This window comes from Rhodococcus sp. DN22 (genome assembly GCF_036669995.1).
In the GTDB taxonomy this organism is placed as follows: domain Bacteria; phylum Actinomycetota; class Actinomycetes; order Mycobacteriales; family Mycobacteriaceae; genus Rhodococcus_F; species Rhodococcus_F erythropolis.
Genome location: NZ_CP133326.1, coordinates 5,526,967 through 5,638,578, shown reverse-complemented (window position 1 = coordinate 5,638,578; position 111,612 = coordinate 5,526,967). Strand labels below are relative to the sequence as shown.

General features: G+C 62.6%; 122 protein-coding genes, 1 tRNA gene and 1 pseudogene (2 of these 124 cut by a window edge). 74 read left to right on the top strand and 50 right to left on the bottom strand.

Features of this window, described 5'->3' with window-relative positions:
* Both RA302_RS25955 and RA302_RS25950 read left to right on the top strand, forming a co-directional pair.
* Nucleotides 1-506, top strand: the 3' portion of a protein-coding gene (locus RA302_RS25955) for a hypothetical protein (protein ID WP_338478450.1). 31 nt of this gene lie to the left of the window's left edge; 506 of the gene's 537 nt are visible here — the last part of the coding sequence; its start codon lies beyond the left edge, outside the window; the stop codon is at nt 504-506.
* An 87-nt stretch (nt 507-593) separates the two neighbouring features.
* The gene (locus RA302_RS25950; RefSeq protein ID WP_030536522.1) at nt 594-1,226 is read left to right on the top strand and encodes a hypothetical protein; all 633 of its coding nucleotides are present in this window, start codon (nt 594-596) and stop codon (nt 1,224-1,226) included.
* Between the two features lie 10 nt (nt 1,227-1,236).
* Here RA302_RS25950 and RA302_RS25945 read toward each other — a convergent pair whose 3' ends face one another.
* Nucleotides 1,237-1,752, bottom strand: coding sequence for a CGNR zinc finger domain-containing protein (locus RA302_RS25945; protein WP_003940315.1), 516 nt, complete (start codon nt 1,750-1,752; stop codon nt 1,237-1,239).
* 320 nt (nt 1,753-2,072) lie between these two features.
* On the opposite strand from RA302_RS25945, the gene RA302_RS25940 reads away from it, so the two are divergent.
* The 3 genes and pseudogenes from RA302_RS25940 to RA302_RS25930 all read left to right on the top strand — a co-directional run bounded on the left by RA302_RS25940 (nt 2,073) and on the right by RA302_RS25930 (nt 4,862).
* The gene (locus RA302_RS25940; protein ID WP_030536523.1) at nt 2,073-3,680 is read left to right on the top strand and encodes an AMP-binding protein; all 1,608 of its coding nucleotides are present in this window, start codon (nt 2,073-2,075) and stop codon (nt 3,678-3,680) included.
* Between the two features lie 127 nt (nt 3,681-3,807).
* A complete protein-coding gene (locus RA302_RS25935) occupies nt 3,808-4,092 on the top strand; it encodes a hypothetical protein (RefSeq protein WP_003939785.1) in 285 nt (94 codons plus the stop codon).
* Between the two features lie 38 nt (nt 4,093-4,130).
* Nucleotides 4,131-4,862 (top strand): annotated as a pseudogene (locus RA302_RS25930) (hypothetical protein).
* 14 nt (nt 4,863-4,876) lie between these two features.
* On the opposite strand, the gene RA302_RS25925 reads toward RA302_RS25930, so the two are convergent.
* Together RA302_RS25925 and RA302_RS25920 are read right to left on the bottom strand one after the other, a co-directional pair.
* Entirely contained in the window at nt 4,877-6,832 is a 1,956-nt protein-coding gene (locus RA302_RS25925) for an AarF/UbiB family protein (RefSeq protein ID WP_338478448.1), read from the bottom strand.
* 303 nt (nt 6,833-7,135) lie between these two features.
* A complete protein-coding gene (locus tag RA302_RS25920; protein ID WP_021345701.1) occupies nt 7,136-7,273 on the bottom strand; it encodes a hypothetical protein in 138 nt (45 codons plus the stop codon).
* Between the two features lie 1,420 nt (nt 7,274-8,693).
* Here RA302_RS25920 and RA302_RS25915 point away from each other — a divergent pair.
* A complete protein-coding gene (locus RA302_RS25915) occupies nt 8,694-8,993 on the top strand; it encodes a DUF4259 domain-containing protein (RefSeq protein WP_223304584.1) in 300 nt (99 codons plus the stop codon).
* 34 nt (nt 8,994-9,027) lie between these two features.
* On the opposite strand, the gene RA302_RS25910 is transcribed toward RA302_RS25915, so the two are convergent.
* Both RA302_RS25910 and RA302_RS25905 read right to left on the bottom strand, forming a co-directional pair.
* Nucleotides 9,028-9,267, bottom strand: a complete 240-nt coding sequence (locus RA302_RS25910) for a hypothetical protein (protein WP_007729961.1) — start codon at nt 9,265-9,267, stop codon at nt 9,028-9,030.
* Nucleotides 9,268-9,423: 156 nt separating this feature from the next.
* Nucleotides 9,424-10,089, bottom strand: coding sequence for an alpha/beta fold hydrolase (locus tag RA302_RS25905; protein WP_230587578.1), 666 nt, complete (start codon nt 10,087-10,089; stop codon nt 9,424-9,426).
* Nucleotides 10,090-10,423: 334 nt separating this feature from the next.
* On the opposite strand from RA302_RS25905, the gene RA302_RS25900 reads away from it, so the two are divergent.
* The 3 genes from RA302_RS25900 to RA302_RS25890 are packed head-to-tail and all read left to right on the top strand — an operon-like array spanning nt 10,424 to nt 11,964.
* Nucleotides 10,424-11,068, top strand: a complete 645-nt coding sequence (locus RA302_RS25900) for a TetR/AcrR family transcriptional regulator (protein ID WP_003939902.1) — start codon at nt 10,424-10,426, stop codon at nt 11,066-11,068.
* A gap of 9 nt (nt 11,069-11,077) precedes the next feature.
* On the top strand, nt 11,078-11,527 hold the full coding sequence (locus RA302_RS25895) for a MaoC family dehydratase N-terminal domain-containing protein (RefSeq protein WP_019745537.1): 450 nt from the start codon (nt 11,078-11,080) through the stop codon (nt 11,525-11,527).
* On the top strand, nt 11,524-11,964 hold the full coding sequence (locus RA302_RS25890) for a MaoC/PaaZ C-terminal domain-containing protein (RefSeq protein WP_030536527.1): 441 nt from the start codon (nt 11,524-11,526) through the stop codon (nt 11,962-11,964). Before RA302_RS25895 ends, RA302_RS25890 begins: the two co-directional genes overlap by 4 nt.
* Before the next feature lie 76 nt (nt 11,965-12,040).
* On the opposite strand, the gene RA302_RS25885 is transcribed toward RA302_RS25890, so the two are convergent.
* On the bottom strand, nt 12,041-12,895 hold the full coding sequence (locus RA302_RS25885; protein ID WP_030536528.1) for a hypothetical protein: 855 nt from the start codon (nt 12,893-12,895) through the stop codon (nt 12,041-12,043).
* Nucleotides 12,896-13,009: 114 nt separating this feature from the next.
* Here RA302_RS25885 and RA302_RS25880 point away from each other — a divergent pair, with 114 nt between their 5' ends.
* The 4 genes from RA302_RS25880 to RA302_RS25865 all read left to right on the top strand — a co-directional run bounded on the left by RA302_RS25880 (nt 13,010) and on the right by RA302_RS25865 (nt 17,104).
* A complete protein-coding gene (locus tag RA302_RS25880; RefSeq protein WP_030536529.1) occupies nt 13,010-14,071 on the top strand; it encodes an FAD-binding oxidoreductase in 1,062 nt (353 codons plus the stop codon).
* 119 nt (nt 14,072-14,190) lie between these two features.
* On the top strand, nt 14,191-15,378 hold the full coding sequence (locus tag RA302_RS25875) for an ATP-binding protein (RefSeq protein ID WP_007729973.1): 1,188 nt from the start codon (nt 14,191-14,193) through the stop codon (nt 15,376-15,378).
* Nucleotides 15,375-16,094 (top strand): M50 family metallopeptidase, encoded by a 720-nt coding sequence (locus tag RA302_RS25870; RefSeq protein ID WP_003940327.1) that lies wholly within the window; start codon nt 15,375-15,377, stop codon nt 16,092-16,094. Before RA302_RS25875 ends, RA302_RS25870 begins: the two co-directional genes overlap by 4 nt.
* Before the next feature lie 173 nt (nt 16,095-16,267).
* Nucleotides 16,268-17,104 carry an NAD(P)-dependent oxidoreductase gene (locus tag RA302_RS25865; RefSeq protein WP_030536530.1) on the top strand — a complete coding sequence of 279 codons (837 nt, stop codon included), beginning with the start codon at nt 16,268-16,270 and terminating at the stop codon, nt 17,102-17,104.
* Nucleotides 17,105-17,158: 54 nt separating this feature from the next.
* On the opposite strand, the gene RA302_RS25860 is transcribed toward RA302_RS25865, so the two are convergent.
* Nucleotides 17,159-18,166 (bottom strand): NAD(P)H-dependent glycerol-3-phosphate dehydrogenase, encoded by a 1,008-nt coding sequence (locus RA302_RS25860; protein WP_003940093.1) that lies wholly within the window; start codon nt 18,164-18,166, stop codon nt 17,159-17,161.
* A 97-nt stretch (nt 18,167-18,263) separates the two neighbouring features.
* The gene (locus RA302_RS25855) at nt 18,264-18,992 is read right to left on the bottom strand and encodes an FCD domain-containing protein (protein WP_030536531.1); all 729 of its coding nucleotides are present in this window, start codon (nt 18,990-18,992) and stop codon (nt 18,264-18,266) included.
* A 133-nt stretch (nt 18,993-19,125) separates the two neighbouring features.
* On the opposite strand from RA302_RS25855, the gene RA302_RS25850 reads away from it, so the two are divergent.
* The 5 genes from RA302_RS25850 (at nt 19,126) to RA302_RS25830 (ending at nt 23,206) form a co-directional block, all read left to right on the top strand.
* Nucleotides 19,126-20,514 carry a gluconate:H+ symporter gene (locus RA302_RS25850; protein WP_003939838.1) on the top strand — a complete coding sequence of 463 codons (1,389 nt, stop codon included), beginning with the start codon at nt 19,126-19,128 and terminating at the stop codon, nt 20,512-20,514.
* A 12-nt stretch (nt 20,515-20,526) separates the two neighbouring features.
* Nucleotides 20,527-21,057 (top strand): gluconokinase, encoded by a 531-nt coding sequence (locus RA302_RS25845; RefSeq protein WP_030536532.1) that lies wholly within the window; start codon nt 20,527-20,529, stop codon nt 21,055-21,057.
* 46 nt (nt 21,058-21,103) lie between these two features.
* Complete coding sequence (locus RA302_RS25840) at nt 21,104-21,643, top strand: LiaF domain-containing protein (RefSeq protein WP_030536533.1); 540 nt, start codon at nt 21,104-21,106, stop codon at nt 21,641-21,643.
* 10 nt (nt 21,644-21,653) lie between these two features.
* Nucleotides 21,654-22,091 (top strand): SRPBCC family protein, encoded by a 438-nt coding sequence (locus RA302_RS25835; RefSeq protein ID WP_030536534.1) that lies wholly within the window; start codon nt 21,654-21,656, stop codon nt 22,089-22,091.
* A 143-nt stretch (nt 22,092-22,234) separates the two neighbouring features.
* Nucleotides 22,235-23,206, top strand: a complete 972-nt coding sequence (locus tag RA302_RS25830) for an alpha/beta hydrolase (protein ID WP_030536535.1) — start codon at nt 22,235-22,237, stop codon at nt 23,204-23,206.
* A gap of 9 nt (nt 23,207-23,215) precedes the next feature.
* Here RA302_RS25830 and RA302_RS25825 read toward each other — a convergent pair whose 3' ends face one another.
* The 3 genes from RA302_RS25825 to RA302_RS25815 are packed head-to-tail and all read right to left on the bottom strand — an operon-like array spanning nt 23,216 to nt 25,489.
* The gene (locus RA302_RS25825) at nt 23,216-24,019 is read right to left on the bottom strand and encodes a transglutaminase-like domain-containing protein (protein WP_030536536.1); all 804 of its coding nucleotides are present in this window, start codon (nt 24,017-24,019) and stop codon (nt 23,216-23,218) included.
* Between the two features lie 58 nt (nt 24,020-24,077).
* Complete coding sequence (locus RA302_RS25820; protein ID WP_030536537.1) at nt 24,078-24,644, bottom strand: nucleotidyltransferase family protein; 567 nt, start codon at nt 24,642-24,644, stop codon at nt 24,078-24,080.
* Nucleotides 24,645-24,646: 2 nt separating this feature from the next.
* Entirely contained in the window at nt 24,647-25,489 is an 843-nt protein-coding gene (locus RA302_RS25815; RefSeq protein ID WP_019745522.1) for an alpha/beta hydrolase, read from the bottom strand.
* A gap of 146 nt (nt 25,490-25,635) precedes the next feature.
* Between RA302_RS25815 and RA302_RS25810 the strand changes: the two genes are divergently transcribed.
* Nucleotides 25,636-26,745 carry a DUF6670 family protein gene (locus tag RA302_RS25810; RefSeq protein ID WP_037126455.1) on the top strand — a complete coding sequence of 370 codons (1,110 nt, stop codon included), beginning with the start codon at nt 25,636-25,638 and terminating at the stop codon, nt 26,743-26,745.
* Nucleotides 26,746-26,763: 18 nt separating this feature from the next.
* Nucleotides 26,764-27,339: an ATPase AAA gene (locus tag RA302_RS25805; RefSeq protein ID WP_030536539.1), complete on the top strand. Its 576-nt coding sequence runs from the start codon at nt 26,764-26,766 to the stop codon at nt 27,337-27,339.
* Here RA302_RS25805 and RA302_RS25800 read toward each other — a convergent pair.
* Entirely contained in the window at nt 27,322-27,966 is a 645-nt protein-coding gene (locus tag RA302_RS25800) for an SUMF1/EgtB/PvdO family nonheme iron enzyme (RefSeq protein WP_030536540.1), read from the bottom strand. The genes RA302_RS25805 and RA302_RS25800 overlap by 18 nt on opposite strands.
* Before the next feature lie 26 nt (nt 27,967-27,992).
* Complete coding sequence (locus RA302_RS25795) at nt 27,993-29,513, bottom strand: PucR family transcriptional regulator (protein ID WP_230587575.1); 1,521 nt, start codon at nt 29,511-29,513, stop codon at nt 27,993-27,995.
* A 175-nt stretch (nt 29,514-29,688) separates the two neighbouring features.
* Here RA302_RS25795 and RA302_RS25790 point away from each other — a divergent pair, with 175 nt between their 5' ends.
* Both RA302_RS25790 and codB read left to right on the top strand, forming a co-directional pair.
* Nucleotides 29,689-30,153: a nucleoside deaminase gene (locus RA302_RS25790; RefSeq protein ID WP_003940577.1), complete on the top strand. Its 465-nt coding sequence runs from the start codon at nt 29,689-29,691 to the stop codon at nt 30,151-30,153.
* Entirely contained in the window at nt 30,150-31,481 is a 1,332-nt protein-coding gene (gene codB, locus RA302_RS25785) for a cytosine permease (protein WP_030536542.1), read from the top strand. The genes RA302_RS25790 and codB overlap by 4 nt, the downstream gene beginning before the upstream one ends.
* 94 nt (nt 31,482-31,575) lie before the next feature.
* Here codB and RA302_RS25780 read toward each other — a convergent pair whose 3' ends face one another.
* Nucleotides 31,576-32,421: a mechanosensitive ion channel family protein gene (locus RA302_RS25780; RefSeq protein ID WP_003939801.1), complete on the bottom strand. Its 846-nt coding sequence runs from the start codon at nt 32,419-32,421 to the stop codon at nt 31,576-31,578.
* Between the two features lie 86 nt (nt 32,422-32,507).
* On the opposite strand from RA302_RS25780, the gene RA302_RS25775 reads away from it, so the two are divergent.
* From RA302_RS25775 to RA302_RS25760, 4 genes are all read left to right on the top strand, one after another.
* Nucleotides 32,508-33,146 carry a DUF2461 domain-containing protein gene (locus RA302_RS25775; RefSeq protein WP_003939783.1) on the top strand — a complete coding sequence of 213 codons (639 nt, stop codon included), beginning with the start codon at nt 32,508-32,510 and terminating at the stop codon, nt 33,144-33,146.
* A gap of 428 nt (nt 33,147-33,574) precedes the next feature.
* Nucleotides 33,575-34,567 carry an ABC transporter substrate-binding protein gene (locus RA302_RS25770; protein ID WP_030536543.1) on the top strand — a complete coding sequence of 331 codons (993 nt, stop codon included), beginning with the start codon at nt 33,575-33,577 and terminating at the stop codon, nt 34,565-34,567.
* Between the two features lie 83 nt (nt 34,568-34,650).
* Nucleotides 34,651-35,436 (top strand): alpha/beta hydrolase, encoded by a 786-nt coding sequence (locus tag RA302_RS25765; RefSeq protein WP_030536544.1) that lies wholly within the window; start codon nt 34,651-34,653, stop codon nt 35,434-35,436.
* A 70-nt stretch (nt 35,437-35,506) separates the two neighbouring features.
* Complete coding sequence (locus tag RA302_RS25760; RefSeq protein WP_030536545.1) at nt 35,507-36,235, top strand: Clp protease N-terminal domain-containing protein; 729 nt, start codon at nt 35,507-35,509, stop codon at nt 36,233-36,235.
* Nucleotides 36,236-36,304: 69 nt separating this feature from the next.
* Here RA302_RS25760 and RA302_RS25755 read toward each other — a convergent pair whose 3' ends face one another.
* A complete protein-coding gene (locus RA302_RS25755) occupies nt 36,305-36,508 on the bottom strand; it encodes a cold-shock protein (RefSeq protein WP_003939930.1) in 204 nt (67 codons plus the stop codon).
* Between the two features lie 346 nt (nt 36,509-36,854).
* On the opposite strand from RA302_RS25755, the gene RA302_RS25750 reads away from it, so the two are divergent.
* Together RA302_RS25750 and RA302_RS25745 are read left to right on the top strand one after the other, a co-directional pair.
* Complete coding sequence (locus tag RA302_RS25750) at nt 36,855-37,904, top strand: ABC transporter substrate-binding protein (RefSeq protein WP_238054085.1); 1,050 nt, start codon at nt 36,855-36,857, stop codon at nt 37,902-37,904.
* A gap of 46 nt (nt 37,905-37,950) precedes the next feature.
* Nucleotides 37,951-38,670: a dienelactone hydrolase family protein gene (locus RA302_RS25745; RefSeq protein WP_030536547.1), complete on the top strand. Its 720-nt coding sequence runs from the start codon at nt 37,951-37,953 to the stop codon at nt 38,668-38,670.
* Here the strand turns inward: RA302_RS25745 and RA302_RS25740 are convergent, their stop codons facing one another.
* Entirely contained in the window at nt 38,671-39,396 is a 726-nt protein-coding gene (locus RA302_RS25740; protein WP_030536548.1) for an SDR family oxidoreductase, read from the bottom strand. It lies immediately after the preceding gene.
* Between the two features lie 72 nt (nt 39,397-39,468).
* Here RA302_RS25740 and RA302_RS25735 point away from each other — a divergent pair, with 72 nt between their 5' ends.
* Nucleotides 39,469-40,008, top strand: a complete 540-nt coding sequence (locus RA302_RS25735; RefSeq protein ID WP_230587576.1) for a MarR family transcriptional regulator — start codon at nt 39,469-39,471, stop codon at nt 40,006-40,008.
* Here RA302_RS25735 and RA302_RS25730 read toward each other — a convergent pair whose 3' ends face one another.
* The 6 genes from RA302_RS25730 to pcaH are packed head-to-tail and all read right to left on the bottom strand — an operon-like array spanning nt 40,009 to nt 45,937.
* Complete coding sequence (locus RA302_RS25730) at nt 40,009-41,220, bottom strand: acetyl-CoA C-acetyltransferase (protein ID WP_030536550.1); 1,212 nt, start codon at nt 41,218-41,220, stop codon at nt 40,009-40,011.
* A gap of 24 nt (nt 41,221-41,244) precedes the next feature.
* Nucleotides 41,245-42,069 carry an IclR family transcriptional regulator C-terminal domain-containing protein gene (locus RA302_RS25725; protein ID WP_007730008.1) on the bottom strand — a complete coding sequence of 275 codons (825 nt, stop codon included), beginning with the start codon at nt 42,067-42,069 and terminating at the stop codon, nt 41,245-41,247.
* Nucleotides 42,066-43,247 (bottom strand): 3-oxoadipate enol-lactonase, encoded by a 1,182-nt coding sequence (gene pcaD, locus RA302_RS25720; RefSeq protein WP_030536551.1) that lies wholly within the window; start codon nt 43,245-43,247, stop codon nt 42,066-42,068. Before pcaD ends, RA302_RS25725 begins: the two co-directional genes overlap by 4 nt.
* Nucleotides 43,244-44,572: a 3-carboxy-cis,cis-muconate cycloisomerase gene (pcaB, locus tag RA302_RS25715; protein ID WP_030536552.1), complete on the bottom strand. Its 1,329-nt coding sequence runs from the start codon at nt 44,570-44,572 to the stop codon at nt 43,244-43,246. Before pcaB ends, pcaD begins: the two co-directional genes overlap by 4 nt.
* Before the next feature lie 11 nt (nt 44,573-44,583).
* Nucleotides 44,584-45,225 carry a protocatechuate 3,4-dioxygenase subunit alpha gene (pcaG, locus tag RA302_RS25710; RefSeq protein ID WP_030536553.1) on the bottom strand — a complete coding sequence of 214 codons (642 nt, stop codon included), beginning with the start codon at nt 45,223-45,225 and terminating at the stop codon, nt 44,584-44,586.
* Nucleotides 45,218-45,937 carry a protocatechuate 3,4-dioxygenase subunit beta gene (gene pcaH, locus RA302_RS25705; protein ID WP_007730015.1) on the bottom strand — a complete coding sequence of 240 codons (720 nt, stop codon included), beginning with the start codon at nt 45,935-45,937 and terminating at the stop codon, nt 45,218-45,220. Before pcaH ends, pcaG begins: the two co-directional genes overlap by 8 nt.
* Nucleotides 45,938-46,107: 170 nt before the next feature.
* Here pcaH and RA302_RS25700 point away from each other — a divergent pair, with 170 nt between their 5' ends.
* Both RA302_RS25700 and RA302_RS25695 read left to right on the top strand, forming a co-directional pair.
* Entirely contained in the window at nt 46,108-46,854 is a 747-nt protein-coding gene (locus RA302_RS25700) for a CoA transferase subunit A (RefSeq protein ID WP_030536554.1), read from the top strand.
* On the top strand, nt 46,851-47,498 hold the full coding sequence (locus RA302_RS25695) for a CoA transferase subunit B (RefSeq protein WP_030536555.1): 648 nt from the start codon (nt 46,851-46,853) through the stop codon (nt 47,496-47,498). The genes RA302_RS25700 and RA302_RS25695 overlap by 4 nt, the downstream gene beginning before the upstream one ends.
* Before the next feature lie 63 nt (nt 47,499-47,561).
* Here the strand turns inward: RA302_RS25695 and RA302_RS25690 are convergent, their stop codons facing one another.
* Nucleotides 47,562-48,440: an AraC family transcriptional regulator gene (locus RA302_RS25690; protein ID WP_030536556.1), complete on the bottom strand. Its 879-nt coding sequence runs from the start codon at nt 48,438-48,440 to the stop codon at nt 47,562-47,564.
* A 154-nt stretch (nt 48,441-48,594) separates the two neighbouring features.
* On the opposite strand from RA302_RS25690, the gene RA302_RS25685 reads away from it, so the two are divergent.
* The 4 genes from RA302_RS25685 to RA302_RS25670 all read left to right on the top strand — a co-directional run bounded on the left by RA302_RS25685 (nt 48,595) and on the right by RA302_RS25670 (nt 52,696).
* Entirely contained in the window at nt 48,595-49,167 is a 573-nt protein-coding gene (locus RA302_RS25685; protein ID WP_003940498.1) for a peroxidase-related enzyme, read from the top strand.
* Nucleotides 49,168-49,300: 133 nt separating this feature from the next.
* Nucleotides 49,301-50,998, top strand: a complete 1,698-nt coding sequence (locus RA302_RS25680) for a hypothetical protein (RefSeq protein ID WP_030536557.1) — start codon at nt 49,301-49,303, stop codon at nt 50,996-50,998.
* Nucleotides 50,970-51,587 (top strand): sortase, encoded by a 618-nt coding sequence (locus RA302_RS25675; RefSeq protein ID WP_030536558.1) that lies wholly within the window; start codon nt 50,970-50,972, stop codon nt 51,585-51,587. The genes RA302_RS25680 and RA302_RS25675 overlap by 29 nt, the downstream gene beginning before the upstream one ends.
* A 26-nt stretch (nt 51,588-51,613) precedes the next feature.
* Nucleotides 51,614-52,696, top strand: a complete 1,083-nt coding sequence (locus RA302_RS25670) for a M20/M25/M40 family metallo-hydrolase (RefSeq protein ID WP_030536559.1) — start codon at nt 51,614-51,616, stop codon at nt 52,694-52,696.
* On the opposite strand, the gene RA302_RS25665 is transcribed toward RA302_RS25670, so the two are convergent.
* Nucleotides 52,657-53,682 (bottom strand): LacI family DNA-binding transcriptional regulator, encoded by a 1,026-nt coding sequence (locus RA302_RS25665; protein ID WP_003939717.1) that lies wholly within the window; start codon nt 53,680-53,682, stop codon nt 52,657-52,659. The genes RA302_RS25670 and RA302_RS25665 overlap by 40 nt on opposite strands.
* A 234-nt stretch (nt 53,683-53,916) precedes the next feature.
* Between RA302_RS25665 and RA302_RS25660 the strand changes: the two genes are divergently transcribed.
* The 8 genes from RA302_RS25660 to RA302_RS25625 are packed head-to-tail and all read left to right on the top strand — an operon-like array spanning nt 53,917 to nt 60,892.
* Nucleotides 53,917-54,759 (top strand): BtpA/SgcQ family protein, encoded by an 843-nt coding sequence (locus RA302_RS25660; protein WP_003940276.1) that lies wholly within the window; start codon nt 53,917-53,919, stop codon nt 54,757-54,759.
* Between the two features lie 2 nt (nt 54,760-54,761).
* A complete protein-coding gene (locus tag RA302_RS25655; protein WP_030536560.1) occupies nt 54,762-55,661 on the top strand; it encodes a carbohydrate kinase family protein in 900 nt (299 codons plus the stop codon).
* Entirely contained in the window at nt 55,658-56,665 is a 1,008-nt protein-coding gene (locus RA302_RS25650) for a substrate-binding domain-containing protein (RefSeq protein ID WP_019745494.1), read from the top strand. Before RA302_RS25655 ends, RA302_RS25650 begins: the two co-directional genes overlap by 4 nt.
* A gap of 2 nt (nt 56,666-56,667) precedes the next feature.
* A complete protein-coding gene (locus tag RA302_RS25645; protein ID WP_003939830.1) occupies nt 56,668-57,438 on the top strand; it encodes an ATP-binding cassette domain-containing protein in 771 nt (256 codons plus the stop codon).
* Nucleotides 57,435-58,478, top strand: a complete 1,044-nt coding sequence (locus RA302_RS25640) for an ABC transporter permease (protein WP_003939698.1) — start codon at nt 57,435-57,437, stop codon at nt 58,476-58,478. The genes RA302_RS25645 and RA302_RS25640 overlap by 4 nt, the downstream gene beginning before the upstream one ends.
* Nucleotides 58,433-59,524, top strand: a complete 1,092-nt coding sequence (locus RA302_RS25635) for a phosphotriesterase (protein ID WP_230587577.1) — start codon at nt 58,433-58,435, stop codon at nt 59,522-59,524. The genes RA302_RS25640 and RA302_RS25635 overlap by 46 nt, the downstream gene beginning before the upstream one ends.
* Nucleotides 59,517-60,269, top strand: a complete 753-nt coding sequence (locus RA302_RS25630; protein WP_030536562.1) for a glutamine amidotransferase — start codon at nt 59,517-59,519, stop codon at nt 60,267-60,269. Before RA302_RS25635 ends, RA302_RS25630 begins: the two co-directional genes overlap by 8 nt.
* Nucleotides 60,266-60,892: a TenA family protein gene (locus RA302_RS25625; RefSeq protein ID WP_030536563.1), complete on the top strand. Its 627-nt coding sequence runs from the start codon at nt 60,266-60,268 to the stop codon at nt 60,890-60,892. The genes RA302_RS25630 and RA302_RS25625 overlap by 4 nt, the downstream gene beginning before the upstream one ends.
* 97 nt (nt 60,893-60,989) lie before the next feature.
* On the opposite strand, the gene RA302_RS25620 is transcribed toward RA302_RS25625, so the two are convergent.
* Nucleotides 60,990-61,063, bottom strand: a tRNA-Met gene (locus tag RA302_RS25620).
* A 53-nt stretch (nt 61,064-61,116) separates the two neighbouring features.
* Entirely contained in the window at nt 61,117-61,827 is a 711-nt protein-coding gene (locus RA302_RS25615; RefSeq protein WP_030536564.1) for an FCD domain-containing protein, read from the bottom strand.
* A 98-nt stretch (nt 61,828-61,925) separates the two neighbouring features.
* Between RA302_RS25615 and RA302_RS25610 the strand changes: the two genes are divergently transcribed.
* Genes RA302_RS25610 through RA302_RS25595 form a run of 4 tightly spaced genes read left to right on the top strand, consistent with a single transcriptional unit; the run spans nt 61,926 to nt 65,689 of the window.
* Complete coding sequence (locus RA302_RS25610) at nt 61,926-62,675, top strand: (Fe-S)-binding protein (protein ID WP_030536565.1); 750 nt, start codon at nt 61,926-61,928, stop codon at nt 62,673-62,675.
* Complete coding sequence (locus RA302_RS25605) at nt 62,672-64,192, top strand: LutB/LldF family L-lactate oxidation iron-sulfur protein (protein WP_030536566.1); 1,521 nt, start codon at nt 62,672-62,674, stop codon at nt 64,190-64,192. Before RA302_RS25610 ends, RA302_RS25605 begins: the two co-directional genes overlap by 4 nt.
* On the top strand, nt 64,189-64,815 hold the full coding sequence (locus tag RA302_RS25600) for an LUD domain-containing protein (protein ID WP_030536567.1): 627 nt from the start codon (nt 64,189-64,191) through the stop codon (nt 64,813-64,815). Before RA302_RS25605 ends, RA302_RS25600 begins: the two co-directional genes overlap by 4 nt.
* 58 nt (nt 64,816-64,873) lie before the next feature.
* A complete protein-coding gene (locus RA302_RS25595) occupies nt 64,874-65,689 on the top strand; it encodes a mycofactocin-coupled SDR family oxidoreductase (RefSeq protein ID WP_030536568.1) in 816 nt (271 codons plus the stop codon).
* A gap of 6 nt (nt 65,690-65,695) precedes the next feature.
* Here RA302_RS25595 and RA302_RS25590 read toward each other — a convergent pair whose 3' ends face one another.
* Both RA302_RS25590 and RA302_RS25585 read right to left on the bottom strand, forming a co-directional pair.
* Nucleotides 65,696-66,334: an LON peptidase substrate-binding domain-containing protein gene (locus tag RA302_RS25590; protein ID WP_003940076.1), complete on the bottom strand. Its 639-nt coding sequence runs from the start codon at nt 66,332-66,334 to the stop codon at nt 65,696-65,698.
* Nucleotides 66,334-66,810, bottom strand: coding sequence for a DUF309 domain-containing protein (locus RA302_RS25585; protein WP_030536569.1), 477 nt, complete (start codon nt 66,808-66,810; stop codon nt 66,334-66,336). The genes RA302_RS25590 and RA302_RS25585 overlap by 1 nt, the downstream gene beginning before the upstream one ends.
* A 140-nt stretch (nt 66,811-66,950) precedes the next feature.
* Between RA302_RS25585 and RA302_RS25580 the strand changes: the two genes are divergently transcribed.
* On the top strand, nt 66,951-67,295 hold the full coding sequence (locus RA302_RS25580) for a YciI family protein (protein WP_003939718.1): 345 nt from the start codon (nt 66,951-66,953) through the stop codon (nt 67,293-67,295).
* Between the two features lie 6 nt (nt 67,296-67,301).
* Nucleotides 67,302-68,543: an RNA polymerase sigma factor gene (locus tag RA302_RS25575; RefSeq protein ID WP_003940594.1), complete on the top strand. Its 1,242-nt coding sequence runs from the start codon at nt 67,302-67,304 to the stop codon at nt 68,541-68,543.
* An 8-nt stretch (nt 68,544-68,551) separates the two neighbouring features.
* Here the strand turns inward: RA302_RS25575 and RA302_RS25570 are convergent, their stop codons facing one another.
* From RA302_RS25570 to RA302_RS25560, 3 genes are all read right to left on the bottom strand, one after another.
* Complete coding sequence (locus RA302_RS25570) at nt 68,552-69,964, bottom strand: FAD-binding oxidoreductase (protein ID WP_030536570.1); 1,413 nt, start codon at nt 69,962-69,964, stop codon at nt 68,552-68,554.
* Nucleotides 69,965-70,026: 62 nt separating this feature from the next.
* Nucleotides 70,027-70,605 (bottom strand): hypothetical protein, encoded by a 579-nt coding sequence (locus RA302_RS25565; protein WP_030536571.1) that lies wholly within the window; start codon nt 70,603-70,605, stop codon nt 70,027-70,029.
* Between the two features lie 26 nt (nt 70,606-70,631).
* On the bottom strand, nt 70,632-71,240 hold the full coding sequence (locus RA302_RS25560; protein WP_030536572.1) for a TetR/AcrR family transcriptional regulator: 609 nt from the start codon (nt 71,238-71,240) through the stop codon (nt 70,632-70,634).
* Nucleotides 71,241-71,380: 140 nt separating this feature from the next.
* Between RA302_RS25560 and RA302_RS25555 the strand changes: the two genes are divergently transcribed.
* The 3 genes from RA302_RS25555 (at nt 71,381) to RA302_RS25545 (ending at nt 74,106) form a co-directional block, all read left to right on the top strand.
* A complete protein-coding gene (locus RA302_RS25555; RefSeq protein WP_007730036.1) occupies nt 71,381-72,526 on the top strand; it encodes an acyl-CoA dehydrogenase family protein in 1,146 nt (381 codons plus the stop codon).
* Nucleotides 72,527-72,599: 73 nt separating this feature from the next.
* Nucleotides 72,600-73,361 (top strand): glucose 1-dehydrogenase, encoded by a 762-nt coding sequence (locus tag RA302_RS25550; protein WP_030536573.1) that lies wholly within the window; start codon nt 72,600-72,602, stop codon nt 73,359-73,361.
* 97 nt (nt 73,362-73,458) lie between these two features.
* On the top strand, nt 73,459-74,106 hold the full coding sequence (locus RA302_RS25545) for a TetR/AcrR family transcriptional regulator (protein WP_007730038.1): 648 nt from the start codon (nt 73,459-73,461) through the stop codon (nt 74,104-74,106).
* Nucleotides 74,107-74,108: 2 nt separating this feature from the next.
* On the opposite strand, the gene RA302_RS25540 is transcribed toward RA302_RS25545, so the two are convergent.
* A complete protein-coding gene (locus tag RA302_RS25540) occupies nt 74,109-74,570 on the bottom strand; it encodes an SRPBCC family protein (RefSeq protein WP_003940411.1) in 462 nt (153 codons plus the stop codon).
* 89 nt (nt 74,571-74,659) lie between these two features.
* Between RA302_RS25540 and RA302_RS25535 the strand changes: the two genes are divergently transcribed.
* Nucleotides 74,660-75,286 carry a TetR/AcrR family transcriptional regulator gene (locus tag RA302_RS25535; protein ID WP_030536574.1) on the top strand — a complete coding sequence of 209 codons (627 nt, stop codon included), beginning with the start codon at nt 74,660-74,662 and terminating at the stop codon, nt 75,284-75,286.
* A gap of 79 nt (nt 75,287-75,365) precedes the next feature.
* Here RA302_RS25535 and RA302_RS25530 read toward each other — a convergent pair whose 3' ends face one another.
* Nucleotides 75,366-75,944: a TetR/AcrR family transcriptional regulator gene (locus RA302_RS25530; protein ID WP_007729643.1), complete on the bottom strand. Its 579-nt coding sequence runs from the start codon at nt 75,942-75,944 to the stop codon at nt 75,366-75,368.
* 34 nt (nt 75,945-75,978) lie between these two features.
* On the opposite strand from RA302_RS25530, the gene RA302_RS25525 reads away from it, so the two are divergent.
* Nucleotides 75,979-76,956 (top strand): DMT family transporter, encoded by a 978-nt coding sequence (locus tag RA302_RS25525; RefSeq protein ID WP_230587628.1) that lies wholly within the window; start codon nt 75,979-75,981, stop codon nt 76,954-76,956.
* On the opposite strand, the gene RA302_RS25520 is transcribed toward RA302_RS25525, so the two are convergent.
* From RA302_RS25520 to RA302_RS25495, 6 genes are all read right to left on the bottom strand, one after another.
* Complete coding sequence (locus RA302_RS25520; protein WP_003939715.1) at nt 76,943-77,764, bottom strand: tyrosine-protein phosphatase; 822 nt, start codon at nt 77,762-77,764, stop codon at nt 76,943-76,945. The two genes, RA302_RS25525 and RA302_RS25520, sit on opposite strands and share 14 nt — an antisense overlap.
* Nucleotides 77,765-77,802: 38 nt before the next feature.
* On the bottom strand, nt 77,803-78,216 hold the full coding sequence (locus RA302_RS25515; RefSeq protein ID WP_020970904.1) for a phage holin family protein: 414 nt from the start codon (nt 78,214-78,216) through the stop codon (nt 77,803-77,805).
* A 27-nt stretch (nt 78,217-78,243) separates the two neighbouring features.
* Nucleotides 78,244-79,221 (bottom strand): DUF1214 domain-containing protein, encoded by a 978-nt coding sequence (locus RA302_RS25510; RefSeq protein WP_030537231.1) that lies wholly within the window; start codon nt 79,219-79,221, stop codon nt 78,244-78,246.
* 66 nt (nt 79,222-79,287) lie between these two features.
* On the bottom strand, nt 79,288-79,596 hold the full coding sequence (locus RA302_RS25505; protein ID WP_030537230.1) for an SHOCT domain-containing protein: 309 nt from the start codon (nt 79,594-79,596) through the stop codon (nt 79,288-79,290).
* 1 nt (nt 79,597) lies between these two features.
* Complete coding sequence (locus RA302_RS25500; protein ID WP_030537229.1) at nt 79,598-80,035, bottom strand: DUF6325 family protein; 438 nt, start codon at nt 80,033-80,035, stop codon at nt 79,598-79,600.
* Nucleotides 80,032-80,406 carry a PLDc N-terminal domain-containing protein gene (locus RA302_RS25495; protein ID WP_030537228.1) on the bottom strand — a complete coding sequence of 125 codons (375 nt, stop codon included), beginning with the start codon at nt 80,404-80,406 and terminating at the stop codon, nt 80,032-80,034. Before RA302_RS25495 ends, RA302_RS25500 begins: the two co-directional genes overlap by 4 nt.
* A gap of 170 nt (nt 80,407-80,576) precedes the next feature.
* Here RA302_RS25495 and RA302_RS25490 point away from each other — a divergent pair, with 170 nt between their 5' ends.
* Entirely contained in the window at nt 80,577-82,112 is a 1,536-nt protein-coding gene (locus RA302_RS25490; protein ID WP_030537227.1) for a LuxR family transcriptional regulator, read from the top strand.
* Here the strand turns inward: RA302_RS25490 and RA302_RS25485 are convergent.
* Nucleotides 82,047-82,634 carry a TetR/AcrR family transcriptional regulator gene (locus tag RA302_RS25485; protein WP_030537226.1) on the bottom strand — a complete coding sequence of 196 codons (588 nt, stop codon included), beginning with the start codon at nt 82,632-82,634 and terminating at the stop codon, nt 82,047-82,049. The two genes, RA302_RS25490 and RA302_RS25485, sit on opposite strands and share 66 nt — an antisense overlap.
* A gap of 95 nt (nt 82,635-82,729) precedes the next feature.
* Between RA302_RS25485 and RA302_RS25480 the strand changes: the two genes are divergently transcribed.
* From RA302_RS25480 to RA302_RS25465, 4 genes are all read left to right on the top strand, one after another.
* Nucleotides 82,730-84,508, top strand: coding sequence for an ABC transporter ATP-binding protein (locus RA302_RS25480; RefSeq protein WP_037126908.1), 1,779 nt, complete (start codon nt 82,730-82,732; stop codon nt 84,506-84,508).
* 75 nt (nt 84,509-84,583) lie between these two features.
* The gene (locus RA302_RS25475) at nt 84,584-85,795 is read left to right on the top strand and encodes an acyl-CoA dehydrogenase family protein (protein WP_003940162.1); all 1,212 of its coding nucleotides are present in this window, start codon (nt 84,584-84,586) and stop codon (nt 85,793-85,795) included.
* Nucleotides 85,792-86,817: a phosphotransferase family protein gene (locus tag RA302_RS25470; protein WP_030537224.1), complete on the top strand. Its 1,026-nt coding sequence runs from the start codon at nt 85,792-85,794 to the stop codon at nt 86,815-86,817. The genes RA302_RS25475 and RA302_RS25470 overlap by 4 nt, the downstream gene beginning before the upstream one ends.
* Nucleotides 86,814-87,551 carry an SDR family oxidoreductase gene (locus RA302_RS25465; protein ID WP_030537223.1) on the top strand — a complete coding sequence of 246 codons (738 nt, stop codon included), beginning with the start codon at nt 86,814-86,816 and terminating at the stop codon, nt 87,549-87,551. Before RA302_RS25470 ends, RA302_RS25465 begins: the two co-directional genes overlap by 4 nt.
* Nucleotides 87,552-87,555: 4 nt before the next feature.
* Here the strand turns inward: RA302_RS25465 and RA302_RS25460 are convergent, their stop codons facing one another.
* Complete coding sequence (locus tag RA302_RS25460) at nt 87,556-88,101, bottom strand: hypothetical protein (RefSeq protein WP_007729604.1); 546 nt, start codon at nt 88,099-88,101, stop codon at nt 87,556-87,558.
* Nucleotides 88,102-88,245: 144 nt separating this feature from the next.
* On the opposite strand from RA302_RS25460, the gene RA302_RS25455 reads away from it, so the two are divergent.
* Genes RA302_RS25455 through RA302_RS25440 form a run of 4 tightly spaced genes read left to right on the top strand, consistent with a single transcriptional unit; the run spans nt 88,246 to nt 90,725 of the window.
* The gene (locus RA302_RS25455; RefSeq protein ID WP_030537222.1) at nt 88,246-88,746 is read left to right on the top strand and encodes a methylated-DNA--[protein]-cysteine S-methyltransferase; all 501 of its coding nucleotides are present in this window, start codon (nt 88,246-88,248) and stop codon (nt 88,744-88,746) included.
* Nucleotides 88,733-89,287 (top strand): sigma-70 family RNA polymerase sigma factor, encoded by a 555-nt coding sequence (locus tag RA302_RS25450; protein WP_080712778.1) that lies wholly within the window; start codon nt 88,733-88,735, stop codon nt 89,285-89,287. Before RA302_RS25455 ends, RA302_RS25450 begins: the two co-directional genes overlap by 14 nt.
* The gene (locus RA302_RS25445; RefSeq protein ID WP_007729599.1) at nt 89,284-89,883 is read left to right on the top strand and encodes a methylated-DNA--[protein]-cysteine S-methyltransferase; all 600 of its coding nucleotides are present in this window, start codon (nt 89,284-89,286) and stop codon (nt 89,881-89,883) included. Before RA302_RS25450 ends, RA302_RS25445 begins: the two co-directional genes overlap by 4 nt.
* Nucleotides 89,880-90,725, top strand: coding sequence for an AlkA N-terminal domain-containing protein (locus RA302_RS25440; protein WP_030537220.1), 846 nt, complete (start codon nt 89,880-89,882; stop codon nt 90,723-90,725). Before RA302_RS25445 ends, RA302_RS25440 begins: the two co-directional genes overlap by 4 nt.
* A gap of 4 nt (nt 90,726-90,729) precedes the next feature.
* On the opposite strand, the gene RA302_RS25435 is transcribed toward RA302_RS25440, so the two are convergent.
* From RA302_RS25435 to RA302_RS25415, 5 genes are all read right to left on the bottom strand, one after another.
* Nucleotides 90,730-92,955, bottom strand: coding sequence for an MMPL family transporter (locus RA302_RS25435; RefSeq protein WP_030537219.1), 2,226 nt, complete (start codon nt 92,953-92,955; stop codon nt 90,730-90,732).
* Between the two features lie 102 nt (nt 92,956-93,057).
* A complete protein-coding gene (locus RA302_RS25430) occupies nt 93,058-94,608 on the bottom strand; it encodes a bifunctional 3'-5' exonuclease/DNA polymerase (protein WP_030537218.1) in 1,551 nt (516 codons plus the stop codon).
* A 46-nt stretch (nt 94,609-94,654) separates the two neighbouring features.
* Nucleotides 94,655-95,518, bottom strand: a complete 864-nt coding sequence (locus RA302_RS25425; protein WP_030537217.1) for a biotin-dependent carboxyltransferase family protein — start codon at nt 95,516-95,518, stop codon at nt 94,655-94,657.
* On the bottom strand, nt 95,515-96,147 hold the full coding sequence (locus tag RA302_RS25420) for an allophanate hydrolase subunit 1 (RefSeq protein WP_030537216.1): 633 nt from the start codon (nt 96,145-96,147) through the stop codon (nt 95,515-95,517). Before RA302_RS25420 ends, RA302_RS25425 begins: the two co-directional genes overlap by 4 nt.
* Nucleotides 96,144-96,623, bottom strand: coding sequence for a MarR family transcriptional regulator (locus tag RA302_RS25415; RefSeq protein ID WP_030537215.1), 480 nt, complete (start codon nt 96,621-96,623; stop codon nt 96,144-96,146). The genes RA302_RS25420 and RA302_RS25415 overlap by 4 nt, the downstream gene beginning before the upstream one ends.
* A 74-nt stretch (nt 96,624-96,697) precedes the next feature.
* On the opposite strand from RA302_RS25415, the gene RA302_RS25410 reads away from it, so the two are divergent.
* The gene (locus tag RA302_RS25410) at nt 96,698-97,531 is read left to right on the top strand and encodes an alpha/beta hydrolase (protein WP_030537214.1); all 834 of its coding nucleotides are present in this window, start codon (nt 96,698-96,700) and stop codon (nt 97,529-97,531) included.
* Between the two features lie 4 nt (nt 97,532-97,535).
* Here RA302_RS25410 and RA302_RS25405 read toward each other — a convergent pair whose 3' ends face one another.
* Nucleotides 97,536-97,979, bottom strand: a complete 444-nt coding sequence (locus RA302_RS25405) for a hypothetical protein (RefSeq protein WP_030537213.1) — start codon at nt 97,977-97,979, stop codon at nt 97,536-97,538.
* 49 nt (nt 97,980-98,028) lie between these two features.
* Here RA302_RS25405 and RA302_RS25400 point away from each other — a divergent pair, with 49 nt between their 5' ends.
* Nucleotides 98,029-98,307, top strand: a complete 279-nt coding sequence (locus tag RA302_RS25400) for a hypothetical protein (RefSeq protein WP_030537212.1) — start codon at nt 98,029-98,031, stop codon at nt 98,305-98,307.
* A 99-nt stretch (nt 98,308-98,406) separates the two neighbouring features.
* Here the strand turns inward: RA302_RS25400 and RA302_RS25395 are convergent, their stop codons facing one another.
* Complete coding sequence (locus RA302_RS25395; RefSeq protein WP_030537211.1) at nt 98,407-99,783, bottom strand: NAD-dependent succinate-semialdehyde dehydrogenase; 1,377 nt, start codon at nt 99,781-99,783, stop codon at nt 98,407-98,409.
* Between the two features lie 99 nt (nt 99,784-99,882).
* Complete coding sequence (locus RA302_RS25390; protein ID WP_030537210.1) at nt 99,883-101,196, bottom strand: DUF3533 domain-containing protein; 1,314 nt, start codon at nt 101,194-101,196, stop codon at nt 99,883-99,885.
* Between the two features lie 171 nt (nt 101,197-101,367).
* Between RA302_RS25390 and RA302_RS25385 the strand changes: the two genes are divergently transcribed.
* The 9 genes from RA302_RS25385 (at nt 101,368) to RA302_RS25345 (ending at nt 111,275) form a co-directional block, all read left to right on the top strand.
* A complete protein-coding gene (locus tag RA302_RS25385) occupies nt 101,368-102,000 on the top strand; it encodes a DUF4178 domain-containing protein (protein WP_050654601.1) in 633 nt (210 codons plus the stop codon).
* Nucleotides 101,997-102,497 (top strand): DUF2617 family protein, encoded by a 501-nt coding sequence (locus RA302_RS25380; RefSeq protein ID WP_030537208.1) that lies wholly within the window; start codon nt 101,997-101,999, stop codon nt 102,495-102,497. Before RA302_RS25385 ends, RA302_RS25380 begins: the two co-directional genes overlap by 4 nt.
* A gap of 26 nt (nt 102,498-102,523) precedes the next feature.
* Complete coding sequence (locus RA302_RS25375) at nt 102,524-102,901, top strand: DUF4247 domain-containing protein (protein ID WP_044480673.1); 378 nt, start codon at nt 102,524-102,526, stop codon at nt 102,899-102,901.
* Between the two features lie 29 nt (nt 102,902-102,930).
* Nucleotides 102,931-103,401 carry a DUF350 domain-containing protein gene (locus tag RA302_RS25370; RefSeq protein WP_003939942.1) on the top strand — a complete coding sequence of 157 codons (471 nt, stop codon included), beginning with the start codon at nt 102,931-102,933 and terminating at the stop codon, nt 103,399-103,401.
* Nucleotides 103,401-104,975, top strand: a complete 1,575-nt coding sequence (locus tag RA302_RS25365) for a polyamine aminopropyltransferase (RefSeq protein WP_030537207.1) — start codon at nt 103,401-103,403, stop codon at nt 104,973-104,975. The genes RA302_RS25370 and RA302_RS25365 overlap by 1 nt, the downstream gene beginning before the upstream one ends.
* Nucleotides 104,976-105,116: 141 nt before the next feature.
* Complete coding sequence (locus RA302_RS25360; RefSeq protein ID WP_080712777.1) at nt 105,117-106,679, top strand: acetolactate synthase large subunit; 1,563 nt, start codon at nt 105,117-105,119, stop codon at nt 106,677-106,679.
* Between the two features lie 49 nt (nt 106,680-106,728).
* Entirely contained in the window at nt 106,729-107,406 is a 678-nt protein-coding gene (locus RA302_RS25355) for a GAP family protein (protein ID WP_030537205.1), read from the top strand.
* 18 nt (nt 107,407-107,424) lie between these two features.
* A complete protein-coding gene (locus tag RA302_RS25350; protein ID WP_030537204.1) occupies nt 107,425-109,317 on the top strand; it encodes an SEC-C domain-containing protein in 1,893 nt (630 codons plus the stop codon).
* Nucleotides 109,318-109,352: 35 nt separating this feature from the next.
* The gene (locus RA302_RS25345) at nt 109,353-111,275 is read left to right on the top strand and encodes an SEC-C domain-containing protein (RefSeq protein ID WP_238054083.1); all 1,923 of its coding nucleotides are present in this window, start codon (nt 109,353-109,355) and stop codon (nt 111,273-111,275) included.
* A 36-nt stretch (nt 111,276-111,311) separates the two neighbouring features.
* Here RA302_RS25345 and RA302_RS25340 read toward each other — a convergent pair whose 3' ends face one another.
* A protein-coding gene (locus RA302_RS25340; protein WP_003940108.1) for a coniferyl aldehyde dehydrogenase crosses the window boundary here: on the bottom strand, nt 111,312-111,612 show its final stretch. The gene runs 1,130 nt beyond the window's last position; 301 of the gene's 1,431 nt are visible here — the last part of the coding sequence; its start codon lies beyond the right edge, outside the window; it ends in the stop codon at nt 111,312-111,314.

The following is a 111,612-nucleotide window of genomic DNA, read 5'->3' as shown; positions in this document are numbered from 1 at the left end:
TCGTGGGAACCGTGGCAGTCGCCGCTGCAACCGCGGCAGGCGTCGCGATGGTCAATCCTGCAACTGCGTCGGCCGAGGTGGTCCCGCCGGTCGTCTCGTACAAGGTGACCGGAAACGATCTGGCACTGACGATCACGAACAACAACACGGGCATTGCCCCGTTGTGCCAGGCGTTTGTCGTCAACGCCGCGGATTCTGCTGCCGTGCTTGATGATCCGCTCAAGCTGCTCGATCCGAACCTTGTGGTGTACCCCAAGATCACCGACCCGTCCTCACTGTTCGCCGTCGGTAAGGGGCAGACGGTCACCAACACCGTGACCGATGTTCCGGACGGAACCTACGCCGTGTTCGGTGCGTGCTCCGATCTTCTCGATCTGGAGACGTTGGGTAAGCCTGTTCCTGGCGTGCCGAGCCTCGTTGTCATCGGTGGACCGTTCAGCGGCATCAATACCGGAAGCCTGAGCGACCTGTTCGGCAGCGGCAGCCTCGAAGGACTTTTCGGGTAGCTCACCGTCTGTCTCCCCAATTTTCCGACTGAGCGGTCTATTCTTCAGGCATCTGGTGATCTGACCGACTTGCCTGGAGGTTCGAAAATGCGAAGTCGTGGATTCAAACGCGTTCTCGGAAGCATTGTCGCGGCGTCGGCCGCCGTCGTGGGACTTGTTGTCATGACTCCGGCGACGGCGTCGGCAGCACCGGCGATTCTCCCGCCTCCGATGTCGGTGAGCGCAGCGGACAATGCGATCACCTTCACCATCACCAACCCGAACCCGCGGTTCAGCTTCATCAACTGCACAGTGGCGATCCTCAACGCCAGAGATGTCCCCGACGTGATTCGTGATCCGGCAAAGCTGCTCCAGCCCGGCGTGTTGGTGTATCCGACCGTCAGCAACATCCTCGATCTGTTTGCTGTTTCGCCTGGGCAGACGATCACGCGGACCGTCGGCAATCTGCCGGCCGGGGTGTACGCCGTTGCGGGAGCGTGCGTTCGACTGCTCGATCCGACCAACCCCACTATCGCGATTCCGCAGGCCGTTGTGGTCGGCGGCTGGTTCGAGGGCGCCGGAACCGGAAGTCTCTCAGGTTCTTTGGAGGACCTGGGATATAACACGGTCCAGGACTTGATCGACGCGTGGAATCGAATCAGCTCGGGAAGCAGCGGCGGCAGCTTCCAGTTCGACTACCAAGGTGGCTCGGATTTCGAGGTAGTGGGTCCCACGTCGTAGTCGGTCCGGCTCACTTGCGCGCGCGGTGGCGTCGCACCGCGTCGCGATTCGCACACGTGGGGGAGCAGTACCGCTGATTGCCGTTGCGTGAGGTGTCCGCATAGATGTTGGTGCACTCGTCCAGGGTGCACCGACCTAATCTGTGCATTCCGCGGCCGACGAGGTGCAGCGCCGTGCCTACCGAGAAGAGGGCCTTGAGGACCTCGGCGAGCGACTGTTGCGGATCGCGGTAGTGCAGATGCCACCCGTCGTTTGCATGGTTGGTCATGCGCGGATACGCCGACGCTTGCTCGAGCATGACGTTCACCAACTCGGCGCGGGCTGCCTCCTCCGTGACGTCGACGATTTTCGACCACTCGATCAGAAGGTCGAGGGTCTCGTCGAGGTCCTTCTCGGCGATGGGGAAATCGAGAATGATGCCTGCATCGACGCAGCGTTCGACGAGTTCGGCCAAGGTCTCGGGATTTCGATTGGCCAGGTCGGCGGCCAGCGTCACCGCATATTCGCCGTAAGGGTTGAGATGCACAATGCCATTACATCATGCTCGTCGTATGAAGAAAACAGATTTCGCGCCGATAAGTTGCATCCACCGCTGGGAGATCGAATCTCGGCATCGGACCAGCGAGGGGACGGTCACCTACCTGCGCTGCCATTGCGGGTCATGGCAGACCTTGCTCGCCGAATGGGTGTCGGGCGGTGTGGGCTCGGCCGTCGCTGCGCCGATCAAGGTCAGGTCCAGGTAATGGTCAGCTAATCGCTCCGTTTTGCCTCGGGTGACATGGAACGTGTTCTAGATTCAGGGTTGTATGCCTCGGTATCGCGGCGCAGACTCTGAAAGGGAAGACGATGCAGTTCAACCTCGCTGATGTATTCGAAACCGTCGCCAGCTCGGTGCCTGATCGCGTCGCCTTGACTTACGAGGGAGAGAACTTCTCCTACGCTGAGCTGGACGCGGAAGCCAACCGAACGGCCAACCTGCTCGCGCAAGCCGGCATCTCGCGCGGCGATCATGTAGCCCTGTTCCTGAAGAACAGCGTCGAACATGTCACGTCGATCCTCGGGTTGATCAAGATCCGTGCGGTCCCGATCAACGTGAACTACCGGTACACGCCCGCCGAGCTCGAGTACATCTTCACCAACTCCGACTCGGTCGCAGTGGTCGTGGAACTCCCCGAGCATCAGCGTGTCCTTGCTTCCCTTTTCGGTGCATGCCCGAAGGTGAAGACGGTGATCGTGATCGGCGAGGTCGAGGCCGAACTGGTCGCTGCCGCGAAAGCGCATGAAGTGTCGGTGATTTCCTTCGACGACGCTCGCGAGATGTCACCGGTAGGGGAGTTCGATTCTCGTTCGGGCGACGACGTGTACCTCCTCTACACCGGCGGGACGACCGGATACCCGAAGGGTGTCATGTGGCGTCACGACGACTTCTTCCGTAAGCCGCTCTCCGGCGGAAATCCGTACGGCGAGGAAGCTCGACAGGACCTCGCGGAGATAGCCAGCGCTGCAAAGGAATTTCCGGAACTCTCGTTCCTCATTGCCGCCCCCCTCATGCACGGCGCAGCGTTGTATTCGCTGTTCACGTTCCTCACCCTCGGCGCGCGCGTGGTTCTACGACGAGAATTCGTTGCGGAGAAGGTCGTCGAAGCGATCGAGAAGGATTCGGTACAGGTGATCTTGATCGTCGGTGACGGCATGGGACTGCCGTTGGTCGACGAGATGGAACGACGCAAAGACGAGGTCGATTTCAGCAGTCTCTTCTCGATCACGTCGGGTGGTGCGATCTGGTCCACCAGCGTTCGAGACCGCATGCTGGCGGTGAAGCCGGACCTGCTGTTGCGCGACAACTTCGGAGCCTCGGAGTCCGGTAACGACGGCGCCTTCTCCATCGACGAGGCGGGAAATCTGCGAATGCCGCCCTCGCCGAACATGATCCTGGTCGACGAGCGGCTCGAAGAGATCCCCGCCGGCTCCGACGACGTGGGCTACATCGCGCGTATCGGAAACGTCCCGCTCGGGTACTACAAGGACGAAGAGAAGACCGCCCGCACGTTCCCGACCCGCGCTGACGGCACCCGTCTTTCGGTGCTCGGCGACATGGGCAAGGTCGAAGCGGACGGCACGATTGTCTTCCTGGGCCGCGGCTCACAGTGCATTAACACCGGCGGCGAGAAGGTTTTCGCCGAAGAGGTCGAGGCTGCCCTTCACGCGCATCCGGCGATCTCCGACGCGCTTGTCGTCCCCGCACCCGACGCGCGCATGGGGCAGCAGGTTGCCGCGGTGATCGCGACCTATCCCGAGTCCGACGAGCTGACTCTCGAAGCGGTTCAGGAACATTGCCGTAAGACGTTGGCCGGTTACAAGGTGCCGCGCACGATCGTGCTGGTCGATGAAGTCAAGAGGACCCCGGCCGGTAAGGCGGACTACCGCTGGGCGACGACACTGGCGTCGTCCTAGCAGTGTGGAGTGGGTGGCGACAACCTTTCACACGGATTTCACCACGACATAAGAGACATACCGGAAAGATGGCGCAGAGTAAGTCGTTCGCGCCTTGCGTCGTCACTCCACGAAAGGGTCTCAGCTCATGCTCATCATCGGAATACTCCTGTTCGGGATCGTCATCGGAGCGGGAGCCCAGCTGATTCTGGGGAAAACGACCGCACGAGTGGACTGGACCTTCGCGTTCATCGCGGGAATCGGTGGTTCGCTGGTCGGCGGATTGCTCGTGAGTTTGATTGCAGGCGACGGATTATCATTGCGCCCGAGCGGCATCCTCGGGTCCCTTGCCGGCGCTGTCATCATCACCGCGGGGTGGCAGTGGTACCGCGGGAGGAACGCAACTACAACTACGCGTCCGTCTGATCGCTGATTTCCACAGTTCCGTCAGGGGACGGAGAGCGTCGACATATGACCGAACTACTCGATGAAGTCCTCACCGCACATGGCGGAGTCGAACGTTGACAGTCTGTTTCAGCGATCACGGCACGGGGACGTTTGGGCGGTCTGCTGCCTCAGCGCTTCCCCGGCAACAAGCTGGCGAAGTTCACGGTCGAGGTTGAAGTCGCCGAGCAACGCACTGTCCTCCAAGACTTTCCGCGTGTCGGCGAGTGCGCTGTGTTCGACAAGGGCGTCGTGCGGATCGAAACTCGTGACGGCGAAGAACTCGGGAGTCGAACCGACCCACGTCCAGAGTTTTTCGGGTTGAGTGGAGTCCGGCGCAACCTCCACTGGGACGCGCTCGACACCGCTTACTTTGCCGGCTACGCCTTTTGGAACTATCTGAACGCACCGCTGCTGCTCGCCCGCGACGACATCACTGTCACCGAAGCCGAACCTTGGCAGGAATCCGGGCAGCAATGGCGACGACTACAAGCAACATTTGCGCCAGAAATCGACACCCATTGCCGGCAGCAGACCTTCTATGTCGACAACGGTGGCCTCATCCGCCGTCACGACTTCGTCGCCGAACCGGTAGGCAGCTGGGCGAAAGCTGCTCTCTACTGTGACCATCACCGTCAGTTCGACGGTCTCACCTTTCCCACTCGACGGCGCGTTCTCCCGCGGGGCCCAGGCAGTCGCGTTCTCTCGCGGCCGACCCTCCTGGCGCTCGACTTCGACGACATCGAGATCAAGCGATGAAAATCAGTTCTCGGTTACCTGTTGTCGAGTGTGAACAAACGGAACACGGTCCGCATGCACAGAACGACGCCGACGAAGCCCAGTACCGCACTCGCGAGTGCATAGCCCGACAGCTGAGGTGTGAGTTGTGGTCCGCCAGGTACGAACAGCAGGATCGCCGCGACGATCAGCGCGGTCACTCCCGCCGCCATACCCAGGGCGTTGTTCGCCGACCGTCGTAGCCATCGCCTGTCGTCGGGGTGTGCAACCGAGCGAGTGCGAAGTGTGAAGCTTCCCGACGCGATCGAGGTCGCGATCTGATCGAGCTGACCAGGCAGGCGCCGGACCACCGCGGTTGTGACCGCCGTCGTCGACAGGATTGCCTGCGCGGCTGCAGTCGGGCTGGCGACATGGGTCAACAGTCGGGGTACTTCGGCCCGAACAGCAGCGACGAGGTCGATCTGCGGATCCAGGAGCCGCAGGGCGCGCTCCAAGGACGCGAGCGAACGGAAAGCGGCGGCGACGTCTCCCGGCACTCCGATTCGGTGTTCGCGAAGCACAGTGAACATTCGCGCGAACGATGCCATGGAAACATTGGGTTGGACACTGAGCAGGGTGATCTCTCGGCCCACCTGGTGACGTAGTGCTCCGCGATCAACTTCGGGCGGCACGTCGAATGCCATCAGCATCGCGTCGACTGTCGCCACCGGATCACCTGCGAGGGCAGCGTTGAGGAGCACGGCGAACAAGATCCGTGTCTCGCCGTCCAGAACCCCTACTGCGCCGAAGTCGAGGAGCCCGATCCGGCCGTCATCGAGGATCATGATGTTGCCGGGGTGCAGGTCCGCGTGAAACACGCCGTGGACAAAGATCCCGTCGAGCAACGACGCAAGAAGTTCGTTGGCGATGCTGCTGCGGGTGTCGCGGTCGAGGCCGGTGAGCGCCGACTCACCGTCGGAGAGCGGTGTGCCGTGAAGACGTTCCATCACGAGCACCCGTCCGCTACTGAGGTTGGGGTAGATATGCGGAACGACGATATCCGGGCGGTTCGACATGGTGGAAGCAATCGCGCCGGTATTCGCTGCTTCGGTGCGGTAGTCGAGTTCCTCGAGAAGTGACGTGACGAGGCCCCCGGCGAGTCGGTGAACGCCGATATCGCGTGCCCAGGGAAAACGGGTCTCCGCGCGGGATGACACGCGAAGGAAGATATCGCAATCCACGCTCACTTGTGCGCTCGCCTCGGGGCGTTGAACCTTCACCACAACGTCGACGCCTTCAACGGTGCGCGCGGAATGTACCTGTGCGACAGAGGCGTCGGCGAACGGCTCCACATCGAACCATGCGAACACCGACTCTGGTGCGTCGCCGAGTTCCGATGCCAGTAGCTTCGCAATGCGGACTGGATCAGCCGGTCGTGCCGAACTTTGCAGAGACGAGAGAGTGCGAGCCAACTCGGGTGGTATGAGGTCGTCTCGCGTGCCGAGGATCTGTCCCAGCTTGACGAAAGTGACACCGCACCGGTTGATTACTTCCACCAGCGCGTCCCCGAACTGAGGCGCTGATGGCCCAGCACGGAGAGCGGGCCCGCCTCCCGCTCGCACGACGATGCCCATGATCTGGACGTATCGCTTGGTTCGTCGCCACGATTTGCGGCTGCGCTGCAATGCTTCTGGCGGTCCGGGGATGGACCCTGTTGGAAGGACAACTTCGAGGAAAACCAATGCGGCCAGGCATGCTGCGAACACCCAGAGCGCGACAACTCCGAAGAATATGAGCGCTGTTCCTACGCTCACCAGAAGTTGATCGTCCTGGCTGGCAATTCCTGCAAGTGTTGCGACGTATCCCGACAGTGGAACCCCCACCGAGAGTGCTATCACCGCGACCGCAAGGGTTCGCGGCCATCCGACTCTCGTCCCCAGCGTTCGTCGCATCACGCCCGCCAGTGCTGCTGCAAGAAATGGCGTCGTGACGATCCAGACCATCAAGTCCATTGCGATAGCGTACGGGTTCGCAATCTGCGATACATCCAGGAAAACCCCGAGCCCACCCCGACTGCCGGGTAACAAGCCCGACAGTGCCCAAGCGTCGAACATGCTTGGGCACTTCGGTGTTCATTCGCTCCGATGTCGACTCGTCCTGATCGACCGTCCAAAACTGCGTTCACTGACCATCCGCGAGGCCGAACTGCGCATCATGCTCGTCAGCGATGTCCCGGCCACCTTTCGCGAGGAGCAGTACAGCCGAAGAACAGGCTGCGATGGACGCCGAGCAGAAGTGAGACCGAGTGGACTCCATTAAAGAATGGGGCCGCCGGTGAACAGGTTGACGAGACTCACCGCGAAGAACTGGACGATCGCTATGGCGGTGGCAAACGGGTCGCCCGCATACGTAGCTTGGTTGACCCATTCGTTGAATGCGTTGATCGAACCCATTGTGATTCCTCCTGAGTAGTGATGGCGTGACTGATTGAAACTGGTGGTGCGACACTCGACACGAGGGACGTCAGTACGGACCCAGCGCAGTTGGGCATATGAGGCCACGAAAGGTCAGTGACGAGCGCCGACAGTACGCTGCGGTTGCGGCCCTCTGTGTTTCGAATGTAGTTCCCCGACTTAGGAATACCGTGAAGGACGGGCGGATTCGGTTACGAGTATCCCGCGACAGACGACATCGTCAATATTATGATGTCGGCAACAAGCGCGACGACGGCACCAATCGGATTCTGGACAATCCACGAAATTACTTCAGTCATGTTCTCGGTCCTTCCTTAGCGTAAGACGCGTGATCGAATACTCGACCAGCTATTGCAGTACCCGGCCCCGTTCGGCGAATTAAGCCTTTGCCGAAAATGATTGGCGCAAACAGATAGATCGCACATCGGGGCGTTGAATCAACTCGCCCAATCGTTGCACCTCTATGCTCGGGGTTCGATTCGTTACCAACATCTTTCGGAGAAGGGGTGATCAGTCCCATCAGCGATCGGTACCCGGCGTGCGAAACCCTTTTCCGTAAACACCTGCCCAGCAACGTCGTAACGTCAGAAGTGGCAGTTGGCGAGGCCGACCGTCTTCTCGAGATCGTGGCGAGTTTTGCTGGGCAGATGTGACACTACCTCGCGGTCTCGCCGGATCAGTCTTCCTTTCGGACATCGATGGCTGTTCTTCGTGTGGTTGTTACACAATCGACGGAATCGCTGTTGGGGGTGGCGATGCGCAGCTATTTCCCCTGCGAATCTTCAGGAATTGCCTGCGACACCCGTGGATACGGATCCTCGATCTCCACCGAGCGCAATTCCGTGTGCCGACAAACATCGCAGTGCTTCCGACCGGATCGATGCACCCAGAACCAATCGCCGTCACGCACAAAGGGCCAGACGGTTCTGGGAAAGACCCAAGCGCTCCTGCAGTTCCCGGCGATCTGTTGCGCCAGTTCGAGTTCACACTTGATCTAACTGGTCGACGCATAGTGGTGTACCGGTAGCCAAAAGAGTCTCGCCGGTCGGTTAGTGTTGACGGTGAGATACGACGCGGAGGTGGCTGTGAGAATCTGGAACTGGTTGATGCTCAAAATTTCAGCAATCGGTGGGTCGCCGAAGTTTCGGAAGATAGTCGACAGTCCGATTTGGGCGGGCGCCAATGACCGCAAGCTCTGACTGAGCGGGCGGCAGATTCTCCAATTTGCAATTGCCGACCTGCGACTGCGAGCACGCTCACGGCCTGCTGCGACGGCGACGCGACTGTCGACCTGAATTTATCCGCAATCGATATGGGAGGGCTTGTGGGAGTCTGGGGTCCGGGAAACTTTGACAGTGACACCGTCGCGGATGGGTTGGGGGCCCTGACCGGTCGAATCGTGGACGACATCACTGCCGAGTTCGAAGACGATTCGAGTCTGGAGCCGGATGAATGGGGCGGGGAGATGGTGCCGGCGTGGCTCGAGATCCTCACCGATATTGCCCAGACGAAACGAGTCGGTGTGACCTTTCCATCGACGCAAGTGCTGATCGACTGGCGCGATCGATATCTGCGCGTGTGGGATGGCTACATTGACGAACTCGAACCGGACGAGGATCACAAGGTCGCTCGACGTGCAGTGCTCGTCCATACCTTCGAACAGGCGGTCGCCCTCGCAGCCGAGCGCGAACAGGCATAAACCTGGTGCGGCCGCGCTACTGACCATAGATCCGTCAGGTCCCCGGTGGAACGACGGTGAACGTGAACCCTCCGGAAGTCATTGCGTTGGCTTCTTCGAACATCGAACAGAGAGCTTCGGCGGCGTCGGTCGCCAATGCTCGGGCAGCGCTGGGGGTTCGACCTCGGGCCGTCACCGCGAGCCCAGGTATGTCCGCATCTGTGATCGTCAGATCGGACTCGTAGTCGGAAGCACTGCCACCGAGTATCTGCGCGAGGAGATGGTCTTCGTCCACCACAGACCTCCCGCTACGACCAAAATGGCGGCGGCAACGGCCACCATTACCTGACCGCGGCGGTCGGAGAGGAATGTTCTCATCTGTCAGTTGTACCGCCTTGGCCGGCTGATTGACCGGCTTCATCACTACCTTGTCGGCGGCTGGTCCGCGAGATCACGTCCGCTTCGCATCGTCATGATTGCGGACGAACTTCATGAGTCGGGGAATTACCCGATCAGGTATGTGTCCCAGGATTCCGTGGCCGGTTCCGGCATAGATCTCCACTTCGGCTTCAGGTACAAGATCAGCTAACCTCGCGGCCACCTGCTCGGGGCTGGAGACCACCGTCTCAGCGCCGGAGATTACGAGCATGGGGACCGAGATCGACTGCACTTCTGCATCTTTGAGCATTCGTGCCCACCCGACACCGGGCCGGTAGTTCAATGCCTCTGTAACCAAAGCGAACTCGCGATCGCCGATGACGTACCCGGGGGACAGCCAATCGTTGAGCTTGCGAATATTTTTGTCGGTGCGGCGCATACCGGCGCGGATCATCTTCAGCAGCACACGCCACGAGGGCTGGTCGAAGACTCCACCCGGTTCGATGAGGGTCACACTCGCCAGTCGTTCAGGGGCGTGAAGTGCTACTAGAACGGCGTGCCACGCACCATGTGAGTAGCCGACCAGGTGGACGCGATCGACCCCGAGTTCGTTCAATACCTCGCCCACCCAGGTGGCGAAGTCGGATTCCCCGGTCAATGGAGCGGTCTGCACACTGCGGCCTGCAGTACCGATCGTGTCCAGCGCATAAACGACTCGGTCTCGGCACAGGTCCTCGATGACGATGTGCCATTGCAGACAATTGGCGCCGACTGCGTGCAGCAGGACGATCGGCGTCTCCGTGCCGGTCCGGTCCCCGACCTACGGATATGGGTGGTTCCGAACGATGTCGGCACGTCGAGTTGTGTCGACGGAACCGGCCAGGTGCCCTCCAGTTCTCGGTAGATGCTCTCGTACGCCTGCTTTGATGCTTCGTTCTTGAATCGTCCGATCTTCGGCATGAGCCTCCCTCTCGCTGCATTCAATTTTGATGGTATGACTGTATCACTAATGCGGTACGTGCGTATCATTAACGGGTCAAAGTCATCTATATCGAAAGGGGAAGGACAGCCTCATGCCGCGACTGGTCGACCATGAAGTGAGGCAACGGGAGATCACCGACGCGGTGCGGCGAGTAATTGTCGACGGTGGGCTCGCGGCGGTGACATTTCAGTCCGTTGCTGCCGAGGCCGGGATTTCGGTGCGACTCGTGCAGTACTACTTCGGCACGAAGCGGGAATTCCTTCTCGCGACGCATCAAGCTGTGCGTCAGGATGCGGGTGCTCGCTTGATGCAGGAGTTGTCTGTTCTTGGCGCGGAAGCGACACCCCGCGAGGTTATTTCAGCGTTCCTTGTTGGCATGCTCCCACTCGATCGACAACGTCGGGAGGAAGCGATTGTTCTCGGCGCCTTCCACGCTGCCGCACTGACCGGACAAGGAATCGCTGCCGAGGAAACCCTCACTGCCCCAAGAGAGTTGACAGCGCTCATTTCCGGCCAGCTTCAACGAGTGACCAATCGGGACGCGGTTGCGCCGTCAATGGATCCCGACCTCGACGCCGAGCTCATTCTGGCGGCTGTCGCCGGGCTCGCCCAGGGGATGCTTCCCGGCTACGCCACAGCAGAATTGGCGGTCCAGTTGGTTGAGCGTCTCCTCGATCGCATTCTCGGGCCGACGAGACCTCAGGCCACGAATCAACCCGAAGTCGGCCGCCGTTAGTATTCCGGGATGTCTCCTGTGAACCCAGCGCTCGCCGGCCGGGTGTTTCCCTCGTCTTCGTACCTTGTCGGGCGCGAGAAGATTCGCGAGTTCGCTCTGGCGGTGCGTTCGAGCAATCCCTTGCACCATGATGTCGGTGTCGCCAGGGAGGCCGGGTTCGTCGATGTCATCGCACCGACAACATTCACAACCGTTGTCCAGCAACGAGCGATCATGGCACTGCTGCGCACGCCGGATACCGGGCTCGATCCGACTCGTGTGGTCCATACTTCCGAGAAGATCGAGCATCAGCGTCCGATAGTCGCCGGCGATGACCTGTCTACGACACTGACGATTACAGGGGTGACAGTGCGTGCAGGCAGTGCGATCCTGTCGACAGTTTCCGAGATCCACGACGTGACCGACGCTTTGGTAGCAACGGTCACCTCGACGCTACTGGCGCGAGGAGAAGGCGCATGACCGTACCCGTCGTGCCGGTTTTCGAAAACCTCGTCCTCGGTGACATCGTCGCGAAGGTTGATCTGGTCCTCACTCGTGATGACCTAGTTCGCTACGCCGGTGCCTCCGGCGACATGAACCCGATCCATTTCAACGACGCAATCGCTACCGCGGCTGGGCTACCGGGAGTTCTGGCTCACGGAATGCTCACTGCCGGAATTGCTTTGCAGGCCATCGTCGACTGGGTTGGCGATCCGAGTGGTGTGTTCTCGTACGAAACTCGCTTTACTCGACCCGTCGTAGTCGATGCCGTTGATGGTGCTGATCTCTCCATCACTGCGAAGATCGCGCGGATCGACGCCACGATGCGGACAACGCGGATCGATGTCACAGTCACGCACAAGGGCCAGACGGTTCTGGGAAAGACCCAAGCGCACCTTCAGTTCCCGGGCGCCTGACAGGATTGCGGGCTGTCACTGGTCACATCGGGACCTACGCATCCGGGCGGGAGATCAACTGAATTGTGGCGCAGCACTACCGGAAAGACACCAACAGTTCGTCCGACGCTTGCATCGGTGCGTATCCGTCGGCGATGACGCGCCGACAGCCGTCGATCTCGACGGTGAGTAATCGTTCCTCGTTCGTAGGACGGTCCACGTAGATCGTCGACGCCACCTCGGTGGCCACCGCGTCACAGTCGGGAGCGGGTGGAAGTCCGTCGAAGGTTTCCGTCGTAGACGATGTGCCTACGAATTCGGTGGCGGAGAATCGGCAGAAAACGCTGCCCGCCGACAGCGATGTCAGCGCCGTTGTACCTGTCGTGGCTGGTCGGTAGGTCGGCGTGCAATGCGACAGTTCGTAGATCTGATCGTCGGACAAAGCTATTCGGTGTTCGGTACTGCCGACCGGTGTCAGTTCCTTGATGGCGGCCAGGCCACCGGGTTTCGGTAGTCCACACGAATCGGAGGGATACCCCGGCCGAGTTGCTCGGCCTCGATCGTCGACCAACCAGAATTGCTCCAGGACAGCCAGGCTGTAGTTGTCACCGCAGCCTTCGGGGAACCAAGTCTTGTGCGCGGACGAGCGGTTCAGCATTTCCACCGCCCGACTGAAATCGCCCTCCCAACGATGAGCAGAGAAGCTGACGGTTCGGTCGGCTGCCACGTTGTCGCTGACAAACGGGTCGCACGTGACTGCGGCGGCGGGTACGAAATCGTCCGGAACCGTCGCCGTTGATGTCGTCTGGAGCGGGCCGATCGGATACGGGGTCGCGCACCCCAGCGTCTCGGCGTCGACTATTGCGGCAACGGGACGTTCGGGGGTGGTCACCCGCCAAATGCCGGCAACAGCGAGGATGACGATCACGACTGCGAACCAACGCCAGAGCATGAGCACACCGTATCGGTCCCGATGTGCGCCGAGGCTTAGTCCTCCGTTTACCGCCGAAGTCCTCGCATCCAAATTGAGTGGATCCATGTTGCGGCTCGCAGATATGGTCCAATGGTGACGCATCCGAATGGTCGAAACGACAGTCCGATCCTGGTGATTGGTGCCGGCGTCGTCGGCGCGTCGATCGCGTATCACCTGGCGCGCGTTGGTCTCCGAGTCACCGTGCTGGAGCACGGCTCGGTGGCGGGAGGGGTGACCGGCAACTCCTTTGCCTGGGTCGGCCTCTCGAAGAGTGCCGCAGAAACTTACTCAGATCCGTTCCGGCAAGGCGCTGCAGTCGAATTCGACCGCCTGGAGCGCGAACTCGTCGAGCCATTCGGTTTGCGCCGCAGAGGCGCGATCACCTGGGAAGAGACGGAAGCGGAGACTCGAGCGTTCGTAGATGCTCATCGAGCACTCGGCCATCCCGTCGACCTCATCGGTAAAGAGGAAATCCTTGCTCGTGAGCCGGGATTGCGGACGGCCCCCTCGGTCGCAGCGTACGCGCCTGATGACGGTGGCGTTGACCCGGTTGCGTTCGCTCGATCGCTCCTGCGAGGTGCCGAAGCATACGGTGCCACAGTGTATTCCGGTGTCAGTGCGCTCGGGGTGTTCGCGGAGGGCATGAGCGTGTGCGGAGTAATGACTGCCGACGGTCCCGTCTATGGGTCGGCCACCGTGCTCGCTGCGGGTACCGCGATTCCTGGACTCGCGGCGTCGGCGGGAGTCGACGTCGAGGTCGACGCCTCCCCGTGTTGCCTCATCAGATTCTCGACACCCCGCCCATTGGTGAACGGAATACTCTCCTCTCCGGATTTCGAGATCCGGCAATTGGACGACACGACACTGATTGCGGCTGAAGATGTTCCGGTCGGGTTCTCCGGAGATGCTCGTGAGCTTGCGGGGCCGACGCTGCACGCGATCCGCAGTCAGCTCGAGGACGGTGACCAAGTGGAACTGATCGAGGCGGTAGTCGCTGACCGTCCCATCCCGCGTGGTGGCCGCCCGCTGCTGGGCTTCGCCGAAGGCGTGTCGGGGCTCTATCTGGCCGCGACGCATCCGGCGATCATTCTGGCCGGAGCAATTGGAGCCCACGTGGCCGGGGACTTCGCCCGAGCGTCAACCCTGGACGGTTAGACGACGACGCCGGAGCCCGGTTCGACAAGGTTCGAGCCGATATTGCGGTTCCTAGTTCTCTCTAGGACACGCGCTAGAGAGCGGGATATTCGTCTACTCGGCTTGTACCGTCGATGGGCATGGACCCCGTGCGCAATCCGTATGCCCCCGGTGCCGGTCAACGCCCGCCGGAACTCGCCGGGCGCGACAAGCAGATCGACGCCTTCGACGTCGTTCTTGAGCGAATTGCGCGTGGCCGCCCGGAACGAAGTGTTGTCCTCACCGGATTGCGTGGCGTCGGCAAGACCGTCCTGCTCAATCAGTTGCGTTCGGCCGCGATCTCCCGAAGCTGGGGGACCGGCAAGATCGAGGCGCGCCCCGATCAGGATTTACGACGCCCACTCTCGTCGGCGCTGCACATGGCAGTCCGAGAGATCGCGGTCTCCCATCGCGATCCGGAGCGGGTCGAGCAGTTCCTCGGAGTCCTCAAATCGTTTGCCCTACGCGCCACTGCGGACAAGGGAATGCGCGAGCGCTGGCAGCCAGGCATCGATGCACCCGCGATCAAAGGTCGGGCAGACAGCGGCGACATCGAGATCGACCTCGTCGAGTTGCTGCTCGATGCGTCGTCGCTGGCCAGAGATGTCGGCGTCGGGATCGCCATCTTCATCGACGAGATGCAGGACCTCGGAGCAGCGGATGTCTCGGCGATCTGCGGGGCCTGCCACGAGTTGAGTCAGGACGCGGCACCGCTGATCGTCGTCGGGGCGGGGCTTCCGCATCTGCCTGCTGTGCTGTCGGCGTCGAAAAGCTACTCGGAGCGCCTGTTCAGCTACCACCGGATCGACCGCCTCGAGCGTGAAGCTGCAGATCAGGCGCTGATTGCACCTGCCGAGCGTGAGGACGTCGAGTTCACCGAATCCGCGCTCGACGCTCTGTACGAAGCGGCTGACGGGTACCCGTACTTCGTTCAGGCCTACGGAAAGGCCACGTGGGATGTGGCGGCGTCGAGTCCGATCACGGCAGAAGACGTGCGCGTCGGCGCGCCGACGGCTGAGGAAGAACTCGCTGTCGGTTTCTTCGGATCGCGATACGAGCGAGCAACGCCCGCGGAGCGTGAGTACATGCGCGCCATGGCCGATCTCGCCGGTGACGACGGGCCCGTCGCAACCGCGAAGATCGCCGTCGAGTTGGGGCGCAAACCGGCTTCCCTGTCGCCGGCACGCGATGGACTGATCAAGAAGGGGCTGATCTATTCGGCAGAACGTGGATCCATCGGATTCACGGTCCCGCACTTCGGCCGATACCTGCGCGGACAAGCGGAGTGAACGCGCTCGAAACCGCGTGGGATCGGGTGGCGGCGCTCAGTCCCAATCCGCCGGCCTGGGTGGTTCAACTGGCCGCGTTGATCGCCGTGATCATCGTTCTCGAACCACACCTGTGGCGGATCGCCCGCAACGTCGTCACCATCGCACACGAGGGCGCTCATCTGATCGTCGCCGTCCTGGTCGGTCGACGGTTGAAAGGTCTTCGCCTGCATTCGGATACGTCGGGTGTCGCGATTTCGTCGGGCAAACCGACCGGCTTCGGCGTCATTCTGATGACGTTCGCGGGGTACGTCGGACCGTCGATTCTCGGACTCGGCGCGGCCGGGTTGTTGGGCGCGCAGCGTGCGGTCTCGGTGCTGTGGATCGGCGTATTCGTCATCGCGGTGATGATGGTCCTGATCCGAAACCTCTACGGAGTCTTCTCACTTGCAGTCGTGGGAGCCGTGTTGTTCGGGCTCGTCTGGTGGGGGACCCAGGAGCAGCAAGTGGCCGCAGCGTACTTCCTGACGCTCTTTCTCCTCTTTGCCGGACCACGCCCGGTCGTGGAACTTCAACGGCAGCGAATGCGACGAGGCGGGGCACCGGACTCGGACGCCGACCAATTGGCCAGGCTCTCACCGATACCCGCGATCGTCTGGGTCGGGTTGTTCCTGCTCGTGAACGTCGCGGTGCTCGTGCTCGGCGGATGGTGGATTCTGCGCCCGGTGGGTGGCTGACCGGATTGATCCGTTGTCCCGTCAGGACAACGGACCAACGATTGTTGATGCTCTGCGGACGTAGTCATCGCATGAAGGCGCTCATATCGTGGAAGTCGACGAGTGGTCGTGCCGGGACTTCCCGCGGCCACACCCGCAACGACGAAGACCGTCGACGATGACAAGGATTCGTTTTGGACGACAAGAACTTCCGCGGACGAACCGCGATCATGTCCGGGGGAAGCCGTGGCATCGGACTTGCCATCGCCCGTGCGATAGCGCGCCGCGGCGGAAACATCGTGTTGCTCGCCAAGACCGATACGCCGGATCCCAGGCTGCCTGGAACTATCCACACGGCTGTGGACGAGTTGAACGAGCTCGAGGGTCATGCCGTTCCGGTCGTCGGCGACGTGAGGAACGACGACGACATCGCGCGGGCCGTGGCTGCAGCGGTAGAGCACTTCGGTGGCATCGACATCGTGGTCAACAACGCGAGCGTCCTCGACATCTCGAAAACCGAAGATCTCGCGATGAAGCGATTCGATCTGATGCAGCAGGTCAACGTCCGTGGCACCTTCGCGCTCACCCGCGCGTGCCTTCCGTACCTTCGGGTTTCGGCCAATGCGCACGTATTGACGCTGTCGCCGCCGCTCAACTTTTCGCCGCACTGGTTGGGTGCTCATCCGGGCTACATGTTGGCCAAATACGGAATGACATTGGCGGCCTTGGGCATCGCCGCAGAGTATTCAGGTGCACCGATTTCGAGTAATTGCCTGTGGCCGGAGACCATGATCGCCACGGCCGCTGTCGGAAACCTGCTCGGGGGAGACGACAGTATCGAGCACTCGCGTTCACCCGAGATCATGGCCGATGCGGCTGTCGAGATTCTCGGGCGTCCCGCCGGCACGGATACCGGTCGTACAGTGCTCGACGTCGAGATCTTGCGCGAGGCGGGGATCTCGGATTTCTCGCAGTACGGCGGTCGGTCACCGTTGGCGATCGACATCTTCGTCGACGCTCCAATTTCGTGATCTCGGGCGATCTACAGGTATCTAGCCAAATCGCTAGATACCTGTAGATCTTCCTCACGCCACTTCGTGCTCGCCGCCCGGGGCAACCTTCTGAAGTCCGCGATATGCGTCGCTGGCACTTTGGCGACCGCCGATGACGGCCTCGACCTCCGCGGCAATCGGCATGTCGACACCGTATTCACGGGCCAGATCCATGACGGTGGGGGCAGTCTTCACGCCCTCGGCAACCTGGCCGAGCTTGGCGACCGCCTCCTCGACGGTCAATCCCTGCGCCAGAGCTTCGCCGACGCGACGGTTCCGAGAAGTCGGAGCCATGCAGGTGGCAATCAGATCGCCGACGCCCGTCAAGCCGGCAAAGGTGCGCGGGTTGGCGCCCATCGCTTCACCGAGTCGAGTCATCTCGGCGAGGCCGCGTGCGAGCACCATCGCACGAGTGTTGTCACCGACTCCCAGGCCGTCGGCCATGCCCGAGGCGATGGCAACGATGTTCTTGAGGATGCCGCCGAGTTCGCAGCCGAGCACGTCGGTGTTGCGGTAGACGCGGAAGACCGACGACGCGAACAGGGGTTGCAGCGCGGCGGCGACGCGATCGTCCTGGGTGGCCACGACCGATGCCGCGGCCATGCCGTCGACGATCTCCTTGGCGATGTTGGGGCCTGCGAGCAATCCGACGGGATGGCCGGGCAGGCACTCGGCGATCACTTCGGTGGGGCGCTGCCGGGTGCCGGGCTCGAGACCCTTGGACAGTGACAACACCGGGACCCACGCCCGAACCTCGTTGGCGATCTCGGCGAGGGTGGAGCGAACGGCGTGCGATGGCACCCCGCATACGAGTACGTCCGCTTCGCGGGCGGCTTCGACCAGATCCGAGGTTGCCTTGAGCCCCTTGGGAAGTTTGCGCTCACCAAGGTATTTGGAGTTGGTCCGTTGCGAATTGATCTCGTCGGCTGCTTCGGAATTGCGTGCCCACAACAGGGTCGGGGTGTTGCGGGCAGCGAGGCCGGCCACCGTGGTTCCCCACGATCCGGCACCGAGGACGACGACGCGTACCGGGCGGGCCATCAGAGTGCGCTGTTCTGGGTAGCGAGTGCTGTCATGGCGCCAAGCGTTCCACTTGCGGAGCAGTTGCGGGCCAATTCCGCCGAGTCTGTGGCTCGACTTACAGATGAGGCGGCGGTTCGGGGCTTTCGCGCATTGTTTCGACCGCTTCTGCGGATTCCGCGACGATCGAGCGCATGGCGGCTTCCGCGGCGTCGGCGTCCCCGGCCTGAATAGCAGATGCGACCACTCCGTGCAGGTGAATCGCTTCGGGGTCGGCCTCGTGGGGCATCAACGAGTGGCGGGTGCGGCCTTCGAGTATCTCGACGACGATCTGCGACATCGCCCGCAGCATCGGGTTACCGGAGGCGGCGAGCAGGGTGCGGTGGAAGTCGGAGTCATGGCCGAGATAGGCGCCGGTATCGGCAGCGCGAGAGGTAGCTGACATGCCGATGACGGCTGCAGTGAGAGCGCCGCACTGCTCAGGTGTGGCGCGAGTTGCGGCGAGTCGCGCAGCCAGAGGTTCGATGCCGGAACGGAGTTCGCTGAGGATAGACAGCTGCTCGAACCGATCAGGACCGGCCAGTTGCCAGCGGATGACATTGGGGTCGAGCGAGTTCCAGTGTTCGGAGCCCAGGATGGTGATTCCGACGCGTCGACGAACCGAGGCAAGTCCGAGGGATTCGAGAACGCGGACAACTTCGCGGATGACGGTTCGCGACACGTCGTAGCGCGTTGCCACCTCGTCGGCGGAGATCGTGGTACCCGGAGCGAGCACACCACCGACTATGTCTTGGCCGAGCTGTTCCAGCATCGAGTCGTGTAACTGCTGAAACGGGACAGAAGGCATACGTAGATCGTCCCATGCGTATGGAGTAAGCCCGGTGGAAGCCGAATAAATACTACAAATTAGTGTCTGCTCTTGAAATTGTAGGTTAATTAAGGAACAGTGACCTCAATCACTCATCGGACTGGGAGTCCCTATGAACACCACAGCATTGCTGGCGGCCGAGGTCGTCCCCGCTGGTAGCGACGCACGATTGATCATCGCTGCAGTCGCCGGCGTCGCGGTTATCATCGCGCTGATCACCTGGCTCGACCTGCACCCCTTCCTCGCACTGTCCATCGGTGCGGTTGGTGTCGGTCTGGCGGCCGGCCTCGGATCGGCCGAGTCGGTCGCGGCGTTCGCCACCGGCTTCGGGTCGACCATGGGAAGCGTCGGAATCCTGATCGGTTTCGGCGCGATGTTCGGCAAACTCCTCGCCGATTCCGGCGGTGCCGACCGAGTGGTCGACACGCTGGTCGGCCGCTCCAGCACCAAGGCGCTTCCGTGGACCATGGCTCTGGTCGGCGCAGTGATCGGTCTGCCGATGTTCTTCGAAATCGGTCTCGTCCTGTTGATGCCGGTCATCATCCTCGTCGCGCGGCGTTCCGGCTTGTCCCTGATGCGCATCGCGATCCCCACCCTCGCCGGCCTCTCGGCCATGCACGGGTTGGTTCCCCCGCACCCAGGGCCGCTGGTTGCAGTCTCGGCTTTGAACGCAAACCTCGGCCTCACCCTCGCGCTCGGTGTCCTCGTCGCGATCCCCACTGTTGTTCTCGCCGGACCGGTCTTCAGTAAGTACGCCGCGCGGTGGGTCGACGTGAAGGTCCCGGATCTTTTTGTCACAGGCGAAGATCGAGGCGAGGAAGAGAAGAAGCAGCGTCCCTCGTTCGCGGCTACTCTCGCAGCGATCCTCCTGCCGGTTGTTCTCATGCTGGGCAAGGCATTTGCAGACGTGATCGCACCCGATTCCGAGGCACTACCCAAGTCCGTCCTCGACTTCCTCGGAACACCCGTTGTGGCTTTGGGTCTCGCGGTTCTGGTCGGTATGGTGCTGTTGGGTCGCGGCGGCGGAATGGACCGCAAGGCCATCTCGAAGTCACTCGAGAGTTCCCTACCTCCCATCGCAGGCATCTTGTTGATCGTCGGCGCCGGTGGCGGTTTCAAGCAGGTCCTGATCGACACCGGTATCGCCGGAGTGATCGCCGACGCGATCAAGGGCAGCAGCCTCCCCGTGCTGTTCCTGGCCTGGCTGGTAGCGGTATTGATCCGCGTCGCAACAGGTTCGGCAACGGTGGCAACGGTGACGGCGTCGGGCATCCTTGCTCCGGTTGCGGCAGACCTCTCGTCCGCACATGTCTCGCTGATGGTCTTGGCGATCGGTGCGGGCTCGCTCTTCCTCTCGCACGTCAACGACGCCGGATTCTGGTTGGTGAAGGAGTATCTGGGCGTCAGCGTGGTACAGAACCTCAAGACCTGGACCGTGATGGAATGCATCATCTCGGTATCGGGCCTGGCCGGAGTGCTCGTGTTGAGCGCATTCATCTAGGTAGGCGAGCACATGAACACCGAAGCGGCACAGCAGAAGCAGTATCCCGTGCTCGTCCTGATGGGTGTCTCGGGTTCGGGAAAGTCGACGGTCGGCGGCATGCTCGCCGGAGCGATGGGTTGGGACCTTCAAGAAGGCGACGATCTCCACCCGCAGGCGAACATCGACAAGATGGCGACCGGGCATCCGTTGAACGACGAAGACCGCTGGCCCTGGCTCGACAAGATCGCCGTCTGGATCAAGAGCCATACCGACGCCGGTCAGCCGGGCATCGTCACGTGTTCGGCACTCAAGCGCAGCTACCGCGACGTGCTTCGCGGTGAGCACGTCGTGTTCGTGCACCTCGCCGGTTCGCGGGATCAGATCGGCCAGCGATTGACCGCTCGCCTCGATCACTACATGCCCGCCTCGCTGCTCGACTCCCAGATCTCGACACTCGAGGCCGTCGACCCGGACGAACAGGCCATCGTCGTCGACGTGGGCGGGAGTCCCGCCAAGATCGCGGAGGAGATCCTGCGACGCGTGGAGACATTCGAATACTGAGCAAGCCCGGCGTGTAAGCACCCGAGGTTCGGGTTACGGTGCTTGGGTGACTGCTGCTGAAGAAGGCCACGACGTCGATCAATTGCGTGTCGATGCCCAAGCGCGTCTGGAAGTCGCGGTGGGTGAGGGGCGTTTGACCCTCGAGGAGTACTCGGACAAGGCGGCAGTGGTGTGGTCGCCCACCGCAGATCGAGGGCAGCTCGAGCAGATCGTGCCGTTCAGTGCGGCACCACCTGCTGTGGTGTCGCCGCCGCAAGCAACGATCGTCGGTGTCTTCGGTGACACGAAGCGCTCCGGCCGTTGGTCTTTGGCGAAAAAGACACTCGCTCTGCTGTTGTTCGGGGACGTCAAGTTCGATCTGCGATCGGCAACCATCACAGCGTCCTCCTCGACGATCACCATCGTGTCGATCTTCGGGGACACGAGGCTGCGGGTTCCGGAGGGTGTTTCAGTCGAGTTGGGTGGCTTCGACCTTTTCGGAGATCGGGAATTCGACGGGGGTCGACAGGATCCCGGCCCAGGTGCACCGGTTATTCGTGTCGTCGCGTATTCGTTGTTCGGCGATCTCACCGTGCGTACCGGCTAGCTCGGACGCCGTGACCGACTTCGACTTCCACAGCGTCTGGACGCTGCCTGCCTCTGCTGACCGCGTCTACGAGGTTCTCGCGGATGCCGAACGGTATTCGCAGTGGTGGCCTCAGATACGCCGAGTCTGGACGATCGACGAGCATTCAGGCTCCATGTCCATCCGCAGCGCTGTCCCTCTGACGCTGCTGGTCTTCGGGCGACGCGAGGTGGAAGACTCAGTTGACCGCTTTCTGAAAGTGCGTCTCACCGGCGCAATGACCGGGTGGAGTAGCTGGGCGGTGCGCCCCGCTGGATCTGGTTGCACAGCCGAATTTCGGCAACAGGTAGCGGTGTCCGGAGCGCTTGGTCTGGCCGCGAAGGTCGCGAAGCCGCTGTTCGAGTGGAATCATGAAGCGATGATGCGTGGAGGGCACCGCGGACTGTGCGCATATCTCTCCCGGCCGTGATCGCGACCAGAACTTGCACACGCTCGAGCAATTGATCCATACCCGTCGTGTCATTTTGACGCAGCGTCAGTTATCGTTCACATCAGCAGCCGACAAGTATGTGTAACTCAAATGCACAAAACGGCTTGACCTGGGAGGACGCTATGCGGACGCGAGATTCGACGGTATGGCATTGGAACGTGAGTCCGCGAGCGCGGGTTATCTTCTGCCTGACCAGGACGTTCGTGAAGCCGATGTTCACCCTCTGGCCGACCACCGAACGTGGTATCCGCCAACTCGAGCGACTCGACGCGATGGCGGACAAACTGCCGAAGCCGAAGAACCTCGATATCGAGCCTTTCACGCTGGGTGGTGTGCCCAGCGAGAAGGTGCAGCATCCACGCAAAGCGCAGGGCGAGTTGGCCGGCGCCACGATCCTCTACTTCCACGGAGGGGGATTCGTCTTCTGCGGTCTGGCAACGCACCGGGCACTGTGCGGTTTGCTCTCTGCGAAGGCCGGCGTACCGGTGATCTCCGTGCGCTACCGCCAGCTGCCGGAAGGTTCCATCGGCACCTCCGTCAAGGACGCAATGGCCGCGTACACCGCGTTGCTCGAGACAGCCGAAGACCCGAACAAGATTGTGGTTGCCGGTGACTCGGCGGGCGGATACCTGGCCATGAAGGTCGCCGAAATTGCCGCACTGCGCGGAATCACGCGGCCCGCTGCCGTGGTGGGATATTCCCCTCTTCTCAACGTGAACCTCGAGGACCATGATCCCGATTTCATGAAACGTGATGCCTACCTACCGATGTCACAGGTGGAAAAGCTCAAGGACCGGTGGCTCGAGGGGCCGGACGAGATTCCTGGTGCGCAGTCGCCGATCAACGCCGACGCCAGTCTGATTCCGCCGTCGTTCCTGGTGTCCGCCGAATACGAACTGATGCGTCCGGACGTCGAGATCATGACCGAAAACTTGATCAAGGCAGGACAAGCCGTCGAAACGCACATCTGGAGTGGGCAGATCCATGCTTTCCCGGTGATCGGGAAAGCTCTTCGGGAGGGGAAGGCGATCGTCGATCTCACGATCAAGTTCCTCGAGCGAACGATGGCCTCGCAGAACCAGATCAGCGCCTGACGCTGCTTTTCAGCCGATCGATGTGAGTGTTGCGTAGTCGTCGTTGTCGAGAACGCCGTCGACGACTGCGCGAACTTCCGAGGCATGCAACGTGATCGAACCGCCGTGATTGTCGAGGAAGGCTGTGTCTGCGGCATCTCGGCCGGTCGAGATGCGCACAAGATTGCTGCGCGGCGCCAATTGCGTTGCATCGACCACGCGCCAGACGTGGTCGATATTGGCTTCGACTACGGCGTGAAAATCCATCGGATCGCAGCCCGGCGCGTAGACGGCCACCAGTCGAGCGGGAATCCCCACGGCGCGCAGCAGTGAGATGGTCAGGTGCGAGTAGTCGCGGCACACTCCGGCGCCGGCGAGCAAGGTGTCGACCGCACTGTCGGTGCCGCGACTGGTGCCGGGAACATAACTCAAATGTGTACTCACCCAGCGAGTGACTTCGAGGAGGAGTTCGGCCGGGGGAGTGGCGAGATCGAATTGCCCGGCGACAAAACCGAAGAACTTGTCGGCCTCGGCATACCGGCTGGGGCGCAGATATTTCGACACGTCGTAGTCGCTGACCGACGCCGGTTCTGCGCGGCCGATGACGGTTGCGTCGTAGCTGACGATCAGTTTGCCTGGGGCACAGTCGAGTAGGTGAATCCGGGTACCGTGTTCGGCGGTGATCTCGCGGGGTTCGAGCGGATTGCCGTCATGGACGAACGACATCGTTTCCAGCAGTTCGACACCCGGCGCGCGCGTCACCGCGATCTTGAACTCCAGGTTGGTCGCCTCGTCGATCTCGATGTCGAGCAGGGCGGCGACGGTACGTTTCATCGGGCCATCTTTACACCGAATACGGACACCCACCACCTGGGAGGATTGTGACGTGCGATCAGGCTTCGGGATAGTCGACGTCGACGCCGCTGCTGAGGTCGCTGCACTCCACCAACTCGACCCCGTGTTCGCGTAGGTAGGTGTTGGCGCCGCCGTCCCCGGTGAGTGACTTTGCAAGCGTCGGCCAGTGGTCGCGTCCGATCAGGACGGGATGGCCGGGTCTTCCGTGAAAGACAGCTCTTCGCAGTATGTTTCGTGATGGGGAAATCTGACCCACGATCCGCGTCACGGTGTCGGCGTTGAGGTGCGGGACGTCGACCAGAGAGATCGCTGCCGCATCTGCGTCGTCGATTCGCATGGCGGCTTCGAGTCCGCAGCGCAGTGACGCGCTCATTCCGTGTTGCCAATCCGATATCACCACAATGACATCGGTGGTGGGCAGTAGTTCGAGGGCGTCCTCTGCCTGCGCGCCGAGCACCACGATGACCGGTGAGAGGCCTGCGGACTGCAGTGTCGTCACCCCGTGGTGGAGCCAAGACTGACCCTCGGTGTTTGTGACGAGCGCTTTGGGTTTGCCCATGCGGGATCCGGCCCCGGCCGCCAGCAGGATCCCGCACGTAGACATGACTATGCTCCGGTGACCCGCGGACGCAGCCACTCGATCAGATCGTTCAGAACTTCTTCCTGCTCAGGCTCGTTGAAGATCTCGTGGTACAGGCCGTCGTACACCTTCAAGGTGACATCCGAAGAGCCGGCCAGATCTGCGACGAGCTTGCTGCCGGCCGGGTCCGTCAAACGGTCGTCCGAGCCGTGTTGAAGCAGTACGGGAATGGTGAGCGAGGGCAGGCGCGCCGGGAAGCCTTCCGCGGCGGTGATCATGCCGCGCGCGATGCCGGCGGGAACCTTGCCGTGGTGAACCAGCGGGTCGGCGTTGTACTTGTCGACGACCTTCTGATCACGCGATACGGCAGCAGCTTCCAGGTTCTCGACGGGCACGTCCGGGAGGTATTTGCCGACGATCTTGCCCAGCTGCATCACGATCTTCGGAGTGCCGGTTGCGATGATCACCGCAGGTCCGGACAGGGCGAGGGCTTTGAGATCGGCCTGATGGTCGAGGGCGTAGGAAAGGGCGATCGCGCCGCCCATGCTGTGCCCGAGCAGGAACTTGTCCTTGCCGGGATGTGCCGCCGTCACGATCGAGAACAACGTGTGGACGTCGTCGGTGAAGTCGGAGAATTCCTTGAGGTGAACGCGCTTGCCGCCAGAGCGTCCGTGCCCGCGATGGTCGGGTGCGTACACGATGAGCCCGAGTTCCCCGAGCCGCGCAGCAACATGGTCGTAGCGCCTCGCGTGTTCGCCGAGTCCGTGGCACAGGACGAGAACCCCGGTGGGTTCGCGGTCCGGTGTCCACACGTCGTAGACGATCTTGGTGCCGGCCACTCCGGTGAACGACGACTCTTCGTGCTGCATTGTTGCGCCCTCTCTGCGACCGGTTCCGGTACGCGGATTCTCACATGCTATTCGCCCGGTGGGCAGGGCGCGGGTGTTCAGGGTGTGAGGTCGTCGAGGAAACTTCGACACTTGTTTGTTACGGCTGGTTACATTAACTTAGGGGCGTGACCGGACAAACCGTTGATCGTTCCGACCCTGTTCCCGCCACCCGCTCGCGCCGATTGTGGCGACCCGCGGTTCGGGCTTTGCTGGACGGCGCGCTACCGCTGATCGACAAGCGAATGGCGGAATCGGTACGCCCGTTCGATCGGCCCGAGATGCTGCGTCCGCACCTGGCTTCGCGGAAGTTTGCGTGGACGCACTACGGGATCTTCGTTCCCCGGCTGCCAGGGCCTTTCCGTTACCTCAACACCATGACGTTGATCGGTGCAACCGGGACGGTGGTGTTCGACAACGACTATCTCGCTGCACCCGACGCGCGAAACACCGCAACCGTGCTGAGTTCCACCGCAGCGCCGGGCCATCACTTCTACCGGGCGTACGACGCTGCCGATGAGTGTGCGTTCGAAGAAGATGGTTCGCGAATCGCCTTCGGTGACAACCTGATCATCGAGAACAGCTATCCGAACTTCCGAGTCACCGGGCGATACGACTCATTCGACGTCGATCTCGAGATCGTGGCAACGGACCAAGCGTCGTGGTTCGTGCGTAATCCCGTCTACGACCACGTCAGTCTGCTGGCACAGTGCTCCGGAACAATTGCGAGTCCGGATGGACCGGTGAGTATTTCGGCTCCGTGCACCGTCGAGTACGCGCGGTGCATGACACCGCAATCGTTGACTCGCCGCGCGCTTCCCGAGTCGTGGAAGCTCCCGGCCGACTTTTTCACCTACCAGATCGTTCAACTGGACGACCGGCATCAGTTGTTGCTCACCGATGTTCGAGCGTCAGGGGTTTCGGCGTGCAAGCTCGCCTACATTCGGACTGTCGACGGTAGTGCGAAGGTCTTCGACGACGTCGAGTTCGACGTGCTCGAGTACGCCGACGCATTGCACGTCGACCCACAGGTTCGCGAGATGCGTGTGCCGCGCGTACTGCGTTGGCAGGTGCGCGATTACGGTAGGACGGTCGTGGAGTTCGAGGCGGAGATCGACTCGGAGTGGCGCTACGGTCACGGCAAGGGATACGTCGGCGCGTACACCTACCGGGGAAGCTTCGACGGTGCGTCGATCAACGGTACCGGTTACATCGAATGGGTGGACTGCGAAGTGTAAGGCCCCTAGGGTGTATCGGTGCCTTTCGTAGACCCCGCCGCGCTGACGATTCGTCCGCAGAAGATCCTTGTCGCGGGGACTTCCGGTGCCGGAAAGACGACTCTCGCCGGTCGAATCGGGCGGCTTCTCGAGATCGAACACACTGAGCTGGACTCGCTGTTCCACGGGCCCGACTGGATTCCGCTCGACAGTTTCGAAACCGAAGTACGACGCTTTTCCAGCGAGCCGGCCTGGGTGACCGAGTGGCAGTACGGTGCGGTGCGTGAGCTTCTGGCCGAGCGTGCGGACCTGATGCTGTGGTTGGATCTGCCTCGGCGGACGGTGATGCGCCAGGTGATCACACGAACCGTGCGTCGGCGATTGCAGCGAGAGGTGTTGTGGAATCGCAACATGGAGCCTCCACTGCACACCATTCTGTTCGATCCGGATCACGTGGTGCGCTGGGCCTGGCGAACCGACGGACGCAACGCCGAGCGAATGGCCACGGTTCTTGTCGATGTGCCGTCGTTGCCGATAGTTCGGCTGCGCAGTCGAGAAGAGATCGAGGCTGTGCTCGAAGTCCTCAGCCGTCTGCCCTCAGATCGTTTGAGCTAGGCGAAATCCCAGGTCGTCGATTGCAAACGTCGGATGGCTTCGCCTCCTTACGGTAGCGCCGCAACCGCGCTCGCTTTCGGCCCAACTGCCGCCGCGAAAGATCCGGTACGTGCCGTAGACCTCGGGGTCGTAGAGATCCCAGCACCATTCCCAGACATTGCCGATCATGTCGTACAGGCCCCAGTTGTTGGGTGCCTTCGTTCCGACGGGACGAGCCCTACCCTCTGAATTGTCGCTGTACCAAGCAATCTCGTCGATCTCGCCGTAGCGGTAGCCGGAGGTGCCGGCCTTGCATGCGTACTGCCACTCGGCCTCGGTGGCGAGCCGGTAGCCAGTTGCGCCCCGGTCCCACTGCGGAGAATCGGTGTCGACGTCTCGATATGCGGGTGTCAGACCGTCCGCGACCGAAAGTGCGTTGCAGGTTGCGATGGCGTCCTTCCATGAAAGGTTGACCGCTGGTTTGCTCGAATCGTCCGACGAATCTCCGTGAAGCAGCGCCCTGGTGGTGAGATGGCGTGCGAGGCGGAAGGATTCGACTTTCGAGGTCCACGCAGTACCTTTGCGGTCGTCCCGAAGGTGCACCTCGCCGGCAGGGATCTCGATCATCAACTCCGCTGCTCCGGTCATTCGTTCATCATCGCAGAGGTTGTCGCTCACCCGGGGAGACGCTCGAACGCTGCTTGTGGATCAAGGCCGGTGCGCATGCGCCATGCGGTCAGCGCAAGCCCGAGGCAGACCACCTGTGCCGGATCGTCGAGGGAAACACCCATCAGCTTCTCGATACGCGTGAGCCGTGCATAAAGCGACTGACGCCGAATGCCGAGGAAATCCGCGGTTCTCGCCTTGCCGCCCCGATGTGCGAGGTACGCGTCGAGCGTTCGGACGAGATCGGCGGAATGTGCTGTGTCGTATGCGATCAGCGAACCGAGTTGCTCGGTTACGAACATGGACAGCGAAGCGGGTGTCGTTCCGGCGGCGAGCAGTCGTTGGACGCCGACGTCCCTCGCGAGGATCACTCCGGTCCGGGTGCCGAAGTGCCGCGCGATCTGGACGACTTCGCGAGCTTGCGCGACCGCAGCCCCGACGCCCGACAGGTCCGCGACCGGCGTCGCCACTCCGAGCGTGCGTACCGCGGAACCGCCCGGCCCGCGGCGTAGCAGCTCGTCGGCTTCGGTGAACGCAGTCCGCACTCGAGCGGGGGATGCGGACGCCCACCCGTGCGCGAGCACGATGACGTGATTGGCCGCAGTCCCGACGACACAGGAGCCGAGCACGGCCCGCACGGCGTCGCGTACTTGGTCAGCGAGCTCTCGAACCGGGGTTTGCCGATCGATGTCGACAGCGGCGACGAGGACGTGGTGCCCCTCCGACAACGGCGTCCACCCGGCCGCTGTCAGTCGCTCGGACAAGTCGCCGTGCGATGTGAGCACACCGCCCACCACGTCGGTGATCACCGATTGGGCGAGTGACTGTCTTGGGCCGAGATCGCCGTGACGGCCGAGTTCCAGAGCTACCGCGACGGCGGCGCAGTTTGCGACGGCGGTTCGGCGTGTGGTTGCCGGCCCGCACAGGACAAGTCGACCGAGTGAGTTCGTCGGGCCGCGTACGTCGTGGATAGTGCGTTCGGTCTCGGATCGCTCTGCGCCGGTTGTGCTGCGCTCGACGGTTCTGCCATCCGCGTCGAGCAGATCGACGCCGCACCCCGCGAGTCGTGACACCTTGTCGAGCAGCGCAGTCATGCCCTGGCCTGCAACCACGAGACTCAGAAGTTCTTGCCAGACAGGCTCGCCCGCTTGCACCGAACCGAGAGTGCGGCGGAGCATGAGGTCGTGAAAGTCTTCGACCATCCGCTCGAAGGGCACTACTGCGTGCAGGGCCAAGAACGCGAGTCCCCGTCGGCGCGAAGCTTCGACGAGTTCGAGAGGGGCCGTGAGGAACGAGCGCCCGACTTCCATCGCGAGTGCGACGCATCCCGCGTCCGCCAATTGGTCGATGTAGGCGGTGAGCTGCTCGGGAGACCGTCCGTGGAGACCGAGGCCCGTGGTCAGAAGGACCTCACCTCCGGACAGCAGCCCACCCATCTCGTACACCTCGGACGAATGGACCCAGCGGACCACCGCGGTATCGATGTCGCCCGCGAGCACCTCGATTGCGGCGGCCTTAAACGAGGGCATCGCAAGAACTTGTCGCAGAGTCGGGAGCATTTCTATATCGTCCGCCGAGGGGGCACTTCGTCATAGAGCTAGTTCTGCCGAACTGACAGGTTGTCCCTTGTCGGGCTGTTACCACCGTGGTCGGATTGTGACACGAGCCACAATCGACGATTTTGGTCAGACTCCAGGAGCGCACATGAATCATCCGGCACACACCGATGAGTATTTTCTCGGACTTGCGATCGAACAGGCGAAGATCGGTTGGGAGGAGGGCGGCGTGCCGATCGGCGCGGCGCTGATTCACCGGGGCGAGGTTCTCGCAGTCGGACGTAACCGTCGGGTCCAGATGAACAGCGCCATCCGTCATGGAGAGACCGACTGCATCGAGCGCGCCGGACGACTGCCGGCCTCGGTGTATCGCGAGTGTGTCCTCTACACGACTTTGTCGCCGTGCTTCATGTGCGCCGGAACGGCGCGCCTGTACGAGATCCCTCGAATCGTGGTCGGCGAAAATCGTTCCTTCGAGGCATCGGAGGAATGGTTGCGCAGCAGCGGAATTCAGGTCGACGTCGTCGACGACGCGGAGTGTGTGGCACTGATGGACCGCATGCTGGCCGAGCGCCCGAGCCTGTGGCTCGAAGACATCGGCGAAGTTGTATGAGCAGCGCCGTCGAACCTGCCACGGTCGCAGGCGATTCGGAGAGCCCAGGCCACCCGGTCGATCCTGACTATCCCGTCACTCCGGTTCCGCTTCATGCACGAAAGCCGTTCTTCTCGCTCGCGGTGGTGTTGTTGGGGTTCACCATCTTCACGCCGACGATGTTGGCCGGAGCAGCGCTCGGTACCGCGTTCTCGTTCTGGAAACTGATGGTGGTGATCGCCGCCGGATCCGCCATCTTGGGGGTCTACGTCGCCATGATGGGGTTCGTCGGAGCCCGAACCGGACTGACTACAGTTGTGATGGCGCGCTACAGTTTCGGCACTCGCGGGTCCAAGCTCGCTTCGATCCTGCTGGGCGGTACTCAGATCGGCTGGTACGGAGTCATCATCGGCACGATCGGTGATCTCACCGCGCAGGCATTGGGCTGGGAGTCCTATCTCGCGCGGGCGTCGGTGATGATCGCGGCGAGCATCTTGATGTGCGTCACCGCCTGCTACGGCTACCGCGGAATGTACTGGGTTTCGCTCGTCTCGACGCCCTTGATCCTGGCGTTGGCCTGCTGGGTCGTGTTCCGGTCCCTCGAAGAGGTCGGTGGATTCTCCGGCCTGGTCTCGGTTCAACCGCAGACGACCATGACGATCGCGCTCGCAATCACCACTGTCGTCGGCACGTTTGTATCGGCGGGAACGCAAGCGCCCAACTGGACCAGATTTGCTCGCTCCGGATCACAAGCGGTGTGGGCCTGCGTTATCGGGTTCCTCCTCGGAAACGGATTGATGATCCTGTTCGGCGCCATCGGAGCCATCACGTTCCACGAGGGTGACTTCGTGTTGATCCTCTACAACCTCGGGCTTGTCGGCTGGGGCCTGGTCTTGCTGTTCGGAAACCTCTGGAAGAGCAACGCAGACACCGCATACGCCTTCGGAGTGGCCGGTGCCGAACTGTTCAGAAAGCCTCGCAAGACCCCGTTCGTCATCGGTGGATGTGTGATCGGCACGGCGCTCGCTCTGACCGGTGTGCACAACCATCTGGTCGACTACCTGAGTCTGCTCGGAACTTTCATCCCGCCATTGGGCGGCGTGATCATCGCTGACTTCCTGTGCCGGTGGCGGCGAGGCATTCCCGAGGGATACACCCCGCAGCCGGTCCACTGGCGAAACCTGGCCGTCTATGCCGTCGCAGCGTTCCTCGCTTGGCTTTCCGGTGAGTTCGAGGTGGGAATCCCACCGCTGATCGGAATCGTGGTAGCAATTGCTCTGACGATGTTCCTGCACAGGGCGTTTGGCAACAGATCGGCAGATCGGGAGGTCTCGACCTCCACCGTCTGAATCATGCTTCAGGCACCAGCGAGCCCCCGGCGGTATCGACCGCGCCGGGGGCTCGCGTAATTGATGGAAAGGGTAGCCGATTCCGTCTCAACCGTCAGCGCAGAACAGGCAGGTAAGGTGCCTCGATTCCCTGCTCTTCGAACGCAGTCAGCGCCGAGCGTGCAAATGCGCGCTGGACTGCCCATTGGCGCCCAGGCTTGACCTGCGCCGTCACTCGAATGGTAATTGCCTCGGCAGTAACCGAATTGACTCCCAGCATCTCCGGCTTGTCGATCATGTCCGCCCTGATCGGTTCGGACTCTGCCGCCTCGAGGACAGCTCGCGTCGCCACCTCACACGCTTTGTGCACGTTCGCATTGTGGGCGATCGGGAGATCGAGAACTGCAGTGGCGTAACCCTGACTCATGTTGCCCACTCGCAGGATTTCGCCGTTGCGGCAATACCACAAGGTGCCGTTGACATCTCGAATCGTGGTGACGCGCAGGCCCACTGTTTCGACGGTGCCGACCGCGTCGCCGAGATCGACGACGTCGCCGACACCGTACTGATCCTCGAGCAACATGAAGATGCCGGAGAGGAAGTCACGCACCAGGTTTTGTGCACCGAAACCGATGGCAAGGCCGATGACGCCGGCGGATGCGATGAACGGCGCGACGTTGATCCCGAGGATGCCGAGAATCTGCAGCACACACCAGACCAGGATGACGATGGACACCGTCGATTTGAGTACCGAACCGATGGTCCGGGCTCGCTGCGATCTGCGCTCGTTCACCTTGGCGTTCGGAGACTTGCGAGGCTTCGACATTCGATCGATCCCGCGGTGCAGTGCGAAGCGCAGAACGACTGCGAGTGCCACGTAGATCGCGATCTCGACGGGTCGGTGAATCAACCAGTCTCGGTTGGTATCGGTCAGTTCCCATGCTTGTATTTCGGAAATCATCTCCATGCAGTCTACGGATTCGGGCCGATCCGGGCATCGGTGCAGGGCAGACGGTCCAAAGCCGAACAGGCAGCTAGGCTTACGTCATGGCTGCGTTCACTGGCATACCCGTTGCTGCACTCGATTTCTACGAAGACCTGGAAGCCGACAACAGCAAGACCTGGTGGGCAGCGCACAAGGAGACGTACGACGAAGTGGTTCGTCGTCCGATGGCGTCGTTGACCGCGGCGTTGGAGGACGAATTCGGCACGGCCAAGCTCTTTCGGCCGTATCGTGACGTTCGATTCTCGAAGGACAAGATCCCGTACAAGACGCACCAGGGAGCGTTCGTCGGTCTCGCCGAGAGCTGTGGCTACTACGTGCAGATCGACGCGGCAGGGTTGATGGTGGCCGGTGGTTTCTACGCCAGCAGTTCGGAGACCATCGCGCGTTATCGTGCGGCTGTCGACGACGACGTTCGAGGGCCGGAGCTCGAGAAGATCCTGGCCTCCGTCGAGAAGGCCGGATTCACGATCGGCGGCGACAAGCTCAAGACGGCGCCTCGCGGATACACGGTCGATCACCCGCGGATCGAATTGCTGCGTCACAAGTCGCTGACTGCTGGTCGTAGTTACCCAAGCCCGTCGTGGCTGGACAGCGCCAGGACATTGAAGGAAGTTCGCACAGCGTGGCGCGCACTGACGCCTTTGGTCGAATGGTCCGGACAGGTGCTCGGACCGAACTGACCGTCCGACAGAAAAGTGTGACGTAGCCGTAGGAGAGTTCACCTCGAGTTCATCAAAACTCGAGACGCCTGGGGCTAGCGTGGTGTGTGTAACCGAAAGTTTCGGCCCCGCTTCGAGTCGCAGCGCCGCAGTTCGAAGCCATTTTCTCTCGATCGACATCGTGAACAACCCGTGTCAGTGGAGACCATCATGGCTATGTTTCTCGCTCTCGTCCTGATCATCTCGGTCCTCGGAATCGTCGGCACCTACCTCGCGTTCAGTGCGGTCTACTTCGTCGAGATGCGCAAACTCGACAAGTAAGGGGTGCGAATTGGCCTGATTCGACTATTTCTGGGCCGATCGCGACGACCCTCCCTGCGTACGCTGTTAGGGCATCCTTATCCGCTCGCAACAGTGGATGATTCATTTCTTTTGGAGGTTCGACACGCATGCCCGCTCAATCCACGCTCTTGCTTCCCGAGTGCTACTCCGACAACCGCCTCGTTTCGGACCTCACACGTCGGCAGTTCGGCTTCGGTGCCGGGATCGCCGGGCTGGGCGCGTTCCTGGCGGCCTGCGGTGACAGCGGGAGCAGTTCGGGTGAAACCGAAATGCGTTCTGTGACGACACCTCTCGGAACGTACGACATTCCTGTCAATCCGAAGAGGGTTGTCGCGATCGACTCGCGGCTCGATCTGGAACCTGCTGTAGCTCTGGAACTTCCGCTCGTCGGCTACACGTACGCCCAGGCGACACCGTGGGTGCCTATCGATTCGTCGGTACCGTTCCTGTCGGAGATCCCCAACCGCGAGCAGATCTTGGCGCTCGAGCCCGACCTGATCGTGTGCCTGAACTACGAGAGCGAGTGGTGGCCGGTGGCCGAGATGTCCACCATCGCACCGGTTCTGACGACAGAGTTCACCGACGACTGGCGCACAAACCTCTCGCGGTTGTCGGGCTGGCTCGGTCGAACGGCCACACTCGATCGATTGACGCTCGACTACGACAATCTGATTTCCGACATCCGCAGTCGTCATGCCGAGAAGATTGCGTCCAAGACCGTCGCCAGTGTCTCGTTCATGCCGGACACGAACACGCTGTACGTCACGAGCATCCGTACCTCCGAGAAGGGCGACAAGCCCAGCGACATGACGCTCGGCGACATCGGTGGCAAAACCGCCACCTCGGAGGGGCTCGATCCCGAGGGCGGCGTCAGCCTCGAAGGCCTCGACGTGCTGGCCGGCGTCGACGGCTTCATGATCACCGAGAACGAGGACAGTGCGGCGTACCAGGCATTGGTGGCGAGCAAGCTGTGGCAGCGACTCCCGGCAGTGCAGGCGGGCAACGTCACCAGTCTGGGTGGCTCTACGTTCTACGGTTCGATCTACACGATTTCGTACGTGGCACAGGGTTGGGATGCCCTGTACAACAAGATCAGCTGAAGCCACTGCCGACCGGACCGATGAGTTTAGGTAACGCGGGCGGTCTAATCAGGTAGGCATTGACCAGACCTGAGGAGATCGACGTGCAAACAGAGCAATCCCCAGCGGTAGTGCAATCCCGCGACGGTACGACCATCGCATACGAACGCTCCGGTGCCGGACCAGCAGTGGTCCTGGTCGCCGGAGCGTTCTGCGACCGCGGATGGTTCGAATCCCTGGCTGCAGAGTTGGCGGCGGACTTCACGGTGTACTCGTACGACAGGCGCGGACGCGGGGACAGCGGTGACAGTCGCGCGTTCTCGATCGACGCCGAGGCGGAGGACTTGCGGGCGGTCGTCGCTGCCACCGGTGAAACACCGCTCGTTTACGGATTGTCGTCGGGTGCCGCGCTGGCTTTGGAGGCCGCTGCGCAGGCCGTTCCGATGCGTAAGCTCGCCGTCTACGAGGCGCCGTACATGGACGACGACCAGCGTGACGAGACTGCCCAAAGTGACCTGGAGCGATTGATTGCGGGCGGCGACAGGGAAGGTGCTGTGACGCGTTTTCTGGATCTGACCGGTGCATCCGCGGAGATGGTCGACGAGATCAAGCGGAGTGCCGATTGGCCCGACATGTGCGCCATCGCGCACACCTTGCCTTACGACGTCGCTGTGTGTGATCACGGCTGTCAGTCGCTCGACTGGCTTGCCTCCATTACCGTCCCCACGTTGGTCATGTACGGCGGTGACAGTGGTCAATGGGCACCTGCCTCGGCGACGAGAATCGCTGCAAAAGTCTCGGGGACAAAGACTTTGGAGATCCCCGGTCAGGGCCACGGCGTCGCCGACGACGCTATTGTCCCGGCTCTGCGTGAATTCTTTTCCGGCTGAGCACTGGGCGGCGAAGACGATCGTCAACCTAGGGTTGACGTTTTCGATCGCGTCAACCTATGGTTGACGCATGAGCAAACCAGTGGAAATGACCAACAAGGTTCGACTCGACGACCTCATCGACGCGATCAAGAAGGTGCACACCGACGCGCTCGACCAACTTTCCGACGCCGTGATTGCCGCTGATCATCTCGGTGAAGTTGCAGATCACCTGATCGGCCACTTCGTCGACCAGGCGCGTAGGTCGGGAGCGTCGTGGACGGAGATCGGCGCGAGCATGGGTGTCTCGAAGCAGGCTGCGCAGAAGCGTTTTGTTCCCAAGGCGCCGAGTGATCAGAAGCCGATGGATCCGAACGAAGGGTTCAACCGGTTCACTCCCCGGGCGAAGAACGTCGTCATGGCCTCGCAGAACGAAGCCCGCGCCGCCGGTAACGCAGAGATCCAGCCGGAGCACCTCCTCCTGGGGCTCGTCGAGGAGCCTGCCGGGTTGGCTGCGAAGGCGATAGTGGCGCAGGGGGTGGAGCTCGGATCCGTCCGAGCTGCAGTGGCCGGTGTACTACCGGCTCCGACTTCCGAACTACCAGAACTCATTCCGTACGACGCTCGTGCGCGCAAGGTCCTGGAACTGACGTTCCGTGAGGCTCTTCGCCTGGGCCACAACTACATCGGAACCGAGCACATCCTGCTCGCGCTGCTCGAACTCGAAGACGGATCAGGTGTTCTGGCTGATCTCGGAATCTCGAAGTCGGTGGCGGAGTCGAACATCGTTGGAGCGTTGGCCGTCATTCAGGATCAGTGATTCAGAGGTGAATCCGATGCAGAAGAGGGCCGCACCCTTGCGGGTGCGGCCCTCTTCTTGTGTCACTGATCAGACAGCGCGCACATTGGTGGCCTGAGGACCCTTCTGGCCCTGGCCAACCTCGAACTCCACACGCTGGTTCTCGTCGAGCGACTTGTAGCCGTTGCCCGAGATTTCAGAGTAATGAACGAACACGTCCGGTGTTCCGTCGTCGGGAGCGATGAAACCAAAGCCCTTTTCGCCGTTGAACCACTTCACGATGCCCTGTGCCATACCGATACTCCCTACAAACTCGATCCGGGCCCTCACATCGAAGTCCCGATCTCGATATATCTATCCTCCCACGCCGCGCAAGTCGAACGGTGGGCGACGTGCAAAAGACGGTAATTCGGAAGCTTTCGAGGAGGGAATGGCAACTGATCTTCGACTGATTTTCGACGCTGGAGCGACCCGATCGCAGAAGGCAGGGACTGGTGGCTCGCCCAACTGCCTGCGGTGATAGATCAGCGGGAATGTACTTGTCCGCTCGAGAACGGTCCATTTTTATCGCTCCGATCTCTCGGAATCGCAAACGTAGGAACCCTATGGAAGATGAGGGTGGGCTAACCTCTCTTTCGCTGTGCCCTCGGCGCGCGCAGCAGTCGCCGAGAAGGAGAGTGCATACATGTACGGAACGATTTGTGAATCCACGACGTCTGAACTTGTGGACCAGCTCAGTCGCCGCGGGTTCTTCGGGGTCGGCGCACTGGCGGCGGCCGCCATCCTTGCGGGGTGTTCGACTACATCAGATGCTTCTGATGCCGGCGAACAACGTGAGGTGATCAATGCGCTCGGAACCACCACGATCTCGGGAAAGCCGGAAAGGATCGTTGTTGCCAGCGACTTCACGGATCTGGAATTCCTGCTCTCGCTCGGCGTTCACCCAGTCGCCTACGGCAACACAGGTGCGTGGGACCGCGGTTCACTGCCTTGGCAGAGCACCGCGGGAATAGCCGACCTCGAAAGCTTCGGCACCACAGGCGAAATCAACCCGGAAATCATCGCGCGCTACTCGCCGGACCTCATCATCGGAATGAAGACTTATCTCGAACCTGCAGCCGAGAGGCTCAGTCAGATCGCTCCGGTCATTGCGCTGGACTGGACCACCTCGTGGCGTGACGGCGTCGCCATGGTCGGGCAGGCAGCTTTTGTCGACGAGGCTGCTGCTGCAGCGATCGCCCGGACCGACGCTCTGATCTCCGACACCGCAGCTTCCCTGAACGGCTTGGGTGGCAAGACGATCATGATCGGCTCGATGTACGGCGATCAGTTGTATGTGCAGGGGGATGCCAGTGCGCCCGGGGTTCTGCTGCGCGAACTCGGACTCGACTATCGCGGATACAACGCCGAGCAGATGACTGCGCTGTCGATGGAGCAGGCGGAGGTACTCGCACCCGCAGACATTTTGCTCAGCCTCGCTTCTGATCAGGAAGCGACGACGAGGTTGGAGAACTTCGCAGTTTTCCAGAACCTCCCCGCGGTGAAGGCGCGATCCTATGCGCCGGTCGAACTTCTGCTCTCGAATGCCTTTGTCGATAATTTCGGTCCACTGAGCGCGCCGTACGCCTTGCCGCAGCTCGCCGGGGTCTTGACCGGGCTTGCGGCGGGCCAGGGAAAACAGCTCCCCTGACCTCGCTTCCGAGCCTATTGACGCCGCGTCGGCCTAGCATCGAAACATGGTGGACATAGATCTGACGGGCCGCGCCGCAGTAGTCGGCGGATCACAACCGCTGCGAGCGATACTCGAAACCCCCACTACCCCCGGCCCGTGGCCGGGGGTAGTGATGATTCACGAGGCCTTCGGGCTCGAGGAGGTGATGCAGCGGCAAGCCAAGCGGCTGGCCGCTGCGGGATTCCTGACGCTCGCTGTCGACCTCTACAGCGCGGGCGGGGCGAAGCGGTGCCTAGTGCCCACCATGACGTCGATGCTTCGAGGACACGGCAAGGCGTTCACCGACATCGAAGTCGCTCGCAGTTGGCTGGTGGAATCCCCGGACTGCACCGGAAAGATCGGTGTCATCGGATTCTGCATGGGCGGCGGCTTCGCGATGGTCAGCGCCGGAGATTTCGACGCTGCCTCGGTCAATTACGGTCAGCTTCCACGCAAACTCGATGAGGCCGTGGTGGATGCGTGCCCGATCGTCGGGAGTTTCGGAGGCAAGGACTTTTCGCTCCGGGGCGCGGCAGCGAAGCTGGAGACGGCGCTCAGCAATGCCGGTATCGAGAACGACGTCAAGGAGTACCCCACCGCCGGCCACGCGTTCCTCAACGACGCGGAGGCCGGACCCAAGGTGCTTCGTCCTTTGGAGCGCATCCTCGGAATCGGTCCCGATCCTGTTGCAGCGCAGGATGCCTGGAAGCGAATCGACTCGTTCTTCGAGCGCCACCTGGCGTGATCAGCGACTGGTTCTCTCACCGCCGTTGACTGCCAATACCTGACCGGTGATCTGCCGGGCACCCGGTGAGGCCAAGAAATGGACGGCTGATGCGATGTCGTCCGGGGTTCCGGCGCGCTTGGTGCTGGTGGATTCGATCAGCATCGCGCGACGCTCGTCCGTCAGAAAGTCCCGGAAGAACTCGGTGTCGGCGATGTAACCGGGGGAGACGATGTTCGCCGTGATGCCTTCTGGGCCCAGTTCGGCGGCCAGATCGACATTCCACGTCGCAACTGCTGCTTTGGCAGCGCCGTACGCTCCAGCGCCCTTGTCGGCGGCAATCGATCCGATGGTGATGACGGCACCGCCACTGGGGATTCGATCTCGAACTGCTGCTGTGGTCAACACTGCCGAGATCAGATTGGAGTCCAGATTGGCCCGCCACCCGGCGGCCAGGGATTCCAGATCTGACGGCGCTTCGCGATCGAAGTCCGTGTTACCGCCGGCGCAGTGCACCACGACGTCGATGGTTCCCGGAAGTGAATCCTGCAGCCGCTTCAGGTCTTTCGGGTCGGAGTTGTCACACGTCAAGGCGTGAACATTATCGCCCAACTCCTCCGCGGTCTTTTCGAGTGGTTCCGTGCGTCGGCCGGTGACAAAAACGGTGTCTCCGTCTCGGGCGAACGCCGCTGCAACTGCGCGCCCGATCCCTGTTCCGCCGCCGGTTACCAGAACTGTGCGTGTCATGCCTACCTCCGTGAGCTACGTTTAGACCTATACGAAGAACGTATCATTTAGAGCTAAACGAGGTGTGCAGTGGTGGGCGACTACAACCCGGACGACGCGGTGGACGCGGTTGCCTTGGCGTGGCTTCGCGAAAGGCCGGGCACGCCCGTGGAGGGTATCGGCATCGTCACCAGGCTGTGGATGTGCGCCAAGCTGCTCGGTGAGGATCGCCGACGGGTACTCGCCTCGGCCGGTGCGGACACCGCGACTCTGGACCTGCTCAGTGTCCTGCGGCGATCCGGCGAGCCGTATCAGTTGACGACTCGCCAGATCACCGAGCAGACCGGAGTCACGGCCGGTGCGATCTCGCAGCGACTCGCGCGCGCGGAGAACGCGGGTCTGGTGGAGAGGTCTTCCGCCGCGGAAGGGTCACGAATAGTGCTCGTGACCCTCACTGCCGCCGGTCACGAACTGGTGGAGCAATTGGTGGACCGAGTTCTCGGCCGTGAAGCCGCACTGACGTCGATTCTCACCGAGCAGCAGCAGGCCGAACTCACCGAACTGCTGCGTGTCTTTCTCGACGGCCTACGCGGCGAACTCGGTGACTCCGGCGTCGCGCACGTCGGGGCTTGATCAGGACAGGCGCTCGAAGACCGCAGCCAGGCCCTGCCCGCCGCCGATGCACATCGTCTCGAGGCCGTAACGCGCTTCGCGACGGTCCATCTCGCGCAACAGGGTGGCCAGGATTCGTCCACCCGTGGCACCGACCGGATGTCCGAGGGAGATGCCGGAGCCGTTGGGGTTGATGCGTGGGTCGTCGGCCTCGAGATTCCAGCTCTGCAGGACTGCAAGTGCTTGTGCCGCAAAGGCTTCGTTGAGTTCGATGACGTCCATGTCCGCCAGGGTCAATCCGAGGCGGCCGAGTGCCTTCTCCGACGCCGGTACGGGGCCGATGCCCATGGTGCGCGGCGGAACGCCCGCAACGCTCCAACTCGCGAGGCGTGCGAGCGGTCGCAGTCCGAGGGTACGAGCTTTGTCGGCGGTGGTGACGATCGCCAGTGCTGCGCCGTCGTTCTGCCCGCTGGCATTACCTGCAGTCACGGTGGAGTCCGGGTCGATCTTTGCGCGCATGGGACGAAGGCGCGCAAGCGATTCCATCGAGGTGTCGGCGCGTGGATGCTCGTCGGTGTCGACGAGCAGGGCCTCGCCCTTGCGCTGCGGAACGGATACCGGAACGATTTCCTCGGCGAAGACGCCGTTCTTCTGTGCTGCGACGGCACGCTGATGGGACTGAACCGCGAGTGCATCCTGATCCTCGCGGCTGATGGAGAACTCGGCGCGCAGGTTCTCTGCCGTTTCGATCATTCCGCCGGGAACCGGGAAGTCACGTCCGCCGGCTGTGACGCGGGCGCGCGCGAGACGATCGCTGAGCGCAACTCCTTCACCCTTGACGCCCCAACGCATTCCGGTTGCGTAGAACTCGGCCTGGCTCATCGACTCGGCACCGCCGGCGAGGACCAGGTCACTGCCACCGGACTGAACCTGCATGACGGCCTGGATGACTGCCTGTAATCCCGACCCGCACCGGCGATCCACCTGCATGCCGGGAACATCGATGCCCAGACCCGCGTTGAGCGCCGCGATGCGTCCGATCGCCGGAGCCTCACCGTTCGGCGAAGCCTGGCCGAGAATGACGTCGTCGATCTCCGCGCCGGAAATGCCGGTACGCGTGACGAGTTCGGTGATCAGCGTCGAGGCGAGATCTTCCGGGGCTACGTCACGGAAGACACCGCCGAAGCGGCCGACAGGGGTACGGAGCGGTTCACAGATGACAACGTCAGGCATTGGTTCTTCCTTGGGTCTGCTCGGTCAGCGGGTGGCAGCCGAGTGATTGTTGGACGACTGAGTACGTCCGAGATCGACGGAGATGGCGTCCGCGGTGGCGACTGCGGCCGGAACCAGTTCACCGCGAACAGCTTCGGCGCTGTAGCGGGCGGCTTGGGTGGAGATGTTGACGGCCGCGACCACGTCACCGGTCGCGTCCCGGATGGGTGCGGCGAGCGAGCGCAGACCCTCTTCGAGTTCCTGATCGACAATCGCGAACCCGTCGGCGCGAATCTTCTCGAGTTCGGCACGCAGTCCGTCGGCGGTGGAGATGGTCTTGCCGGTCAGGCGGGCGAAGGACACTCGGGCGAGGTAGGCGTCCAGTGCGTCGTCCGGCAAGCCGGCGAGCAGAACTCGACCCATGGATGTGGCGTACGCGGGAAAGCGCGTGCCGATGGTGATGGACACCGTCATGATGCGGCTGACCGGAACACGAGCCACGTACACGACGTCGTCACCGTCGAGGATCGACACGGACGTGGATTCACGGACCTTGGCGGACAAGGCTTCCAGATGCGGCCCGGCGATCTCGGGAAGGGACAGACTGGAGAGGTAGCTGTAGCCGAGTTCGAGGACACGGGGCGTCAACCAGAACACCGAACCGTCAGTACGTACGTATTCGAGTTCGACGAGCGTGAGTAGGAAGCGGCGAGCAGTCGCACGCGTGAGATCGGTGTGCCGGGCAACCTCGCTGAGGGTGCGACGCGGGTGCTCACCGTCGAAAGCCTTGATGACGGAAAGCCCACGGGCCAGCGACTGCACGTAGTCCGGGGACGGTCCCGGCGCCTGCTCGCTGCTGTTCTCACTCATGTTGTCTCGTTCTCCTCAGGTTCGGCCGAGAGGTCCGCGAGTGCTTGCTTTCCCAGCGCAAAAGCCAAGTTGCTGTTCGGCACACCCGCATAGACCGCGGTATGGAGAAATACTTCCACGAGTTCGTCGGGATCGATCCCGGCACGCAGCGCAGCGCGAATGTGCATGTCGAGTTCGTGTTCGTTGCCGACGGCAGTGAGGATCGCGAGAGTGAGGAGCCTGCGGGTGTGGTGATCGAGGCCGGGGCGCGACCAGATGTCACCCCACGCCGTGCGAGTGATGAAGTCCTGGAAAGGGGCGGTGAACTCGGTGGCACCGGCAATGGAACGGTCGACGTGGGCGTCGCCGAGCACCTGGCGTCGTACGGTCATGCCGGCCGACACGGCGGCGCTACGTTGGGCGAGCACAGATGTGTGCGAGGCAATATGCGTTGCAAGTAGTTTGGTGACGCGCCCGGCTTGTTCGACGTTGGCCAGGTGTGCGCCCGGATCGACCACGTGCAGTACCGCATCGGCGATGCCGTCGGCGATCGCGCTCAACGTCGACGGAGGCGTCGCCGGATCCTGCTCGCCTGCGACGAGGAGCGTCGGAGCGACGATGCGGGCCAGGTCGTTGCGGCCGTCCCACGTCGAAAGCGCCTCGCAGCAGGCGGCATAGCCCTCGTCGGGTGTGGCTTCGACCATCGCGACGTGGCGGGCGACAAGCTCCGGATCATTCTCGGCCAGTCCCGGCGTGAACCAGCGTCCGACGACGGCGGCCGCGATTGACGCGATACCGTCCGCACGGACAGCCCGAGCACGATCGATCCACGGCTGAGCCGGGGCGAACTGCGAGGACGTGCACATCAAGGTCAACGTCTCGACGCGAGTGGGGTGGTGTGCGGCGATCCACTGGCTGACAGCGCCGCCGAGGGAGAGCCCGACGAGATGTACGGACTCGAGTTCGAGCGAATCGAGGAGAACGATGACATCGCCGGCAAGATCGGCAATGGAGTAGGGGCCGGCGGGAACCGGCGACTTGCCATGGCCGCGATGGTCGACGGCGATGACGCGGTACCGATTCGACAGCGCGTGAATCTGCGGCTGCCACATGGACAGATCGGATCCGAGTGAACCCAGGAGAACCACTGCCGGGGCATCGAGATTGCCGGTCTGTTGAAAGTTGAGCGCGACGCTCATCGAGATCCTCCTGTGGGGCGTTCGGCGAGGGCGCGGTCGACCAGATCGGTGGCGTGGCCCAGATAGTGTGCGGGGTCGAGTAGTTCGGCGATCTCGGTTTCGCTCAGGTGCTCTGCGATGGCGGGATCACGATCCAATCTGGTTCCGGAAGTGGCTGCCGCGGTGACGATGTCGCGCGCTCGATCAGTGTGTGCGGACAGGGCCTTGGTGACACGCTCGGCGAGAATCAGGCCACCGGTGATGTCGAGATTGCGAGCCATCGACTCGGTGTGTACTTGCAGGCCGGTGAGGCTCACGGAAAGCTGGTGCGCCGCTCCGCCTGCCAGACGCAGGAGATCGGTGACGGTTTCCCACTCGGCGTGCCAGGGGCCTGCAGCGCGGGCGAATTCGTGATCCATGTTAGACAGGGCTGTGGCGACCAGTGCGGGAGCACGTCGCGCTGCTGCGCGGGCGGTGATGGCCGCGACGGGATTCTGCTTGTGCGGCATGGCCGATGAGCCGCCCGGAGCGCTTTCGGCGACCTCGGAGAGTTCGGTGGACGCCATGACGGTGATGTCGGTGGCGGGCTTGGAAACGGCGCCGGCGACGATACCGAGCGTGGTCGCGAGTTCTGCGATGGTCACGCGGTCGGTGTGCCAGGGAGCAACCTGCCTGGCCAGGCCGAGTTCGTCTGCCAGTGCATCGGCGATCCTGAGCCCGTCGGGATACAACGCAGCGAGTGTGCCTGCGGCGCCGCCGAATTGAACCGGCAACGTGGACAGCACGATCTCGAGGCGAATCGCTGCGGCGTCGAGTGCAGTGAACCAACTCGATGCCAGTAGCCCGAAGGTGGTCGGAAGTGCCTGCTGGCCCAGAGTTCTCGCGACCATCGGAGTGGAGCGATGGAGGCGGGCGAGGTGGGCGGCGGAATCGGCGGCGCGGGTCAGGTCGGCCAGAACCACCGCGCCCGCGCGTCGCGTCAACAGCATCAGCGCACAGTCCATGATGTCCTGACTGGTGGCGCCCGGGTGCACCACGGAGGCAGGCACACCCTCCTGTCCGACCCTTTCGCGCAGCATCTTCACCAGCGGAATGACGGGATTTCCGCCGGCGGCCGACGCGCGGCCGAGCGCCACGATGTCCAGACCGCCCGGTTGTGAGAGTTCGGCCGCGGCAGCAGCCACCGCGGCGCAATGTTCCCCGTCCGCCAATCCGACGGTGGCCATCGCACAACTCAGTGCGGCCTCCACGTCGAGCAACGCGGTGACCCACGCCTGGTCGGACAGGTGCTCCGATACGCGGGTGGCCCCGAACACCGGGTCGAACAGTGCGCCGCGAGTGGGCATGTGTACTCCTCTTACAGTTCGAAGAAGGGCGTCTCGACGCCGTTCGCGTCCTCGTCCTGAACATAGACCGTCCAGGAGTACCCACCGTCGACCTTGGTTGCAACCAACTTCGCGCGTTCGGTTTCGCTCAGTGAGGACAGCACCGGATCTGTTGCGTGTGCGTCGGCGTCTTCGGGGAAGTACAAGCGGGTGACCAGGCGGTCGAGCATGCCGCGAGCGAAGACCGACACGTTCACGTGTGGGGCCTCGTCCGCATCCGTTTCAGTGGGCTGCGCACCGGGCTTGACAGTGTGGACCAGTGCAGTGCCCGTGGGATCCGCTGCGCTGCGGGCGAATCCGCGAAAACCAGCCGGAGTGAGCTCCACTGCGCCACGGGGATCGTCCGGGTGGTTGAAGCGTCCGAGCGTATCGGCCTGCCATGTTTCGATCATCGCGTCGGCGACGGGTGTGCGGGCGCCGTCGATCACCGTGATGGCCAGCGTGATTCGTCCGGGGGTATCGCTCGGGGCAGCGTCGGGGCCGTCCGTCCAGGGGAGGCCGATGTGCCAGTACGGCCCGACGGTCTGAGAGGGCGTGACACCGAAGGGGGCAGTGGTGAAGTCGCCGGGTACGACCGGATAAGTGGGTGCGGGCTTCGCGGTGTGATCAGTCATCGTGGTCTTCCTCGTTCTCGAATACGGAGGCGTTACGGCCGCGCAGGACGATGTCGAAGCGGAACCCGAGAGCCCAGTTGGGGACTGTGGCGTCGTAGTCGAAGACGCTGACCATGCGGTGACGTGCTGCTTCGGGTACCGCGTTGTAGATCGGGTCCTGGAAGAACATCGGATCGTCGGGGAAGTACATCTGCGTCACGAGGCGCTGCGTGAATGCCGTGCCGAACAGCGAGAAATGGATGTGGGCCGGTCGCCATGCGTTGTCGTGGTTCATCCACGGGTAGGCGCCCGGCTTGATCGTGGTGAAGCTGTAGTGGCCGTTCGCGTCGGTGACGCAGCGACCCAGGCCGTTGAAGAACGGATCCAGCGGCGCGGGCCAGTTGTCGCCGGTGTGGCGGTAGCGTCCACCGGCGTTGGCCTGCCACACCTCGAGCAGTGTGTGGGGGACGGGTTTTCCGTCGCCGTCGAGTACGCGGCCGTGAACGACGATGCGCTGTCCCTGTGCTTCGCCGCCGTTGGCAATGGTCAGGTCGTTTTCGCCGGCGCCGACGCGATCTTCGCCGAATACCGGCCCGGTGAGCTCCGTGAGGCGCTGGGGGAGCAGCTTCAGCGGTTGCTTCGGGTGGCGAAGAGAAGTGGTCTTGTAGTCCGCGAAATCGGCCGGGGCGTTGACGCCAGTCGGCCGCTGGTACCTCGGCGGTAGATGCAGCATAGGGAACCTCGTCGTTCGGTTACGTGAAGGTGTTCGCAATGTGTACATGTGTTGCGCTCTGCGAACAGAATAGTTCGTGGATGTGACCCAGGCAATGCCGGGGCGAAAAATGTTCGTGATGCGCACGGGGGTTCACAATACGTACGCGCCGCGCTACTGTGATCGACATGATGGACAAAGTCATTCCCACTGCTGCCGAGGCCGTCGCCGACGTGCCGGACGGCGTCACGATCGCTGTCGGAGGTTTCGGGCTCGTCGGAGTGCCGGAAATCCTCATCGATGCGCTCCTCGAGCAGGGCGCGACATCACTCGAAACGGTGAGCAACAACTGCGGCACCGACGGGTTCGGGCTCGGAGTGCTTCTGGAGAAGGGGCGTATCCGTCGTACTGTCAGCTCGTACGTCGGCTCCAACAAGGAGTTCGCGCGTCAGTACCTTTCCGGTGAGCTGGAAGTCGAACTCACGCCGCAGGGCACGCTCGCCGAGCGCATGCGCGCCGGGGGAGCGGGCATCCCCGCGTTCTTCACCCCGGCCGGCGTCGGCACCCAGGTCGCCGACGGCGGCCTGCCACTGCGTTACGACGGCAGCGGCGGCATCGCAGTTGCCAGTCCGCCCAAGGAAACTCGTGACTTCGACGGCGTCACCTATGTGATGGAGCGCGGCATCGTCGCCGACTATGCACTGGTCCATGCCTGGAAAGGTGACCGGCATGGCAACCTCGTCTACCGCGCGAGTACCCAGAACTTCAATCCGGCTGCAGCAACGTCGGGGCGCATCACCATTGCGCAGGTCGAGCACCTCGTAGAGCCGGGTGAGCTCGACCCCGCCGAGATCCACACGCCGGGCATTCACGTTCAGCGTGTTGTCCACGTCGGCCCCGTGACGGTCGGCATCGAGAATCGGACGGTACGAGCATGACTTCTGTACTACCCACCAAACTCACCCGCGAAGAGATGGCGGCCCGCGTCGCGCGCGAACTCGAGGACGGGCAGTACGTGAACCTCGGCATCGGTATGCCGACGCTGGTTCCGAACTACCTCCCGACCGACATCACCGTTGTATTGCACTCGGAGAACGGCGTTCTGGGCGTGGGGCCGTACCCGACCGAGGACGAACTCGATCCCGAGCTGATCAATGCGGGCAAGGAGACCATCACCGTTCTCCCCGGTGCGTCGTTCTTCGACTCCTCAGCGTCGTTCGGCATGATCCGCGGCGGCCAGGTCGACGTTGCCGTGCTCGGTGCCATGCAGGTCAGTGCCACCGGAGACCTCGCGAACTGGATGATCCCTGGCCACATGGTCAAAGGCATGGGCGGCGCGATGGATCTGGTCCACGGCGCAAAGCGTGTCATCGTGATGATGGAGCACGTCTCGAAGAAGGGTGAGCACAAGATCGTCGAGAAGTGCTCGCTTCCGCTGACCGGTAAGGGCTGCGTCCAGCGAATCATCACCGACATGGCCGTGATCGACGTGACTGACGACGGTCTCCGCCTGGTGGAGACGGCGCCGGGCATCAGCGTCCAGGACGTGGTTGCTGCTACCGGAGCGAAACTGATTCTTTGACAGTCTGTTTCATCTGATGGCTCAGCCGCCGGGTCGTGACTTCCATCCGACCTGGCGGCTGTTTTACGCCCCGACGTCGCTCAGCTCGCTCTCGACCGGAATCCAGAGCTCGAACCGTGCGACGGTGAAATCGTCGTTGTATTCGGTACGCATGATCTCGGGACCAGGTACGGAGCGAAAAGGGTTGGCAGGGAACCATTCCGTGTAGATATCTCGCCACAAATACTGCACAGATTCGATTTCCGACCCGTCGGCGGTGAAGACGGCCCACGTGTGTGCGTCGACCGTCAGCACATCGAAACCCGTGGGTGAAGGTTTGCCGGTGACCACTCCCAGGTAGTAATCCAGTTCTGTGCCTTCGGTTCTGGGATGCGCCAAATTGTCGACGACACTGACGATTCCCGCCGGGTCCTGATCGGAGAGCTCGCGCAACCCTCGCAACGCAACCTTGTCCACGGAGCGGGTGAAATCTTCGATCGCAGAATTGGGACCTTCGTGAACCAATGGAACCCGGGTCTTGAACCCGACTACCGTCAGGGCAGGTTTGTCCACAAGCATGTAGTCCATCGGTGTGGCTCCTTCCAGTGTCACGTGAATGACAAGTTTCTGTTGGGATTTGAGAACGGCGGGAGCGCGTGTGACCGCGCCGGGGCTCACGCCGTGAAATGCGGTGAACGCTCGTGTGAAGGCTTCCGCGGACGAGTAGCCGTACTTCACGGCGGTCTCCAACACTCCGGATCTGCTGACGGACAACTCGGCACCGGCCAGGGTGAGTCGACGTCGACGGATGTATTCGGATACGGGAATGCCGGCCAGGGCCGAGAACATCCTCCGAAAGTGATACTCCGAGGTGGTTGCCAGCCTTGCCATCTCGGCTGTCTCGATCTCGCCGCTCAGATTGCATTCGATGTAGTCGAGCGCGCGGTTCAGTCCGTCGATCATCGTGTCTTCCTGTTCACGGGTTTCACGCTACGCAGATCACTTGGGCCGTACCCGACTATCCGTGCCCGAAAAAGTAGGGCAGGAAATGCATCTGGACAACTCAGTTAATCATCATTATCTTGAATCGAACATCGATGGTTGACCAGGAGGCACAGTGAGCACCCGTTTTCCGCAGGCTGAATTGACCGAGGTGCCCGAGGACATCGCCGCCAAGATTCTCGAGATCCAGGAGAAGTCGGGGTTCGTGCCCAACGTCTTCCTGATGTTCGCTCGGCGCCCAGCCGAGTTCCGGGCATTCTTCGCATACCACGACGCGATCATGCTCAAGGAAGATTCCGCACTCACCAAGGGTGATCGAGAAATGATCGTCACCACGATCTCTGCGGCCAACAAATGTACGTACTGCGTTGTCGCGCACGGCGCAATTCTGCGTATCTACGAGAAGAAGCCGTTGGTTGCCGACCAGGTTGCGGTCAACTATCGCACCGCAGAGATCTCCGATCGTCAGCGCGCGATGCTCGACTTCGCCACCAAGGTGAACTCCGCCTCGCACGAAATCGCCGACGCCGACTTCGACGCCCTTCGTGTGCACGGCTTCGGCGACGAGGACGCGTGGGACATCGCCGCGATCACTGCATTCTTCGGGCTGAGCAATCGCATGGCGAGCTTCTCCGGCATGCTGCCCAATCCGGAGTTCTACCTGATGGGGCGCGTTCCGCGGTCCTGATTCCTGCGGTTAGCGCAGCAGCTCTCAATTTTTCGGACCGACCGGTCGTAACGTCTGGAAGTCAGCCGACGAAGTAAAGGCTGTCCACGCCGGAATTGCCGTCTTCGTAAAGAAGGCCGAAAGGTTGAGCGCTATGTCGGAGAAGTCCATCGCCCATTCTCGGAGGGTCCGCTCTGCGGCCGCCGGTGCCGTACTAGCTCTCGGATTGGCGGTGGGCGGCACGGGAATTGCATCGGCAGAGCCGGAAACCGTGTGTACCCCGAGCGCTGATCCGCTGGTGACCTGCGCCGAGGAAGAGGCAGCTGCCACCACCGACGCCGACGCGGCGACGAGCACCGAGACCACGCCGGAGAAGGTTGAAGCCGGGGTCGCGGGCACGGGCAGTGCCGAAACCGCTGGTACGGACGCTGCAGCACTGGCGGAAGCCGAAGCAAAAGCCAAGGCAGCTGCCGACGCGGCAGCGAAGGCCGCCGAAGCAGCCGCGACGGCAGGGGTCGACTCGTCCGCAGCGACAGACACTTCGGTGAAGGCGACCGAGGCAATGACCCAGGCGAGCGTCGAGGCAACCAAGGCGGCGGTCGAATCGACCAAGGCCAAGGCGGAGGCCGGGGCCGCGGAACAGTCTGCCAAGGAAGCCGAAGAGGCAGCCAAGGTTGCGGAGTCCGCGGCGGCCGATGCGAAAGAGGTAGCAAAAACAGCTCAGGCAGAAGCCGACGCGGCCGCAGCCAAGGCTGCTGAACTCGAGGAGGCTGCGAAGGCCGCCGGTTCGGGGCCCAAGACCGAAGAGGCAGCAAAGGCGCGCGCCGAGGCTAATGCTCTGCAGGCCAAGGCCGATGAGGCGAAGGCTGCCGCGGATGCAAACGCCAAACTGGTAGCGGACAAGAACAAGGAAGCCGAGGAAGCCTTCAAGAACTGGGATTTCGCGAAGGCAGCCGTCGCTAAGGCTCAGGCGTTGGCCGCAGCTTGGAATGCCAAGCAGCTCGCGATCACCGTCAAGGAAACTCAGAAGGTGGCCACCGCCGCTGAAACCACGGCCAAGGCAGCCGAGTCCGCAGCTGCCACCGAGGTAGAAGCTGCTACCGCCGCCCGTAAGGCCGCAGATGAAGCGGCGGCTACTGCGGCTTCCGCGCTGAAGGATGCCGACGCTGCGCAGAAGGCCGCGGAGACGGCCCAGGCCGAAGCCGATGCTGCGGGCGAGGCTGCCACCGACAAGCGAGCCATCGCCGACGAAAAGGCTGCCGAAGCCGCCAAGAAGGCCGAAGCTGCCGAAGCGGCGAGCAAGAAGGCGCAGGATCTCTACCTGGCCGCCGAAGACGCGAAGGCGGCGGCCGACGCCGCGGCAGCAAAGGCCAAGGAAGCTCAGGCCGCTGCAGCCGCCGCAAAGGCCGAAGCGGATGCAGCGCAGAAGATCGTCGACGAGCTCAAGGCAAAGGGCGAGAAGGAGATCGACAACGGAACAGGCGTCGGCGGTGAAGTGATCATCGGTGAGCACACTGACGACGGCTCCGGGGTCACGAAGGTCGACGAGACCACCGCTGTAGTGAACAAGACCGGCGTCAAGCTGGTCGGCTACTACAACAACAAGGGAGCCTTCGACGTCGTCGACTACTACGTCACCGATGCCGACGGCGATCCGGCGCTCGCCGGAAGCCTGCCCCCGGTCGACCTTGCTCTCGGTGACACCGCAAGCAGCAGCACCAGCGGTAGCAGCAACTCCAACCTGCCGGCTGTATTGATCGGCGTCGGAGTCGTGGGCGCTGCCGCCGCAGCAGCTACGACGGTGGTTGTTCGTCGCAAGCGTCATGACGGCCCGGGCAACACGTCTGCGTAGCCTCGGTCTCTCGGCGGTAGCGATCCTCGCCGTCCTCGTATCCGGATGTTCGGGCGAGAACGCGGGATCGCTACCTGACCGCTCGCCGGTGCAGTCGCATATCGCGGCTGCACCGGCTTCGGTGACCGTCGATCCGGCAGAACCCGAGAGGATCGAGTTGAGGTCTGCGTCCGGGGTCACGTACCTGAGCAGTCCGTTGCACTCGGAGAAACTGATGCGCGGCGGCGAGAGTGGGCAGCAACTGAATCCCGTCGACGAACTGCCGGTGTGGTGGGGTGAAAGCGGAATGCCGGGAACGTCGACCACACAAACAGTTGTCGTGGTCGGCCACAACTACACCACTCGCGAAGCACCATTCCGGGCGCTCCGGGTAGTGGAGCCGGGCGATCGAATTCTCCTGGGTACACCGAACGGCACACTCGAGTACGACGTCGAAACAGTCGGGCCGCTGCACAAAGGTTCGCTGCTGGGCGCTCACGAGTTGCGCGAATCGGTTCCGGGACGGCTGATCCTCGCCAATTGTGATGTCGTCGAAGGAGAGTCGACCGACGACAATTACGTTGTCATCGCCCAGCTGGCAGCGCACTGAATCCGTGGCAGTGCAAGAATAGGTACATGGATTCCCTCGGACTTCTCTCGGAACTGGTAGCTCTCGACACGGTCTCGGGGGAGTCCGCTCCTCAACAGCGGGCGATGGATTCGATTGTCTCGTTGGTTCTCTCACGTGCGCCACAGGCGAAGGTGGAGTCAGACCTGACCGGCAATCATCCCTGGGCCTTGATCACCAACGAAGCTGCACCCTCGGCAGCCAGACTCCTGTTCGCCTGCCACGTGGACACGGTGCCGGTGGGCACTGTCTCCGACTGGGAGTTCGATCCGTATGCCGCACAGGTCGACGGCGAATTGTTCCTCGGCAGAGGGACATCGGATATGAAGGCCGGCCTTGTTGCCGCTACTGCCGCGGTTGTCGACGCTTTCGAACGTGGAGTCCCGGTCGCGCTGTTGCTGACGAGCGACGAGGAAATCGGATCGCTCGGGGCTGTTCGTTCGGCCGACGCCGTTGCGAATCTCGAGGTCGGGGCGGTCATCGTTCCCGAGGCGACCGGCAATCGCATCAACCTGGGGCACCGCGGCGCACTGTGGCTCGAAGTGTCCGTCAAAGGAAAAGCCGCGCACGGGAGTACGCCGCAGCGAGGAACTAACGCCGTCCTCAAACTGCTTGACGTCGTCGACCGAGCCCGGCGTGAGCTTCCGCTGTCGTCCGACGCGTTTCTGGGTGCCGAAACCTGGAACCTCGGCTTGGTCGGCGGGGGTTCGGCTCCGAACATCGTGCCGGACAGTGCACGTGCGGTGATCGATCACCGCACGGTGGGAGACGGCGCCGACCTGCTCGCGTGGTGGCGAGCCCAACCAGAAGTCGACTCGGTGGAGACGTCGATTCATCTGGGAGGTGTGCGTACCGACGCGTCGGACCCGTGGTTGGCCACCCTGCCTATCCCTGTTGCAACCGAACCGGTTTCGTACTTCACCGACGCTTCGGTACTGGCCGCCGCCGCCCCTGGTGCTCCCGTCGTGATCTGGGGCCCTGGCACTCCCTCGCTGATGCATGCGGCCAACGAAAGCGTCAAGGTCTCCGAACTGGACGATGCGATCGCTGCTTACGGTGCGGTTGCCGCCGCTTGGCCGACGGTGGACTGACGGACAATCAGTTCAGGAGCAAGCGCGATGTGGGCTGTCGACTCGGAAGAGTTGTTCATCGCCTGATCCAGAAGTCGCACAGCTTCTTCCGCGATTCTTTCCTGCGGCTGCCCGACGGTGGTCAACGGCGGGTTGCACAATTCGGAGAATGGGATGTTGTCGAAACCGGTGACCAGAACGTCGCCGGGAACGTCGATGCCCAATGTGTGACACGTCTGCAACACGCCAAGTGCGATCAAGTCGTCGGCGCAGACCAGGGCGTCGGGGCGAGTTTTGCCGGTCAGGATGATGTTGGATGCCGTGCGCCCCCACTCGATCGAGTACTCGCCGAGTTGTGTCCACTCGTCACGAGTTTCGATGCCCATTCGATCCGCGTGGCGGAAGAAGCCGGCCCGGCGAAGTTCTGTTGACGAATTGGTCAGCTCGGAACTGATGAAGGCGGCTGATTGCGCGCCACGCTCCGACAGATGCTCCATCACCAGGGATTGAGCGGCGTCGTCGTCGACGCCGACCCAGTCCGTCTGGGTATCCATTGCAAACCGGTCCAGTTGAACGACCGGAAGCGTTGCCGCGCTGGCTCGGACGGCTTCTGCACTCAGTTCGCCGTGGCACGGGCTGATGATGATTCCGTCCACTTGCCGGGAGACGAGCGACTTGAGCCGCTGCGCTTCCACGTCGGGATCGGAACGAGAATCGCACAGGAACAGTTGTAGGCCGCGCCGAGCGAGGACGTGTTCGACGTTGACCACCAGCGAAGTGAAGAAGGGGTTCGCGATACTCGGAACCACCATTCCGACAGTGTCCGTCCGATTGCGACGCAGTGAGCTGGCGATGATGTTTCCCGAGTATCCGAGAGAATCCGCGGCTCGTTTGATCGTCGCTGCAAGCTCGTCCGAGACAGGGCGGGAGCCGGACAGTGCCCGCGACACGGTGGCCGTCGACACCCCGGCCAGTTCCGCGACATCGCGAATGGTCGCCTTGCGCATGCGTCCCCCGTTTTCTGCTCGATTCGGGTCCGAGGTTATCGAACCGCACGGTCCAGTGTCCCGCATGTAACGCGATTGAGGCAATCGTTTACAAATTCGAATTGTGAAATCCTTGACACAACCCGGTGTTGATCGCATAACCTGCTAATTCATCAAGGCAATCGATTACATCGTGTGCAGATCTTGTGCATGGACATACAGCGCAAATCTTGCGCATGGAATGGGGTAGCTGAAGTGACCGCATCACCGCTCGGAGTCTTTCCGCCCAAGCCCTCGGCGCTGGCAGAGATGTTCACCGGCACGCCATCTCTCATCGGGGCCATTCACCTCCCGGCCCTGCCGGGCAGCCCGCACTACACCGGGCAGCCGGTTTCGGAAATTGCTCGCTTCGCCGTCGAGGAAGCACACGCGTATGTCGACAACGGTTTCGACGGGGTGATCGTCGAAAATCACTGGGACATACCGTTCCTCAAGCCCGGCGAACACGGATACGAAACCGCCGCGAGCATGGGAGTCATCACGGCAGCGGTGGTCGGCGAGTTCGGCAAGGCCGTCGGCGTCAGCATCCTGTCCAACGCCGGCGAGTGCGGAGTGGCCGCAGCGTGGGCGGCAGGCGCGAGTTTTGTGCGCGTCAATCAGTGGGCCAATGCCTACATTGCCAATGAGGGCTTCATCGAGGGCCAGGCCGCCAAGACGACGCGCTTCCGCCATCGCATCGGCGCCGACCCGGTCCGGATCTTCGCTGACGTGCACGTCAAGCACGGTGCGCATGCCATTGTCGCGGACCGCACTGTCGCGGAACAGACCGAAGACGCCGAGTTCTTCGACGCAGATGTTCTGATCGCGACGGGTTCGCGCACCGGTGACGCCGCTTCGGTCGACGAGGTTTCCGTGATCCGAGACAACACCGTTCTTCCCGTGATCATCGGATCCGGCATCACGGCTGCCAATGTCGCAGCGCTGATGAAGGAATGCGACGGCGCCATAGTTGCATCCTCGGTGAAGGACAATGGACGCTGGTGGGGACGGGTCGCAGGCGAGAAGGTCCGCGAACTGTCCCGGGCCGCAGGAAAGTAACCATGATTGTCTTTTGTGGATACGCCAACAACGATGTGACGGTACATGTCCCACACGTACCGGTACTCGGTGAGCGCGTTCAGGCAACGGCCATCAGTCAGATCGACGGTGGAATGAATGCAAATGCTGCGGTATCCGCGGCCAGAATGGGCGCGCAAGTGATCTTTGCCGGTGCCGTGGGCCCGGACGCGCGGTCCACCGAGTTTCTCGAATCCCTCGAGGCAGACGGCGTCGACACCAGTTGGTCGCCGCGAGATGCGTTCCTGTCGACGGCAGTTGTTCTCATCGCGCAGGACGGCGATCGCTCAATCATCAGCCAGGACGACCCGAACGATGCCGAACGAATCGGAGTTGTCATCACCCGATTGGCTGCTGCCGGTGGTGGACGGCTGTTCCTCGACGGATACCGTGCGGGCTTCCTGCCAGAGGGATTGCCGGGAAGCGTAAGTCTGGTAATCGATCTGGACGGTTGTGAAAACAAATCCGCGGCACTGCGCGCGTTCGCTCTGGCCGACCACGTCGTCGTAGGGCGTGCCCTGTGGGAAGGCGAGTTCGGGATCGGTTTCGACCAGTGGCAGACTCTGGCCGCCGAGCACAACACACACCTGCTGGTGACCGACGGCTCGCGAGGTTGGACACTGGCCACACCGGACGGCGAGGTGACGAGCGAACCGGCAGTAGTGGTCGACGTCGTCGACGCCGTCGGGGCCGGTGATTGCTTCGGCGGTACGTACATCGCTTTTGTCGACGCCGGGCGATCACCGGTGGACGCCGCACGACTCGCCGGGGCATCGGCTGCATTGGCTTGCGCCACCGCAGGCCCCCGCGGATGCCCCACCCGAGATGAATTGAACCGCTTCACAGCAACATTGACCCCTCACACCCTTTTGGAGACTCGATGATGAAACGTGCATTGCCTCTGGCGCTGGGAGCTGCAGTCGCGCTCACGCTCACCGCTTGTGACTCGGCTTCGTCGAGTGACTCGAAGGACGCATCGGGGGGCTCGTCCATCCCGCAGCCGACCCGGGTCGCCGAAAGCTGTGACGGGACGAACGGCAAGCTCAAGGTCGGTCTGGTGACCATCAACCTCCAGGCGCTGTACTTCAACCAGATCAACAATGCCGCGAAGAACGTCGCGGACAAGGCAGGCGTCGACCTGCAGATCATCAGCGGCAACGACGATTCCGTCGCGCAGGCCAACGCCTTCGACAATCTGATCGCCGCCGGAGTCGACGCGATCATCGTCGATGCAATCGACACGGACGGAATCAAGCCGTCGGTGGTCAAGGCCAAGAACGCGGGCATCCCCGTCGTCGCGGTGGACGCGACCATCGACGATCCGGCACTGTCGACTCAGGTCGGTACAGCCAACGCCGAGGGCGGTGCCAAGATCGGAAACACCTTGGCCGACGTCGCGAACAACACCGGAACGGTCGGTATCGTCGGCGCGCTCAACAGCACTGTTCAGTTGGAGCGGCAGAAGGGCTTCACGGAGACCGTGACCGGCCGCGGAATGACCGTCGGCACCGTCGTGGACGGACGTAACATTCAGGAGAACGCACAGACCGCAGCGGAGAACCTGCTGACCGGCGGTGGCGACATGAAGTACGTCTACGCAACCGGTGAGCCGGCACTGATCGGTCTCGTCGCGGCGGTCAACAGTCAGAAGGCGCAGGATCGCATCGAAGCAGTCGGTTGGGATCTTTCGGATCAGGCGGTAGGCGGACTCAAAGCCGGTTGGCTTAAAGGCGTGGTCCAGCAGAACACCTTCGAATTCGGCCATGAGGCAATGAATTCGGCAATCGACCTGGCTTGCGGACGCGGCGCTCCGGCAAACATCCCGGTTCCCACCCAGATCGTGACCCCGGAGAACGTGGCCGACTACATGTACTACTTGGAGAAGTAATCATGGCACCTCCACTGATCGAACTCTCGGGCATCACCAAGTCGTACGGACCGGTGAAGTCCCTTCAAGGAGTGGACCTTCGGCTGGCGAAGGGTGAAGTACTCGGAGTGGTCGGCGACAACGGCGCCGGTAAGTCCACTCTGATGAAGATTCTCGCCGGTGCGGTTCAGCACGACGGCGGCGAAATGCGCGTCAACGGTGAACCAGTGCGCTTTTCGACGCCTCTCGACGCGCAGCAGAAAAAGATCGGAATCGTCTACCAGGATCTGGCTCTGTGCGACACGCTGGACGTCGCCAGCAACCTGTTCCTCGGCAGAGAACCGCGAAAAGGCCCCTTCCTCGACCGGCATGCCATGCACGAGAAGGCGGCTCACATTCTCGCCGACCTGCATGTCAAGGTGAAGTCGACCTACCAGGAGATCGGGCAACTGTCCGGCGGACAGCGGCAAACCGTCGCGATCGCCCGCGCAGTCTCCTTCCGCCCAGACGTACTGATCCTCGACGAGCCCACCGCAGCGCTTGCCGTCGCCGAGGTCGAGTCGGTGCTCAAGCTGATCACGGACGTCGCAGCGGCCGGCGTGGGCGTCATTCTCGTGACACACCGCCTGCAGGACCTGTTCCGCGTGTGTGACCGAATCACGGTCATGTACGAGGGGCAGAGTGTCGACGACGTTCCGATCGGCGACCTCAACATCGAGTCCCTCGTCGGACTCATCACTCGAACTCCGGTGCCGCAACGGACATCGGCAGCAACACAGGGAGCCACGGCATGACCACTCTCGAGAAGACTCAGGCGCCGATCGAGCGCAAGCTCGCCGCGAAACCCTCCTTGTGGGACAGCGTCAACAAGCCCACCCTCGCGATGCTGGCGGTGACAGTTGCTGTCGCAGCCGTCTTCTCGGCGACCACGTCGTCGTTCCTGACATTCACCAACCTGTCGAACCTGGCAACCCAGATCGCTCCGGTTCTGATCATCGCGGTGGCGATGACTTTCGTGATCACGGCAGGTCAGATCGACCTGTCCGTCGGTGCGATCGTCGCGTTCGTCGCGGCGATGAGTGCCGAGCTTATCCAGGCCGGCGTCGATTCGTCCCTGGTCTTCGTCGCCGCCCCGGTGATGGGTGCGGCCTGGGGCCTGGTCAACGGATGGCTCGCTGCCTATCAGGGCATTCCGCCGTTCATCGTGACTCTGGCGACGATGTCCGTCATTCGCGGTATCGCGCTGTATCGGACCGAAGGATTCTCCGTTCCGGTTCCGGCCGACACTTACTTCGCGAAGCTCGGAACTGCTGAGTTCCTCGGGTTCTCCGCCAGCGCCTGGATTGCTCTCGTCGTCGTGGTCATAGGAGCAATTGCGCTCAACCGCATGCGCTTCGGGCGCTACGTCACCGGTATCGGCTCCAACGTCGAATCCGTGCGACGGTCCGGCGTCAACACGCGTCGTGTGCTCATGATGACGCTCGTCTTCACCGGCTTGGCTGCCGGTATCGCGGGACTGCTGATCGCGGCTCGACTGGGCTCGGGTTCGGCCAACTCCGCAACGGGATTCGAGCTCACGGTGATCACCGCGGTGGTTCTCGGTGGCACCAATCTCTTCGGCGGTCGCGGCACCGTGATCGGTACCGTCATCGGCGCCGTCCTGACCGGAATCATCGCCAACGGATTGACCCTGCTCGGCGTGAGCCCGTTCCTGACACCGATCATCACCGGTGTCGTTCTGCTACTGGCCATCTGGATCAACATGCGCGGACATACACTGAGCGCGCTGTGGCGACACCTGCAGTCCGCACCGTCGGGGCCTGCACGCTCATGAGCAAGGTTCGTACTGTCACGGGAACTGTGGACAGCTCGGAACTCGGACTGGTTCTCCCACACGAACATCTGTACAACGACGTCACCGGTGCGTACAGCGAGGCCCCGGATCCGGTTGTGGCACAGCGGTTGGCCGGTCCGGTACGCGCCGAGGATGCCTGGCTTCTTCACGACAATCCGTACTACAGTCTCGACAATTGTCGAGTCGACGACGCAGCGGCCGTGGTGGAAGACCTTGCGGACTTCGCCCGCCTCGGTGGTCGGACGATCGTCGATCTGACACCGCCGGGACTGGGCCGGGCACCGGAGAAGCTGGCGGAGTTCTCGCGAAAGTCAGACGTGCGAGTGATCATGGGTTCAGGGTGGTACCTCGAGACGACCCATCCGATCGAGGTCCACGAACTCGGTGTCGACGATCTGGCAGGTTCGCTCGTCGAGGAGTTCGATCCGGCAAAGGAATTGGCACCTGGCGTGATCGGGGAGATCGGAGTCTCCCCGCTCTTCACTCAGAACGAGGCGAAAGCGTTGCGGGCGGCATCCATCGCCCAGCGCGAGGTGGACGTGCCCCTGTTCGTCCACCTTCCGGGCTGGCAGCGCGTGGGACATCACGTCGTCGACATCGTTGTCGACGAGATGGGCGTCGATCCGCAGGCAGTGGTCCTGTGCCACATGGACCCGTCCGGACACGACGCCGACTACCAACGATCGCTCGCCGACCGCGGTGTCTTTCTCGAATTCGACATGATCGGGATGCCTTTCGATTTCCCCGGCGAGGGTCTTTCGCCGCATCCGGCGGAAACAGCCACTGCGGTAGCCGGATTGGTCACCTCCGGTCACGCATCACAGCTCCTGCTCAGTCACGACCTCTTCCTCAAATCAATGCTCAGAAAGCACGGCGGAAACGGATTCTCCTACGTACCACTCGCCTTCGCCGCCCGGTTGGTGCGCGCAGGCGTAGATCCCCAGCAAGTGTCCGCACTGATGCGAGACAACCCGAGGTCGCTCTTCGAGCAGGCCGCGAAAGGAAACAGAAGCAGTCATGGGTAAACGAGTACTGATCGCCGGCGAGAGCTGGATGACGACGTCGACGCACGTCAAGGGCGTCGACGAGTTCAGTGTCCATTCCTACGTCGAGGGAGTCGGTCCGCTTCGGGATGCGCTCACCTCACGTGGCCACGACGTGACACACATGCCCGCACACCTGGTGCCGACGCAGTTCCCCGGTACCGCAGAAGCACTGTCGCAGTTCGACGTCGTCGTTCTCTCCGACATCGGAGCGAACTCGCTGCAGCTGGCTCCCGGCGTGTTCGACCAGTTCCGCGCCGGCGAGGATCGTCTTGTCGCGCTACGTGACTGGGTGAACGCCGGCGGCTCACTGATGATGATCGGTGGCTACCTCTCGTTCTCCGGATTCCAGGCGCGAGCAGCTTTCCGCCAGACCGCGATCGCCGAGGTACTGCCCGTGACGATGCTGGCCGAAGACGATCGCGTCGAGACACCGGCTGGGATCGTTCCCACCGTCGTCGATGCTGCTCACCCGGCTCTCGGTGGTGCCGGCGATTCCTGGCCGGCGCTCCTGGGATACAACCGCGTCGTCGCGAAGGACGGTGCCGTGGTTCCCGCCACCATCAACGGCGATCCGCTTGTCGCTGCCGGTGAATACGGCGCCGGACGGTCGATCGTCTTCACCTCGGACTGCTCGCCGCACTGGGCTCCGCCGGAGTTCTGTGAGCAGTGGCCCGGATACACCGACCTGTTCCACGGCTTGATCAGTTGGGTCGCCGGCGAATGAGTCGCTCCTCAGACCTGCTCGCGCGGCAGCAGAGTAATCTCGCTGCCGCGCGGGCGGTTCCATTCATCGAGGACACCATCGGCGGGACGTTGAGTGATGAGGGATTCCGCCGGTACCTCGTGATCGAAGAGGCATTTGTACTGACGGCCGTCAAGGTGTTGGGGTTGGTGGTCGCCGAATCCCCGACGCTCGACGACGCGCTCGACCACGTGACGTCGATGTCGAACCTGGTGGGCGAGCAGCGCGAGTATTTCGCGCAGTTGCGTTCCCGCTTCCCGTACGAGGGGGACGCAGCGGCGCTGGTCGAGGAGTCGGCCGTGCTGTCGACGCACGCCTTGACTCTCGCTCGCGAAGAGGGCAGGGCGGCGGCGCTGGTGGGCATGTACGCCGCGGAAACCCTGTATCTGTCGTGGTGCCGGGAGGCGGCGGCAGTGAGGGTAGATCGCGAACCAGCGTTGCAGGACTGGGTGGACATGCATGTCGCTCCGCCGTTCGTGTCTCAGGTGGCGGTGCTGGCGTGCGAGGTGGACGCCATGCCCGAGTCCGTCACCGACGAGGACCTGGATCGGTGGTTCTCCGGCATGCTGGTCGCAGAGATCGATTTTCACAACGTGGTGGTGTGAACCACTGCTGTGCGCCTTTATTAACCCCCGGCGGTTAATAAAGGCGCACAGCAAAAGGCCCGTAGGCCGCTTTCGCAACCTACGGGCCTCTTCTTTGTAGCGGGGACAGGATTTGAACCTGCGACCTCTGGGTTATGAGCCCAGCGAGCTACCGAGCTGCTCCACCCCGCGTCGGTGTGAAACCAACAGTACACGACTTCTGGAGGCGCAATTACCACCCCCTGTCACCGGCTGGAGTGCGCGCTTTCCGAGTAGTAACCGCGGATGTGTCCGACTATGCGCTGACGTGCGAGTTCGCCGTCACCCGCGTTGACCGCATCCACCAATCCTCGGTGTTCGTCACGCAGTCGCATGCAGGTGCTCGGCCAGCTGTCGATCTGGACGCCCGCGAGAACGTAGGCCTCGATGGACTCGCGCAGGCCGGTCATCATGGCTGCGATCACCTGATTGCCCGCCGCGTCGGCGAGCGCCACGTGGAACTGTGCGTCGAGTAGCAAGAATTCCTCGGCCGAGAGAGCTGCGTCCTCCATCGAGTCGAGCAGTTCGACGGCCGCGCGGAGGTCGGGTGTCGGGGTCCGCGATGCCAGGGATTGCATCACCTCGGATTCGAGAACGAGTCGTGTCTTCACCACATCCGAGACCGGAAAGCCCTGTGCTGCAACCTGCATCCGCATCAGCATGGTCATGCCGCCGGTCGGTTTGGCAACAATCATCGCGCCGGACGTCGGGCCGGAGCCAGTCTGCGCCTTGAGGAGGCCGAGTGCTTCCATGACCCGCAACGCTTCTCGGACCGATGACCGCCCGACGCCCAACTCTGCTGCCAGAATTCTCTCTCCCGGCAGGCGCTGGCCAGGAGACACCTCGCCTGAAACGAGCCGACGTTCGAGGTGGCTCAGTACTTGTTCCCACGCTCGCGGGCTCGGCTCGGTCGGCATGAGGCAAGAGCATAACCGGGTGGACGCCGTTTATGGGGTGGCCTGTACAGGGATGTATTACTGTGGTCAGACCACACCGACAGATTGCGGGGAACCACATGCGAGTAGCGCTGTTCGCCACCTGCATCGGGGACACGATGTTTCCCGACGCCGTCAAGGCCACCGCCCTCCTGCTCACCCGTCTCGGGCACGACGTCGTGTTTCCGTCCGGGCAGACTTGCTGCGGGCAGATGCACGTCAATACCGGCTATCAGCCGGGCGCACTACCGCTGGTCGCGAACTACGCCGACACCTTCGGTGATGCGTCGATCGACGCGGTTGTCGCACCATCGGGGTCGTGCGTCGGCTCGGTCCGTCATCAACACGAGATCGTCGCCGAGCGCTACGGCACCGCGTCGCTGTGTGGACAGGTGCAGACCGTGAAGGCAAAGACGTACGAGCTCTCCGAATTCCTCGTGGACGTTCTCGGGGTCACCGATGTGGGCGCGTACTTCCCGCACCGGGTCACCTATCACCCGACCTGTCACTCACTGCGGATGCTGAGGGTAGGGGACAAGCCACTTCAGTTGCTGCGCAACGTCCGCGACATCGATCTGGTCGAACTCCCCGAAGCAGATTCCTGCTGTGGATTCGGCGGCACCTTCGCCATCAAGAATGCGGAGACTTCGACGGCCATGCTGGCGGACAAGATTCGCCACGTTGCGGACACCGGCGCCGAATTCTGCAGCGCCGGAGACTCGTCCTGCCTCATGCACATCGGCGGCGGTATGTCACGACTGCAGATGGGCGCCAAGACCATTCACCTCGCGGAGATTCTGGCGTCGGTGGAAAGCCGGGTGCGCGCATGAGCGCTGTGACGCTGGGTCTGCCCAGCTTCCCGCCGAGGTCGCCCGAGGGTGCAGGGTTCCTGCGAGGTACTGAGAAATTCCCCGTCGCAGCACATCACGAGCTGGCCAACGCGCAACTGCGACGCAATATCGGCAAGGCGACGCACACCATCCGTGCCAAGCGCATCAACGTGACTGGAGAGCTTCCCGATTGGGAAGACCTGCGTGATGCGGGTTCGGCGATCAAGGCCGACGTCATGGCGCGGTTGCCGGAACTGCTCGAACAGTTCGAAGCTGCAGTCATCGCGCGCGGTGGGCAGGTGCATTGGGCGGCAGATGCCAACGAGGCCAACGCCATTGTGACCGAACTTGTCAAAGCCACCGGCTCCGACGAGGTCATCAAGGTCAAGTCGATGGCCACGCAGGAGATCGGTCTCAACGAGCATCTCGAAGCCCACGGAATCACCGCCTACGAGACCGATCTCGCGGAATTGATCGTCCAACTCGGCCATGACAAACCGTCGCACATCCTGGTTCCCGCGATCCATCGCAACAGGTCCGAGATTCGGGAGATATTCCTTCGTGAGATGCCAGATGTCGATCCGAACCTCGGGGAGAACCCGGCCGAACTTGCCGCAGCTGCACGAAAGTTTCTGCGCCACAAGTTCATGACGACGCCGGTCGCCGTCTCCGGCGCCAATTTCGGCATCGCGGACACGGGCACTCTGACCGTCGTGGAGTCGGAGGGCAACGGGCGAATGTGCCTGACGCTGCCGAAAACACTGATCACCGTGATGGGCATCGAGAAGATTCTGCCGACGTATCAGGATCTGGAGGTCTTCCTGCAACTGCTGCCGCGGTCCTCGACGGGGGAGCGGATGAACCCGTACACCTCCATGTGGACCGGCGTCACGCCCGACGACGGTCCGCAGGAGTTCCACCTGGTCCTCCTCGACAACGGTCGGACTGCCGCGCTTGCCGACAAGATCGGGAGGGAAGCCCTGAGCTGCATACGGTGCTCGGCGTGTCTGAACGTGTGCCCGGTCTACGAGCGCACCGGCGGTCACGCCTACGGATCGACCTATCCAGGACCGATCGGCGCGGTGCTGACTCCGCAGCTCGCGGGCATGCATGGCAAAGACGATCCCAACTCGACGCTTCCCTTTGCCTCGAGTCTGTGCGGTGCGTGCTTCGACGCCTGCCCGGTCAAGATCGACATACCGTCGCTGCTCGTCGAATTGCGTCACCAGAAGGTCGAGCAATCCGGTTTCACGGCAGAGTCTTTGGCGATGAAAGCCGCCTCTCTGGCGATGTCGACCGAGGGCCGGTGGACGTTGGCTCAGAAAGCTGCCGGGCTCGGACGCGTCGTGGCCGGCAGGAAAGGGAAGATCTCTACGTTGCCACCTCCATTGAACGGTTGGACAGCTGCCAGAGACATTCCCGCACCTCCCAAGCAGACCTTCCGATCCTGGTGGGACTCCGACGAAGGCCGCGCGGCATTGGACGAGGCTCGTCGTGACGGGAAGGCGGACAGATGAATTCACGTGAAGTGGTGCTCGGACGCATTCGTGATGCCATCACCTTGGCGCCCGCCCGCGAAGGCGAGATACCGCGAAACTACCGGACTGGCAGAACCATGTCCGACGGGGAACTCATCGATTTGTTCGTCGACCGTCTGGTGGACTACAAGGCGCACGTTCACCATTGCGCTGCAACAGAAATCGCCGAGGCCGTCGCCGGAATACTGAGAGAGCACGGACTACACACTCTGGGGATCCCCGCCGGCCTCGACCGATCATGGGTGGCCGGATTCGACGGAACGCTGGTGGTGGACAGCCCGGACGTACCGGCTCCTGAACTCGAGAACCTCGACGCCGTTGTCACCGGCTCGAAGGTATCGTGCGCCGAAACCGGCACCATCTTCCTCGACGCCGGTCCATCGCAGGGACGCCGTGCGTTGACGCTGGTACCGGACACACACATCTGCGTCGTGTATCGCAGCAGTGTGGAAGTGGGAGTGCCGGAGGCGATTGCGAAGCTGACACCGGAGCGCCCCACCACCATGATCAGCGGCCCGTCGGCGACCTCCGACATCGAACTCGAGCGCGTCGAAGGTGTCCATGGTCCGAGGAATCTTCACGTCGTCATCGTCGACGGTTGATTCCCGTCGAGCGGGAACTCGGAGGCAGCGGGCCACATCAGCGTCTAACGTCCCGGCCATGACACAACTGTTGGCAGGCAAGGTCGTTTTCATCACCGGTGCAGCGCGGGGTCAGGGACGCAATCACGCGATTCGACTCGCGCAGGAAGGTGCAGACGTCATCGCTGTCGACGTGTGCGCGTCGGTGTCCGAAGACGTGGGTTACGCGGCCGCGACTGAAGCCGACCTCGAAGAAACGGCTCGTCTCGTGCGAGCGGAGGGGCGCGAGATCGTCACCGCTGTAGCGGACGTCCGTGACCTCGAGGCACTGCGTGCGGCGGTGGCGTCGGGCGTCGACAAGTTCGGTCGCCTCGACGTCGTGATTGCCAATGCGGGCATCGCTACGTGGAACCGTTTCTGGGAGATGCCTGAAGAGCAGTGGTCGACGCTGGTGGACATCAATCTCAATGGTGTCTGGCGCGCGATGACAGCTGCGGTTCCTGCAATGATCGAAGCCGGCAACGGTGGTTCCATCGTGATTGTGAGCAGTGCTGCCGGCGTCGCCGAAGCGCCCGGCTGCGCGCACTACTCGGCGGCCAAGCACGGCCTCGTGGGTTTGGCTCGCACTGCTGCAACGGAATTGGGAAGCTTCGACATTCGAGTCAACACCATCCACCCTGGCGCGGTGGAGACCGAGATGGGCAACGATCCCAACGTCGGTAAGGTACTCACTACTCATCCGGAGTACATGAACTCGTACAAGTGGCCGCTCACGTCCGTCCCGCGCACCACCGTCGAGGACATCTCCAACGCCGTCGTCTACCTCGCGACGGACCTCTCCCGCGCGGTCACCGGGACGAAGATCGTCATCGACATGGGTCAGACGATGGCGTAGTTGCGCTCAGAGGAGATTGAACTGCGCGACCTCGATGGTGTTCTCGACTGCCTCCGAGAGTGTGCGAATACGTTCGTCGGCGCCTGGCGCGGTCAAAATCGCCAGGCGATCGGCGTCACCCATCGGAATGCTCCTGGCGAGGGCATACAGCCGAGAACCCAGCGGATCCAAGGGATCCGGTGGGACGGGCATTCGCGGAGTCTGTTCGCCGGCCCGAAGTGCGAGCTTTCCCAACATTCCGTACATGAACTCGATGCGCTCGAGGAGCGAGTCGTATTCGTAAGCAGTGACTGGTGTTCCGTTGTTCTCGTCAGGCCACAATTCGACCTCGGCAAGTGGGTAGGGATCGTCCGGCAGCCATCGATTGACCCGGATGCGGTCTTCGGTCCGGCAATACAACTGATACCGCCCGGCACCCATGGCGACATGAGACTCGATCCGAGCCAGAGTGCCGACGTCGTGACGTGATTCGCCGCCACCGACCTCGTGGCCACGAGCGATGAGCACTACTCCGAACAGTGGGCCGTCGGCAGCTTCGAGAACGTTCTCGACCAGTGCGCGATACCGAGGTTCGAAGATGTTCAGGGGCAACACCTCACCCGGTAGCAAAGCGGAGCCGAGCGGAAACATGGGGAAGATGGGCATCAGGGGATTCTCAACCTCGGAATCGGAGGGGCGGGGAAATCGCCGGGGCGATCGATTTCGGCGAGCAGGTGCTCGGACCACGTCAGTAGACCGGGGATATCGAGGCCGTGCGGACTCTCGACCTCGTAGTGCCTGATGCGGTCGTGACCCTGGCCGAGGAGTGAGACGGCGCCGGTGTTGTTGCCCCGAAGCAGATGGGTGAGCCCGACGGCCAACTGAGCCAGTCCCTGCCACAGGTCACGTTCCTCGGGCGGCGCGCTTTTCCACGTTCCTTCGAGAATCTCGTGTGCGTGGAAAGGCATGCCGTGGTCGAGGAGGCGCTGCGCCTCGGTGATCGACTCGTCTGGTGGCAGGCGTACATCGTCCGGAATGCGCGGGACACCGCCCGTTGCGTCGCGTGGCAGTGGACGTCCGAGTCCGTCACGGGGCCGCGAATTGAGGGGTTTCCCAGCGGCGTCCCGGTCGCGTTCGGTCATACACTCAGCCTAACGGCAGCGTCTCGGCCGAACTCGCCAAAAGTTTTTTCGAGTCGCCTGTCGATTCCGGGGAGAACCGTTCGTCGTCATGTTGTAAGGCAAGAAAGCCGCAAGAAAAACAACAGACCAAGGAGTCAGTCATGAAGTACATGTTGCTCATCTACACCGCACCCGGCGGAGACACCGAACCCCAGTGCACGTTCGAGGACTGGCAGCAATACGACAAGGAAATGAAGGATGCCGGGATCTGGGTGTCCGGCGATGCCCTCGCCGATCTGACGACTACGACGACGGTTCGGGTCTCGCAGTCCGGAGAAAAGACCGTCACCGACGGACCCTTCGCAGAAACCCGTGAAATCCTCGGCGGCTACGACGTCATCGACGTTCCCGATCTGGATGCGGCGCTTTCATGGGCCGCGCGGTGCCCCGGCGCGCGCGACGGCGGCAGCGTCGAGGTGCGTCCACTGGCCGGGTTCGGGGACTGATTCGCCGTGGACGAGCAGGCCGAGAACTCCATCGAGTCAGTGTTCCGGGAGGAACGCGGACGACTCTTGGCCTCGCTCGTCCGCCGCTTCGGTGATCTGGATCTGGCCGAGGAAGTCACCTCCGAAGCCGTCGAGGCCGCGTTGGTGCACTGGCCCGTGGACGGAGTGCCGGCTAAACCCGGCGCCTGGCTGCTGACCACGGCGCGTCGTAAAGCCGTCGACAGGCTTCGTCGTGATCAGGCCTATGCGGCGCGATTGGCGGTGATGCAGGTGGACGCCGATCGTGCCGACCCGGCGCCGCCCACGGTCGACGGAGAACTTCCCGACGAGCGGTTGCAGCTGTTCTTCACCTGCTCGCACCCAGCGCTGGCCGAGGACGACCGAATCGCACTCACCTTGCGTTGCCTCGGCGGGTTGACGACGCCCGAAGTCGCTCGGGCCTTCCTCGTTCCTTCGGCGACGATGGCGCAGCGGATCGTGCGCGCGAAGAAGAAAATCCGTCAGGCTCGGATTCCCTTCCGCACTCCCAGCGCCGAAGAACTCCCGGAACGTTTGCCCGGTGTTCTGCAGGTGATCTACTCGGTGTTCACCGAGGGGTACGCAGCGAGTTCGGGTCCGGATCTGCAACGCGTAGACCTGGCGGTGGAGGCGATCAGGCTGGCGAGGATCTTGCGCGCATTGCTTCCCGATGAGCGCGAGATCGCCGGGTTGCTTGCATTGATGCTTCTCGTCCACGCGCGTCGGGATGCCCGTACCGACGCCGCCGGCGGGATCGTGCTCCTCGAAGACCAGGATCGCGGGTGTTGGGACCAGCCGATGATCGAGGAAGGCAGCGACCTCGTCGTAGTCGCGTTGACCGGGGGAGCGCCGGGGCCGTACGGGGTGCAGGCCGCCATCGCCGCATTGCATGACGAGGCCGCAGATGTGGAGAGCACCGACTGGCCGCAGATCTGCGCGCTCTACGGAGTGCTTCTCACGTTGACGCCTTCGCCCGTCGTCGCAGTCAACAGGGCAGTGGCGCTGGCGATGCGCGACGGCGAGGAAGTCGGGCTGACTGCGCTGGAGGAACTGGCAGCGGAGCCCAAACTTGCCGACTACCATCCGTATCACCTTGCACGAGCCGAACTACTTGCTCGGTTGGGGCGCACCGACGCAGCGGCATCCGCGTACCGACAAGCTCTGAAACTCGTTGGTACGGAACCGGAGCGGGCCTACCTGGAGCGTCGGTTGGGTGAGATCTCGGACTGAGCGGCGCCTCAGACCAATTCGAGTCTTCGGGCCATGTCGGACACGAAAACACCTGTCGGATCGATATTTCTGCGTATCTGGATCCACTCGTCGATTCGCGGATACATCGAGTGGAACCTTGCTGCGGTAGTCCGAGAGTCCTTGGCGGTGTAGAGGCGACCGCCGAATTCGAGTACCCGTTCGTCGAGGGAAGCGACGAACTCACCCAGGCCGGACTTGATCGGGAAGTCGAAGGCGACGTTCCACCCGGACATCGGAAAGCTCAGTGGCGCTGCGTTTCCCTCGCCGAAAAGTTTGAAGACGTTGAGAGCTGAGTAGTGTCCCGAACGCTGGATATCGCGGATGATGCTCTTGAATTCGTCCACCGCGTCGACGGGCACCACGAACTGGTATTGCAGGAATCCCTTGGACCCGTAGGCACGGTTCCACTCACCGATGAGGTCGAGCGGATGGTAGAACTGCGTCAGGTTCTGCACCTTCCCGACGTAGTTGCCGCCGGTGCGGTAGTAGAACTCGCCGATCGCTGACGCCGAAAGCTTGTTCATCAAGCCGTTGGGGAAAACATCCGGTGTCGTGAACAGTTGTGGCGCATCGAATTTCAACGGATTCTTCTGCAATTTCAGCGGAAGCTGGTCGACGGTCGCCAACGAACCACGCGTGATCGAGGCCCGGCCGAGCTTCGGCGGCGCACTGACTGCATCGAACCAGGCGCTCGAATACGTGTAGTCGGCTTCGCTGCCGTCGCTGTGAAAAGCGACGGTTTCATCAAGACTCGCGGTCAGAGCGCCGTCGTTGGCGAAATACGCCGTTTCGGTCGGCGTCATCTCGAGGGTGACGCGCAGGATGATCCCGGTCAGTCCGATCCCGCCGACGGTAGCCCAGAAGAGCTCGGATGTCGGGCCATGCGGCTCCAAGGTTCGGATACTGCCGTCAGCAGTGAGCAGATTCATCGAGCGGACATGATTTCCGAAGCTGCCCTCGGCGTGGTGGTTCTTGCCGTGAATATCGCAGGCGATCGCTCCGCCGATGGTTACCTGGCGTGTTCCGGGGAGAACCGGGACCCAGAGGCCGAACGGTAGTGCCGCGCGCATCAGCTGATCGAGAGAGACTCCCGCGTCCATCTCCACGAGACGGGACTCGGCATCGATCTTGTGAATTCGACGGAAGGCGGTCATGTCGATGACCAAGCCGCCGGTGTTCTGCGCGTTGTCTCCGTAAGACCGGCCCAGACCACGAGCGATGACTCCACGTCGGAGGTGCAACGGCTTGTCCGCGTTGTCGTCTGCGACGCGGGCGACGGCCTTAGCGATCGCCTCTACATCAGGGGTCGAAACGACGTGCGAGGTCGTTCGGGCTGTGCGACCCCAACCGCCGAGGACGGTGGACGCAGCGGTTGGCAGATCGGTGGCGTAGTCGGACACGAAATCCGAGGGTACCTGTTTGCGGACCACCCGGTCTGAAACCTTTGGTTGCGCCGGTGCTCTTATCGAGGGACGTCGAGATCGAAGTACAGGGTCTCGGACCAGTAACCGAGGCCGAGCTCGCGTAGCGGTTCCTCGACGCTCTCCTGAGTCGGCGTGAACAGCCGCTCCCAGAAGCGCGGCTTGGCGGGTGCGAGTGTGGCCAGAGCCGCCTCCATCTCGGCGTCGATGTCCGCCAGACCGGTCATCAGGGCCGCGCCCTGTTCGGCGAACGGTTCGTCGTCCATGTCGAAGATCTCGCCGCACTCGAGGACGAAGTAGTGGTCGGGTTCGGTGTGGCTGCGCAGGAAACGCAGCGCATCGCCGGCCATCGGGCCGAGTTCGGGATGATCGATGCGGCCGAGGAAGTCTTCGAGCCGGGCGATACCAGGACCACAGGGCGCGGTGACCGCGATCAGGTCTGGGGTGTCGTCCCAGATGATCGACTGGTGGGCGAAGGGATTCACGGACACAAGGATCCTCGGGACCAGCGGAATCGCGTACGACCACTCGGAGATACCGGTGAGACCTCGGGCGCGAGCGGCAGCCGGATTCTCATGCGGGGCAACAGGGGTCGAGTAGAGATAGGTGCGGTTGGCCACTGGCCGAGTCCTTTCTGCGGTCGGCGTCACCTGATTCGGGCGGCGCCCACCATCCTCAATGCCAGGTCTCCGTACAGTTTTCCGATGTCTTCCGGATTCGTGTAGTTGCCGGCCGGGAACCAGCGGCACACGTCGACGCACAGGGACATCAAGGCGAGGGTGACGCCTTCGGCATCGGGGATCGTGAAATCGCCCGACTGCACGCCGGCATCGACAACCTCCCGGACCACCCGCGTCGTGCTGCGGCGAAGCGCGACGACGGTTCGGTAGTGCTCTGGTGTGAGGGCAGTGAGTTCGTACTGGACGACGCGAGCGAGTGAATGGTGCCCCGCCTGCCAACTGGCGAAGGTGCTGATCAGTTCCTGCAAGCGAACCGACGGTTCTTCACCCGGTCGGTCGGCGCCCTCGACCACCTTCAACGCTTCGGTGTGGCCTTCGAAGCTGATCGCGAAAAGCAGTTCTTCTTTCGAGCGGTAGTGCGGGTACATGGCGGCGGGACTCATGTCGAGTCGCGCGGCGATGTCACGGGTGGTGGTGCCGCCGTAGCCGGCAGAGGCAAAAGCGTCCACGGCTGCCGCGCGGATACGGGCCGCAGCTTTGGAGGGGCTGATCACCACGTCAGGTGAATCGCTCACGGTTTCCTCCAGGTGTGACGGATTTCGATGTTGACAATATCCCGCTCTCGATTCACTATAAGCAGGTGCTTAGATTCTAAGCGAATGCTTAGGAATATCGTTACGTGTGGCTTTGCCACGCCGAAAGGAAGCAACTCGTCATGCGTCGCACTCTGTACGGACCCGATCACGAGGCATTTCGCGAATCTGCTCGCGAATTCGTCAACCGGAACATCCTTCCGGTCGCAGAGAAGCTGATCGACCAGCGCTTCATCGATCGTGAAATCTGGCTCGAAGCGGGACGCAACGGCTTCCTCGGACTCGAGGTTCCGGAGGCGTACGGCGGAAGCGAAGCCGGCGACTACCGCTTCAACGCGGTTCTGGCCGAAGAGCTCTCGCGCGCCAGTGCAGCTGTTGCCTCGAGCTTCGGCATTCACGCCGACGTCGTTGCTCCCTACCTCGTTCAGCTCACCACCGAAGAGCAGAAGCAGCGTTGGCTGCCCAAGTTCTGCACCGGTGAGATGCTGACGGCCATCGGCATGACCGAGCCTTCCGGTGGATCCGACCTCGCCTCGCTCAAGACCACTGCGGTCAAGGACGGCGACGACTGGATCATCAACGGCTCCAAGACCTTCATCACCAACGGCTACAACGCCGACCTCGTGATCGTGGCGGCTCGGACCAGTCCCGAGAAGAAGTCCAAGGGCATCACCCTCTTTGCCGTCGAGACCGGCATGGAAGGCTTCGAGCGCGGACGCAAGCTCGACAAGGTCGGCCAGCACGAGTCCGATACCGCCGAACTGTTCTTCGAGAACGTTCGCGTGCCGTCCACCAACATCATCGGTGAGATCGACCGCGGCTTCATCCACATGATGGAAATGCTGCCGCAGGAGCGCGTCGGCGCTGCGGTGTCCAACATCGCGCACGCCGCTCCGATCCTCGAAGAGACGCTGCAATATGCCAAGGACCGCAAGGCTTTCGGTCAGCCGATCGGCTCGTTGCAGTGGAACAAATTCCTTCTCGCGGATCTCGTCACCCGCATCGAGGTCACCCAGGCCTACGTCGACAACTGCGTCGCGGCACACGCTGCCGGCGAGCTGACCGCCATCGACGCCGCCAAGGCTAAGTGGTGGACCGCGCAGGTGCAGAACGAGGTCCTCGATCACTGCGTTCAGTTGCACGGTGGCTACGGCTTCATGACCGAGTACCGCGCCGCTCGCGCGTGGATGGACGCCCGCGTCACCAAGATCTGGGCCGGATCCAACGAGATCATGAAGGAACTCATCGGCCGCGATCTCGGCCTGTAATTTCGCAACTGCAGTCGATACGTCACTGCAACCGCCACTTCCCGAACCCGACGACACAGGAGCATCACCGCGCATGTCTGTTCTCGACAAGTTCTCTCTGACCGATCGAGTGGTCATCGTGACCGGTGCGTCGTCGGGCCTCGGGGTGGCGTTTGCGAAAGCCGCAGCAGAGGCCGGCGCGGACGTCGTCCTCGCTGCTCGCCGCGTCGACAAGCTCGAAGACACGGCCAAGCTCGTGCGTGACGCAGGCCGCGAAGCATTGTGCGTGGCCACCGACATCGTCGATCCGGCTCAGGCTCAGAACATGGTCGACGCCGCGATGGAGAAGTTCGGCCGCGTGGACGTGCTGGTCAACAACGCCGGCGTCGGAACTGCCGTTCCGGCGACCCGCGAGACCCCGGACCAGTTCCGCGCCGTCATCGACATCAACCTCAATGGGTCCTACTGGGCAGCGCAGGCCTGCGGCCGCGTCATGCTCCCGGGCAGCTCCATCGTCAACATCTCGAGCATTCTCGGATTGACGACCGCCGGACTCCCGCAGGCCGCCTATGCGGCGAGCAAGGCAGGCGTCGTCGGATTGACCCGCGACCTCGCACAGCAGTGGGGAACGCGCAAGGGCATTCGCGTCAACGCGATCGCGCCCGGCTTCTTCAAGTCGGAAATGACGGACCAATACAACGACGGTTACTTGGACGCGATGGCTTCGCGCCTGATCCTCGGCCGCATGGGCGATCCGGAAGAGCTCGCGGCCACCATGGTGTGGCTCGCGTCCGAGGCCGGCGGATACGTCACCGGTCAGACCATCGCCGTCGACGGAGGAATCACCATCACCTGACGCCGATGCCCAGATGTCGCCGGCTTTGCCGTATAAGTAGCTGGTGACCTCTCGCGCCGAACCTCAGGAGAACTGGGAAGACCGTCCGCCACCATCCATGGCTGCGACGGAGCTTCTGCGTGACCTGCCGGTGACTGCCCGCGGCGTCCGGACCAGGGCTTCTCTGGTCGCAGCGGCTCGAACGGTGTTCGAGCGCGCAGGGTATCTCGACGCCCGTCTCACGGACATCACCAAGGAAGCGAACTGCTCCACCGGCACGTTCTACACCTACTTCGACAACAAAGAGCAGATCTTCGCCGCAGTTCTCGACGTCGCGCAGGAAGACATGCTGCACCCAGGCATGGGACGGGTCCGCGACGTCGACAATCCGTATGCGGTCCTCGAATCGAGCAACCGTGCCTACCTGACGGCTTTTCGCCGCAACGCCAAACTCATGGGCCTACTCGAGCAGGTATCGCACATCGATCCGGCCTTCGCGAAACTGCGTCGGGACCGAGCCGAGACCTTCATTTCTCGTAATGCCCGAGCCATCGAACGCTTGCAAGCAGCTGGCAAGGCAGATGCCTCGTTGGACCCGCTGTTGGCTTCCCGAGCACTGTCGGCGATGGTGAGCCGTCTTGCCTACAGTTCATTCGTCTCCGAGGAACCTGGCGCCGACGGCAACCCCGTCCCGTTCGAGGACGTCGTCAAGACGGCTACTCAGGTGTGGGCCAACGCGCTGGGACTCGAAGGCGACCGCGGGTAGTTTCAGCCTTCGCCGCGGGCCGCGAACTGCTCCTCGAGGCTGTGGCGCAGTGTTTCCTCGCTGTTCTTGACAGCGTTTTCGACGAACGGCCCGATCAATCGGCCGAGTGCCTTGCCGGCAATGCCGCCAGGCAGTTTGTAGGCGAAGTCGACGGAAAGCTCGGTCTTGGAATCGTCGATCGCGGCGAACTCCCACGTGGACGAGTTGGATACACCGCCGAGCGAGGACAGCTTGATGATCCGATTCTTCTCCCACTCGGTGACCTCGAGTTTGGAGCGCAACGTGCTCGGCCCGATCTGCATGGCCGCGTCGAACGTGGCGCCGAGTCCCTGATCGAACTCTCCGAACGGGGTGAACTCGGAAACACCGAACATCCACGTCGGGACATTGCGGTAGTTGTCGATGTAGTCGAAGGCGACATCAACCGGCACGGCAGCAACCGCGGTGTGGCGAACATGGATCATGACTGGTCCCTGTCTTTCGGTGAACACCGACTCTAACCAATGGCTCCGACGTGTTCGGCGGCGGCGCAAGAGCGATCTACGGTATCGGTATGACGAACGAGCTTCCGGTACGCGGGTCCTGGCGCGATTACGAAGACCTGGGACTACCGAAACCGCTCGCTGCGGCGTTGGAGGCGTTCGTCGAGCAGGGCTATCACGGGACTTCGATCCGTGACGTCGCGTCGCGGTCCGGGCTGTCGGTGCCGGGGCTCTACCACCACTACCCGTCCAAGCAGGCTCTGCTGATCGGTCTGGCGACCGTTGTGATGACGGAGTTGTTGGAGCGAAGCCGCGCCGCCGAACTCGATGCCGGGGACGATCCCTCTGATCGCTTCGACGCGGTGATCGAATCTCTGTTGCGGTTCCACATGTTTCGGCGCGAGCAGTCGTTCGTCGCCTCCTCGGAGATCCGCAGCATGGAGCCCGACAGCCGGGCTGGTTACATCGCCCAGCGCGACGAACAGCAGAAGCAGGTGGACCGGATCGTCCTCGACGGCGTCGCTTCGGGCGTGTTCGAGGCCGACCATCCCGAGGACGCCAGCAGAGCCGTGGTGACGATGTGCGTCGCCGTCGCGGTCTGGTACCGACCGGACGGTGAGTTGTCTCCGGACGAGTTGGTGGAGAGGTATTTGGAGATAGCGAGGCGCATGGTGGGGGCGAAGCGGGTGGGGGAGTGACTGTGGGGGCGAAGCGGGTGGGGGAGTGACTGTGGGGGCGAAGCGGGTGGGGGAGTGACTGTGGGGGCAACTGCGCGAATCAGTCTGAATTTTTGAGCAATTCGAGCGCCGCGTCCCGGCCGGCGCCGAAGGGGTCGGTGCCGATACCGATCCCGTCTGCGACGAGGGCACCTTCGTGAAGCAGCATGATTGCCTCGACGAGACGTTCGTCGGCTAGTCCGTCCGTCGCCAGAATGCGCCGGAAAAGGTCTGACATCTCCCGCTTTTGTTCGGCGATGACAGCGAACACCGGATGTGAGTGATCGCTGAACTCGGCGTGCGCGTTGATCATGCTGCACCCTTTGCCTCCGCTCGCCTTGGACCAGGAGGCGGAAGCGTCGAATACCGCACTCAACTGTTCGGCGCGGCTAGCTCCGGCTGATGCGAGCTTCTCGTCGCGAAAGATTCGCCACCGCCGATCTCGAGCCCTCAGGTATTCAACGACGAGACCGTCTTTCGAGCCGAACCGTTCGTACAAAGTCTTCTTCGTGACCCCGGCGTCCAGTGCGACGGTATCCACGCCTACGGCATGAATCCCCTTTTCGTAGAACAGCTTCGACGCAGACTCCAGAATGCGACGCGCTTTCGGAGTCAATTCGGGTGTGGATTCCTCTGCCATGGACAAAAGTATACCGATCTGTATAGTCGGGCTCATGAGTAAACAGATCGGTATACCTCGGATCGTGACCTCGAGATCTGCCGTGACGGCTACCTTGTCGGTCCTGTTCGTCGCGTGCTGGAGTTCGGGATTCATCGGAGCCAAACTAGGCGCCGGCAGTGCCGGGGTCCCCACGCTGCTGATGTGGCGTTTTCTCCCGCTCGCGGTGGTACTGCTCCCGATTGTCTGGTTCTCCGCCCGGCGCCAGAACACGATGCCGACACCACGGGCTCTCGGCAGGCAGGTGGTGATCGGGATGCTCTCCCAGAGCGGCTACCTGTTGTCGGTGTACTGGGCAGTCGATCTCGGCGTGAACACCGGAACAACTGCGCTGATCGACGGTATTCAGCCGCTGGTGGCTGCCGCGCTGCTCGGTCCGGTCCTCGGTGTCGCAGTCCCGCGTATGCAGTGGGTCGGTTTGGCGATCGGAATGGGCGGCGTCGTGATGGTCACGGCAGCCGATGCCGGGGCCGGTACATCGGCGCCGTGGTGGGCGTACGCGATTCCGTTCCTGGGGATGCTCAGCCTGGTTGCATCCACCTTCGTCCAGCAACGCGCTCCCACGTCCACACCGCCACTGCAGGCTTTGGTCATCCACTGCTCAACCAGCGCAATAGTTTTCACAACTCTGGCGATCGTCTCGGATGCTGCCGTACCGCCGAGTGTCAGCACATTCTGGATCGCGTTGCTCTGGTTGATCGTGTTGTCCACCTTCGGTGGTTACGGGCTGTACTGGCTGTTGCTCCTCCGCATCGGCATTACGTCCGTCAACACCCTGATGTTCTTGATCGCCCCCGTCACCGCGGTCTGGGGCGCACTGATGTTCGGAGAATCCTTCACTCCGTTCACCGCGCTCGGCTTGGCGGTGGGCATCGTCGCCGTCGTCGTGGTCACCCGGGTGGGCAATCGCCCGAAGAAGCAGGACGAGGGCACGGATTCCTGCCCGCCGAGAGCTTCGATCACGTCGCGCTGATGAAGGCCGATCGGGATGTGAACCGCTCGCGGAGCGCGGTGAGTTGCTCTGCGGTGAGCTTCAGTCCGTTGATTGCGTAGTCCTCGACGGTGCCGAAGTGCGTGCGCATTTCGTCGAGAGCTGCGTCGAAATAGCTGTCACGGACTCCGAGGAGGGGTCGTAGCACTTCTGCGTCAACGCCTTTGCTCGCGGCGAAGTCGAGGATCGGTTCTGTCATGGGAGCCAGATCGGTGTTCGTCTCCAGGTAGTCGGCGCGTACATCGGCTTCGTCGGCCCCGAGGAGGAGTAGGAAAGAGGTCGCGGCCCACCCGGTTCGATCCTTGCCGGTGGTGCAGTGGAAAAGTGCTGCCCCGGTGCGTTTTTCGTCGATGAGGTCGAGGTAGAACGTGCGATAGGCGTCTAGAGCGGACGGCAGGCTGACGAAGTTGCGGTTGGCTTCCTCCATCTGTGCGATCCCACGTCCATCGCTGATGGTCTCGGCGTATGCGACCGGGTCCGTCATGAGTAGTCCAGTGGCCGCGGCGTTTTGGGCATTGTCGGCAAGTACGTCGAGCCAGACTGTGCGCGTCGAGTCAGGGAGATTGTCGAGTGCGCCGTCGCGCTCGGCGGCGGTCCTCAGGTCGTATACCGTCCGGACGTCCAAGTCGGCGACCGCGGCAAGGTCGTCGCCGTCGAGTTTCGCCAGAGTCGCCGAACGATAGAGCGCGCCCGCGCGGACGGTGCCGTCCGCAACAGGAATGCCACCGAGGTCCCGGAAGTTCGGAGCGGTCTTCAGGAGAACGCGGCGATCGAGCGGGTGAGTTGGCATGGCTGACTCCTTGTGGGTTCCGTTTCCGAACTGATCATTCATGCCTTCTGCACACTGCGCACGAGCTTTTCGGCATTGCGTCTCTTGATCCACTTGTCGATGACGAGAGCCATGAAGATCCACCCGCCCAATGCCGTGATCACCCACACGATGATCGGGGCGAGGATCCAGGACCCGACGCCGCTGATCTCGATACCGTCGGGGACCAGGGTCGCAACCCAGAGCGCGAGCAGTGTGGCGACCAAGCCGACACCACCCGCGAGCGGAGCCGCGTAGTGCAGTGCCACGCTGAGCACGAATGGGCCGAGGATCATGTGTGCGAGGGTGAATACACCGATAGCAGCCAAGAAGCCGTTCACGCTCAGGCTGACCCCGGGAAGAGCAAAATGCACGACGATCAGCGCGATCGCGCCGAGAACACATTGCGAAATGAGCTGAAATAACAGACGCATGGCTTGTACCTCCGTGATCAGGTCGAGTCACCCGAGAGTGGTGTGTGCGTGGGGAACGCTTTGCTGCAGGGCTTCGGGACGAGGCGCCGTCCAGGTGCCGTCGAGCACGGAGGGACGGGGGCGGTACAGGCGCAGTACGTAGTTCCACCCGGGCATGATGGGCAGTGCGTTCGCGACGCCGTCGAGATGGACCCCGAAGCGAATGGTGGTGCTGCCGTCGGAGTCTGGGGTGGCCGTGAGGCTGTTGATGCTGTTGACGCCCAGAGCGTTCTCTTCGAAGTATCCGGCCGCGTTGTACAGCGAGACCGACCAGAACGCATCCACGGGAACATCGTTCAGGCGGAGACGGTATTCCCCGACCGGGAGACGTTCGTCGAAGTTGACGTAGGTGGCCTCGTACTCGGGAAGGCCACCCCAGCCGGATGCGGTACCGAGCAGGTGCCTGATCGGATCGACTTCCGCAGCGGTACCGAATGAATGGTCGTACGTGGTGATGCCACGCGCGAGTGCGAGGAGTGCGTCGCGGGTCTCGGTCTGCGATTGCTCGTCGTAGTCGGGCAACGGGAACTCTCCCGTTCCGCCGCCGTCGATGTTGAGGGCGTCTTGCAACCGGTTCACCTCGGCGACGTCTTCGGGGCTGTTCGGATCGACGAGGATGCGCACGATCAGTGCGGCGTAGTCGGTCCCGACCAATTCACGCGTGAGCAGGTGCTCTCCCGGGTCGCGCAGGATGACGGGACCGTAATGATCTTGACTGACCACCCACACGGAGATGTAGCGCTTGCCGGTATCGGGCACCGTGATCGTGACGTTCTCGCGCACGTCGATGATCGCGCTGCTGTACAGAGTGTCGCGGTTCTGGCGGATGATCGGCTGGTTGTCGAGTGACCCGAGATCACGAGTGTGGTTCCACGTGCCCAGGCCGACGCCCGCGGCCAGGCGAGCGAACATGAGATCGGATTCTGCCCGATTGAAGTTCAGGACGTTGACGGCGATCGTGGACATAGCGGGTTCCATTCGGTGTCGGGTATGGAAGCGAGAGCGGGAATCCCTCGCCTCTGTCGGGGTGAATCAGCCGAGCAGTCGCGCTTTGGCGGCTTGGAACTCGGCCTCACTCAGCAGGCCTTGTGATTTGAGGTCGCCGAGTTTCTGCAACTCGGTGACGAGATCGACCGGGGCCGCGGGTGCGGGTGTGGGCATCGGGAGTGCGGCATGCTGCTGGGCGAATTCGTACTGCGCCTGCTCGTAGTCGGCCTGAGCTCTCCTTTGCCGGCGGGTGGCCATACCGTCGCTGACGGCGGTCGCGGTACCGGTGACGACCGCGGTGCGGGCGGCGAGGCCCAGTAGTCCGGGGCGGCCTCGTCTCGGGATGTACGGCATGTCAGACCTCCAATTCCGGGATGATCGTGTCCATGAGGGCATTGACGACGGGTGCGGGTATCCGCTCATAACCCAGTAGCACCGCGCCTGACGCAGCGGTGCGGGCGGCGAGCTCACGCTGATAGACCAGCTCGAGCGCGACCAGCAGCGCTGCAGCGCCGGTGGGAATGGCTGCCGCGAGTTCGGTGATGTCCTCATGCCCGAGCAGACCGGACGCGCCGAGCATCTCGACGTTGATCTCGAAGCCGTTCGGCAACTCCTCGACTTCGATGAGGGTGAGTTCACCGTCCTCGGACTTGGAGATGACGATCAGATCGAGCAGCCGCACCAGGCCGGTATCCGTAAGGTCGGTCAAGGCGGAGAGCGCGGCCGGGTCGAGGCTCTGCCCAGGCAGGCCGAGAAGGTAGAAGTCGACGGGGCCGAAACGCGCGGCACTCACGAGAGGACCTTCAGCTTGAGTGCGGCGAACTCGTCCTCGCTGATCGCTCCGGCTTCGAGCAGTGCTGCGGCTGCGGCGATCTCCTCGCTGGGGCTCTTCCCCGCGACCTCGCGGATATACGATTCGGCGGCCTTCTCGGCGTCGCGTGCGGCCTTGTTGCTGCGTTCCGTCATCCCTTCGCCGCGGGCGACGAGATAGACGAGCGCGGTGAGGATGGGCAGGAAGAGTAGGAAGAACACCCAGACGGCCTTCAACCAACCGCTGAGCTTGTGGTCGCGGAACAGGTCGGCGATGATCGCGAACAGCGCGAAGAGATATCCGATGAAGACGGTTGCCCACAGCATCCAGCCGAGGCTTTCCCAGAAGCTCATGTGTCTTATCCGTTTCGTGTCAGGCCTGCGCACCGGGATTCCGCCGACTAGCGCATTTCGGTTGATTCCGGCAATTCTCACTGGTTTCCGCAGGCTTCGATCGCGGTCTCATCCGAAGCGGATGAGACCGGATTTCCACGGACATCGAACGTCTCGAGTATCTTCGACACATGATCGAAGCCGTGCGTGACGCACTCGCCTCTGGTGAGGCGGAGCAGGCTCGACGAGTCCTGCGGAAAAACTGGCTTCGTTTGATTCTCGAATCTCACACCAGGGAACTCGAGCAGCTCTGCCTTGCTCATCCCGATCCCCACGATCCGCACATCCTGCTGATACGGGCGTGCTGCCGCGATCTCAGCGGTGATCCGTACGGCGCTGAGTTTCTCCGCGGGCAGGGTCTGCGGGTGGCGTCCGACGATTTTGTCGTCTGCTTCACCGACCTGCTGCTCGCTCCGGACACCTCGACCAAGGCCGTCATCGCCGATCGCGCGCGTCACGCGCTCGCCCAGTGTGAGCCCGAGGATGATTACCCGTCCGCGCTGTTCCTCCTCGGGTGGACCGAGGTCAGGCTTCGTCGTGACCTTCCTCGTGCCATCGCGCTACTTCGCTCGGCCGGCGACGAGGCGCAGTTGCAGTCGCGCACGGAGACATTGCGTCTTGCACAGTCCAACTTGGCCTTTGCACTGACCCACGCGGGAGCATTCACCGAAGCCGAACAGATCCTCGACGGCCTTCCTGCGCGAGATGTGGCGTCCGATTGGGAACGCTTCGAAGGTGGTCTCCCACAGTCGAATCGGGGGTGCATCGCTTACTGGCGTGGCGACTTCGAGGAGGCGATCGCTCAGTTCGACTCGATCATCGAGGAGGGCAGCCCTGGAACCAATTTCGAGGCGCTCGCCCGTCTGTACCTGGTGATGAGCCTGATCGCTCTGAACCGGGAAGACCGATACCACAACGCCGCTCGTCTGCTGCGAGGCGTGAGCACTGCGGACAAGCACGGCATTCCTTGGGATACGCTGCGGCGCGTCACAACGGCCTGGCTCGCCCACGCTCAAGGACAGGACGAGCAAGCTCGCCGCATCGCAATGCCCACGCTGACCAGAACAGGTGCTGCGGTCGCTCACGCGCTTCTCGCGGAGCTCTACCGAGTCATGGGGGATCCGGAACCGTCGGCTCAAGCGCTTCGCTTGGCAACCTCGGCCGCGCTGCCGCGATACGCGCTGGTGAGCACCCTTGTCACGTCTGCCGCCCTGAGCTCCGTCGCCGGGCGTGGACCGCAGGCGCACGAGCAGTTGGATCGTGCGCTGGCGGAAGCAATCCCCGAGCGGATTCTCGCCCCATTTCTGAGCGGCGATCCGGTTGTTGTCGACCTCCTGACAGCGCACGCGGTCCGGTGGTCGAGACACCACGAGTTCCTGCGCACGATTCTGGAAAAACGGAACCAGCTTTCGTCTCAGCTCACGGGAGTCCTGACGGAACGAGAGAAAGAGATTCTCACCTTTCTGCGGACCACGATGACTGCTGACGAGATCGCTGCGCACCTCGGCATCGCCTATCCCACCGTGAAGACTCACATTCGCTCGATCTATCGAAAATTAGGTGTGACCAAACGGCGCGCCGCAGTCCAAGCAGCCGACAACCTAGACCGCGGGATCGGGGGCGATTCCGCGGCGGAGGCTGCGAACCGTCAGATCCAAGGCTTGTAGTCGCGTCCCGGAACCGCGGTTCACGTAGTCCATCGACGTGTAGAGCAGTGACCACAGCAGGTTCTGCACCCAGTCCGAACCCATGTCGGGGTCGATGGAACCGTCGGAGTGTCCGCGCTCGATGGCATCGGTGACTGAGTCGTCGTTCGACGCGGACTCGGCAAACGAATCTTCTTGATACACACCGGGAGTGAAGAACAGGACCGTCAAGAGGTCGGCCAGTTCGAAGTATTCATGGCACAGGCGAACCAGTGCTTCGGCTCCGGTACCCTCGCCGAGTCGAGCTGCTGCTGCTGCCTCTCCGACGGCGCGGGTGGCCTCGGCCGCGACTGCGTCGACCAGGTCTGACCGTTCGGGAAAATAGCGGTGCAAAGTGGTCCGGCCGACCTTTGCGGCCGACGCGATCTCGCTGAGGGTCGCAGCAGGCTTGGATGCGAACACCGAAACGGCAGCATCGAGGATGGCCTTCCGTGTGCGCTCGCGGGTCGCGCTTTGTTCTGGTGCGCTGTGGATCGTTGTCACGAATCCGAAGCGTAGCCGTGTCCGGTTTCGGTATCCAGTGTTTCCGAATCGGAATTTCTCTTGCCCTTTATGGAACATTCGTGTTCCATAAATTCATGCTTGAATCCGACGCTTCTCAGCCCGCACCGAAATGGAGCAATCTCCGCGTCCTCTCGGAGTTTGCTCGACCGCATCTGCCGTCGCTCCTCCTCGGATTGGTATTGGCGCTGTGCGGCTCCGCGGCGACGCTGGCAACGCCCATGGTCACCAAGTGGGTTCTCGACACCCTCGATACCGGTGCGTCGCTGAAAGGACCGATCCTCACGCTCGTCGTTCTTCTGATCGTCGGTGCCGTGCTCGGTTGTGCTCAGTGGATCGTTCTCGGAACCGCCGCCGAGAAGGTTGTCTTCGACGCCAGGTCGTCGCTGGTGAGGCGATTCCTCGCTGCGACGGTGCCGGCGCTGCAATCGCGATCCGTGGGTGAATTGGTCACCCGGGTCACGTCTGACACCTTGTTGCTGCGGGAGGCTGCGTCGTCGGCCGCGGTGAATATTCTGAACGCAGCCGCGTTGACCATCGGAACGATTGTTCTGATGGGCGTACTGGATCTGCCGTTGTTGGGCGTCACCATGGTGGCAATCGTGTTCGCCTCCATACTCTTTGCGGTTCTGATGCCTCGGATTTCCGCAGCGGAAGCGCGAACCCAGGAATCGCTCGGTCAGCTCGGCGGCGTTCTCGAGGGTGGCTTGCGTGCGATCCGGACGGTCAAGGTTTCCCTCGCCGAGGATCGCGTCGGGGCTCTGGTGACGAACAATGCGTCCGATGCGAAAAAGCATGCGATCACGGCGGTGCGAGTGTCGGCAACCGCGTGGACTGTCGCGTGGACCGCCATTCAAGGATCGATCATTGCCATCCTGGGCTTCGGTGCCTGGCGAGTCGCCGACGGCGAAATGGCAGTCTCGACGCTCATCGCGTTTTTGCTCTACGCCTTCACCCTGATGGGGCCGGTGTCGGAGCTTGCGCAGAACGTGACCTCCGTTCAGTCGGGAATCGCGGCAGCTATCCGGATTCGCGAGATGCAGTCGTTGCCCACCGAGCAGTACGACGAGGTCGTGGACGTGGTCGCGAAAACGAGCGCTGCCGCGCCGCTGATCGAGTTGCGCGACGTCACCGTGAGCTACCACGGATCGAACCGGCCGGCGTTGCGCGATGTCTCGCTGGTCATTCCGACGCGTGGGCACATGGCCATCGTCGGCCCGTCGGGCGCAGGAAAGACGACCTTGCTCTCGACCGTGCTGCGATTTGTCGAACCGCGATCGGGTGAGGTTCTCCTGCATGGAGTCGGTTACGACGCGCTCGATCACCGCGCTGTGCGCGAGAGTCTCGCATACGTGGAGCAGGAGACACCGGTGGTGCCCGGAACGATTCGGGAGAACGTCGTCTTCAGCCATCCCGATGCGACGGACGAAGAAGTCCAGGCCGTTCTGCGCTTGCTCCGGCTCGACGACGCGATCGAGGCCCTGCCCAACGGACTCGACACCGCTCTGACGGCCACTTCGCTGTCGGGCGGCCAACGTCAGCGGATCGCGATGGCGCGCGCAGTTCTGCGGCCGAGTGCTTTGCTTCTGCTCGACGAAGCCACTGCCCAGGTCGACACGCTCACCGAAGCCGCGATTGTCGACGCGATCAACGAACGTGCGCGCACCGGGGCCGTGGTGACTATCGCTCACCGGCTCTCGACGGTGCGTGACGCCGACTGGATCGTGGTCATGGAAGACGGTCGGATCCGGAACATCGGCAACCATGACGAGCTCATGGACAAGGACGATCTGTACCGCGACATGGTGGTTGCCGGCCGGCTCGATCAGGGCGAGGCAATGCTCGAGGATTGTTGACCCGACGCGTCGGCGTGTGCGAGAGTGCTGATACCGAGCGATCGCTCGGTCGGGATGTTCTTTCGGAGGTGGCTGGTGGCAATCGATCTGACGTACGCGCCCGAGGTGGTGGCGCTGATCGAGAAGACGCGCGACTTCACGCGCAACGTAGTGCTCCCCATCGAAGACGAACACGCCGGTGACATCGCTGTAGCGGGTGGCGATGCCATCCGCATCGAGATGCAGTCGGCAGCAAAAGAAGCCGGTGTCTTCGCACCGCATGCACCGATCGAGTACGGCGGCCACGGACTCAACATGAGTGATCGCGCGCCGGTCTTCGAGGAAGCCGGCTACTCCCTCTTCGGGCCGACGGCGCTCAACATCGCGGCGCCGGACGAGGGCAACGTTCACATGCTGGCCCACGTGGCGAACGAAGCACAGAAGCAGCAGTTCCTCGCGCCGCTCGCAAGCGGGGACATGCGGTCGGCATTCGCCATGACCGAACCCGCGCCCGGAGCGGGATCCGATCCCTCGGCTTTGAACACCCGCGCCGAAAAAGTCCCCGGTGGCTGGAAGATCAACGGTAAGAAATGGTTCATCACCGGCGCCGACGGCGCCGGGTTCTTCATCATCATGGCGCGCACGTCCGGCGAGCCCGGGCAGCGCGGCGGAGCGACCATGTTCCTGGCGCCGACGGACACTCCCGGCCTGGTAGTGGGTCGACACATCGACACCCTCGACAAGGCCATGATCGGTGGGCACTGCGAGGTCACGTTCGAGGATCTCTTCGTACCCGACGAGGCCGTTCTCGGTGAGGTCGATCAAGGTTTCGCCTACGCGCAGGTTCGCCTCGGTCCCGCCCGCATGACGCACGTGATGCGCTGGCTCGGTGCAGCGCGCCGCGGCCACGACGTCGCCGTGGCCAGAGTTGCCGAACGAGAAGGCTTCGGCTCGAAACTCGGTGATCTCGGAATGATCCAGAAGATGGTCGCCGACAACGAGATCGACATCGCAGCCAGCCGCGCACTTCTGGTGCAGGCCTGCTTCGAACTCGATCAGGGCGGGCACGCGAGCAACGCGACGTCCATCGCCAAGACCTACGCTGCCGAGGCGATCTTCCGGATCGTGGACCGCTCCATTCAGATGTGTGGCGGAATGGGCGTGTCCGGCGATCTGCCGCTGGCACGCTTGTCCCGCGAAGTGCGTCCCTTCCGCGTCTACGACGGCCCGTCCGAGGTTCATCGCTGGGCAATTGCGAAACGTGTTGTCGGAGCTGCGAAGCGCGCTGCTCGGGAGGAGTCGAAGTGACGGACTTTCCAGGACTCGATCTCGCGGCGCTCCACAAGTATCTGCAAGCCGCAGGCGTCGAGGTGAGCGGTGAGTTGCGAGCCGAACTGATTTCAGGCGGCAAATCCAATCTCACCTACGGAATCTTCGACGACAACTCGAAGTGGATTCTCCGTCGTCCACCCACGGCCGGCCTCACGCCGTCGGCGCACGACGTTGCGCGTGAGTTCCGAATCACCTCGGCGTTGCAGAACACCGCCGTGCCGGTCGCGCCGACCGTCGTGCTGTGCGAGGACGCCTCGGTGATGGGTGCGTCGTTCACGGTGGTCCAGTTCGTCACCGGTCAAGTGATCCGAACCAAAACCGAGTTGGAAGCTGTTCCGGCAGTGCAGGTCACGCAGTGCACCGACGAGTTGGTGCGTGTTCTCGCTGCCTTGCACGACGTCGACTACACCGAAGTGGGTCTCGGCGAACTCGGCAGACCCGACGGTTACGTAGCCCGCCAGGTGAAGTTGTGGGCCGGTCAATGGTCACGCGTCAAGACCGAGGACTCGGCCGACGTGGACAGGTTGGCGTCGAGCCTCGCGGAATTGATTCCGGCGGAATCAGCCTCGTCGATCGTGCACGGCGACTACCGGATCGACAACACGATTCTCGCGGCGAACGACGTCACCAAGGTTGCCGCAGTGGTGGACTGGGAACTGTCGACGCTGGGCGATCCGCTGGCGGACATCGCGATGATGTGCGTCTATCGGCATCCCGCGCTGGATCTGGTTCTGGGTGAGCCTGCTGCGTGGACGAGCCCGTCGCTACCGTCCGTTGTCGATCTGGCGCAACGGTATTCGTCCGTGTCGGGTCGTGAACTGGCGCATTGGAACTTCTACATGGCGCTCGGGTTCTTCAAACTCGCCGTCGTGGCGCAGGGCATCGATCACCGATTCCGAGCAGGAGCCACCGTCGGCGGGGGATTCGACAAGGCTGGATCTTCTGTGCCGGAACTGATCTCGGCCGGACTCAACGCACTGCAAGGGAAATTCGAATGACTCGATCAGCACTGGTCACCGGCGCCTCCAAGGGGATCGGGCTCGGCATCGCAACACGCTTGGCTTCGCAAGGGTACGGGCTGACCATCACAGCGCGTGATACCGAGCGGCTCGCCGTTGTCGCCGAAGAACTTACGCGCGCCGGATCGCCGGACGTCGTCGTCTCGGCCGGCGACATGGCGGACGAGAACTTCGCCGCAGCACTCGTCGCCACACACAATGAGCGATTCGGCTCCATGAGGGCTCTCGTCCTCAACGCCGGAGTGGGAACCAGTGGGCGAGTAGCGGATTACCCGATGCGACGTTTCGACAAGACCGTTGCCGTCAATCTCCGAACACCGTTTGCACTATTGCAAGCGTCGCTGCCGCTCCTGCGTACAGCGGCGGACGCGGACCTTGCCGGCGGAGCGAAGGTGATCGCTCTCGCCTCGATGGCCGGTGTGTATGCCGAGAGCGGCCTGGCCGTCTACGGAGCCACCAAAGCTGCGCTGATTTCGATGGTCGAGGCACTCAACGCCGAGGAATCCGGAAACGGCGTCAGTGCGACGGCCATCGCTCCCGGTTACGTCGACACCGACATGTCGGCATGGACACACGATCGGATCACACCGGACACCATGATCAAGGTCGACGACATCGTGGAGTTGGTGGACGGTCTGCTCAAGCTCTCGTCTCGAGCGGTCGTTCCGAAGGTCGTCATGGCGCGGGCCGGGACCAACGGCTACTCCGCCTGAAATTTCAATCCAGCTTGGCTTCGCCCCGCTTGCGAAAGAAGTGAAAGCCAGGCACCCCGACGATCGCCTGCCGCAGGTCCTTGACCACTCCGAGGAGTTCGTGGATCTCGGGCGAGACGGAGTCCAAGGTTCCGAGGATGGGCAACACCGCGGCCACCCGGTCGGTGAGCTCCGGTAGTTGGTCGATCAGCTTGATCGCGGCGCTGACCTCTGCCTCGGAAAGGTCGTCGGCGAACCTGGCGGCCAGCGGCGCGAGCTGTAGGGCGATGGGCTCGTAGATCTCGAGGAGTTGACCCGCGATGTCCGACGTCTGCTCGACGGCCTCGACCAGCGTCTCAGCTCGAACGGTCACGGCGGCGGCTCCGATGACGACGCGGTCGGCGTTGTCGGCGATCTGGTTGATGCGTGCCACCAACCTCTCGACCGAGAAGAGGAGCGCCTCGAGTCGAGTGGGCAGGGTGACCGCAAAAGCGACCGTGGACAGGGACCAGTGCACCACGTCGCCGACGGAGCGGACGACGGTGGAGCTGCCGGGCAAAACTAGAGCCATCCCTCGATACTGCCTGATGTGACGTCAAAGTACAGGTAAATCTCACATTCACGAGGCCAGCGGCGTCTTCGAGGTGTCGGTGCCGGCGCGGACAGTCAATTCACCCGCTGCCTGCTGCACCGCGCAACCTGGAAGGATCGAGACATGACGGCTATCCGTACGCACACCGTGATCGACTCGCCGATCGGGGAGTTGACGCTGGTAGCAGCAGGTGACGACCTCTGCGGGCTGTACATGGCGGAGCATCGCCACAAGCCGGACGAGTCCACGTTCGGTGATCGTTCCGCGGCGGTCTTCGGTGAAGTCGAATCGCAGCTCACCGAGTACTTCGAGGGTGATCGCACGGAGTTCTCCGTGCCGCTGGCGCCCGTGGGTACCGAGTTCCAGAAGCGGGTGTGGGATACCTTGCGAACGATCCCGTACGGCGAAACCTGGACATACATGGAGCTCGCGCAAACTTTGGGTAACCCGCTTGCGATCCGTGCCGCCGCCGCGGCAAACGGCAAGAATCCGATCAGCATCATCGTTCCCTGCCATCGTGTGGTCGGTAGCGACGGAAGTCTGACCGGTTTCGCCGGCGGCCTCGAACGTAAGCGGTTCCTGCTCGACCGCGAGCACGGCGGCGAATCGGATGTCCTCTTCTGATGCGCTCGGCTCACAATTCGGTAATCGGGAACGTCTACCGGTCGTGACACTCAAACCGTTCGAAGACGTCGTGACCGAATACGGTGCAGTGGTCCTCCGTGTCTGCCGCGCGGTGGTCGGGCCCGTCGACGCCGAGGACGCGTGGTCCGAGACGTTCATCGCAGCGATGCGGGCATATCCGGATCTGAATCCGGACGCGAACATCGAAGCCTGGCTGGTGACCATCGCGCACCGCAAGGCAATCGACATCACCCGAGTGCGCGCCCGGGTGGCCGTGCCGACAGACGACGTTCCGGAGTTGCCGACGCGAATCGGCGTACCCGGAACGTGGGATCACGAACTCTGGGACGCACTCGAACAGCTACCGCTCAAACAACGTGCGGCAGTCGCCTATCACTTTCTGGGTGGGCTGCCGTACGCAGAGATCGCGGACATCCTCGGCAACACCCCGGCGGCCGCCAGACGCGCGGGTGCCGACGGTATCGCCACACTACGAAGAACCTACTTGTCCGCTACCGCTGCGGAAGGGAGTCACTCATGAGTAACGATGTGTTCGAGGCGCTTCCAGCCGTTGACGCTGACGCCATGATCCGCCTACGGGCGCGCCTGGCTGCTCAGGCGTCCGAAGCTGAATTGATCGACGTGGCATATCGAACCGTCGATTCGCCGGTCGGAAAGCTGCTCCTGGCGGCGACCGATGTCGGCCTGGTGCGGGTTGCCTTTGCCGTCGAAGGGCACGACCTCGTTCTGGAACGTTTGGCGGACACCGTCAGCCCCCGTGTGCTTCATTACCCGCGCAGGCTGGACACTGTCGCTCGCGAGTTGGACGAGTACTTTGCCGGTGCGCGTCGAGAATTCGATCTGCGCTTGGACTTCCAACTCGCGAAGGGGTTCCGACGCGAAGTGTTGCGTCATCTTCCCGAGATCGAATACGGCCACACTGCAAGCTATTCGGTGGTCGCGGCAGCATCGGGAAGCCCACGTGCGGTGCGTGCCGTAGGGACCGCATGTGCAAAGAACCCGCTGCCGTTGGTGGTCCCGTGTCACCGGGTGGTGCGCAGCGACGGCAGCCTCGGGCAGTACGCGGGTGGCCCCGAACTGAAAGCGATTCTGCTGGATCTGGAAGCCGGCCGGTGAGCGCAGTGACGCTGCGCTTTCAGGCGCCCTATGCAGTCGAACCGCTCACCGGTGCCCTGCGGGCTCACTGCGTCGCAGGCCTCGAGCGTCACGACGACGGTGTTCACACCAGAGTCGTACCGTTGCCTTCCGGACCCGTTGTCGTGTCGGTGTCGTGGACCGACGACGGTGTCGTCGTGGATTCCGATGTGCCGGTAGCGGATTCCGCAGTGCTGGAGGTGATCGTGCGCCGTTGGCTCGACCTCGACGCCGATCACACTGCTGTCGAAGCGGCGTTCGGTAGTGATGAGTTGTTGGCCCCACTTGTTGCCGCCCGTCCAGGATTGCGTGTGCTCGGTTCGGTGGACGGGTTCGAGACCGCAGTGCTCACTGTTCTGGGACAACAGGTTTCGCTCGGCGCGGCGAGGACGTTCGGTGGTCGTTTTGTCAGCGCATTCGGGGTACCGGTGCAAGGGGATTTTCTTGCCTTCCCTGATCCGGACGTGGTTGCAGCGCAATCAACCGAGGGCATACAGAAAGCCGTCGGATTGACCACAGCGCGCGCAAGGACAGTGCACACGCTGGCAACTGCGGCAGCGAACGGCCTCGATCTCTCCTGGAATGCGGATCCTGTCCAATTTCGGCGAGAGCTGTTGGCGCTAAAGGGAATCGGACCGTGGACCGCTGACTATCTCACTGTTCGAATTCTCGGTGATCGCGACGCCTTCGTACCCGACGATCTGGTGTTGAAGCGAGCGTTGGGGGTTTCGTCGGGCAAAGAAGCCGCAGCGTTGTCCGAGCGCTGGCGACCCTGGCGAGCCTACGCGCTCTTTCATCTGTGGACCAAGGAAGCGTTTCTGTAGTCGGTCAGTCTTTCGCGCGCGCCAGTTCGGACGGCCACCAAATACGTTTCCCGATGTCGTGAGAGAGTGCCGGCACCAGGACGCTGCGCACGATGATCGTATCGAGCAGCACGCCGAAGGCCACGGCAAATCCGATCTCGGCGAGGAAGACCAGTGGCAGGATGCCCAGTACGGCAAATGTTGCGGCCAAGACGATTCCGGCTGACGTGATCACACCGCCCGTCACCGCAAGACCGCGCAGTACACCTGCGCGGGTGCCGAATTCTCCGGTCTCCTCCCGGACTCTGGTCATCAGGAAGATGTTGTAGTCGATACCCAGTGCGACGAGGAAGACGAAGGCGAACAGCGGGAACGATTGATCCGCCCCGGCGAACCCGAATACGTGTGTGAAGAAGAATCCGCTCACACCGAGGGTCGCCGCGAAGGAAAGCACCACGGTGACAATGAGAATCACCGGGATCAGCAGAGCGCGGAGCAAAGCGGCCAGAACCAGGAAGATCACCACCAACACGATCGGGATGATCAGGTTTCTGTCGCGGACCGAGGCGGCCTGGACATCAAGGGTGGTGGCCGTGCTGCCCCCGACGAGCGCGTCGGCGCCGGGCACGTCGTGGACGGCAGTCCGCAGTCGCTTGACAGTTTCGAGTGCCTGCGGCGAATCGTAGGAGTCGGCGAGGGTTGCATTGATCATGGTTCGGCCGTCGATCGGTGCAACGGTGAAAGCCGCAGGGGCGCAACCCGCAGCGGCGGCTTGTGCGACGGCAGCGGGGTTGGTCTTGATCAAATCGCTGACCTTTGCGACGTCCACCTGGGTGCAGACGGCGCCGGGATCCTGCGAGATACCTTCGACGCCGCTGGCTGCTTTGATGACGGCGTCGGCCTGGTCGGCGTTTGCGGTGATCACGGCCGGTGCGCCGGCTCCGGGATCGAACTTCGAGTCGTAGAGTTCCTGTCCGACAACGGCGTCGGGACGATTGGTGAAGCTTTCGGTAGACGTCAGGCCATCGGTTTTGAGACTGCCGATCCCGGCCGCGAACAGGATGATCAACAACACTGTGGCGCCGATCCACAGTGGGCGGTCCTTGCTGCCGACGGCCTCGGCGATCTTGCCCCACATCCCGTGCGTCGTAAGGTCTGCGGCGTGATCGACCTTGGGCTTGCGCGGCCAGAAGACCCACCGTCCGGTGGCGGCCAGAGCGACCGGCATGAACGTCATCATCACCAGATAGGTGCAGGCGATCCCGATGGCGGCGACGGGTCCGAGGCTCTTGTTAGAGTTGAGTTGAGAGAACGTCAGGCAAAGCAGACCGAGAATGACGGTGACAGCCGAAGCGGTGATGGCCGGCGCAGACTCGCGCCAGGCCTTGATCATCGCGTCGAAGCGGTTGGGATACGTGTGCAATTCTTCGCGATAGCGAGAGATCAAGAGTAGGGCGTAGTCGGTACCGGCACCGATCACCAACACGAAAAGGATGCCTTGAGACTGTCCGGTCAGAGTGAGTAATTCGGCTTTCGCGAGAAAATAGATCACCATCGACGACAAACCGATGGCGAGGAGCGCGGAGAACAGCGGGAAGAACCACAACACCGGCGATCGGTACACGACAAGCAGGATGAGGATCACGACCAGGAGTGCCGCGCCAAGGAGCGCTCCGTCCAGACCGGCAAAGGCGTCGATGAACGCAACGAGTAGCCCACCTGGCCCGGCTGGGAGTACCTCGACATCACCAGCTGCTTGTTTTGCTGCGTCGATGACGTTCTGCTCGGTGGTCGCCAGGACATCGCCTGCCACGGATGTGTCTCCGTCCTTGGCGACGAGTGGCACGAAGATCGACGCAGTTGTGCCGTCGGCGGAGTACTGAGTGGGCTGCATACCGTCGGCGTCTACCCCGGCGACGCCGGCAATGGCGCCGTAGGCCGAGTTGATTGCAGATTTGTCCGCCTCGGTGAGGGCCGAATCTCTATGGAACAGAACAAATCCAGGGATCGTCTCGACTGCGAGGAAGTTCGCGGATTGGTTGCTGACGATTGTCGATTCGGCGGAACTCGGGAGGTACGAGGCGTTGTCGTTCTTTTGAACCTCGGCGAGTTTGCCCTGGAAAGAACCGCCGAATCCGCCTGCGACGAAGGCGAAGATCGCAAGGGCGATCACGGTGAAGATCGGCACGCGAAGGCGCTTCACGGCTCCGCTGTCGTTCCGTTCTGCGTCAGTTGTGTCCAGCTTGGTCATGGTTCTCCTCGAACGCAGTCGACCAGCACCAACAAAGCAACGTTTTCCAGTAGAACACGCAATACGGGCGCGGTGGAACCACTTGGCGTGGAATTGACGACGCTACGAAGTGCCTTTGCCGTAAGTCTCGCGGGCTGCGACGTCCATGGGAAAACGGACGACTGTGTCGCCGAACAACAATCGAGTTGCCGAAGCAGCTGCGGCCAGCACGTGCGCGGTACCGGTTTCGGGGTTGCGGGTATGCACGACTACCTCGTCGTGCTGGAAGAAGACCAACTCGCCGTCCGGGTCTTCGGCGAGGCGGCGCCTGAGGTCGGCCAGGAGGCACAGCGCCCACTCGGACGCAGTCGCCTGCACGACGAAGTTGCGCGTGAAACGACCGCGGGCGTGAGCGTCGCCGTGGGAGTAGAAGTCGGGAGACGGTGGGGGACAGGCCCGGCCGAGCAGTGACTTCACCACCTCGCCGCGCTCACCTGCCTTGGCAGCTTGCTCGACGTACTCGACGGCGACCGGGAATCGCTTCCGCAACAAGACGAGCAGTGCTTTGGCTTCACCCGCCGTCGCCCCGTACAGGACTCCGAGGATTGCGACCTTGGCTTTTGCGCGATCACCGCCGAAGGCTTCGGCACCGACAAGTGCGTACAGGTCGTCGTCCCCGGCGGCGGCCATCATGCGGCGGTCGCCGGACATGGCGGCCAGAATTCGGGGCTCGAGCTGACCGGCGTCGGCGACGACGAACACGTGGCCCGGATCGGCGACGACGCTCGAGCGCATTGTCTTCGGAATCTGGAGGGCCCCGCCGCCTCGACTCGCCCACCTGCCGGACACGACACCACCGGGAACGTAGATCGGACGGAATCGATCTCCCCGCACCCAACTGTCCATCCACTGCCAACCGTTGGTGCTGTACAGCTTGGCGAGTTCGCGATGACGAAGGAGTAGCGGCACAGCCGGATGATCGATCTCCTGCAGAAACCACTTGCGCGTCGACGGAAGTTCGATGCCCTGACGCCCGAACGCCTCGGTGATCTCCACCGAAGACGAAGGATTGACGGTGCGCCCGAAGACCTCACTGATCTGTGCGGCAAGTTCCTGCATACGGGCGGGGAGGTCGTATCCCGTCGGCCGCGGCCCCAGCCGTTCTTCGAGGAGTTCACGATGCTTCTGCGTCGAGAACGGAAGGCCCGTGTGCGTCATCTCGGCGGCGCTGAGAGCGCCGGCCGATTCTGCTGCGATCAACAAGTCCAGTCGAGCGTCCGCGCCGATGGTTGCGCGCTGCTCGGCGAATTCGGTGACGACGGCGAGGGGATCGAGAACGGGTGCAGTGTCGAAGAGTCCGAGTCGATCGTCGTCGAACTCCTCAGCGGGCGGTGACGGTTTGCCGGCGCGCATTCCGAGTATCGCGCGGGTCAGGGAGATGTCGTGGCACCGCTGAACCCGTACGCCTGCCCGCAGTAGAGGTGGGTACACGGTCGCCGTACTCGGCCACACCCACCGCGGGTGCTCGGCTTCCTCGATGGTGCGTACCGCTGCGATCAAGTCGGGGTATTCGACGGGATCGGCGAGCGGCGTTCCAGCGGGATCGGTCCGTAGGACAGTTGCCGTCACAGCTCCCGTGGACGTCGTACTACCGGGGACCAGGACAACTCGCACGACATCAGTGTGACGGCTGGGTCCGACACGCCATCGCTCGGCGTGCTCAGGCCCTGACGAACCGGATGTGCTGACCCGGGCGGGCTTGGCCGAGTCGGTCGATATCTGCGTCCGCGACCACTCCCACCACCGGATAGCCGCCGGTGATGGGGTGATCGGCGAGGAACACGACAGGTTGGCCGCTGGGTGGGACCTGGATCGATCCGAGTGCCACGCCTTCGGTGGGCAGTTCGGTGTCGTCTGTTCTTCGAAGTAGTTCGTCGGCGCCGACGCGATCGACGCGTGCGCCGATTCGGTCCGAGTCGGTCGAGATCGCCCATCGGCCCTGGAGGAGTGTTTCGGGGTTGGTGAATCGATCTGCGCGAGGACCGAACACCACTCGAATGGCGAGAGTCTCGTTTGCCATCGGCGGCACCGGTGCGAGGTCGACGGCTGAGAACGTGGTCGGCGATGGCCCGATCGGGAGAAAAACACCAGGCTCGAGAGGCGCCGGACCGATCCCGGACATCGTGTCGGTGCTGCGCGATCCCAGGATCTCGGGAACCACAATGCCGCCTCGGACGGTCAGATACGTCCGCAGTCCACTCGGTGCGTAGTCCAGGCGGACGGTCTGACCAGCCCGCAGATCGATCACGCTCGAATGCCCGACCGGAATGCCGTCGCGGTAGGCCTGTGCCGGCGCACCGGTGAACGCGATCGTTGTCGGTTGCTGCGCCCGAAGACTCAGCCCACCCAGGAGGACCTCGACACCGCCTGCGCCCTCGTTGTTGCCGACGAGCCGATTGCCAAGCCTGAGAGATCGCCTGTCCGCCGCACCGGAAACCCCGACACCCGAGCGAAGATGACCTATCCGTCCGAGGTCCTGGATCAGGCTCAGCGGCCCGGTGTCGAGTATCTCGAGGCCGTTCATCGTTGTTCCTCGTTCACGAAGCGCACGCGTCTGCCGGGCTGAACGGTGGCCGGTGGTGTGGCGTTCAGATCCCACATCACGGCATCGGTGCTCCCGATGATCTGCCAGCCACCCGGCGATGCCCGCGGGTAGACCGCGCTGTATCCAGCGGCCAGGGCGACGGAACCGGCAGGCACAGCGGTTCGTGATTGCGTTCGACGCGGAACGTCGAGCCGAGTGTCGCCTGAAGTCAGGTAGGCGAAGCCGGGTGCGAATCCGATGAAGGCGCAACGCCACATTGCCCCGGTGTGGGCCGCAACCACCTCGGATCGGCTCATACCAAGTGACTGTGCGACGTCGTCGAGGTCGGGCCCGTCGTACCTGACGGCGATGGTGAGTGCATCCGTCTCGGAATGCTCGTCTGTGGTCGCGGCAGAATCGGTCTGCTCGAGATCGTTCAAGCACTTCCGGACGTACGTGAGATCTGCCGCCGGGGTGCACGTGACCAGGACCGTGCGAGCTGCGGGGAGGAAGTCTTCGACCCCGACCGGGGTGTTACGCGTCAGTGCTTCGGTGAACGCGAGAACGCCAGCTTCGGAATCGAAGTCCACGAGCAATGCGCGTTCTCCCGCGGGAAGTATGCGAGTCACCGGGAGGGCTCCCTATCGACTCGAGTCCGCTCCACGTCCGCTCGCATCGCGGCGATGAAACTCGCGATGGTGGCTCGCTCTGTGGCGGTAAAATTGCCGAGGGTGCTCACCGCCCGTGAAATGAGTGGGCCGAAGTAACTCTCGCCCAGAGTGACCGCCGATGGTGTGACCTGCAAGAGCACCCGCCTGCGGTCTGCTGAGTCTCGCTCCCGAGCTACGTGGCCCGCTGTGACCATCCGGTCGACGAGCGCGGTCACCGACGCCGAGTTGATACCCAGCTGTGCGCCGAGCCAGCCTGGTGTCGCCGGTGTGTCCGAGCGCTCGGCATCGAGAAGGCAGATCAACGCGCGCACGTCGGTGGAGTGCATTTTGTACTTGTTCGCAAAGCCGGAAACCGCCACGTTCAAGTCGACGGTAAGTGCGCGAAGCGAGTGGACGATCGCCATCGCTTCGTCTTCTGCATCGCCGACGCTCAAGGATGCCTCCAGCCCTGGTGTGTTGTCTCTTGATTGTCTACTATCTCGATAATCGAGAGAAATGGGGGTGGGGGATGGACTTCAATCGCGCATACGACGCTGTACTGACCAAATGGCCGCAGAAACCGCTGGGTGTGGATCTCGCGGGGCGGTTCGGTAACACGCATGTGAACGTCTGTGGCCCTGCAGACTCGCGGCCGTTGATCCTTCTGCCCGGGGGAGGTGCCACTTCGACGGTGTGGTTCGACAATGTTGGGGCGCTGTCGAAATCCCGGCGTGTTTTTGCCGTCGACACGCTGGGTGATGCCGGACTCAGCATTCCGAATGGTGATCGGATGAAGTCCGTCGACGATCTGATCGAGTGGATGGACTCGATAGTCGATTGCACCGGGGTCGACACCGTCGATGTGATCGGACATTCCTACGGCGCGATGATTGCGTTGGCCTTTGCGCTGCATCGACCTGATCGTCTCGGCAAACTTGTTCTGCTCGACCCTAATTCGAGTTTCTCCGGCATGAAGGCGGGCTACCTTCTGCGTGCGCTTCCGCTGTTGCTCTCCCCGTCGCGAGCGCGCCGACGGCGACTGTTGGAATGGGAGACAGGCGAGTTGAGTATCGACTCCGACTGGCTGTCTCTTGTGGAAGTGGGCACTTCGGATCTACCGCGACCCGATCTCGTAGTGCCTCGACGTCCGTCGAAGGAGGCCTTGAGCGCACTGGATGTCGAGTTGCTGGTGGTCCTCGCACAAGACGGACGGGTGCATGATGCGGAAATCGTGTCGAAGTCAGTGCGGGAGAGGGTTCCCGCAGCGCGTGTCGAGGTGCTGAAAGATTCTTCGCATCACAGCATTCCGATGGTTCCCGCCGATGAAATCAACCGGGTGCTCGTCGACTTCTTGGAGGGCTAGCGGATCAGGGTGCGACGACGCACCCCGGACCGATCGGTGTCGCCGGATTGACATCGACCGTTGTGACCGGCCCGCCCGCGGACGTCTGGTAGGCCATCAGAGAGTGTTCGCCCGGTGCAGTCGGAGTCCACAGCGTGACGGCGTGGCCGAGTACGACCGGCAAGGTGAAGTAGGGATTGACGGTGTCCCAGATCAGTTCCTGCGGGAACATGGTCGACGCTCGGTTCATGTCGACAATCGAGACGTTCGGCTCGTTCAACGCTGCTGTCCTGGCAACCACCAGATACGTGCAGCCCGCTCCGTACGACGTCGTCGGCCCGCTGCTGAGACCCGGAAGGATCGTGACGTCGACTACGTCCGCGGAAGCTGACGTCGCGGAACAGATGGCTGCACTCGCGCAGAGGGCAGCGGCGACTACGGTAGTTCGAGCGATTCGTGAAAGTGTCATACCAGCAGGTCGGTTTTATCTGGGTGGGTGTTACAGGCAGACTGACCGGATGCGCGCACTTCACGTTCTGCTGGCCGGCTTCGGCTTCCTGCTGGGGTTCCTGATTATTGTTGTCTCCGGCCTGATCGAGTGGGCGTCCTTCGCCTCCCGAACCGATTTCGCCTTCGTCGGTGACTCCGCCGTGTCGGTTGGTGTTTCCAACGAGGCGATCTACACCGCGATCGCTGCTCCACTGGTGGGTGCGCTGTTGGGCTGGCTGTCAGCTGTCATCGCGACGAGGTTCGGGTGGAGCCTCACTCGTGGGAGTGTCACTCCGGCAAGCGAGTGACCAGGGCATTGCTCTTGCTGGTTCGTGGGATATGAGGAAAGGCCCCGACCTCAACAGAGATCAGGGCCTTCCTTTGTATTGCGCTACTTTTGCTCCGAACTACTTCTTCGAGACGCGGAGCAGCTTCTTGTTGACGAACTCGTCCATTCCCCACGGACCCAGCTCGCGGCCGACTCCGGAGCGCTTGACTCCGCCGAAGGGCAGACCGGGCAACGTCGTTCCGTGCTCGTTGACGAACGCCATTCCCACGTCGAGATCTGCAGCGACCGACCGGGCGGAATCGAGATCGCTACTCCAGACGGATCCGCTCAGGCCGTAGACCGACGAATTGGCAAGTTCCACAGCCTCGCTGGCCGACTTGACCTTGTAGACGACTCCGGCAGGTCCGAACAGTTCTTCGCTGTAGGCCCGCATGTCCGGTGTCACGTCTGCGAGCAATGTCGGTTGAACGTAGGCGCCCGGGCCGTCGATCTTCTTTCCACCGGTCAGCAGCGTGGCACCCTTGGACACAGCGTCGTCGATCTGCTCGATCAGAGTGTCTGCCGCGCTCTGCGAAGAGAGCGGACCCAAGACTGTGGATTCGTCCAACGGGTCACCGGCAGTGACGGATTCGAAGGACGTCGCCAACTTGTCGGTGAAGTCGTCGTAGAAATCTTCGGTGACGATGAAACGCTTGGCCGCGTTGCAGGCCTGGCCGGCATTGGACAGACGTGCCTTGGTTGCGGACTTGACGGTGGCATCCATGTCGTCGGAATCGAGGACGATGAACACGTCTGATCCGCCGAGTTCGAGGACGACCTTCTTGAGATTGCGTCCGGCAGTTTCGGCGACGCTGGTTCCGGCGCGTTCGCTGCCGGTCAGTGACACACCTTGAACTCGGGGATCGGCGATCATGTCCGCGATCTGCTCGTTGGTCGCGAAGACGTTGACGTAGGCGTCGTCCGGCAATCCGGCTTGTCGCAGAATCTCTTCCATCAGCAGCGCCGACTGCGGACAGTTCGATGCGTGCTTGAGAATGATCGTGTTACCGAGCATCAGATTCGGTGCCGCGAAGCGGGCGACTTGGTAGTACGGGAAGTTCCACGGCATGACGCCGATGAGAGCGCCGATCGGCCGCCGGTACACAACCGACTCCTCGGCCCCGGGAACGTCGAGTCGTTCTTCCTCGAGCAGTGCCGGACCGTGGTCTGCATACCACTGATAGATCGCGGCCGAGAGTTGTACTTCGCCCTTGGCCTCGCGGACCGGCTTACCCATCTCCAAGGAGATCATTCGGGCCAGTTCGTCTGCGCGCTCTGTGTACAGTTCGGCGGTCTTGCTCAGGACTGCCGCACGCTGCTGTGGCGCACTGTTGCGCCAGGTCAAGTAGCCGCGATGCGTGTTCGCAAGTGCGGCTTCAACTCCGGCGTCATCCAAAGTATCGAATTCCCTGACGGTTTCACCTGTCGCGGGATTGACTGTTTTGTAATTAGCCATAGTTGTACAACGTGCGGAAGGGGCTCGAAGATTCCCGAAACGCGCAATCACATTGAATCGGCTCAACAGGTTTCGATCAAATCCCGGCTGGGTACCATGTCACGCCACCTTGCGGCGATGGGTGCGCTCGTAGCCCTTGCGGTCGTAGAAACGGGTGGTCACGATGCCGAGTACGACGCCGATCAGTAGACCCACCAACGTCATCCAGACGGCATGCAGCAGGCCTGCCTCACCGCGTGCGCCGAAGAACAGGATCGATCGCGTGCCCATGTAGATCTGGTGCATCGGCTCGAATTGCGCCAGCCAGGCATACAACCTGGGGCTGGCTTCGAGGGGGATGGTGCCACCGGACGAGGGCAGCGCGAGAATGACGAACACGAACAGGTTGATCAACATGCCCAACGAGCCGAACGCGGCCATCACCGACATCGCCGTGATGCCCACCGCTGTGATGACCAGCGCGCCGTACTCCCACAATGCAAGCCCGTGAGTGACCGGCATTCCGAGGGCGCGACTGATCCACTGGAACAACGCGGAGACTATGCCGGACAACACGATCATGAATGCCCATTTGACGAGCAGCGTTCGAAACCTGTTGATACCCACAACGTCGTTCTGAACGAAGAGTGGACCGAATTCGGTAGGCGCGTATCCGAGCATGCCGTCCACCAAGGAATTGACCACGGTTGCTCCGGTGAATCCCGCAAGGACCAACAGCAGCGCGAAATAGAATGCCACCAAACCGAATCCGGTTCCGTCGGGAAGCGGATCGTGGGCAACCGTGAGTACGTTCACCGGGTTTTCGAGCAGCAGGCGGCTCGCTCCGGAGATCTGGGTTCCGGTGCCTCCCGCTTCCAACTGCGCGGTGACAAGGGCGGTGAGTTGCTCGCCCATGTTCTTGTTGACCGAGGCGAGGGCTGTGGTTCCGATCGACTGGACCAGCGATGCCGAGACGGAACCGGCGCGAGGATTGGTGTAGATCGTGATGATCGGTTGCTCTACGTCACCGGCGACGACGCTGGCCTCCGCCAGGATGATCGTCCTCTTCGTGAAATCACTGGGAATCACGATCGCGCCGTACAGCGTGCCGGAGTTCAACCGCGATTGGGCTTCGGCGATACCGATCTGCTGCAGGTCGATCTTCTGGTGGTCGATTCCGCTTTCGAGGCCGGCGACGATGTCGTTTCCGAAGTTCTTGCGGTCGGCGGGGTCGCCACCGGGGAGGGTGTCGCCCTCGTCCTGGTTGACCAGGGCGATCGGGAACTGGTCCAGGTGTTTCTTGGGATCGAGTATTCCGCCCATGTACAACGCTGCCAGCGCAGACATCAAGAGGGTGACCACTATCAATGGTGTCAACCAGAATCGTGGTGTGTGCATGACGGTGCGGGCAGACGGCTCCGTGTTCTTGCTCATCGTCAGTCGACCGGCTTTCGTTCGCGCGGAGTTCCTCGGGCTGAGCGTAAACGCAAAGGTGCGCCGGGGCAGTCTTTCGATCTGCCCGCGGCGCTGGAGACCTGTCCGGTCGGCGACAGGCCGGATTGCCGGCAGTCTCATCCGAAAAGGCTGAGAACGGATCGGTAGGGTATGGCCCGCGGCAACCCTGCCGAGACGATTTCGGAGAAACCGTTGACCAACGTGCTGATAGTTGTCCTGATACTCGTAGTGATCGCTGCCGTCGTGTTTGTGGTCCTGCGTGGACGCCAGGGCAAGCCGAATGCTCGCGTCGACCCGCTCGCCGACTATCCCGAGGTGTACGACCCCCACAAGATCGGGGTCGGCGACATCATCACGTACGCGGGTATCGACCATGTTGTTCGAGGGACCATCACGCTCGACGAAGAGGGGTACATCTGGCGTGAGCACCTTCTCGACGGTTCGACCGGTCGTCGTTGGTTGACGGTCGAGGACGACGAGGGCGAATTGGAGATGACTCTCTGGATGCGTCGAGAAGGAACCAACCTGGTCCCGAACGGCGACGTCATTCTCGACGACAAGGTTCACCGCAAGATCGAAAGTGGAACGGCGAAGTTCACGGCCGAGGGTACGACGGGTACGGCCCCTTCCGGCTCGATGGAATACGCGGACTATGCGACCGCAGACAAGACCGGCCTGATTGCATTCGAGAAGTGGGCGCGCGGACAGTCGTGGGAGGTTTCCACGGGACGGGCGGTCACTCGCAGCGAACTCACTGTCATCCACTCGGGCCCCCCGGAATGAGCCTGTATCTACTCGGCGTGGAGCCGACCGACGTGGATGCCTCGGCACTGGGGTTGGTACTGGGAGCTCCTGCGCCACCGACCCTCGCCGAGTTGGTGATCGGAACTTCCGACGCGACGCTGACACTCGGAGTGCTCGGGGCTTCGCACGTGGTGACGGCCTGGGCGTCGGGAAAGGAACTGACCGAGCAGGTTTCGTGCGATGCTCTTGCCGCCGGCGGTGAACCCTTGCCGGCAGTGGAGTCCACGGAAAACTACCGGTTCGAGTCTTCCTCGCTAATCCTGGACCGAGTCGAATTCGATTCGGAAGCTGCATCGTTGAGAGAGTCCGCCGGCCAGGACGGTTGGATCTGCGGATCTTTTCCCGGCGACGACACAGCGTTGACCGCGTTGTGTGGCGTGCGAGACCGCCAGGGGTGGAGTTGGCAGAGTTGGCATTTGTACCCGGGGGAGGGGACAGGAGTGATCGTGAAGACGCGCAGTAGGTGGCGCCCGTGAGGGGGCGGACGTGGTTTGCTCCGGTGATGGTGGCGGCCGCAATTATGTTGTCGGCGTGCGGTGGTGGAGCCAAAGACTTCATCGCGGACAACTATTCCAAGACGTCCCAGGATGGCGACGTCGTGTTGTACTCGTCGAAAGATCCAGTGGGCACGACCGTCTCACGGATTGTCGACGCGGACGAACCAGCGGCGCGAAGTGCTGACGGCGGCAACGAATACCTGCGCTACGACGACGACATCGTCACTGTCAGTTCGGCTTCGGGCGGTGGCAGCACCATCAAGGTAGAGGACATCGACGGCACGTATCGCAGCGGCGGATACGCGTACCTGGGACCGGGCTTCAACCCGGGATCCCCGGCGGGTGGAAGCAGTGGCAGCGGCGGCTCGGGTAGTGCCAAATGACGGTAATGCTCAATGAGAAGGAGAACGGCGTGACGAACATCTTTGCATCCACTTCCGTCGAGATCGGGACGGTGGATCCGGCATTGCTCGTCGGGGGCGTTCTCGGCACCCTCGCCTACTTCGTCGTCGGTGCAGCGGTTCTGGCGACGGGATTCCTGGTCCTCGACCTCATGACACCCGGAAATCTCCGCCACCAGGTTTACGTCGACAAGAACCCGAACGCTGCGATTCTGTTGGCCTCCAATCATCTTGCGCTGGCGATCATCGTGGTGACGGCAATCCTGACCAGTTCGGACGGCTTTGCTCAGGGACTCGCCGACTCCGCGGTGTACGGACTGTTCGCGATCGTGTTGCAAGCGATCGCGCTGCGATTGATGAACGCATTCCTTCCCGGCAAGTTGGTTGCGCTGGTGCAGGATCCGAAGATGTGTGGCGCCGCGTGGGCTGTGGGTGTGAGCTTGCTGTCCATCGGTTTGGTGAACGCCGCAGCGCTCACCTGATGGTTGCCGCTGATCCCGATGTGACAGTTGACGAGCGTTCGACGATGCTCGGCCCGCGCGCACGCGTCCTTCTCCTTGCGGCTGTTGCGGCGTGCGCTGCGTGTGGCCTGATCTACGAGCTGGCCCTGTTGACACTCAGCGTGAGTCTGACCGGCGGCGGCATCACCCAGACGTCGTTGATCGTCGCGGGATTTGTTGCGGCTCTGGGTATCGGAGCGCTGGCCGCCAAACCTCTGCTGGGACACGCTGCCGTTTCGTTCGTGACGGTCGAGATACTGCTCGGGCTGATCGGCGGATTCAGTGCCGTCACGCTGTACGTGACCTTCACGTTCTTCGGTTCCAGCGCAGCAGTTCTAGTGGCGGCGACCGCGCTGATCGGCATCCTCGTCGGTGCCGAAGTGCCTCTGCTGATGACGCTCTTGCAGTCCGGTCGCAGCGACAACGACGCACAGAGCACCGGAAAGGTACTGGCCAACCTCAATGCCGCCGACTACCTCGGCGCATTGATCGGTGGTCTGCTGTGGCCGTTCGTACTGTTGCCGTGGGCGGGAATGATTCGCGGTGCCGCACTCACCGGCATGATCAATCTCGTGGCTGCGGCAGTGGTCGCGCTGATACTCCTTCGGTGGCAGCTCAGCCTGCGCGCACGATCGATCGCCGTCGTCGCAATGCTGTTGGCAGCAAGTTTGATCGGATGGTTGCTGATCGCAGCGTCGGACATCGAGACCACGTCGAGGCAGCGGCTCTACACCGATCCCGTGGTGGCCGCCGAGCGATCGGTGTACCAGGAAATCGTCGTCACCGAGCGGGGGAACGACGTGCGCCTGTTCCTCGACGGAGACCTGCAGTTCTCCAGTGTCGACGAGCATCGGTACACGGAGTCGCTGGTGTATCCGGCCCTGGTGAACGACCCCCGGCGCGTGCTGATTCTGGGCGGCGGTGACGGCCTCGCTGCACGGGAAGTGCTGCGAATGAACAGCGTCGAGCAGATCGTTCAAGTGGAACTCGATCCGGCAGTCATCGAGTTGGCCAACACGCGTCTTCGTGATCTGAACGCGGGAGCGCTCGAGGATCCACGGGTGGACGTCGTACTCGACGATGCGTTTCGGTGGCTGCGAGAGCGTCCGGAACCGGGTTTCGATGCGGTGATCGTCGACCTCCCGGATCCCGACACCCCCGCACTCGGCCGCTTGTATTCGATGGAGTTCTACGGACTTGCCGCTGCCGCGATGAATCCGGGCGGGCTGATGGTCGTCCAGTCCGGCAGCCCGTACTCGACACCGGATGCGTACTGGAGAACGGTGTCGACGGTATCGGCTGTCGGACTGAGCGTCTCGCCCTATCACGTTTTCGTGCCGAGCTTCGGTGACTGGGGATATGTGCTCGCGCAAAGAGGTTCCACGCCGCCCGAGCTTCGTCTGCCCGCTGATGTGCCGAACCTGCGGTTCCTCGACGAGCCCACTCTGGCGTCGGCCTCGGTGTTTCCTCGCGATCGCCCGAGGCGGGAAATGGAGCCGTCAACACTCGACCGGCCGCGCATCGTCGACGATATGCGCAAGGGCTATGAACGCTGAACTCCCGACCGAGTAGCTTGAATCGAGACTCTCGGCCACGACGGAGGTACGGATGACTGTTCGGATCGAGGAGCACGCACCGGGAGTCCGGTCGCTCACGATGAAGCGCAGGAAGCATTCGCAGCTTTTCATGAAGAAGAGGTGATCGAAATGAACGGTGCACAGTCGCTTATCCAAAGCCTGGTCGACTCGGGCGTCGAGGTGTGCTTCGGCAATCCAGGAACGTCCGAGATGCATTTTGTCGCCGCACTCGATTCCGTTGCGCAGATGCGTGCGGTACTCGGATTGTTCGAGGGCGCCGTGACCGGTGCCGCGGACGGCTACGCACGGATCGCCGGAAAGCCTGCCGCGACGCTGCTCCATCTGGGCCCCGGTATGGCGAACGGACTGGCGAACCTTCACAACGCGCGCCGCGCCCACACACCGATCGTGAACATCGTCGGGGACCACGCGACCTACCACCACGGTTTCGACGCTCCTCTCGAATCGAACATCGATGCGCTGACCGAATGGTTGGAGGGGTGGAGTCGACGTTCCGAATCCACCGCGACCGTCGGTAGCGACGCGGCCGACGCCGTTGCCGCCTCGATGAATCCGCCCGGGCACATTGCCACACTTGTCCTCCCTGCCGACGTCTCGTGGGGCGAAGGTGGAGTTCTTGCGGGTCCTCGGGACATACCGGGGCGGGCGGAAGTTTCTGCAACACAGATCGACTCGGTGGTGGGCGCGCTCAATGCCGAGGGTCGCGCCACGCTACTGCTGGGCGGCGCAGCCTGTTCCGAAGCTGGGCTGCGCGCCGCTTCCCGAATTGCGGTCGCGACCGGTGCACAGATTCTGATCGAGACTTTTCCAGCCAGGCTTCAACGAGGTGCTGGGCTACCGTCATTCGAGCGCTTGGGATACTTCGCCGAGCACGCCACCGAACAACTTCGCGGAACAACTCAGCTGGTTCTGGCCGGAGCGGTTTCGCCGGTCTCGTTCTTTGCGTATCCCGGAAAACCGAGCGATCTGGCACCGGAGGGTGCTGCGGTGACAACGCTGGCAAGCGTCGGCGACGATGTTGCCGGTGCACTGGAGGCAGTGGCCGAACTCGTGGCACCGGGAGTCGAACCTGTTGTGCAGGAAGCGAATCGGCCGGCGCTGCCGAGCGGGCCTCTGGACGTTCGAAATTGGGCCGACGTGATCGGCGCCCTGCTGCCAGGCGACGCCATCATCTCCGACGAGGCGGCGACTTCCGGTTGGGCGATCCCGATCGCCCTTGCCGGAGCGCCGCGCCACGACGTGCTCACGCTCACCGGAGGTGCCATCGGCCAGGGCATCCCGGTGGCGACGGGCGCCGCTGTGGCAGCGCCGGAGCGACCGGTGATCAATCTCGAAGCCGACGGAAGCGCGATGTACACCATCGCGGCGTTGTGGACGCAGGCGCGAGAGATGTTGAACGTCACGACGATTCTGCTCAACAATCGCGCATACGCCATCCTGCGTGGCGAACTGCAACGAGTCGGCGCAGAAGGTGGCGGCGTCGTCGCACAGTCGATGTTGGATCTGTCGTCTCCGAACATGGACTACGTCAAGATCTCCGAGGGGTTGGGAGTGCCCGCGTCGCGGGCGAACACAGCGGAGGAGTTGGCCGAACAGTTTGCCGCAGCGCTGGCGGAACCCGGCCCGCATCTCATCGAGGTCATGCTGCCTCCGACGTCGTGATTTCGACCTCGAATCGATCGTCGATCGTGCATTCAACTGGAGGTTTTCGGTGCTAGCTGCGATCGGTCTGTCTCTTCCGATTGCCCTCGGCCTGCTTTTCGTCTCGATGCCCATGGCGGTGATCGTGCTCGTCATGATCACCGCTGGAGCACATCGAGGGGCGGCATCTTTTCTACTCGGGTGGGTCCTCGGAATCTCGGCAGTCGTCGCGGTGACCATCGTGATCGCGGACTATTCGTTTGCGGAGTCGGAGTCGTCGCAGACTTCCGTGTGGTCGAGCGTCGTACGAATCGTGTTGGGTCTTGTCCTGTTCGGCTTGGCATACAAGCAGTGGCGCGCGCGTCCGCGAAACGGGAGTGAGCCGACAGTTCCGAAGTGGATGAAGAGCGTCGACGGGTTGACTCCGCGGAAGGCGTTCGGGTTGGCGTTCTTGTCCGCGGCGGTCAATCCCAAGAATGCAGCGCTGGCGGTATCCGGTGCGGCCACTATCGCGGTCGCCACGAATGTCGTTGCCCAACAGATTGTTGCCGCGGTGATCTTCACGGTCATCGCGAGCGTCGGCATCGCGTCGCCGATCCTGGTGAAGGTGTTCTCCGGCAAGCGTGCCGACGAGATCCTCGCGTCCGCGAAGGCATGGATGACCGCCAACAACGCGGTGATGATGACGGTCATCCTGACGATCCTCGGTGCGACCGTGCTGGGCGAGGGGCTCAGTGGGCTGCAATAGGTCGCCTACCATTGGCGGGTGACTGATTTCGACGACGACGCTGCCGGTTCCATTGCCTCCGCTGCTTTGGCTGTTCTGCGCGAGCAAGGCCCGCTGAGTCTCGAAGAGTGGGCGACCCATCTCGAGGAGTACGGAACTGCGACCGAGTTGGCCGATGTACTCGAGTACCTGTCCGAACCGATGCTCGGGTACCTGCCCAACGGAAAGTACGTCGCTCTCGACACGGTCCTCGAAGGGCTCGTGTTCACTCACCGGCTCAGCGAAGTCGAAATTGCGTCGGACATCCTTGACGCGAGCCCCGACCTGGAACCGATCTTGGCATTCGGCGACGACGACGGGGCGATCCGGGTGGCCCTGGCGGAAGAAGCAGCCTCCGAACGCGGAGCTGCTCCCTTCCGGAGTCGACGAGTTGTGGTACTTCCGGCCGGAACCCTCGGCGAGTGCGCCGACGGTGATCTCGTCGGCTTGGCTGTCGAAGACGGAACACTTGCGTTTCGTCTGGTCGAGATCGAGGACGAACCCGATCTTGCTCCGGCGCTCGGCGAACTCTTCGAGGAGGACGGAGTCGAGGCCCTGGATTCTGTGTGCTGGCAACTCCTGATCGAGGATCCGTCACTCTTCACGGTTCCTGTTGCGCCGCTGGGTGAGATCTTCGAGGTGGCAGGTTACGAGCACGAGCGTGAGCTACTGGCTCGGCGGGGATTCGACTTCGACGCCTACGACCTGCAGATTCGGACAGCCTTGGTGGCCAGTACCTACGACCTGACCCACGACGAGGCAGTCTCTGCCGTTGCGTTTGTCGATCTGGCGGACCGCGGATACACCGACGCGGTCATCGCCGACTTCGATATCGCGGACTGGGCCCACCGTCATGTGAGCGCTGCTCCGGACTCTTTTGTCTCACTGGCAGATCCGGGTGCTGCAGTGGCCGTGTTCGATCTCGGATTTCGGAATCAGGACCCGGTGACCGACGCAATCCTCGAAGCGCTTGCCTCCGAACTGGCCGAGCGAGGGCCACGGTCGGTCAGGGCGGCGGCTCATTGGCTCGCCGGTAAGGCCGTCGATCGGCTGGGGCGCGTCCTCGAAGCGGAGGCGCACTACGAGAAAGCGCTCCTTGCCGAATCCGGTTGGGGTCCGGCCTTGTTCGAGCTGGCTCAGTTCGCGTCGGACCGCGGCGATGCGACCCGGGCGCTGTCACTGCTCGGGCGGATCGACGGCGGAAGTGAAGAGAATCTCTACGCCGTACTGCAGGACTTCGTCCCAGCCGATCACCCGGAACTCGGGCGAAACGACAAGTGTTGGTGCGGTTCCGGCCGCAAATACAAGGTCTGCCACCTCGGAAAGGCCGATGAATCCGTCAAGGCGGACGGTCGGTGGCTGTACAAGAAGGCATGCCTGTTTGCGTTTGCCTCCGAATTCGTCGACATCGTGACCGGGCTCGACGATCTCGAAAACGAAAATCTCTCCGAGGACGAACTGATCGCGGCCACGATCTTCGACGGATCGGCACTGGACGTCGCTCTGTTCGAGGGTGGAATCTTTGCCGAATTCTTGGCCAGACGCAGCGAACTACTTCCGGAGGCGGAAGTTGTGACAGCCGCACAGTGGCTCGGAATCCGGAGGTCGGTGTACGAGGTGATCGAAACGTCCGACACCGGCGTCGTGCTGCTCGATCGTGGGTCCAAGGAGACCGTCACGGTTGCTCACTCGGTCGAAGGCAAGCCAGGTGATGTGATCAGTGCTCGGGTCCTGACGGCCCCCACTGGCGCGTTTGCGGTGGGTGTTGTGGTCATGGCAACGGAATCGCAGGCTGCGAGGGTGCTCGAGGTTCTCGCTTCCGAAGATCTCGAGGCCGAAGAACTGGTGCGCGAGTTGCGTGGAGGCGCCGATCACTCGACCGATGACCGGTGACGATGTATCGAGTCGACCCCGTTAAAGTTGGATAGGTGAACGAACCGATGGATGCCAATGACTTGATCGCCGAAGCCGCGATGGAGTTGTTGCGTGAGCACGGCCCGCAGACAGCGGCGGACTGGGGCACCCTGTTGGCCGATGCCGGCCACGGTACAGCCGACGACATGGCCGAATTCGTAGAGTACGTCGAGGACCCACTGCTCGGCTACTTGAGTGAGGAGCGGTACGCCGCACTCGACACGTTGTTCGAGCATCGAGTGCTGACCCATCGGCTCACCGAAGCCGAAATAAAGTCCGGCGTTCTCGACGCGAACCCCGATCTGATGATGCTGCGGGTGTTCCTCGATCGTGACGACGACGAGATTCATGGCATCAGCGTCGTGCACCGCGGGATAGACGACGACCTGTTGGCTGATCGTGGGATCGAAGATCCGGAGTTCCCACACGACGAAGGCTTTCTACTCGACACCGACACCCTTGCCGAGTGCTCGGCAGGTGACTTGATCGGATTGTTCGTCGCTGACCGTGAGCTGACGCTCTGCACCATCCCCGAGGTACTGGATCCCGCACCCGGATTCGGCGAGCACCTGGCGACGGTCCTTGCCGACATCGGTGCTGACACCCTCGATGCCATTGTCTGGCAGTTGATGCTCGACGAGCCGTCGCTGTTCCGTCAGCCGACCGCCCCGCTGGGCGAGATGCTCGAGGCGTCAGGTTACGTCCGCGACGGTGACTACGTTGCGGTCGACGGATTCGATTTCGAGGCATACCACCTGGCGAACCGGGCCCGCATGCTCGAGGTCCGCGAGAATCTGCACCCCGAAGAAGCCGCGTCGGTGATCGCCTTCGTCGATGTGGTCATGGCCGCGAAAGCCGAAGGCGTCGACGATGTCTCGGACTGGGCGCGCAAGCAGATCAAGGAGGATCCGCAGGCCTTCGCCGGCCTCGCCGAGCCGCCCGTGGCTGCGGCAGCGTTGGAGCTGTTGTCCGAACTCGACGATCATGATTCCGTATTGCATTCTGTTGCAACTGCTCTCGCCGAAAAAGGGTCGCGTCGTGTCAAGCCGGCAGCGCACTGGCTGGCGGGCAAGGCTTCGGATCGTCTCGGCAAGATCCTGGCCGCTGAGGCGTCGTACGAAACTGCGCACGATCTAGATCCCGACTGGACTCCCGCGATCTTCGATCTGGCGCTACTGGCCGCCGATCGAAGCGATGTGACGCGCGCGCTGGCTTTGCTGGGCCGAATCGAGGGTGGCGAGTCCGAGGTTCTGCACGAGGTTCTTCAGCGCTACGCCCCGGCCGAGCACCCCGAACTCGGACGAAATGACAAGTGCTGGTGCGGTTCCGGGCGAAAGTTCAAGGTTTGCCATCTCGGTAAGTCCGAGGTGACGTTCGACGACCGGGCCAGTTGGCTCTACGTCAAGGCTCAGTTGTTCTCGCGCACGCCGGAGTACTTCGACGCCGTGTTCGATCTTGCGCTCATCCGTGCCGAGCAGTTCAACAGCGAAGAAGCACTGACGCTGGCCGTCGAAGGTGGTTTGGCCGTCGACGCTGCCTTGTTCGATGCGGGTATCTTCGCGGCTTTTGTCGAGCGCCGCGGAGAACTGCTGCCTGCCGACGAACGCGAACTGGCCGATCAGTGGTTGTCGATTCCGCGCTCGGTGTACAAGGTCGCCTCGACGGAGTCGGGACAGTTGGTGACCCTCAGCGACGTCCGCAACGGGCATCTGGTGAAGGTCACGGACGAGTGGGGCTCGCTGAACCTCGAGCCAGGCACACTCGTGTGTGCTCGTGTTCTCCCCGCCGGGTCCACGATGCGCACGTTCGGTGGCATCGAACCGCTTGCGGTAGACGACAAGAAGGAGTTGATCCAACTGATCGAGTCCGAGGACACCGAGCCGGGTCAGCTGGTGGAGTTCCTCAGTCGCGGCCTTGCCGGTGCGCCTTTCCGGTAGCGCGAACTACCAAAAAGGCGCACGGGGCCGGAGGCCCTAGGGCGTTACCTGAGCCAACATCATCTGCTCGAAACCCTCACCGTACGGCGGGAGCATTCCCCATTCACCGCGTGGGTCATGCTGCGCTGCTTCGAATACCGTTCGCGCGTGACTGAACTCGAGGAAACCCTCACGGCCGTGGTAGTGCCCGATGCCCGAAGCCCCGACGCCGCCGAAGGGTGCGTCGCTCAGCCCGGGGTGAGACATCGCGTCGTTGATGGTGACGCCGCCCGAGACGGTCCGTTCGAGTACGGATTCCTTCTCGTCCAGATCGGTTCCGAAGTAGTACAGCGCCAAC

Bases quoted from the DNA above. Each gene is read 5' to 3' on its own strand.
- RA302_RS25950 (WP_030536522.1), top strand. From the start codon at position 594: ATGCGAAGTCGTGGATTCAAACGCGTTCTCGGAAGCATTGTCGCGGCG.
- RA302_RS25940 (WP_030536523.1), top strand. From the start codon at position 2,073: ATGCAGTTCAACCTCGCTGATGTATTCGAAACCGTCGCCAGCTCGGTG.
- RA302_RS25935 (WP_003939785.1), top strand. From the start codon at position 3,808: ATGCTCATCATCGGAATACTCCTGTTCGGGATCGTCATCGGAGCGGGA.
- RA302_RS25925 (WP_338478448.1), bottom strand. From the start codon at position 6,832: ATGGACTTGATGGTCTGGATCGTCACGACGCCATTTCTTGCAGCAGCA.
- RA302_RS25920 (WP_021345701.1), bottom strand. From the start codon at position 7,273: ATGGGTTCGATCAACGCATTCAACGAATGGGTCAACCAAGCTACGTAT.
- RA302_RS25900 (WP_003939902.1), top strand. From the start codon at position 10,424: ATGCCGCGACTGGTCGACCATGAAGTGAGGCAACGGGAGATCACCGAC.
- RA302_RS25895 (WP_019745537.1), top strand. From the start codon at position 11,078: ATGTCTCCTGTGAACCCAGCGCTCGCCGGCCGGGTGTTTCCCTCGTCT.
- RA302_RS25890 (WP_030536527.1), top strand. From the start codon at position 11,524: ATGACCGTACCCGTCGTGCCGGTTTTCGAAAACCTCGTCCTCGGTGAC.
- RA302_RS25885 (WP_030536528.1), bottom strand. From the start codon at position 12,895: ATGCTCTGGCGTTGGTTCGCAGTCGTGATCGTCATCCTCGCTGTTGCC.
- RA302_RS25875 (WP_007729973.1), top strand. From the start codon at position 14,191: ATGGACCCCGTGCGCAATCCGTATGCCCCCGGTGCCGGTCAACGCCCG.
- RA302_RS25860 (WP_003940093.1), bottom strand. From the start codon at position 18,166: ATGGCCCGCCCGGTACGCGTCGTCGTCCTCGGTGCCGGATCGTGGGGA.
- RA302_RS25855 (WP_030536531.1), bottom strand. From the start codon at position 18,992: ATGCCTTCTGTCCCGTTTCAGCAGTTACACGACTCGATGCTGGAACAG.
- RA302_RS25850 (WP_003939838.1), top strand. From the start codon at position 19,126: ATGAACACCACAGCATTGCTGGCGGCCGAGGTCGTCCCCGCTGGTAGC.
- RA302_RS25845 (WP_030536532.1), top strand. From the start codon at position 20,527: ATGAACACCGAAGCGGCACAGCAGAAGCAGTATCCCGTGCTCGTCCTG.
- RA302_RS25830 (WP_030536535.1), top strand. From the start codon at position 22,235: ATGCGGACGCGAGATTCGACGGTATGGCATTGGAACGTGAGTCCGCGA.
- RA302_RS25825 (WP_030536536.1), bottom strand. From the start codon at position 24,019: ATGAAACGTACCGTCGCCGCCCTGCTCGACATCGAGATCGACGAGGCG.
- RA302_RS25820 (WP_030536537.1), bottom strand. From the start codon at position 24,644: ATGTCTACGTGCGGGATCCTGCTGGCGGCCGGGGCCGGATCCCGCATG.
- RA302_RS25815 (WP_019745522.1), bottom strand. From the start codon at position 25,489: ATGCAGCACGAAGAGTCGTCGTTCACCGGAGTGGCCGGCACCAAGATC.
- RA302_RS25800 (WP_030536540.1), bottom strand. From the start codon at position 27,966: ATGACCGGAGCAGCGGAGTTGATGATCGAGATCCCTGCCGGCGAGGTG.
- RA302_RS25795 (WP_230587575.1), bottom strand. From the start codon at position 29,513: ATGCCCTCGTTTAAGGCCGCCGCAATCGAGGTGCTCGCGGGCGACATC.
- RA302_RS25790 (WP_003940577.1), top strand. From the start codon at position 29,689: ATGAATCATCCGGCACACACCGATGAGTATTTTCTCGGACTTGCGATC.
- codB (WP_030536542.1), top strand. From the start codon at position 30,150: ATGAGCAGCGCCGTCGAACCTGCCACGGTCGCAGGCGATTCGGAGAGC.
- RA302_RS25780 (WP_003939801.1), bottom strand. From the start codon at position 32,421: ATGATTTCCGAAATACAAGCATGGGAACTGACCGATACCAACCGAGAC.
- RA302_RS25775 (WP_003939783.1), top strand. From the start codon at position 32,508: ATGGCTGCGTTCACTGGCATACCCGTTGCTGCACTCGATTTCTACGAA.
- RA302_RS25770 (WP_030536543.1), top strand. From the start codon at position 33,575: ATGCCCGCTCAATCCACGCTCTTGCTTCCCGAGTGCTACTCCGACAAC.
- RA302_RS25760 (WP_030536545.1), top strand. From the start codon at position 35,507: ATGAGCAAACCAGTGGAAATGACCAACAAGGTTCGACTCGACGACCTC.
- RA302_RS25755 (WP_003939930.1), bottom strand. From the start codon at position 36,508: ATGGCACAGGGCATCGTGAAGTGGTTCAACGGCGAAAAGGGCTTTGGT.
- RA302_RS25745 (WP_030536547.1), top strand. From the start codon at position 37,951: ATGGTGGACATAGATCTGACGGGCCGCGCCGCAGTAGTCGGCGGATCA.
- RA302_RS25740 (WP_030536548.1), bottom strand. From the start codon at position 39,396: ATGACACGCACAGTTCTGGTAACCGGCGGCGGAACAGGGATCGGGCGC.
- RA302_RS25730 (WP_030536550.1), bottom strand. From the start codon at position 41,220: ATGCCTGACGTTGTCATCTGTGAACCGCTCCGTACCCCTGTCGGCCGC.
- RA302_RS25725 (WP_007730008.1), bottom strand. From the start codon at position 42,069: ATGAGTGAGAACAGCAGCGAGCAGGCGCCGGGACCGTCCCCGGACTAC.
- pcaD (WP_030536551.1), bottom strand. From the start codon at position 43,247: ATGAGCGTCGCGCTCAACTTTCAACAGACCGGCAATCTCGATGCCCCG.
- pcaB (WP_030536552.1), bottom strand. From the start codon at position 44,572: ATGCCCACTCGCGGCGCACTGTTCGACCCGGTGTTCGGGGCCACCCGC.
- pcaG (WP_030536553.1), bottom strand. From the start codon at position 45,225: ATGACTGATCACACCGCGAAGCCCGCACCCACTTATCCGGTCGTACCC.
- pcaH (WP_007730015.1), bottom strand. From the start codon at position 45,937: ATGCTGCATCTACCGCCGAGGTACCAGCGGCCGACTGGCGTCAACGCC.
- RA302_RS25700 (WP_030536554.1), top strand. From the start codon at position 46,108: ATGGACAAAGTCATTCCCACTGCTGCCGAGGCCGTCGCCGACGTGCCG.
- RA302_RS25695 (WP_030536555.1), top strand. From the start codon at position 46,851: ATGACTTCTGTACTACCCACCAAACTCACCCGCGAAGAGATGGCGGCC.
- RA302_RS25690 (WP_030536556.1), bottom strand. From the start codon at position 48,440: ATGATCGACGGACTGAACCGCGCGCTCGACTACATCGAATGCAATCTG.
- RA302_RS25680 (WP_030536557.1), top strand. From the start codon at position 49,301: ATGTCGGAGAAGTCCATCGCCCATTCTCGGAGGGTCCGCTCTGCGGCC.
- RA302_RS25675 (WP_030536558.1), top strand. From the start codon at position 50,970: ATGACGGCCCGGGCAACACGTCTGCGTAGCCTCGGTCTCTCGGCGGTA.
- RA302_RS25670 (WP_030536559.1), top strand. From the start codon at position 51,614: ATGGATTCCCTCGGACTTCTCTCGGAACTGGTAGCTCTCGACACGGTC.
- RA302_RS25665 (WP_003939717.1), bottom strand. From the start codon at position 53,682: ATGCGCAAGGCGACCATTCGCGATGTCGCGGAACTGGCCGGGGTGTCG.
- RA302_RS25655 (WP_030536560.1), top strand. From the start codon at position 54,762: ATGATTGTCTTTTGTGGATACGCCAACAACGATGTGACGGTACATGTC.
- RA302_RS25650 (WP_019745494.1), top strand. From the start codon at position 55,658: ATGATGAAACGTGCATTGCCTCTGGCGCTGGGAGCTGCAGTCGCGCTC.
- RA302_RS25645 (WP_003939830.1), top strand. From the start codon at position 56,668: ATGGCACCTCCACTGATCGAACTCTCGGGCATCACCAAGTCGTACGGA.
- RA302_RS25640 (WP_003939698.1), top strand. From the start codon at position 57,435: ATGACCACTCTCGAGAAGACTCAGGCGCCGATCGAGCGCAAGCTCGCC.
- RA302_RS25630 (WP_030536562.1), top strand. From the start codon at position 59,517: ATGGGTAAACGAGTACTGATCGCCGGCGAGAGCTGGATGACGACGTCG.
- RA302_RS25625 (WP_030536563.1), top strand. From the start codon at position 60,266: ATGAGTCGCTCCTCAGACCTGCTCGCGCGGCAGCAGAGTAATCTCGCT.
- RA302_RS25615 (WP_030536564.1), bottom strand. From the start codon at position 61,827: ATGCCGACCGAGCCGAGCCCGCGAGCGTGGGAACAAGTACTGAGCCAC.
- RA302_RS25610 (WP_030536565.1), top strand. From the start codon at position 61,926: ATGCGAGTAGCGCTGTTCGCCACCTGCATCGGGGACACGATGTTTCCC.
- RA302_RS25605 (WP_030536566.1), top strand. From the start codon at position 62,672: ATGAGCGCTGTGACGCTGGGTCTGCCCAGCTTCCCGCCGAGGTCGCCC.
- RA302_RS25600 (WP_030536567.1), top strand. From the start codon at position 64,189: ATGAATTCACGTGAAGTGGTGCTCGGACGCATTCGTGATGCCATCACC.
- RA302_RS25595 (WP_030536568.1), top strand. From the start codon at position 64,874: ATGACACAACTGTTGGCAGGCAAGGTCGTTTTCATCACCGGTGCAGCG.
- RA302_RS25590 (WP_003940076.1), bottom strand. From the start codon at position 66,334: ATGCCCATCTTCCCCATGTTTCCGCTCGGCTCCGCTTTGCTACCGGGT.
- RA302_RS25585 (WP_030536569.1), bottom strand. From the start codon at position 66,810: ATGACCGAACGCGACCGGGACGCCGCTGGGAAACCCCTCAATTCGCGG.
- RA302_RS25580 (WP_003939718.1), top strand. From the start codon at position 66,951: ATGAAGTACATGTTGCTCATCTACACCGCACCCGGCGGAGACACCGAA.
- RA302_RS25555 (WP_007730036.1), top strand. From the start codon at position 71,381: ATGCGTCGCACTCTGTACGGACCCGATCACGAGGCATTTCGCGAATCT.
- RA302_RS25550 (WP_030536573.1), top strand. From the start codon at position 72,600: ATGTCTGTTCTCGACAAGTTCTCTCTGACCGATCGAGTGGTCATCGTG.
- RA302_RS25545 (WP_007730038.1), top strand. From the start codon at position 73,459: ATGGCTGCGACGGAGCTTCTGCGTGACCTGCCGGTGACTGCCCGCGGC.
- RA302_RS25540 (WP_003940411.1), bottom strand. From the start codon at position 74,570: ATGATCCATGTTCGCCACACCGCGGTTGCTGCCGTGCCGGTTGATGTC.
- RA302_RS25535 (WP_030536574.1), top strand. From the start codon at position 74,660: ATGACGAACGAGCTTCCGGTACGCGGGTCCTGGCGCGATTACGAAGAC.
- RA302_RS25530 (WP_007729643.1), bottom strand. From the start codon at position 75,944: ATGGCAGAGGAATCCACACCCGAATTGACTCCGAAAGCGCGTCGCATT.
- RA302_RS25525 (WP_230587628.1), top strand. From the start codon at position 75,979: ATGAGTAAACAGATCGGTATACCTCGGATCGTGACCTCGAGATCTGCC.
- RA302_RS25520 (WP_003939715.1), bottom strand. From the start codon at position 77,764: ATGCCAACTCACCCGCTCGATCGCCGCGTTCTCCTGAAGACCGCTCCG.
- RA302_RS25515 (WP_020970904.1), bottom strand. From the start codon at position 78,216: ATGCGTCTGTTATTTCAGCTCATTTCGCAATGTGTTCTCGGCGCGATC.
- RA302_RS25510 (WP_030537231.1), bottom strand. From the start codon at position 79,221: ATGTCCACGATCGCCGTCAACGTCCTGAACTTCAATCGGGCAGAATCC.
- RA302_RS25505 (WP_030537230.1), bottom strand. From the start codon at position 79,596: ATGCCGTACATCCCGAGACGAGGCCGCCCCGGACTACTGGGCCTCGCC.
- RA302_RS25495 (WP_030537228.1), bottom strand. From the start codon at position 80,406: ATGAGCTTCTGGGAAAGCCTCGGCTGGATGCTGTGGGCAACCGTCTTC.
- RA302_RS25490 (WP_030537227.1), top strand. From the start codon at position 80,577: ATGATCGAAGCCGTGCGTGACGCACTCGCCTCTGGTGAGGCGGAGCAG.
- RA302_RS25480 (WP_037126908.1), top strand. From the start codon at position 82,730: ATGCTTGAATCCGACGCTTCTCAGCCCGCACCGAAATGGAGCAATCTC.
- RA302_RS25465 (WP_030537223.1), top strand. From the start codon at position 86,814: ATGACTCGATCAGCACTGGTCACCGGCGCCTCCAAGGGGATCGGGCTC.
- RA302_RS25460 (WP_007729604.1), bottom strand. From the start codon at position 88,101: ATGGCTCTAGTTTTGCCCGGCAGCTCCACCGTCGTCCGCTCCGTCGGC.
- RA302_RS25455 (WP_030537222.1), top strand. From the start codon at position 88,246: ATGACGGCTATCCGTACGCACACCGTGATCGACTCGCCGATCGGGGAG.
- RA302_RS25450 (WP_080712778.1), top strand. From the start codon at position 88,733: ATGTCCTCTTCTGATGCGCTCGGCTCACAATTCGGTAATCGGGAACGT.
- RA302_RS25445 (WP_007729599.1), top strand. From the start codon at position 89,284: ATGAGTAACGATGTGTTCGAGGCGCTTCCAGCCGTTGACGCTGACGCC.
- RA302_RS25435 (WP_030537219.1), bottom strand. From the start codon at position 92,955: ATGACCAAGCTGGACACAACTGACGCAGAACGGAACGACAGCGGAGCC.
- RA302_RS25425 (WP_030537217.1), bottom strand. From the start codon at position 95,518: ATGAACGGCCTCGAGATACTCGACACCGGGCCGCTGAGCCTGATCCAG.
- RA302_RS25410 (WP_030537214.1), top strand. From the start codon at position 96,698: ATGGACTTCAATCGCGCATACGACGCTGTACTGACCAAATGGCCGCAG.
- RA302_RS25405 (WP_030537213.1), bottom strand. From the start codon at position 97,979: ATGACACTTTCACGAATCGCTCGAACTACCGTAGTCGCCGCTGCCCTC.
- RA302_RS25400 (WP_030537212.1), top strand. From the start codon at position 98,029: ATGCGCGCACTTCACGTTCTGCTGGCCGGCTTCGGCTTCCTGCTGGGG.
- RA302_RS25395 (WP_030537211.1), bottom strand. From the start codon at position 99,783: ATGGCTAATTACAAAACAGTCAATCCCGCGACAGGTGAAACCGTCAGG.
- RA302_RS25390 (WP_030537210.1), bottom strand. From the start codon at position 101,196: ATGAGCAAGAACACGGAGCCGTCTGCCCGCACCGTCATGCACACACCA.
- RA302_RS25385 (WP_050654601.1), top strand. From the start codon at position 101,368: ATGGCCCGCGGCAACCCTGCCGAGACGATTTCGGAGAAACCGTTGACC.
- RA302_RS25380 (WP_030537208.1), top strand. From the start codon at position 101,997: ATGAGCCTGTATCTACTCGGCGTGGAGCCGACCGACGTGGATGCCTCG.
- RA302_RS25375 (WP_044480673.1), top strand. From the start codon at position 102,524: ATGGTGGCGGCCGCAATTATGTTGTCGGCGTGCGGTGGTGGAGCCAAA.
- RA302_RS25365 (WP_030537207.1), top strand. From the start codon at position 103,401: ATGGTTGCCGCTGATCCCGATGTGACAGTTGACGAGCGTTCGACGATG.